The 111377-nt window shown below is 58.9% G+C and carries 115 protein-coding genes, 11 pseudogenes and 1 riboswitch (2 of these 127 cut by a window edge); of the genes and pseudogenes, 59 read left to right on the top strand and 67 right to left on the bottom strand.

The genetic code is table 11. From position 1 onward, the window contains the following. Positions 1–629: the 5' portion of a polysaccharide pyruvyl transferase family protein gene (locus tag ASD02_RS10065; protein ID WP_057214406.1), read on the bottom strand. 322 nt of this gene lie to the left of the window's left edge; only the first 629 of its 951 coding nucleotides appear in the window; it begins with the start codon at positions 627–629; its stop codon lies off the left edge, out of view. An 85-nt stretch (positions 630–714) separates the two neighbouring features. Next, entirely contained in the window at positions 715–1680 is a 966-nt protein-coding gene (locus tag ASD02_RS10060) for a glycosyltransferase family 2 protein (protein ID WP_057220634.1), read from the bottom strand. A gap of 124 nt (positions 1681–1804) precedes the next feature. Here ASD02_RS10060 and ASD02_RS10055 point away from each other — a divergent pair, with 124 nt between their 5' ends. From ASD02_RS10055 to ASD02_RS10015, 9 genes are all read left to right on the top strand, one after another. Beyond that, on the top strand, positions 1805–3289 hold the full coding sequence (locus ASD02_RS10055) for a lipopolysaccharide biosynthesis protein (RefSeq protein WP_057220652.1): 1485 nt from the start codon (positions 1805–1807) through the stop codon (positions 3287–3289). A gap of 411 nt (positions 3290–3700) precedes the next feature. Further along, on the top strand, positions 3701–4816 hold the full coding sequence (locus ASD02_RS10050) for an acyltransferase (RefSeq protein ID WP_057214401.1): 1116 nt from the start codon (positions 3701–3703) through the stop codon (positions 4814–4816). A gap of 2 nt (positions 4817–4818) precedes the next feature. Further along, the gene (locus tag ASD02_RS10045; protein WP_025428865.1) at positions 4819–5601 is read left to right on the top strand and encodes a glycoside hydrolase family 16 protein; all 783 of its coding nucleotides are present in this window, start codon (positions 4819–4821) and stop codon (positions 5599–5601) included. 105 nt (positions 5602–5706) lie between these two features. After that, a complete protein-coding gene (locus ASD02_RS10040) occupies positions 5707–6909 on the top strand; it encodes a hypothetical protein (RefSeq protein ID WP_057220651.1) in 1203 nt (400 codons plus the stop codon). Continuing rightward, positions 6906–7904 carry a glycosyltransferase family 2 protein gene (locus ASD02_RS10035; protein ID WP_025428867.1) on the top strand — a complete coding sequence of 333 codons (999 nt, stop codon included), beginning with the start codon at positions 6906–6908 and terminating at the stop codon, positions 7902–7904. Before ASD02_RS10040 ends, ASD02_RS10035 begins: the two co-directional genes overlap by 4 nt. Before the next feature lie 17 nt (positions 7905–7921). Beyond that, on the top strand, positions 7922–8848 hold the full coding sequence (locus ASD02_RS10030; protein WP_057214475.1) for a glycosyltransferase family 2 protein: 927 nt from the start codon (positions 7922–7924) through the stop codon (positions 8846–8848). Continuing rightward, on the top strand, positions 8845–9861 hold the full coding sequence (locus ASD02_RS10025; protein ID WP_057220633.1) for a glycosyltransferase family 2 protein: 1017 nt from the start codon (positions 8845–8847) through the stop codon (positions 9859–9861). The genes ASD02_RS10030 and ASD02_RS10025 overlap by 4 nt, the downstream gene beginning before the upstream one ends. Positions 9862–9865: 4 nt before the next feature. Continuing rightward, positions 9866–10771, top strand: coding sequence for a UTP--glucose-1-phosphate uridylyltransferase (locus ASD02_RS10020; RefSeq protein ID WP_057214395.1), 906 nt, complete (start codon positions 9866–9868; stop codon positions 10769–10771). A 71-nt stretch (positions 10772–10842) separates the two neighbouring features. Continuing rightward, entirely contained in the window at positions 10843–13200 is a 2358-nt protein-coding gene (locus tag ASD02_RS10015) for a Wzz/FepE/Etk N-terminal domain-containing protein (RefSeq protein WP_057220632.1), read from the top strand. A gap of 137 nt (positions 13201–13337) precedes the next feature. On the opposite strand, the gene ASD02_RS10010 is transcribed toward ASD02_RS10015, so the two are convergent. Beyond that, a complete protein-coding gene (locus tag ASD02_RS10010; protein ID WP_057214389.1) occupies positions 13338–14792 on the bottom strand; it encodes a TrkH family potassium uptake protein in 1455 nt (484 codons plus the stop codon). Positions 14793–15057: 265 nt separating this feature from the next. Here ASD02_RS10010 and ASD02_RS10005 point away from each other — a divergent pair, with 265 nt between their 5' ends. After that, a complete protein-coding gene (locus ASD02_RS10005; RefSeq protein WP_057214385.1) occupies positions 15058–15300 on the top strand; it encodes a hypothetical protein in 243 nt (80 codons plus the stop codon). A 239-nt stretch (positions 15301–15539) separates the two neighbouring features. Here the strand turns inward: ASD02_RS10005 and traA are convergent, their stop codons facing one another. Next, positions 15540–20147, bottom strand: coding sequence for a Ti-type conjugative transfer relaxase TraA (gene traA / locus ASD02_RS10000; protein ID WP_347376827.1), 4608 nt, complete (start codon positions 20145–20147; stop codon positions 15540–15542). A gap of 199 nt (positions 20148–20346) precedes the next feature. Between traA and ASD02_RS09995 the strand changes: the two genes are divergently transcribed. From ASD02_RS09995 to traG, 3 genes are all read left to right on the top strand, one after another. Next, on the top strand, positions 20347–20547 hold the full coding sequence (locus ASD02_RS09995) for a TraC family protein (protein ID WP_057214379.1): 201 nt from the start codon (positions 20347–20349) through the stop codon (positions 20545–20547). Positions 20548–20620: 73 nt separating this feature from the next. Next, positions 20621–20833: a conjugal transfer protein TraD gene (locus tag ASD02_RS09990; RefSeq protein ID WP_057214376.1), complete on the top strand. Its 213-nt coding sequence runs from the start codon at positions 20621–20623 to the stop codon at positions 20831–20833. A gap of 14 nt (positions 20834–20847) precedes the next feature. After that, positions 20848–22770, top strand: coding sequence for a Ti-type conjugative transfer system protein TraG (traG, locus tag ASD02_RS09985; protein WP_057214372.1), 1923 nt, complete (start codon positions 20848–20850; stop codon positions 22768–22770). A 71-nt stretch (positions 22771–22841) separates the two neighbouring features. Here traG and ASD02_RS39180 read toward each other — a convergent pair whose 3' ends face one another. From ASD02_RS39180 to ASD02_RS09970, 3 genes are all read right to left on the bottom strand, one after another. Beyond that, complete coding sequence (locus tag ASD02_RS39180; protein WP_164474906.1) at positions 22842–22988, bottom strand: hypothetical protein; 147 nt, start codon at positions 22986–22988, stop codon at positions 22842–22844. A 345-nt stretch (positions 22989–23333) separates the two neighbouring features. Beyond that, positions 23334–23684, bottom strand: coding sequence for a DUF2958 domain-containing protein (locus ASD02_RS09975; RefSeq protein ID WP_198956882.1), 351 nt, complete (start codon positions 23682–23684; stop codon positions 23334–23336). A gap of 65 nt (positions 23685–23749) precedes the next feature. After that, positions 23750–24073, bottom strand: coding sequence for a DUF736 family protein (locus ASD02_RS09970; protein WP_057215297.1), 324 nt, complete (start codon positions 24071–24073; stop codon positions 23750–23752). 400 nt (positions 24074–24473) lie between these two features. On the opposite strand from ASD02_RS09970, the gene ASD02_RS38145 reads away from it, so the two are divergent. Continuing rightward, the gene (locus tag ASD02_RS38145; RefSeq protein WP_156408005.1) at positions 24474–24626 is read left to right on the top strand and encodes a hypothetical protein; all 153 of its coding nucleotides are present in this window, start codon (positions 24474–24476) and stop codon (positions 24624–24626) included. 56 nt (positions 24627–24682) lie between these two features. Here ASD02_RS38145 and ASD02_RS09965 read toward each other — a convergent pair whose 3' ends face one another. From ASD02_RS09965 to ASD02_RS09895, 15 genes are all read right to left on the bottom strand, one after another. After that, on the bottom strand, positions 24683–24892 hold the full coding sequence (locus ASD02_RS09965) for a dodecin (protein WP_057215292.1): 210 nt from the start codon (positions 24890–24892) through the stop codon (positions 24683–24685). Positions 24893–25293: 401 nt separating this feature from the next. Beyond that, positions 25294–27036, bottom strand: coding sequence for a TRAP transporter large permease subunit (locus tag ASD02_RS09960; protein ID WP_057215289.1), 1743 nt, complete (start codon positions 27034–27036; stop codon positions 25294–25296). Next, the gene (locus ASD02_RS09955; protein ID WP_057220630.1) at positions 27033–27722 is read right to left on the bottom strand and encodes a TRAP transporter small permease subunit; all 690 of its coding nucleotides are present in this window, start codon (positions 27720–27722) and stop codon (positions 27033–27035) included. Before ASD02_RS09955 ends, ASD02_RS09960 begins: the two co-directional genes overlap by 4 nt. A 44-nt stretch (positions 27723–27766) precedes the next feature. Next, a complete protein-coding gene (locus tag ASD02_RS09950) occupies positions 27767–28909 on the bottom strand; it encodes a TRAP transporter substrate-binding protein (protein ID WP_057215283.1) in 1143 nt (380 codons plus the stop codon). 186 nt (positions 28910–29095) lie between these two features. Beyond that, a complete protein-coding gene (gene virB11 / locus ASD02_RS09945; RefSeq protein ID WP_057215280.1) occupies positions 29096–30091 on the bottom strand; it encodes a P-type DNA transfer ATPase VirB11 in 996 nt (331 codons plus the stop codon). Between the two features lie 10 nt (positions 30092–30101). Continuing rightward, a complete protein-coding gene (virB10, locus tag ASD02_RS09940; protein WP_057215278.1) occupies positions 30102–31274 on the bottom strand; it encodes a type IV secretion system protein VirB10 in 1173 nt (390 codons plus the stop codon). Continuing rightward, complete coding sequence (gene virB9, locus ASD02_RS09935) at positions 31271–32143, bottom strand: P-type conjugative transfer protein VirB9 (RefSeq protein ID WP_057215342.1); 873 nt, start codon at positions 32141–32143, stop codon at positions 31271–31273. The genes virB10 and virB9 overlap by 4 nt, the downstream gene beginning before the upstream one ends. A gap of 5 nt (positions 32144–32148) precedes the next feature. Then, a complete protein-coding gene (locus ASD02_RS09930; protein WP_057215276.1) occupies positions 32149–32820 on the bottom strand; it encodes a virB8 family protein in 672 nt (223 codons plus the stop codon). Between the two features lie 327 nt (positions 32821–33147). After that, a complete protein-coding gene (locus tag ASD02_RS09920) occupies positions 33148–34080 on the bottom strand; it encodes a type IV secretion system protein (protein WP_057215272.1) in 933 nt (310 codons plus the stop codon). Positions 34081–34085: 5 nt separating this feature from the next. Next, positions 34086–34226, bottom strand: a complete 141-nt coding sequence (locus ASD02_RS38140) for a hypothetical protein (protein ID WP_156408003.1) — start codon at positions 34224–34226, stop codon at positions 34086–34088. After that, positions 34223–34903: a P-type DNA transfer protein VirB5 gene (gene virB5 / locus ASD02_RS09915; protein ID WP_057215339.1), complete on the bottom strand. Its 681-nt coding sequence runs from the start codon at positions 34901–34903 to the stop codon at positions 34223–34225. The genes ASD02_RS38140 and virB5 overlap by 4 nt, the downstream gene beginning before the upstream one ends. 11 nt (positions 34904–34914) lie before the next feature. Further along, on the bottom strand, positions 34915–37281 hold the full coding sequence (locus ASD02_RS09910; RefSeq protein ID WP_057215270.1) for a VirB4 family type IV secretion system protein: 2367 nt from the start codon (positions 37279–37281) through the stop codon (positions 34915–34917). 3 nt (positions 37282–37284) lie between these two features. Beyond that, entirely contained in the window at positions 37285–37611 is a 327-nt protein-coding gene (locus ASD02_RS09905; RefSeq protein WP_057215337.1) for a type IV secretion system protein VirB3, read from the bottom strand. Between the two features lie 5 nt (positions 37612–37616). Beyond that, the gene (locus ASD02_RS09900; protein WP_057215268.1) at positions 37617–37913 is read right to left on the bottom strand and encodes a TrbC/VirB2 family protein; all 297 of its coding nucleotides are present in this window, start codon (positions 37911–37913) and stop codon (positions 37617–37619) included. After that, complete coding sequence (locus ASD02_RS09895) at positions 37910–38614, bottom strand: transglycosylase SLT domain-containing protein (protein ID WP_057215266.1); 705 nt, start codon at positions 38612–38614, stop codon at positions 37910–37912. The genes ASD02_RS09900 and ASD02_RS09895 overlap by 4 nt, the downstream gene beginning before the upstream one ends. Positions 38615–39226: 612 nt before the next feature. Here ASD02_RS09895 and ASD02_RS09890 point away from each other — a divergent pair. After that, the gene (locus tag ASD02_RS09890; RefSeq protein WP_057206320.1) at positions 39227–39580 is read left to right on the top strand and encodes a MarR family transcriptional regulator; all 354 of its coding nucleotides are present in this window, start codon (positions 39227–39229) and stop codon (positions 39578–39580) included. Between the two features lie 65 nt (positions 39581–39645). On the opposite strand, the gene ASD02_RS38135 is transcribed toward ASD02_RS09890, so the two are convergent. The 3 genes from ASD02_RS38135 to ASD02_RS09875 form a co-directional block, all read right to left on the bottom strand. Beyond that, positions 39646–40050, bottom strand: coding sequence for a hypothetical protein (locus ASD02_RS38135; protein ID WP_156408001.1), 405 nt, complete (start codon positions 40048–40050; stop codon positions 39646–39648). Then, on the bottom strand, positions 40031–41314 hold the full coding sequence (locus ASD02_RS09880; protein WP_057220629.1) for an aminotransferase class I/II-fold pyridoxal phosphate-dependent enzyme: 1284 nt from the start codon (positions 41312–41314) through the stop codon (positions 40031–40033). Before ASD02_RS09880 ends, ASD02_RS38135 begins: the two co-directional genes overlap by 20 nt. Before the next feature lie 177 nt (positions 41315–41491). Further along, on the bottom strand, positions 41492–42220 hold the full coding sequence (locus tag ASD02_RS09875) for a response regulator transcription factor (RefSeq protein WP_057220628.1): 729 nt from the start codon (positions 42218–42220) through the stop codon (positions 41492–41494). Between the two features lie 149 nt (positions 42221–42369). On the opposite strand from ASD02_RS09875, the gene ASD02_RS38130 reads away from it, so the two are divergent. The 3 genes from ASD02_RS38130 (at position 42370) to ASD02_RS39690 (ending at position 43658) form a co-directional block, all read left to right on the top strand. Next, positions 42370–42585: a hypothetical protein gene (locus ASD02_RS38130; protein ID WP_156408000.1), complete on the top strand. Its 216-nt coding sequence runs from the start codon at positions 42370–42372 to the stop codon at positions 42583–42585. A 2-nt stretch (positions 42586–42587) separates the two neighbouring features. Then, entirely contained in the window at positions 42588–42821 is a 234-nt protein-coding gene (locus ASD02_RS09870) for a hypothetical protein (protein WP_057206315.1), read from the top strand. 648 nt (positions 42822–43469) lie between these two features. Next, positions 43470–43658 carry a hypothetical protein gene (locus ASD02_RS39690; RefSeq protein ID WP_057206313.1) on the top strand — a complete coding sequence of 63 codons (189 nt, stop codon included), beginning with the start codon at positions 43470–43472 and terminating at the stop codon, positions 43656–43658. A gap of 337 nt (positions 43659–43995) precedes the next feature. On the opposite strand, the gene ASD02_RS39685 is transcribed toward ASD02_RS39690, so the two are convergent. Continuing rightward, positions 43996–44310 carry a hypothetical protein gene (locus tag ASD02_RS39685; protein WP_082555506.1) on the bottom strand — a complete coding sequence of 105 codons (315 nt, stop codon included), beginning with the start codon at positions 44308–44310 and terminating at the stop codon, positions 43996–43998. A 474-nt stretch (positions 44311–44784) separates the two neighbouring features. On the opposite strand from ASD02_RS39685, the gene ASD02_RS09860 reads away from it, so the two are divergent. After that, complete coding sequence (locus ASD02_RS09860; RefSeq protein WP_057215252.1) at positions 44785–46122, top strand: HipA domain-containing protein; 1338 nt, start codon at positions 44785–44787, stop codon at positions 46120–46122. 4 nt (positions 46123–46126) lie between these two features. Next, positions 46127–46432 carry a helix-turn-helix transcriptional regulator gene (locus ASD02_RS09855; protein WP_025428883.1) on the top strand — a complete coding sequence of 102 codons (306 nt, stop codon included), beginning with the start codon at positions 46127–46129 and terminating at the stop codon, positions 46430–46432. Between the two features lie 34 nt (positions 46433–46466). Here the strand turns inward: ASD02_RS09855 and ASD02_RS09850 are convergent, their stop codons facing one another. The 5 genes from ASD02_RS09850 to ASD02_RS09830 all read right to left on the bottom strand — a co-directional run bounded on the left by ASD02_RS09850 (position 46467) and on the right by ASD02_RS09830 (position 51831). After that, positions 46467–47162, bottom strand: a complete 696-nt coding sequence (locus ASD02_RS09850; protein WP_057215250.1) for a response regulator transcription factor — start codon at positions 47160–47162, stop codon at positions 46467–46469. A 30-nt stretch (positions 47163–47192) separates the two neighbouring features. Continuing rightward, positions 47193–47969 (bottom strand): 3-oxoacyl-ACP reductase FabG, encoded by a 777-nt coding sequence (fabG, locus tag ASD02_RS09845; protein WP_057215245.1) that lies wholly within the window; start codon positions 47967–47969, stop codon positions 47193–47195. Continuing rightward, a complete protein-coding gene (locus ASD02_RS09840; RefSeq protein WP_057215242.1) occupies positions 47966–49675 on the bottom strand; it encodes an acetolactate synthase catalytic subunit in 1710 nt (569 codons plus the stop codon). The genes fabG and ASD02_RS09840 overlap by 4 nt, the downstream gene beginning before the upstream one ends. Continuing rightward, the gene (locus tag ASD02_RS09835; protein ID WP_057215239.1) at positions 49672–51030 is read right to left on the bottom strand and encodes an aspartate aminotransferase family protein; all 1359 of its coding nucleotides are present in this window, start codon (positions 51028–51030) and stop codon (positions 49672–49674) included. The genes ASD02_RS09840 and ASD02_RS09835 overlap by 4 nt, the downstream gene beginning before the upstream one ends. A gap of 102 nt (positions 51031–51132) precedes the next feature. Then, positions 51133–51831: a GntR family transcriptional regulator gene (locus ASD02_RS09830; protein WP_057215234.1), complete on the bottom strand. Its 699-nt coding sequence runs from the start codon at positions 51829–51831 to the stop codon at positions 51133–51135. Positions 51832–52114: 283 nt separating this feature from the next. Between ASD02_RS09830 and ASD02_RS09825 the strand changes: the two genes are divergently transcribed. The 4 genes from ASD02_RS09825 (at position 52115) to ASD02_RS09810 (ending at position 56102) form a co-directional block, all read left to right on the top strand. Beyond that, a complete protein-coding gene (locus ASD02_RS09825; protein ID WP_057220627.1) occupies positions 52115–53230 on the top strand; it encodes an ABC transporter ATP-binding protein in 1116 nt (371 codons plus the stop codon). A 26-nt stretch (positions 53231–53256) separates the two neighbouring features. Beyond that, a complete protein-coding gene (locus tag ASD02_RS09820) occupies positions 53257–54126 on the top strand; it encodes an ABC transporter permease (RefSeq protein ID WP_156408008.1) in 870 nt (289 codons plus the stop codon). 85 nt (positions 54127–54211) lie between these two features. Continuing rightward, entirely contained in the window at positions 54212–54979 is a 768-nt protein-coding gene (locus tag ASD02_RS09815) for an ABC transporter permease (RefSeq protein WP_057215333.1), read from the top strand. Positions 54980–55028: 49 nt separating this feature from the next. After that, on the top strand, positions 55029–56102 hold the full coding sequence (locus ASD02_RS09810) for an ABC transporter substrate-binding protein (protein WP_057215226.1): 1074 nt from the start codon (positions 55029–55031) through the stop codon (positions 56100–56102). A 631-nt stretch (positions 56103–56733) separates the two neighbouring features. On the opposite strand, the gene ASD02_RS09805 is transcribed toward ASD02_RS09810, so the two are convergent. Beyond that, positions 56734–57141 carry a hypothetical protein gene (locus ASD02_RS09805; RefSeq protein ID WP_057215224.1) on the bottom strand — a complete coding sequence of 136 codons (408 nt, stop codon included), beginning with the start codon at positions 57139–57141 and terminating at the stop codon, positions 56734–56736. A 187-nt stretch (positions 57142–57328) separates the two neighbouring features. On the opposite strand from ASD02_RS09805, the gene ASD02_RS09800 reads away from it, so the two are divergent. Continuing rightward, positions 57329–57562, top strand: coding sequence for a DUF982 domain-containing protein (locus ASD02_RS09800; RefSeq protein ID WP_057215222.1), 234 nt, complete (start codon positions 57329–57331; stop codon positions 57560–57562). 213 nt (positions 57563–57775) lie between these two features. On the opposite strand, the gene ASD02_RS39680 is transcribed toward ASD02_RS09800, so the two are convergent. Continuing rightward, positions 57776–58102, bottom strand: coding sequence for a hypothetical protein (locus ASD02_RS39680; RefSeq protein WP_244494199.1), 327 nt, complete (start codon positions 58100–58102; stop codon positions 57776–57778). A 394-nt stretch (positions 58103–58496) separates the two neighbouring features. Between ASD02_RS39680 and ASD02_RS09795 the strand changes: the two genes are divergently transcribed. Beyond that, on the top strand, positions 58497–58745 hold the full coding sequence (locus tag ASD02_RS09795) for a hypothetical protein (RefSeq protein ID WP_057220626.1): 249 nt from the start codon (positions 58497–58499) through the stop codon (positions 58743–58745). Between the two features lie 22 nt (positions 58746–58767). Here ASD02_RS09795 and ASD02_RS38120 read toward each other — a convergent pair whose 3' ends face one another. Then, entirely contained in the window at positions 58768–58950 is a 183-nt protein-coding gene (locus ASD02_RS38120; RefSeq protein WP_156407998.1) for a hypothetical protein, read from the bottom strand. A gap of 135 nt (positions 58951–59085) precedes the next feature. Between ASD02_RS38120 and ASD02_RS09785 the strand changes: the two genes are divergently transcribed. The 3 genes from ASD02_RS09785 to ASD02_RS40390 are packed head-to-tail and all read left to right on the top strand — an operon-like array spanning position 59086 to position 60488. Beyond that, a complete protein-coding gene (locus ASD02_RS09785; protein ID WP_057215214.1) occupies positions 59086–59844 on the top strand; it encodes an SOS response-associated peptidase in 759 nt (252 codons plus the stop codon). A 20-nt stretch (positions 59845–59864) separates the two neighbouring features. Beyond that, positions 59865–60344: a thermonuclease family protein gene (locus ASD02_RS09780; protein WP_347376825.1), complete on the top strand. Its 480-nt coding sequence runs from the start codon at positions 59865–59867 to the stop codon at positions 60342–60344. 18 nt (positions 60345–60362) lie between these two features. Then, positions 60363–60488 (top strand): hypothetical protein, encoded by a 126-nt coding sequence (locus tag ASD02_RS40390; protein WP_277996351.1) that lies wholly within the window; start codon positions 60363–60365, stop codon positions 60486–60488. 27 nt (positions 60489–60515) lie between these two features. On the opposite strand, the pseudogene ASD02_RS39675 reads toward ASD02_RS40390, so the two are convergent. After that, positions 60516–60684, bottom strand: a pseudogene (locus ASD02_RS39675) (IS110 family transposase); the annotation flags it as partial. 389 nt (positions 60685–61073) lie between these two features. Continuing rightward, complete coding sequence (locus tag ASD02_RS09775) at positions 61074–61430, bottom strand: hypothetical protein (protein WP_057220625.1); 357 nt, start codon at positions 61428–61430, stop codon at positions 61074–61076. Between the two features lie 154 nt (positions 61431–61584). Here ASD02_RS09775 and ASD02_RS09770 point away from each other — a divergent pair, with 154 nt between their 5' ends. Further along, a complete protein-coding gene (locus ASD02_RS09770; protein WP_057215207.1) occupies positions 61585–61827 on the top strand; it encodes a hypothetical protein in 243 nt (80 codons plus the stop codon). 755 nt (positions 61828–62582) lie between these two features. On the opposite strand, the gene ASD02_RS40385 is transcribed toward ASD02_RS09770, so the two are convergent. Next, positions 62583–62714 (bottom strand): hypothetical protein, encoded by a 132-nt coding sequence (locus ASD02_RS40385; RefSeq protein ID WP_277996349.1) that lies wholly within the window; start codon positions 62712–62714, stop codon positions 62583–62585. Between the two features lie 195 nt (positions 62715–62909). Here ASD02_RS40385 and ASD02_RS09755 point away from each other — a divergent pair, with 195 nt between their 5' ends. Together ASD02_RS09755 and ASD02_RS40380 are read left to right on the top strand one after the other, a co-directional pair. Next, entirely contained in the window at positions 62910–63143 is a 234-nt protein-coding gene (locus ASD02_RS09755; protein WP_025428891.1) for a hypothetical protein, read from the top strand. A gap of 417 nt (positions 63144–63560) precedes the next feature. Further along, complete coding sequence (locus tag ASD02_RS40380; RefSeq protein ID WP_272953752.1) at positions 63561–63686, top strand: hypothetical protein; 126 nt, start codon at positions 63561–63563, stop codon at positions 63684–63686. Between the two features lie 727 nt (positions 63687–64413). Here ASD02_RS40380 and ASD02_RS09750 read toward each other — a convergent pair. Continuing rightward, positions 64414–64908 carry a ferritin-like domain-containing protein gene (locus ASD02_RS09750; RefSeq protein WP_057215198.1) on the bottom strand — a complete coding sequence of 165 codons (495 nt, stop codon included), beginning with the start codon at positions 64906–64908 and terminating at the stop codon, positions 64414–64416. Between the two features lie 464 nt (positions 64909–65372). Here ASD02_RS09750 and ASD02_RS38115 point away from each other — a divergent pair, with 464 nt between their 5' ends. Further along, complete coding sequence (locus ASD02_RS38115) at positions 65373–65675, top strand: hypothetical protein (protein ID WP_057220624.1); 303 nt, start codon at positions 65373–65375, stop codon at positions 65673–65675. Positions 65676–65840: 165 nt separating this feature from the next. On the opposite strand, the gene ASD02_RS09740 is transcribed toward ASD02_RS38115, so the two are convergent. After that, positions 65841–66023, bottom strand: coding sequence for a hypothetical protein (locus tag ASD02_RS09740; protein WP_057215192.1), 183 nt, complete (start codon positions 66021–66023; stop codon positions 65841–65843). Between the two features lie 63 nt (positions 66024–66086). Here ASD02_RS09740 and ASD02_RS39175 point away from each other — a divergent pair, with 63 nt between their 5' ends. After that, complete coding sequence (locus tag ASD02_RS39175) at positions 66087–66260, top strand: hypothetical protein (protein ID WP_164474905.1); 174 nt, start codon at positions 66087–66089, stop codon at positions 66258–66260. A 21-nt stretch (positions 66261–66281) separates the two neighbouring features. Here ASD02_RS39175 and ASD02_RS09730 read toward each other — a convergent pair. Further along, positions 66282–66771: pseudogene (locus ASD02_RS09730) on the bottom strand (C-5 cytosine-specific DNA methylase); the annotation flags it as partial. 578 nt (positions 66772–67349) lie between these two features. On the opposite strand from ASD02_RS09730, the gene ASD02_RS09720 reads away from it, so the two are divergent. The 3 genes from ASD02_RS09720 (at position 67350) to ASD02_RS09715 (ending at position 68370) form a co-directional block, all read left to right on the top strand. Next, the gene (locus ASD02_RS09720) at positions 67350–67619 is read left to right on the top strand and encodes a hypothetical protein (protein WP_057215178.1); all 270 of its coding nucleotides are present in this window, start codon (positions 67350–67352) and stop codon (positions 67617–67619) included. Positions 67620–67674: 55 nt separating this feature from the next. Continuing rightward, complete coding sequence (locus ASD02_RS39170; RefSeq protein ID WP_164474904.1) at positions 67675–67848, top strand: hypothetical protein; 174 nt, start codon at positions 67675–67677, stop codon at positions 67846–67848. 96 nt (positions 67849–67944) lie between these two features. Next, positions 67945–68370, top strand: coding sequence for a hypothetical protein (locus tag ASD02_RS09715; RefSeq protein WP_057220620.1), 426 nt, complete (start codon positions 67945–67947; stop codon positions 68368–68370). Positions 68371–68497: 127 nt separating this feature from the next. On the opposite strand, the gene ASD02_RS38110 is transcribed toward ASD02_RS09715, so the two are convergent. Both ASD02_RS38110 and ASD02_RS36915 read right to left on the bottom strand, forming a co-directional pair. Beyond that, entirely contained in the window at positions 68498–68791 is a 294-nt protein-coding gene (locus ASD02_RS38110) for a hypothetical protein (RefSeq protein ID WP_156408391.1), read from the bottom strand. A 598-nt stretch (positions 68792–69389) separates the two neighbouring features. Next, a complete protein-coding gene (locus tag ASD02_RS36915; RefSeq protein WP_082555504.1) occupies positions 69390–69704 on the bottom strand; it encodes a hypothetical protein in 315 nt (104 codons plus the stop codon). 944 nt (positions 69705–70648) lie between these two features. On the opposite strand from ASD02_RS36915, the gene ASD02_RS09705 reads away from it, so the two are divergent. Continuing rightward, the gene (locus tag ASD02_RS09705; protein ID WP_057215166.1) at positions 70649–70918 is read left to right on the top strand and encodes a hypothetical protein; all 270 of its coding nucleotides are present in this window, start codon (positions 70649–70651) and stop codon (positions 70916–70918) included. A gap of 123 nt (positions 70919–71041) precedes the next feature. On the opposite strand, the pseudogene ASD02_RS09700 reads toward ASD02_RS09705, so the two are convergent. The 3 pseudogenes from ASD02_RS09700 to ASD02_RS40575 all read right to left on the bottom strand — a co-directional run. Further along, positions 71042–72297: pseudogene (locus ASD02_RS09700) on the bottom strand (DUF1254 domain-containing protein); the annotation flags it as partial. Positions 72298–72345: 48 nt separating this feature from the next. Further along, positions 72346–72598: pseudogene (locus ASD02_RS39670) on the bottom strand (hypothetical protein). A gap of 45 nt (positions 72599–72643) precedes the next feature. Next, positions 72644–72797: pseudogene (locus ASD02_RS40575) on the bottom strand (glycoside hydrolase family 19 protein); the annotation flags it as partial. 157 nt (positions 72798–72954) lie between these two features. Between ASD02_RS40575 and ASD02_RS09695 the strand changes: the two are divergent. The 9 genes and pseudogenes from ASD02_RS09695 to ASD02_RS40570 form a co-directional block, all read left to right on the top strand. Continuing rightward, the gene (locus ASD02_RS09695) at positions 72955–73206 is read left to right on the top strand and encodes a hypothetical protein (protein WP_057220619.1); all 252 of its coding nucleotides are present in this window, start codon (positions 72955–72957) and stop codon (positions 73204–73206) included. Positions 73207–73336: 130 nt separating this feature from the next. After that, a complete protein-coding gene (locus ASD02_RS09690) occupies positions 73337–73594 on the top strand; it encodes a hypothetical protein (protein WP_057215160.1) in 258 nt (85 codons plus the stop codon). A 183-nt stretch (positions 73595–73777) separates the two neighbouring features. Next, positions 73778–73900, top strand: coding sequence for a hypothetical protein (locus tag ASD02_RS40375; RefSeq protein WP_277996348.1), 123 nt, complete (start codon positions 73778–73780; stop codon positions 73898–73900). A gap of 432 nt (positions 73901–74332) precedes the next feature. Further along, positions 74333–74449: riboswitch (TPP riboswitch) on the top strand. A 232-nt stretch (positions 74450–74681) separates the two neighbouring features. Further along, a complete protein-coding gene (gene thiO / locus ASD02_RS09685; protein ID WP_244494198.1) occupies positions 74682–75668 on the top strand; it encodes a glycine oxidase ThiO in 987 nt (328 codons plus the stop codon). Further along, positions 75658–75855 carry a sulfur carrier protein ThiS gene (thiS, locus tag ASD02_RS09680; RefSeq protein WP_057215153.1) on the top strand — a complete coding sequence of 66 codons (198 nt, stop codon included), beginning with the start codon at positions 75658–75660 and terminating at the stop codon, positions 75853–75855. The genes thiO and thiS overlap by 11 nt, the downstream gene beginning before the upstream one ends. Positions 75856–75857: 2 nt before the next feature. Further along, a complete protein-coding gene (locus tag ASD02_RS09675) occupies positions 75858–76631 on the top strand; it encodes a thiazole synthase (RefSeq protein ID WP_057215150.1) in 774 nt (257 codons plus the stop codon). Then, positions 76628–77245: a thiamine phosphate synthase gene (locus ASD02_RS09670; RefSeq protein WP_057220617.1), complete on the top strand. Its 618-nt coding sequence runs from the start codon at positions 76628–76630 to the stop codon at positions 77243–77245. The genes ASD02_RS09675 and ASD02_RS09670 overlap by 4 nt, the downstream gene beginning before the upstream one ends. Before the next feature lie 250 nt (positions 77246–77495). Beyond that, entirely contained in the window at positions 77496–77765 is a 270-nt protein-coding gene (locus tag ASD02_RS09665; protein WP_025428909.1) for a hypothetical protein, read from the top strand. A 23-nt stretch (positions 77766–77788) separates the two neighbouring features. After that, positions 77789–77923 (top strand): annotated as a pseudogene (locus ASD02_RS40570) (hypothetical protein); the annotation flags it as partial. A 71-nt stretch (positions 77924–77994) separates the two neighbouring features. On the opposite strand, the gene ASD02_RS40565 reads toward ASD02_RS40570, so the two are convergent. From ASD02_RS40565 to ASD02_RS09630, 7 genes are all read right to left on the bottom strand, one after another. Then, complete coding sequence (locus ASD02_RS40565) at positions 77995–78204, bottom strand: hypothetical protein (protein WP_347376826.1); 210 nt, start codon at positions 78202–78204, stop codon at positions 77995–77997. Positions 78205–78613: 409 nt separating this feature from the next. Continuing rightward, entirely contained in the window at positions 78614–79084 is a 471-nt protein-coding gene (trxC, locus tag ASD02_RS09655) for a thioredoxin TrxC (RefSeq protein WP_057215144.1), read from the bottom strand. Further along, a complete protein-coding gene (locus ASD02_RS09650; protein WP_057220616.1) occupies positions 79081–79551 on the bottom strand; it encodes an EF-hand domain-containing protein in 471 nt (156 codons plus the stop codon). The genes trxC and ASD02_RS09650 overlap by 4 nt, the downstream gene beginning before the upstream one ends. 116 nt (positions 79552–79667) lie before the next feature. Next, positions 79668–80054, bottom strand: coding sequence for a DUF302 domain-containing protein (locus ASD02_RS09645; protein ID WP_057215135.1), 387 nt, complete (start codon positions 80052–80054; stop codon positions 79668–79670). A gap of 26 nt (positions 80055–80080) precedes the next feature. Next, positions 80081–83362, bottom strand: a complete 3282-nt coding sequence (locus ASD02_RS09640) for an efflux RND transporter permease subunit (protein WP_057220615.1) — start codon at positions 83360–83362, stop codon at positions 80081–80083. Further along, positions 83359–84369, bottom strand: coding sequence for an efflux RND transporter periplasmic adaptor subunit (locus tag ASD02_RS09635; RefSeq protein ID WP_057215328.1), 1011 nt, complete (start codon positions 84367–84369; stop codon positions 83359–83361). Before ASD02_RS09635 ends, ASD02_RS09640 begins: the two co-directional genes overlap by 4 nt. Positions 84370–84451: 82 nt before the next feature. Beyond that, positions 84452–84655: a DUF2892 domain-containing protein gene (locus ASD02_RS09630; protein WP_057215129.1), complete on the bottom strand. Its 204-nt coding sequence runs from the start codon at positions 84653–84655 to the stop codon at positions 84452–84454. A 550-nt stretch (positions 84656–85205) separates the two neighbouring features. Between ASD02_RS09630 and ugpB the strand changes: the two genes are divergently transcribed. The 5 genes from ugpB (at position 85206) to ASD02_RS09605 (ending at position 90589) form a co-directional block, all read left to right on the top strand. Further along, a complete protein-coding gene (gene ugpB / locus ASD02_RS09625; protein WP_057220614.1) occupies positions 85206–86513 on the top strand; it encodes a sn-glycerol-3-phosphate ABC transporter substrate-binding protein UgpB in 1308 nt (435 codons plus the stop codon). A 72-nt stretch (positions 86514–86585) separates the two neighbouring features. Then, the gene (gene ugpA / locus ASD02_RS09620) at positions 86586–87467 is read left to right on the top strand and encodes a sn-glycerol-3-phosphate ABC transporter permease UgpA (protein WP_057220613.1); all 882 of its coding nucleotides are present in this window, start codon (positions 86586–86588) and stop codon (positions 87465–87467) included. Between the two features lie 9 nt (positions 87468–87476). After that, the gene (gene ugpE, locus ASD02_RS09615; protein ID WP_057220612.1) at positions 87477–88325 is read left to right on the top strand and encodes a sn-glycerol-3-phosphate ABC transporter permease UgpE; all 849 of its coding nucleotides are present in this window, start codon (positions 87477–87479) and stop codon (positions 88323–88325) included. Then, on the top strand, positions 88325–89377 hold the full coding sequence (locus tag ASD02_RS09610; RefSeq protein ID WP_057220611.1) for a sn-glycerol-3-phosphate import ATP-binding protein UgpC: 1053 nt from the start codon (positions 88325–88327) through the stop codon (positions 89375–89377). Before ugpE ends, ASD02_RS09610 begins: the two co-directional genes overlap by 1 nt. Positions 89378–90154: 777 nt before the next feature. Then, on the top strand, positions 90155–90589 hold the full coding sequence (locus tag ASD02_RS09605) for a hemerythrin domain-containing protein (RefSeq protein ID WP_082555514.1): 435 nt from the start codon (positions 90155–90157) through the stop codon (positions 90587–90589). A gap of 843 nt (positions 90590–91432) precedes the next feature. On the opposite strand, the gene ASD02_RS09600 is transcribed toward ASD02_RS09605, so the two are convergent. From ASD02_RS09600 to ASD02_RS09585, 4 genes are read right to left on the bottom strand one after another with little or no spacing between them, the layout of a single operon-like run. Then, positions 91433–92047 carry a class I SAM-dependent methyltransferase gene (locus tag ASD02_RS09600; RefSeq protein ID WP_057220610.1) on the bottom strand — a complete coding sequence of 205 codons (615 nt, stop codon included), beginning with the start codon at positions 92045–92047 and terminating at the stop codon, positions 91433–91435. Then, on the bottom strand, positions 92034–93188 hold the full coding sequence (locus ASD02_RS09595; RefSeq protein ID WP_057220609.1) for a cysteine desulfurase family protein: 1155 nt from the start codon (positions 93186–93188) through the stop codon (positions 92034–92036). Before ASD02_RS09595 ends, ASD02_RS09600 begins: the two co-directional genes overlap by 14 nt. Beyond that, on the bottom strand, positions 93185–94471 hold the full coding sequence (locus ASD02_RS09590; protein WP_057220608.1) for an MFS transporter: 1287 nt from the start codon (positions 94469–94471) through the stop codon (positions 93185–93187). Before ASD02_RS09590 ends, ASD02_RS09595 begins: the two co-directional genes overlap by 4 nt. A gap of 3 nt (positions 94472–94474) precedes the next feature. After that, on the bottom strand, positions 94475–95215 hold the full coding sequence (locus tag ASD02_RS09585) for an MBL fold metallo-hydrolase (RefSeq protein WP_057220607.1): 741 nt from the start codon (positions 95213–95215) through the stop codon (positions 94475–94477). Between the two features lie 70 nt (positions 95216–95285). On the opposite strand from ASD02_RS09585, the gene ASD02_RS09580 reads away from it, so the two are divergent. Both ASD02_RS09580 and ASD02_RS09570 read left to right on the top strand, forming a co-directional pair. Next, positions 95286–95954 (top strand): metalloregulator ArsR/SmtB family transcription factor, encoded by a 669-nt coding sequence (locus tag ASD02_RS09580; protein ID WP_057220606.1) that lies wholly within the window; start codon positions 95286–95288, stop codon positions 95952–95954. Between the two features lie 156 nt (positions 95955–96110). Further along, positions 96111–96344, top strand: a pseudogene (locus tag ASD02_RS09570) (transcriptional regulator); the annotation flags it as partial. A gap of 126 nt (positions 96345–96470) precedes the next feature. On the opposite strand, the gene ASD02_RS09565 reads toward ASD02_RS09570, so the two are convergent. Then, complete coding sequence (locus ASD02_RS09565) at positions 96471–96782, bottom strand: hypothetical protein (protein WP_156408390.1); 312 nt, start codon at positions 96780–96782, stop codon at positions 96471–96473. A 131-nt stretch (positions 96783–96913) separates the two neighbouring features. On the opposite strand from ASD02_RS09565, the gene ASD02_RS39660 reads away from it, so the two are divergent. After that, a complete protein-coding gene (locus ASD02_RS39660) occupies positions 96914–97456 on the top strand; it encodes a hypothetical protein (RefSeq protein WP_057220605.1) in 543 nt (180 codons plus the stop codon). A gap of 214 nt (positions 97457–97670) precedes the next feature. Here ASD02_RS39660 and ASD02_RS38105 read toward each other — a convergent pair. Together ASD02_RS38105 and ASD02_RS09555 are read right to left on the bottom strand one after the other, a co-directional pair. After that, positions 97671–97775 (bottom strand): annotated as a pseudogene (locus ASD02_RS38105) (protein-L-isoaspartate O-methyltransferase); the annotation flags it as partial. Between the two features lie 153 nt (positions 97776–97928). Next, positions 97929–98711: a universal stress protein gene (locus ASD02_RS09555; protein ID WP_057215091.1), complete on the bottom strand. Its 783-nt coding sequence runs from the start codon at positions 98709–98711 to the stop codon at positions 97929–97931. Positions 98712–99130: 419 nt separating this feature from the next. Here ASD02_RS09555 and ASD02_RS38950 point away from each other — a divergent pair. Continuing rightward, positions 99131–99872: pseudogene (locus ASD02_RS38950) on the top strand (HAD-IC family P-type ATPase); the annotation flags it as partial. Continuing rightward, positions 99857–100065: pseudogene (locus ASD02_RS38945) on the top strand (FAD-dependent oxidoreductase); the annotation flags it as partial. The pseudogenes ASD02_RS38950 and ASD02_RS38945, both read left to right, overlap by 16 nt. Before the next feature lie 109 nt (positions 100066–100174). On the opposite strand, the gene ASD02_RS40560 reads toward ASD02_RS38945, so the two are convergent. The 7 genes and pseudogenes from ASD02_RS40560 to ASD02_RS09515 all read right to left on the bottom strand — a co-directional run bounded on the left by ASD02_RS40560 (position 100175) and on the right by ASD02_RS09515 (position 108502). After that, positions 100175–100870, bottom strand: coding sequence for a HipA domain-containing protein (locus ASD02_RS40560; protein ID WP_347376824.1), 696 nt, complete (start codon positions 100868–100870; stop codon positions 100175–100177). 314 nt (positions 100871–101184) lie between these two features. Next, positions 101185–101364: pseudogene (locus ASD02_RS40555) on the bottom strand (HipA N-terminal domain-containing protein); the annotation flags it as partial. A gap of 161 nt (positions 101365–101525) precedes the next feature. After that, positions 101526–101648, bottom strand: a complete 123-nt coding sequence (locus ASD02_RS40550; RefSeq protein ID WP_347376823.1) for a helix-turn-helix domain-containing protein — start codon at positions 101646–101648, stop codon at positions 101526–101528. Positions 101649–102127: 479 nt separating this feature from the next. Beyond that, complete coding sequence (locus ASD02_RS09530; protein ID WP_057220602.1) at positions 102128–103531, bottom strand: efflux transporter outer membrane subunit; 1404 nt, start codon at positions 103529–103531, stop codon at positions 102128–102130. A gap of 3 nt (positions 103532–103534) precedes the next feature. Continuing rightward, on the bottom strand, positions 103535–106651 hold the full coding sequence (locus tag ASD02_RS09525) for an efflux RND transporter permease subunit (RefSeq protein WP_057220601.1): 3117 nt from the start codon (positions 106649–106651) through the stop codon (positions 103535–103537). Further along, positions 106648–107796 (bottom strand): efflux RND transporter periplasmic adaptor subunit, encoded by a 1149-nt coding sequence (locus tag ASD02_RS09520; RefSeq protein WP_162250516.1) that lies wholly within the window; start codon positions 107794–107796, stop codon positions 106648–106650. The genes ASD02_RS09525 and ASD02_RS09520 overlap by 4 nt, the downstream gene beginning before the upstream one ends. A gap of 58 nt (positions 107797–107854) precedes the next feature. Then, entirely contained in the window at positions 107855–108502 is a 648-nt protein-coding gene (locus ASD02_RS09515) for a Spy/CpxP family protein refolding chaperone (protein WP_057215080.1), read from the bottom strand. Positions 108503–108720: 218 nt separating this feature from the next. Between ASD02_RS09515 and ASD02_RS09510 the strand changes: the two genes are divergently transcribed. Continuing rightward, a complete protein-coding gene (locus tag ASD02_RS09510) occupies positions 108721–109446 on the top strand; it encodes a response regulator (protein WP_057220600.1) in 726 nt (241 codons plus the stop codon). Then, positions 109443–110690: an ATP-binding protein gene (locus tag ASD02_RS09505; protein WP_057220599.1), complete on the top strand. Its 1248-nt coding sequence runs from the start codon at positions 109443–109445 to the stop codon at positions 110688–110690. The genes ASD02_RS09510 and ASD02_RS09505 overlap by 4 nt, the downstream gene beginning before the upstream one ends. A 165-nt stretch (positions 110691–110855) precedes the next feature. Here ASD02_RS09505 and ASD02_RS09500 read toward each other — a convergent pair whose 3' ends face one another. Further along, on the bottom strand, positions 110856–111377 hold the 3' portion of the coding sequence (locus tag ASD02_RS09500; protein ID WP_082555513.1) for a Crp/Fnr family transcriptional regulator. The gene runs 105 nt beyond the window's last position; 522 of the gene's 627 nt are visible here — the last part of the coding sequence; the start codon falls outside the window, past its right edge — the gene reads right to left on this strand; it ends in the stop codon at positions 110856–110858.

Genomic DNA, 111377 nt, shown 5'->3' with positions numbered 1-111377 from the left:
CGATAGGTGACCCCGACCGTCCGGGCCCAATCGTTCCATTTGAAGCTGTTGATGCTGTTCGAAGTCGAGACCGCGACCCACGGAACGCGAAAGGCGTCCGCGAGGATCGCTCCGTGCATCGATTCGGCCACGATCAGCTCGGACTGCGCGATCTCCCGGATCACGGCTCCGGCCTCTCCACGCGGGTCGATGTAGTGCAGGCCGACCGTGCCGCAGGTCGTCGGCCACATGCCGGCAATCGCACTCTCCCAATGGGGCACGAAGCTACGCTTGTGGATCTTGGGCAAGTTCTGGAACTCCGGCATCTCGGCGACCATCACCGCCGGGTCAACAATGCCGCGTTCGGGTTCGATACCGACCTTTTCGGCCGTCAGCGGGCCGCGCACACAACGAATGTCCCATTCCGCCGTATCGCGCATATCCGGAAGCGTGCCATAGCCAAAGCCGCTGCCAAGCACCAATTTTCGCATGCCGTCGGGTAATAACGCTCGATTGAGCACCGTACCGACGCCGACGAGCAGAATGTCGTCATGGCTGTCGCGGAAACCAGGCAAGAGGAAATCCCAGAGCCAAAGATTGAGGTCGTCTCCAAAATTTCCGTGATGTGATTCCCAGTAATAGGGCTTCATAAGCGGTCCCTTCTCTCAAATAAAAATGTGTCCGGCGCCGCAAGCGGCGGGTCTTTCTCCCTTCTGAGGGATGCTGTCTTCGTGATCAGTGTTGCGGTGACAGTTTGCCGACGGCCAGTTCAAGGGCGCTTTGCAACAATTTCGGATCGCGCCATACCCAGCGGGCAAGCAGCCTGAACTGTGGCACCTTCCTGCGACGCAGGCGCCGAGCCTGACTCCACAATGCCTGACGGCGGGCCGTATGCTGATAGGAGCGGATCGAGGCGATTTCCTGCGGCCGGCGCGAAAAGCGGCCCTCAAGCGTTTCAAGCGCCACGAAAGTGTTGAACTGCTGCTGCAGAAATTCCGGCGAATCGTTGTCGATCGAATGGAAGATGTTGATGCCCTCGCCGCGTTCCGCACCCGCGCCATCGCAAAGGACCACACGTCGCGCCGACAGCACGCAATCGCAGAAGAACAGCACGTCCTCGGCTGCCAGCCGGAGTGCGGCATCGAAGCGGATCGTTTCGAACAGCGAGCGCCCGATCACCATGCAGGAAAGGTGCAGAAAGCTCCAATTCCTCAGCATGACGTTGGATAGATCGGGGATTTCCACGACCAGCGGGCTCTCCTGCAGCCGGATGCAGGTATCGCTCTTCAGGAGATCGGCGACTCCAAAATGGTAGTAGAATGCATCGCCTCCCGTTATCGACGCCCAATAACAATCGGCATCGAATCGCGTCAGGCTTTGATAGGCATTTCTGAGGTGATCCGGCGTCCAGACGTCGTCGGAATCAAGGAATGCTACGAACTCCGAATCCTCAGGAACATGGTCGAGCCCGGTGTTGCGTGCGCCGCCCGGTCCCTGGTTGGGTTGGCGCACGATGGTGATGCGCTCGCGCATGTTTTCGCTGAGCGGCGCCAGCTCCTCATCAACAGGATAAGGAGATTGATCGTCGACGACCAAAACATGGAAGTCCTGAAATGTCTGGGCGAAGACGGACGAAAGCGCCCGCCGAAGGATGCCCGGCTCCTTCTGGTAGTAAGGTATAATAATCGTCAGCTTTGCCATCTTTTCGCCCCTGAGGCTTCTCTACAAAGAGTCTTGCGTGGTCTCCTCCCACTGGGTCGCGGCCGTATGTCTATCGCTTGTCCTTTGTCACTCATTCTTTCAAAGGGCTCACGGGATGTTCGCCATGCCCTCAACCGTCAATGCCAAATCCGTCACCCGTAACGTCGGCTGGAGCGTGCTCTCAAAGACAGGCACATTCGGGCTGAAATTTGTCACCGTGCCTATTCTTGCGCGCATCCTGACGCCTGAAGAGTTCGGAACAGTCGCTGTCGCACTCACCGTCGTGCAGTTTCTGGCAATGATCGGCGGCGCCGGTCTGGCCTCCGCGCTGATCATTCAGCGCGACGAGGAAATGGACCTTGTCCATTCCGCATTCTGGGCGAATCTGGCGATTTCAATGGCAATGGCGCTTGGGCTTTTTGTCTTTGCCGCACCGCTCGCAACGCTGCTGGGGGCGCCGGAAGCTGCCTACCTATTGAAGATGATGAGCCTGCTCATTCCGCTTCAGCTCGGCGGCGATGTCGCTTATGCGCTCCTGGCCCGGCGCATGAATTTCAGCAAGGATGCCGCCTGGAGCATGATTTCGGAAACGCTCGGCGCTCTCGTCGCCGTCGCCATGGCGCTCGCCGGTTTCGGCGTGTGGTCGCTCCTCGGGCAGCTCTTCGTATCGGCGTTGATCCGCCTTTTCGGGCTTTATGCCGTCTCCGGCTACGTACCGAGGCTGGTCTTCTCGTTTCGGCGCGTATGGATATTAAGCCGCTTCAGTCTCGGCATGATGGGCTCCGAAATCGCAAATTTCATTACCTTCCAGTCGCCAATGGTGGTGATCTCCCGCTATCTCGGTCTTTCCGATGCCGGCGCCTATTCCGCCGCCAGCCGGTTCTCCAGCATTCCAAACCAGATCGTGCTTTCAGCTGTCATGGGTGTGCTTTTCCCCGCCTTCAGCCATATGGGCGAGGATCGCGAGCGCCGGTCGCAGGCGTTGATGCTAAGCACGCAGGTCACCACGGTGTTGCTTGCTCCGATGATGTTCGGGCTGTGGGCGCTCGCCGAACCAGCGATGCTCGTCCTCTTCGGCAGCCAATGGGCGGCGGCCTGGCCCGTTCTCGGCCTTCTGGCTTTGTCCAAGGGCATCCTGACCCCCTGCAGCACCTACGTGCCCTATCTCAAAGGCATCGGCCAGGGCGCCGTCCTGTTCTGGTGGGCTGTGATCCGAGCTGTCATCACCACCGGCGCGGTCGCGTATGGGGCCATCAACGGCTCACTGATCGACGCGATGATCGCGCTTTGCATCGTCAACGTTCTGACGCTGGTCGGATATTCATGGGTGGTCTTCCGGGCCGACCATATGCCGTTCGTGAGAGGCTTCTTCGTCTCAACGCGGCCGATGTTTGCGGCCTTTGCCATGGCGCTTGCCGTGCGTTTTCTGCTCGAGCGATTCGGCCCCCTGGTTCCCAACGCCATCTTGCAGGTGCTGATCGGGGCTGCCATCGGCGGTCTCATCTATCTCATTCTGATGGTTCTGACCGAGCGGCAGTTGCTGGTGAAACTACATCGGATGATCCGCCAGCGCGGCGCGGTGGGTGTTTCGCCAGAACCTGCGGAATGATCGTAAATGGCGAGCTCGGCCCTGCCTTACACTCGCCGCAATTCGCGCCGCCGGCAGCAAAAAAACTCCGATTTGACAATGATCAACGAAAAAAAATCTGCAATTTTTGATCGCAATTAATCGGCGTGTGTTCAATCACAGACTTTGGTTCATGAGAATATGAGCATATTCCGCAACATGCGACAATACGTGCGCTTTTAAGGATTGAAGGGGTCGATTCCCTGTTGTTTTGCCGCTAACTCGAAATGTGGCGAATGCTGCACCGCAACAAATCATGGCTGATTCTTTTGTTGCAGCGCCATATTTTTATCCACGCCCCTGCCCTAGTTTAATCGATGCGGGCTCTAGTCTGCTCTGTTGAAACGGCGCCGAAAATGACGCTGGCAGATAGGAGTGACGGATATCGTGGCTATGGACGCGAACATTTCCTCGCGGATCAATTTGATGCGCATCGTGCTGATCTCGGGCATCGTCTTCGTACATGTGCCGCATGATCCGCAAACCAGCCCGTTCCTGGGAACCTATGGGTTTCTGGACTGGCTGCGCGTGTTTTTGGGCGACAGCCTGTTTCGCGTCGGCGTTCCCTGCCTCAGCGCGATCTCGGGCTATCTCATGTTCCGACGCGGTCTGGACACGTTCGATTATAAGAAGACTCTTCGGACCAAGGCGCGCACGGTGCTGCTTCCCTTCCTTCTGTGGAACCTCGCGTTTCTCGCTCTCGTCTATGTGGCGCAGCTCAAGAATATTGGCTTCGGCTACCTTCCCGATGTGGTCAATGCCACGCCACGCGAATGGCTGAGCCTTGCTTTCGCACTTGAGGCGCTGCCGATCAACGTTCCACTCTACTTTCTGCGCGATCTGCTGCTATGCATCCTGCTCTCGCCATTGCTGGCCTGGCTGATCAAGCGCTATCCGCTGCAAACGCTTGGTGTTCTGCTCGCCTTCGCCGTGCTCCCGCTGCCGAATGGCATCTTCCTGAAGAAATCCATCCTCTTCGGCTTCTGCACCGGTATCTATCTGAGCCTGCATCGCATCGATACCAAGCTGCTCGACCCCTATGCCCGATCGATCACCGCCGTTTTCCTCGCCGCCGCTGTCGCGCTCTCGATCGTTCTTTACCAGACCGGTCCGGAGTTCCCGGTCTGGGTCGATATGCTGCGCAGCCTAACGGCACTTTCCGGCATCGTCGGATCCTGGGCCGTTTCAGCGCTTCTCGTGCGCACCCGGCTCGGCGAACGCCTGGCGCGTACCGGTGGCCTCAGCTTCTGGATCTTCTGTGCCCATTACCCCCTGCTCATCGTTTCCTGGATGGTCTGGAATCGCACCGAGATCGCCGACTATCGCCTGTTCTATTTCACGATCCCGTTCATCACGATCGCCATTCTCGTTGCCGCGCATGGGCTTGCCAAGCGCCTGGCACCGGGCCTCACCGCCGTCCTGACCGGCAGCCGCACCGGCTCCTCCCAAGCCAACGCGCGCCCGGATACCGGCCGTCGCTCCGACTACTCGCCACAGCAAAGGACCTGACCATGAGATCGATCAGACCTCACCGCCTCGCCCTTCTCACATGTCTCGCCACCGGCCTTGCCGGCTCCGCAATGGCACAGGAAGGTGCCACCGGCACGTCGTTCCTCGACAACTTCGACACGCTCGACACCGGCCACTGGTATGTTTCGGATGGCTGGAACAACGGGCCGCACCAGAACTGCACCTGGTCGAAGGAGCAGGCGGTGGTCGTTGACGGCATCCTTGAACTGAAGTTCGAGGAGGGCAAGACAGGCGAACGCAACTATGCCTGCGGCGAGGTCCAGACCCGCAAGCGGTTCGGCTATGGGACCTACGAAGCCCGCATCAAGTCCGCCGACGGATCGGGGCTGAACTCAGCCTTCTTTACCTATATCGGTCCTGCCGACAAAAAGGCGCATGACGAGATCGACTTCGAAGTGCTCGGCAAGAACCCGGCAAAGGTGCAGCTCAATCAGTACGTCTCCGCCAAGGGCGGCAACGAGAAGCTCGCCGACGTACCGGGCGGCGCCAACCAAGGCTTCAACGACTACGCCTTCGTCTGGGAGAAGGAGCGTATCCGTTACTACGTCAATGGTGAACTGGTTCACGAAGTGACCGATCCCGCCAAGATCCCGTCCAACGCCCAGAAGATCTTCTTCAGCCTGTGGGGCACCGACACCCTCAGCGATTGGATGGGCACCTTTAACTACAAGGGGCCGACAGCGCTGCAGGTTGACCGGATCGCCTTCACCGCACCCAACGACAAGTGCCAGTTCGCCGAGTCCGTCGCCTGCAAATTGAACTGAGGACGGCACAACGCCGCCGCATCCGTGCATCGCAACGCCACCGTTGCGATGCACGATTTCTTGAATCAAGCTTGGCTCGGGCTAAGCACGAAAACGGATGTTTTCATGCTGCAGATACTTTATTTCGCGCAGGATCTGGCTGACCCCGCGGTTCGCCGTCGAATCCTGATGTTGAAGGCAGGCGGTGCGCGCGTGACGCTGGCCGGCTTTCGCCGGGGCGCGAACGCACTGGCCGCGATCGAGGGCATCGATCCGATCGAGCTCGGCACGACGCGCGACGGTCGCTTTGCCCAGCGGGTCTCAGCGATCACCAAGGCCTGCCTGTCGCTACCCGCCAAGCTGCGCGCGGTCGGCCGGCCCGACCTGATCATCGCCCGCAACCTCGACATGCTCGCCGTCGCCAACAAGGCGGTTTCCATGTTCGGCGGTGATGTCCCTATTGTCTATGAATGCCTCGACATTCACCGCCTGCTTCTGCGCAAGGACGTGGCTGGACGCGCCATGCGCGCCAGCGAAGCCTATCTCGGACGCAATGCGCGCCTTTTGATCACCAGTTCTCCCGCCTTCGTCGAGCATTATTTCCGCCCACTCTCCGGGTTGGAGACGCCAGTCATGCTGCTGGAGAACAAGGTGCTGGAGCTCGGCGATCGAGATTGCCTGCAGGTTTCCGCGGCCCCCACAGCGCGACCGGACGGCCCCTGGCGGATCGGCTGGTTCGGTGCGCTACGCTGCCGCAAGTCGCTCGAACTGCTTTCGACGTTCTCGCGCCGCATGGAGGGCCGTTTCGAGATCGTACTACGCGGCCGGCCCGCCTATTCCGAGTTCGACGATTTCGACGGTTTCATTCGCAATGAGCCGCACATGACCTTCCACGGCGCTTACCGCAGCCCGGAAGACCTCGGCGCGATCTACGACGAGATCGATTTCACCTGGGCGATCGATTTTTTCGAGGAGGGCCAGAACTCCAAATGGCTGCTTCCGAACCGGCTCTATGAGGGCTGCCGACACGGACGGGTTCCGATCGCCATGCGCGGCACGGAGACGGCCCGTTTTCTGGCGGTCCGCGGTCTTGGTTTTCTGCTTGATGAACCCGAGCCGGACAACCTCGTTTCGCTCCTTGGAGCGGTCGATGCCAACAGCCAAGCCGATGCGTCTGGGCGGGTTGCCGCCTGCAACACCGACACCTGGGTCTTTCGCCACACCGATTGCGAGAACCTCGTGAGGCGCCTTTCGGCAATTGCATCGACGGCCCCCGAGCCCGCGACGCCCCTTTCTCAAGCCCGTCAAAACGAAGGTGGTTTGTCATGAACACAACAGATCTGACGTCGACGCGCAGCCTGATCGTCATCCCCTGCCTCAATGAGGCTGAACATATCGAAGCTCTGGTGGACAAGCTTCGTCCGTCACTGGCGCCACTTAATGCGGTCATCCTGATTGCCGACGGCGGCAGTACCGATGGCACCCGCGAAATCGCAGCGCGGCTGGCCCAAGGCGATCCGTCCGTCCTGGCGCTCGATAATCCCAAGCGCATCCAGAGCGCCGCAATCAATCTTGCGGTGGCCGAGTATGGCTCATCCTTCGACTTTCTGATCCGCATCGATGCGCATGGCACCTATCCTGATGATTATTGCCAGAAGCTCGTCGACGAAGTGATCGCAACCGGCGCCGACTCCGTCGTCGTTGCCATGGAGACAGTCGGCTTCACGCCGTTTCAGAAGGCGACGGCCTATGCCCAGAATTCCAAGCTCGGAAATGGCGGCGCCAAACACCGGCTCGGGGCCACAAGCCATTGGGCCGACCACGGCCATCATGCGCTGATGCGCATTGCAGCCTTCAAGGCGATCGGCGGTTACGACGAGAGCTTCAGTCACAACGAAGATGCCGAGTTCGACTATCGGTTCCGCAAGGCCGGCTATCGCATCTGGATGACCGACAGAACGAGCATGGTCTATTACCCCCGGGCAAAGATCGGGCCGCTGTTTCGGCAGTATTTCAGCTACGGCCGCGGGCGAGCCCGCAACGTGCTGAAGCATCGCGTCGCGCCAAGCCTGCGTCAATTGTTGCCGCTCGCCGTGGCACCGATCGCAATCGGCGCCCTGCTCGCCGTCATCAACTGGGTCGCCGCCGTGCCGGTCGTACTTTGGGCTGCAGCTTGCATCGGCTACGGGGCCTGGATGGCGCTCGGCCAGAAAAACCCCTACGGCCCGCTGGCAGCGGTTTCGGCCATGGTGATGCATTTCGCCTGGTCCGCCGGTTTCTGGCGCGAGCTGCTCGACCTTCGCAACAGGCGGGTCGCACCATGATTGAGGCAACGAAGAAAATGGCCGCCGGCCTTCGGGTCGACATCGCGGTCTGCACGTTTCGCCGGCGAGAGCTTGCCGAAACCCTGCGTTCGCTGGCTGCCATTACCGTGCCGGATGGGACGGCAATTCGGATCATCGTCGCCGACAACGATCTACAGCCAAGTGCCGAAGGTCTTGTCGACGCATTGAGGTCGGAAATTCCCTTCGGGATCGACTATGTGCATTGCCCGGCGAGCAACATCTCGATCGCCCGTAACGCCTGCCTTGATAACGCATCGGGCGACTACCTCGCCTTCGTCGATGACGACGAAACGGTTGCTCGCGACTGGCTGGTGCGTCTGCTGGAGACGGCCTCAGCCACCGGGGCCGAGGCGGTTCTCGGCCCGGTCCGAGCCGAATATGACCTTTCGGCGCCGTCCTGGATGCGCCGCGGTGACTTCCACTCGACGCGACCCGTCTGGGTCGGCGGCGAGATCATAACGGGCTACACCTGCAACGTCTTGCTCGATCGAAAAACGCCGGCACTTGCCGGCCGGCGTTTCAACCTCGCGCTCGGCCGAACCGGCGGTGAAGATACGGAGTTCTTCACCCATATGCACAAGGCCGGCGGCCGTCTGGCCTATGCGTCGGATGCCCTGGTCTACGAAATAGTGCCGGAAAAGCGCGCCAGCTTCCAATGGTTGGCAAAACGACGCTTTCGCTCGGGCCAGACACATGGACGCCTGCTCGCACAGGCCTCTGCAGGCAGCGGAAAAGCCGTCGAGATCGTTCGTGCCGCCGCAAAGTGCGGGTATTGCGCTGCCGCAAGCCTCATCCTGCTCGCCTCGCCGGTCGCGCGTTCGCGCTATGCCCTGCGTGCCGTCATGCATGCCGGCGTCGTCAGCGGCCTTTTCGGCGTTCGCGAGCTCGAGCAATACGGCACATCGGAAGTGGCGGCGCCATGACGACAACCAATCCAGATGTCAGCTTCGTCATCGCGGCCTTCAAGGCGGCTGATACAATCACGCGCGCAATCGACAGTGCGCTCGCCCAGGAAGATGTCTCGGTCGAAGTCATCGTCGTCGACGATGCGTCGCAGGACAATACGGCGGCTGTCGTCGAGGCTATCGCCGATCCGCGTATCCGGGTGATCCGACTTCCGGCCAACCGGGGCCCTGGCGGCGCGCGCAACGCCGGTCTCGACGCAGCCCGCGGCGAATGGGTCGCCATCCTCGATGCCGACGACACGGTTCGCCCCGGAAGACTTGCGCGAATGATCGCACGGGCACGCCGCGAAAGCGCTGATATCGCCGTCGACAATCTGGAGGTTCTGAACCTTGATGGCCGGCGCGAACGGATGTTTGACGACACGACGCTTGAGAATACACCGGTTCTCACCCTTGCCGCCTTCATCGAATCCAACGTGCTTTTCAGGTCGACCTATAATTTCGGCTACATGAAGCCGATCTTCGAACGTCGGTTTCTTGAGCAAAAGCGCCTCCGCTTCAAGGAAGAGATCCGCATCGGCGAAGACTATATCCTGCTGGCCTCGGCCCTTGCCGAAGGCGGGCGCTGTGTCGTCGATCCGTCCGCCGGCTATCGTTATCACATCCGCGAAGGCTCCATCTCGCGCGTGCTGGAACTGCGCCACGTCGATGCGATGATCGCCGCCGACACAGACTTCCTCAGCACCCACGCCATCGACGCAAGCGCGATGGCCATGCAGCGCAAGCGCAGCCGCAGCCTTTACGAGGCGCGCGCCTTCTTGGCACTCGTTGAACACATCAAATCCAGATCGCTGGGCGGCGCCATCAGAACCGCGCTCTCCAACCCCCGCGCGCTCCGGCATCTCAGGATGCCGATCGCCGTGCGACTGCGCCGCCTGGTTGCGCCGCTGTCGCGCTTGAAGCCCGCCACAATGACGGTGGCGGCTGAACGATCCACCTCGGGCAAAAGCCCTCACACGAGAAAAGGATAATGCCATGGACCGTATCAGAACTGTCAGAAAAGCAGTTATTCCGGTTGCCGGCAACGGCACGCGTTTCCTTCCCGCGACCAAAGCTGTGCCGAAAGAGATGCTGACGATCGTCGATCGTCCGGTCGTGCAATATGCCGTCGATGAGGCCCGCGAGGCCGGCATCGAACATATCGTCTTCGTCACCAGCCGTAACAAGCAGGCGATCGAAGACCACTTCGACGATACGCCCGAGCTGATTTCGTCGCTGACGCGCTCGGGCAAGAACGCCCAGATTTCCGAGCTCGAAGCCATGTTGCCCAGGGCCGGCTCCGTCAGCTTCACCCGGCAACAGGCGCCGCTCGGCCTCGGACATGCCGTGTGGTGCGCGCGCGACCTGATCGGCGACGAGCCTTTTGCACTGCTTCTGCCCGACATGCTTTCCTATGGCGCGCGCGGCTGCATGGCTGGCCTGATGGATCTCTATCGTCAAACCGGAGGCAATGTCGTCGGCGTCGAACAATGCGCGCCGGAGGATGCCTCCAAATACGGCATCGTGGGCAAGGGAACGTCCGTTTCGCATGGTTTCGCGGTCACCGAAATGGTCGAAAAGCCGAAAGCGGGAGAGGCGCCCTCGAACTTCTACCTCAACGGTCGCTACGTTCTCCAGCCTGAGATCTTCGGCATTCTCGCCCGTCAGCAGCGCGGCGCCGGCAACGAAATTCAGCTGACGGACGGCATGCTGAACCTGTCCAAGGACCAGGCGTTCCACGCCCACCCCTATGATGGCCGAACCTTCGATTGCGGCTCCAAGCATGGGTTCATCGAGGCGAACGTCGCCTTCGCTCTTGCTCGTTCGGATATCGGCGATTTGGTCTACGAATCCGTCAGGGACATGGTTTTGTCTCACGAAGGCCGCATCCGCGCGGCATAAACCCGGTTTCCGGCGCCCCGAGATGTGGGGGCGCCGGCCGATAGCTATATGAAAACGGACAGAGCGACCCAATGAAACAAAGAAGTCTACCGTTCAGTAGCGTATTGCCCCGCGAAGCCGAGGAATCCGATGGCTTCATCGACCTTGACCGGCTTTTTTCGGTGGTGGTTCGTCGCGGCAAGACAGTCGGGCTGTTCGTCGCCCTGTTCGTCGTTCTCGGCGGTGTCTACCTGCTTTTCGCCACGCCGAACTATACCTCGATGACGCAGATCCTGCTCGACGAGAACCTCTCGAAATTCGCGGAAGAAGAAGCTTCCCCACAAAACAGCCAGCTGCTCGATACCCAACTTGCCAGCGCCGTCGAGATCCTCAAATCAGGCGAATTGGCTCTGCGCGTCGTCGACAAGATCAACCTTGCCGACAACGACACGATCGTCAATCCGCCACGCTCGGCTTTCGCTGTGGTCAAGGATTGGATGAAATCGATCACCGGTGTGTTTACGGGCGGCTCTGCGGTTTCGGAAGAGGCCGCACGCAGCGGCCGGCGACAGAAGGCAGCCGCGCTTATCCAGCAGGGCCTCGCCGTCGAACGCGTCTCGCGAAGCTCGGTCGTTGCCCTTGCCTACCGTTCGAGCGATCCGCAGCTGGCAGCGCAGGTGGTGCGCGCCTATGCCGATTCCTACCTGACCGACCAGTTGAACGCCAATTTCGAGGCGACCGAACGGGCATCCGTGTGGTTGCAGGAGCGCCTGGCCGACCTGAGGCAGCGTTCGCAGGTCGCTTCGCTGGAAGTCGAACAATACCGAACCGACAACGGGCTGACCTCGGCGCGGGGAGAACTGATGTCCGAGCAGCAGCTCGCCGATCTCAACAGCCAGCTGATCATTGCCCAGGCCGACACGGCCTCCGCTTCGGCCCGCTACAAGCAGTTTCAGGCGATCGTCGAACAGGGCCCTGAAAAGGCGGTCGACAATGCGACGATCTCGTCGAAGGACGGCGACAATTCGGTGATCCGCGACCTCAGGACCCGCTATCTGACCGTCAGCAAACGCGAGCAGGAGGTGACCCAGAGCTTTAGCGCCGATCATCCCCAGGCGGTATCGCTGCGGGCGGAGAAGAACGATATCGGCCGCCAGATCTATCAGGAACTGCAGCAGCTGACCTCGAGCTATCGCAATGAATACGAGGTCGCGCGGTCCCGCGAAGCCTCGTTGCGCGAAAACATCGAGGGAACCACCGGCCGGAACTCCGACGCAAACCGCTCGCTCGTCCATCTGCGCGAACTCGAGCAGAAGGCCGCAGCTCTGAAGACACTCTATGAATCCTATCTCGGCCGCTATGAGCAGGCAGCACAACAGCGCTCCTTCCCGATTGCCAAGGCTCGGGTGATTTCCGCAGCCGGCGTGCCTGTTTCGCCCTCAAGCCCGAAGAAGACGATGATCCTGGCCCTCTCCGCCGTGCTCGGCATGATGGCAGGCGGGGCGTTTGCGGCGTTTCAGGAATTCCGGGAGCGCACGTTCCGTCTCGAAGGCGACGTCCGTTCGATCCTCGGGCATCGGGCGCTCGGTTATGTCCCGCTGATCGGCCCGCGCCCGGCGACAGCCACAGACCATATGCGTGCCCGGTTTGTGAAGGACAAGGGACCACCACAACCGACACCGGAGCCGGTGCCCTTCGAACGCGTCAGCCGCATCGTGCTCGACGCGCCGCGCTCCTCCTTTACCGAGACGTTCCGCAACGCCAAGCTCGCCTGTGACCAGATGCTGCATGGAAATGCCTGCCGTGTGGTCGGCATTGTGTCGGCGGTTCCCGATGAAGGGAAATCAATCGTCGCTGCCAATTTTGCCGCCCTTCTCGCCGCCAGCGGCAAGCGGACGCTGCTGATCGATGCGGATATCCGCAGGCCCGGCCTTAGCAAGATGATCACGCCGGCGCCCAAGACCGGACTTGTCGAGGCGCTAACCGGCGAGACATCCTGGCCGGCCGGTATCAAGATCGACCACAAGACGAAGCTTGCGATCTTCCCGGTCGGTGGCGAAGCCACCAACCACTACCCGCATGACAGCCACGAGTTGCTCGCCTCGCCGGCCATGGAGGAATTGATCGCGAACGCGCGCAAGTCCTTCGACTATGTGATCGTCGACCTCGCAGCACTCGCCCCTGTCGTTGATGGCAAGGCGTTTTCGCCGCTTGCCGACGGCTTCCTCTTCGTGGCCGAATGGGGCCGCACACCGTCACGGCTCGTGCGCGACCTGCTCCACGCCGAACCGCAGATCAACTCGAAGATCCTCGGCGTCATCCTCAACAAGACGGATATGCGGGAATTGGCGAAATACAGCGACTTCGGCGCAGCCGAACACTATCGCCACCGCTTCGAAAAATACTACGTCGACAACTCAGCGACCCGGCGCGAAGCGGAGCCGGTCTGAACCTCGAGAGCCCAACTCGCTTGGGCTCTCAGAGCATTTCCAGGGCAAGTGCGTAGCGGTTTCCCGTCAAGAAATGCGTAATAACAAAGAGATACAGCCGTTTATGCAATTTCGTTCAACCCGGAAACGCTCGTGCCTTAATCCTTCCAGAACAGCGGCGTCAGGATGACCAGAACGGTCAGGATCTCGAGACGGCCGAGCAGCATCATGACCGACAGCAGATAGAGCGCCGGATCGGACAAGGTGGAGAAGTTTCCAGCCGGCCCGATGATCGGGCCGAGCCCGGCACCGACATTTGAAAGCGCCGTGGCGATCGCCGACGCCGACGTCAAAAGGTCATAGCCAAAAGCGCCCATGGCCAGGCTGCCGAAGGCCCAGATCATCATGTAGGCCGTGAAGAACAAAAAGACGGTCCGCTGCACGTCGACATCGACCAGCGCCTTGCCGTAGCGAACCGTGTGGATCGCGTTCGGGTAGATGAGCCTATAGAGCCCTGCCCGAATGGAATTGAAGATGATGATGAAGCGATATGCCTTCATGCCGCCAGCGGTCGAGCCCGAACACCCGCCCATGAAGGTCGCTGCAAAGGCGAGTGCGACGATGAAGTCGCCCCACAGCATGTAGTCATCGCTGGCAAAGCCTGTTGTCGACAGGATCGACGATACCGTGAAGAACGAATGCGCCAGCGCCTCGTGAAAGTCGATGCCGTTTTCCAACCGTTGAAACAAGCTGGCCCCAATCGCGAGCACAGTGAGGTAGGAAAGGAAAACAATGATCTGCGGGTCCTTCAGCGTGTCCAGCCGGCCGCGCACGATAAAGATGATCAGCACGGAAAACGGCAGGCTGCTGACCGTCATGAAGAAGGTCGCCACCCACAGGATCGGCAGGCTGTTAAAATAGCCGAGCGAGGCGTCGTGGGTGGAAAAGCCCCCGGTCGCAATCGTCGACATCGCGTTATTGATCGCATCGAAGCGATCCATTCCGAGATAGCCGTAGATGATCGCGCAGGTGACCGTCAGGACGATGTAGATCAGTATAAAGGCACGAGTGAAGGTGACGATGCGCGCAAACGGCTTCTCGGTGGTATCGGACGATTCCATCTTGAAAAACGACAGTCCGCCGACGCGCAGATACGGCATGACGAACAGCCCGAGCGCGACGATCCCGATGCCGCCGAGCCAATGGAGCAGCGAACGCCAAACAAGAATACCGGGTGGCGCATTGTCCAGACCGGCAATGACAGTTGAGCCGGTTGTGGTGATGCCAGAGACAGACTCGAACAGCGCCTCGGCGAAATCGAGATTGACCGAGGATAGCCAGAATGGAATGGCACCGACAAACGAGACGACGAGCCACAACAGGTTGACGAGCAGAAAGCCCATTTTCCGGTTGAATGCCGGTGGTCCGCCCTGCGTAGCCGCCATTGTGACCAGCGAAAGGCTACCCATCAGACACGCCGAAACAGCGAAAACCTTCCAGTCCGGATGGCCGAAATAGAGATCGACCAGCGCCGGAATGAACATCGCGAGCGAAAGATAGAGGCCGACCTTTGCGGCAATGTTGATGGCAGACTGGTAAATGGTCGCGTTCAACGGTCAATGCCCCGGTCTTGGCTGTCCTTGTCCACTCGCCCGCGCGAGTCGCTGTCACTTGCCATCAACATCGGGATTAGCGGCCAGCGCCGACGAACGCAAGTTGGACATCCCGCTTAACGATCACAGCAGTTTTTCCTAGTGTCGACGATTGCTGTGGACCAGAACGCGATCACATCATCGTGGCGCGACAAGTCATCACCTTGACTTATTTCTGCGTGTATAGCCTCATCGAACCGACGCCCCTGCAAACTTGAGCCCTGAAATGACCCCCGCGCGATTTACCCAATGCCTACTTGCCCTTCGCTGGACGCCGATCAATCTCGCGAGCGCGCTCCATTGCAATCTAGCGTGGATCGAGGCGATGGAGACCGGCGACGAGAAGGTACCCACCGAACTGGCAACCTGGCTCGAAACGCTGGCAACGGCCCACGAGACAGTGGGCATCCCCGTGGCCTATCGCGGCAAAGGGCTGGAGCCGGCGAGCAGCCGCGCGGCGCGGCGCTAGCGATCATCAGCACCGAGTTGGCTGCAGCGCAGAATTTTTCCGCGAGGGGATTGTGCGCGCTCGGCTTTAAAGAGCTTCGCGGCAACATCGCCCGACCTTGTTCAGAGCTCGGATGGCTGGAACGTTGTGCATCGTCGAGCACGGTGCCAGCTTGGAAAGAGAGCTTCTGTCAATGCCGCAAGATCCTGCGTGATTTGATACACTAGAAGTGGCCCCGGCGTTGATACGCCGGATCATAGTCATGTGCCGCTCTCCGGCTCCCGTCGGCCCGATCTGGCAAGGGCGCGGCGCTGGTTCCCGACGCTTGCCTCCTCAGCTTCGTAGGCGCCGGTGGCGCGCAGAAGCCCGCGCATACGATGGCGCATCGCCTCAAATGCCGCCCATTGCGACTTCGGCACCATTTTAATCGCATGTCTGTCGCCGCGGGCGAGTGCTCCCGGTCCGAAACGTGCATCGAGCGCCTTGCAGACAGTCGTGAACTCCGCACGGATCTCCGGATTAAGCGCCCGAACCTTCCCCGCGAGATGCTTCGCATTCTTCGCCGTCTGGTCCGTCAAACGACGGAGCGCACTCTCAGCTTCTTTGGTCAACCCTGGTATAGCGACACTCATGCGGTTTCGTTCAGTCCTGACCGCCAAAAACTCCGCCTCGTAGGCGGCGGCGTAGGAGCGCCCCATGGCGCGAATGGAGGCGGCAGCGATATTGACATACTGCATCGCTTCCCGACGCTCTCGTCCTGCTGCCAGGAGCCTGTCCAACACCCTGTCCGAGCCACGCAAGGCGCCATAGGCGGCGGGATCAGCGACAATGGCATGCACAATGCGTTCGGGGTCGATCTTCATTGTTACAAGGCTTTCGATCGTCGTAACCGCGGTGGCCGGATCGCGCCAGATCCGAACTGCGTCTCGCCCGAGTGCCGCTCTCTCCTGCCTGTAATGCTGGGCCTCCACCGCCCTGAGCCGCGCCTCATCCTCCACACGGATCTTGAATTCGGTTACAGCTGGCAACATTGGCAAGCACGCGACCGCATACTGCGGAGCAAATGCTGCCGGCGCGATGAGTTGAGCGGGCTCATGTTTTTCTATCATGCGCTGCTCCGCCGCAAACCGTCTAACGACCGAAAACAGCACAGTCAGTTCGGCCTGCCTTTCCTCCACCATGCTTTCCGGAAAACGCATCGCCGTATCGCGCTTAGCGAAGCCATCTGCCTTGTCGGAAAACGCAAGCCATCCGAACCGACGGGTCAGTGCATCGTCGATGGCCTTGACCTCCTGGACCACTGAGCGATCCTCCGTGGCGATCCGGAAAGCGGATCGATATGCCTCATCTCCCCCTTTCTCCCAGGCCGTTTCGATCTCCAAAAGCCGCGCTCTTGCATTTTTGGAAAGTGCCGGAACAACGAAGCTCATATGCAATCTGCGCATTCGCTCGCGGTTGAGGAAGCGCTCTTCTTGGCTACGAAACTCCGTCGCCAGAGCTCGCGCCAAAAGCGCGAGCTCTGGCACAGCTGACAAGGTCGCCGCCCTCTCCTTCCTGGCCGCTTGACCGTCGACAAGGTTAGCGCCGCCACGCAGTTTCCCGAGTGCTTTCGGGAATCGAATAAGCCGGTCTGCGATCAGCTGCGGATCCTTGGCGGTATTCGAGGATTGTTCGTTCAACCGCGCAAGCGCGGCCGCCGGATCGCGGTAAATCCGCTTGAGCAAAGGCATGATGATCGCTTCCTGCTCCGCCCAGGCAGGTGATGCGAGGTGCGCAAGTCGAGCATCTTCCTCGAGTGTCCGCGAGAACGAAATCGTTGCCGGGAGTAATTCTGGATCCTCATCCGCACTGACCTTAGGAACCTGCCGCCTGGCTGCACTGCTACTTGCCTCAATGCCTTCGGCATGCTCAGCCGCAATATCAAGCGCGGAGTTGGCGCGTTGCCATAGTCTAACCACTCGACCACGCTGATCGGAAAGCCAGCTCAGTGTACGATCCGCCTTCTCAACAAGACTCCAGCCAGACACTACCTCAATTCCGCGACGCTTCGCGAAGTCCTCTGCCAGTGATCGGTATGCATCCTGCGTCACGTAATCGAGCGTGGTCGTTTTTCCGCCCGAACGCGAGAGCCGTATAACCAGCTGCGGAAATAAGTCCGGCAAACGGTTTTCCTTGGCAATCCGTCGTTGTCGGTCCTCTGCTTTTTCGATCAGACCCGCTCTCCAGATGTTGCGCTCGACAACACGCTCTTCGAAGCGTCTTTTGCCAGTGTCTTCATCGTTGACTGGAACCTTGACCGTGACCTTCTCTGTTCCATCCTTTCGAAGCATCACGGTGTCGCCGACCTGCACCCCGCCATTCTTCAGCGCCTTCGGCAGACTGACGCCCCACAGACGATGAGTCATTCCATCTTCAATACGAAGATCGGCATAGGGACTTGGACCTACATCGTCGCGCGGTCGAAACGTCGCAATTCCTGTTTCGACAAGCTCGCCGCTAACCCCGTCGGTGTAGTCGGCACGCGGCGCTCTGTCGCGTTCCCGCCTCCGCTGGAAATCCTCCGCAGCAACATAAAGATCGACGCGATCGCGGTGGCGGGTCATCGCGACATACGTCAGATGCTGGTCCATCATGCCGGTCGCCAGCACGAAGGCGCGATGAAAAGTCGAACCCTGACTTTTGTGGATGGTCGCGGCGTAGCCATGATCGACATTGCGATAGGTATCCTCGGCAAAAACGACATCGCGTCCATTGTCGAGCCGCACCGTGAGCAGCGCCGTCCCGCTTCCGGCTGCCGTCGAGCAAACCGTCCCGAGCATGCCGTTCTTCACGTGCTGAACAGTAAGGTTCTTGGCATGCGGCGCGACGAACCGGGCATTTTCGAGAAAGATGATCCGATCACCAACCGCGAACTCCCGCATACCGCGCTCGGTCAGGAACGGCCGGCTGTCCGACAACAGTCCATCCGTCGAAAGCACATTGCGAATAGAACGGTTCAACACCTTCACGTCGTCATTGGTATGCGCAAGTACAGTCAGTTCGTCGCCACGAAGTTTGCGACCTTCCGCCCTGGCGTTCGCTACCAATTCGCGATGTGCAGCTGTCCAGTCTACGACGATGCGCTCGATGGCAGCCTGACGGGTCTCGGCGCTAACGATATGCCCGCGTTCGCCATAAGCGGCAAGCGCCGCTTTCACATCGCCGCGGGCAAATTGCTTGGAGGCCGTACGCGCCCATTCCTCTTTCTGCCGCCGGACACCGGCCAGCTCTACAGAGTTGATGCGCTCGACAATCGCTCGGAAAGCCGCACCGGCCTGAATCGGCTGAAGCTGCATCGGATCACCAATGAGCACCGCCTTTGCGCCCGCGACCTCGATACGCTTCAACAAACGCCCCATTTGTTGGGACGACACCATTCCGGCCTCGTCTACGACCAGCACATCCCCTTTTCCGAGAAGATCGTTACCTCGCTCCCAGGCACGTTCCCAGGAGGCGATGGTGCGGGCGAGAATACCGGAACTTTCCTCCAATCCCTCAGCAGCCTTGCCGGCCAGTGCCGCACCGACGACACGCCGCCCCTCATTTTCCCAAACAGTACGGGCGGCACTCAACAATGTCGATTTACCGGCGCCGGCCACACCGACGACCGCGGCAATTGCGCCACCGGCGGTAACATGCCGGACGGCATCGATTTGCTCTGTTGCGAGCCGAACACCACCGGCAGACATTTCAGATTCAATTGATGTAACGGCAGCGTCAACGCGGGACTTAGAGACACCGAAGCCTTTCATCTTCGACAACTTAATTGCCAAGCGTGCCATTTCATATTCGGTTCGGACCAGAGCGCGCGTCGTGAACACCGCCGGACACTCTACTTTGCAGGTTTCACTGTTTAGCCGTTGCGGCTGCAGCATCACCAGATCGTCCGATGCCATCAGTCTGGCGCGTATATTGGCAAAGACGATCGGATCGTCGATATAACGATGTAGCGCGCGGGCGATATCCCTCTCGTTAAAGGTCGATCGCTCGATGGCGAGTTGCTTGAGCAACAAGGTCGGATCATCCGTGAGCCGGTCGGCAATCTCATAGCGCTTGGCCAATGCAGTCGGTGAAGAATAGGGTTCGACGCCTTTACGAACAAGCGCAGCACGATCCGGACCGAAATGCCGTTGCTCCAGTCCGCGAAGTCCTTGTTCATCGTAGGAACGACCATCAAGGCGGAAGTCATGACCGGCAAGCGCCAGATGGCGGCTTGCCGTTTCCGCCCAGGCAACCTTCCACTCCTTCATCGCTTCCTTGTCGCCTGCCCACAGCCGATAAACGATTTTCCCCTCAGGTCGGTCGGGCGTTTTGACGCGTACCGGTTGGCCGTCTTCACCGACGATCGCGACTTTCTTTGGCCCGAACCCCTCCTCGGCCAAAGGGCGCAGCGTTGCCATAATATGAACATGCGGATTGCCGTCCTTGTCGTGATAAACCCAATCGGCGACCATTCCCCGCGACGTGAGGTTTTCCCGCACGAAGTCGCGCACAAGTTCGATGTTCTCCTTGCGGTTTAATTCCACCGGAAGCGCGAGAATGATCTCGCGGGCAAGCTGCGCATCGCAGCGCGTCTCGAAACGGTCGACCGCGTTCCAAAGCACTTTACTGGCACCAGCGATCGTCCGCCCATCTATGGCCGCCTTCAGCCATGCGGGTGTCTCGGCGGGCAAAGCAAGTTCTTCATGCGCCAGTTCCGCAGCATCGCCATAGTAGCGGAATTCCTTGCCGATCTGTTCGTCCATCATCTTGGTGCGATGACGATAGGCAGCTGCAGAGATGATACTGCGTCCGGCACTCCGGCTGATCACCTGAGCCCTCACAAACATGATAGCCAATTCAGGTCAAGCTCCCCTCCCAAGCGCGTCGCAACTGCGACGTATATTGCGCCATCCGCCTACTTAGTAGCACTTCATGATTCATCTTTGGCTCGGAGTTTCATTTTCCAATACCTCATTTCCGACGATTTGACTACTAAATTTAAGACAGTATAATCGCGTCTCATCGCAGACAGAGGAAGGACGAAAGGTGCGCGCAAAAACAACCATTTCCGATATCGACGCTCAGATCGAAACACTGCGGGCGAAACGCAAGAACCTACTGGTTAAAGCCAACGAGCGTTTCGCCCGGATGGCGCAGAAAGCCGGTCTCGCCGAACTCGACATTCCCGACAGCGAGCTCGACGCCATTTTTGCAGAGATCGTCACGCGATTTCGCGAAAGGGTCTGAGGGGCCGACGGTCCATCCGCTTAGGCGGCTTGACCAGCGGATTGTATTTCTCGAACGGAAGCTGCAACGCAGGATGACTCAAGAGCGCAAGCGCGAAACCCGCGAAAAGATCATCCTCGGCGGATTGGTCATCAAGGCAGGCTTAAGGAACGCCGATCGGGCGTTTCTGCTCGGAGCGCTGATCGAGGCGAGCCGGGTTCCAGTCGGGGCGGCGGAGCATGATCGGCTATGCGCCCTCGGTGCGAAGGCCTTTCGGGCGGAGGCCCGCGCACTGATCAAACTATAAACAGAGAGTGCGGGATGGCGGCGAAACGACGACTCAGCCCGATGGTCCTGCTGGCACTCGTGCCAATAGCAGTGAGCCTCGCGACTTTGCTTATCACAGCTTACAAGTGGCCGACGATGGCGACTATGGTTGCGCCCGAGTATGCCTATTGGTTCATGCGTGCGTCCCCGATTCCCAATCTTTTCTTTGGACCGATTTCGGGGCTCATTACTGTGGCAATCTTGCCTCTGCACCGGCGCAGACCGATCGCGCTTGTCAATGTCATCACGTTTCTCTGCATTGGCGGATTTTACGCTGTGCGGGAACACGCCCGACTGTCCCCCTTCGTTCAGACTGGAGTGGTCAGCTGGGCAGCGGCGTTTTCCTATCTCGATCTCTACGCAGCCGCAGGCGCAATCGGCGGCTTTGCCATCGTGGCGATCTCCGCCCGTATGTCCATAATCATCGGTGGACCGGTAAAACGAGCCCGGCGGGGCACCTTCGGCGACGCCGACTGGCTGTCTATGTCTGCCGCCGCCACTCAGTTTCCGGCGGATGGCGAAATCGTCATTGGCGAGCGCTACCGGGTCGATCTCGAGACGATCCACCGTGTCCCCTTTCGGCCTGACGACCGGTCAACCTGGGGGAAAGGCGGCAAGGCACCGCTGCTCACCTATAGGCAAGATTTCGATTCCACTCATATGCTGTTTTTCGCTGGTTCAGGCGGATACAAGACCACGAGCAATGTTATTCCGACAGCGTTGCGCTATACCGGACCACTGATCTGCCTCGATCCCTCGACCGAAGTAGCGCCGATGGTTGTTGCCCATCGGCGAACGAAGCTCAAACGAAACTGCATCGTACTTGGCCCATCCAATCCCGCTTGGGGCTTCAACGTCCTCGACTGGATTGAAACCTCGAAATCCAAGGAAGAGGACATCGTCGCGGTTGCTCACATGCTTCTGTCGGAAAGCTCTCGGATCGAAACATCGACGGGGTCATATTTCCAGAACCAGGCGCACAATCTTCTGACAGGTTTGCTGGCGCACATCATGCTCTCTGCGGACTATGCCGGCCGTCGCGATCTTCGCAGTCTGCGCCAGATTGTTTCCGAGCCCGAACCGTCAGTCCTGGCGATGTTGCGCGACATTCAGGAAACATCGCAATCGGCCTTTGTCCGCGAGACGCTGGGCGTCTTCACCAATATGACGGAACAGACTTTCAGTGGCGTCTATTCTACCGCGTCGAAGGATACACAATGGCTATCGCTCGACGACTATGCCGCGCTCGTCTGCGGGACGGCATTCAAATCGGGTGATATCGTCAAGGGCGCGATCGACGTTTTCCTGAACATTCCCGCCTCGATCCTGCGCAGCTATCCGGGCATTGCCCGCGTCATCGTCGGTTCACTGATCAATGCCATGATCCAGGCCGACGGGGCCTTCGACCGCCGCGCACTCTTCATGCTCGATGAGATCGATCTGCTCGGCTTCATGCGCGTGCTCGAGGATGCCCGCGACTACGGCCGGAAATACGGCATCACGCTGATGTTGATGTATCAATCGGTCGGCCAGCTCGAAAAGCACTTCGGCCGTGATGGCGCGACCTCATGGATCGATGGATGCGCCTTTGCATCCTATGCGGCAATCAAGGCGCTCGACACGGCCCGGAACGTTTCCGCTCAATGTGGCGAAATGACCGTTGAGGTCGAGGGCCGGTCCCGCAATATCGGCGGGAGCAGCTCTGACAAAGCTTCGAGGCGGTCAGAGAGTGTCAGCCTTCAGCGCAGACCGCTGATTATGCCGCACGAAATCATCCAGTCGATGCGCAAGGACGAGCAGATCATCATTGTCCAGGGTCACAGTCCGTTGCGTTGCGGACGGGCGATTTATTTCCGGAGAAAAGACATGAATGCGGCGGTCGAACCCAACCGGTTCGTCAAGGCACCGGCGACCTGAACGATCACATCCTGTCACCGCTCGGCGATACGTCCAAAAGATTGCGGTCGAAGCAAGATGACGCACGGCCTCTATTCTGGAGGCGGGTCATCGGTGTTGCGACGGACGAGTTCCTGCCGTGCCGCTTCCAGTTCGGCTTCGATCTGGTGGCGCTCCTCGGCGTCCGGGCAATACTGCAATTCAGCGCGCAGTTCCTCGATGTGCTGTTCGATCGTCATCGTCATCTCCTTGAATTTGTGAAAGATGACGCCGTCGGTCATGAGGGGTCGGAAGGGGTCAAGGCTCGCGTCACGCGACCGGCGGGGCCGGCGCGCGGAGGAGCCGATTTTGCCGCTTGCGGCAAAATTGGAGGGGCCGCGCGGCCTTGAAGCGTTCCGGCCCCTCATGGCATCCTGACACTTCTGAGCAGACAGGGTGGGTTGGGTATGCAATGTGCTGGCACCTGGCTGACCTCGCTTCTGACAAGATCCGGTTAGAGCGCCACGAGTTGCATTTCGCCAATGACGACAAACAGACCGGGACCGTAGCCTGCCGACTACGGCCCCTCCTGGCTATATACTCAGCTAGGCGACGATCCGGCTGGCTGCAGTAGCGACTTTGGCATAGGCCGAAATTGGCCGGTCCGCTTTAAAGGTGAGGTCCCTTTCGACGCGCAGGCCAAGGCGGCCGCGAACGGATTGGATCTCCGAGAGAAGAACGGAACCGAGTTCGGGAAACCCGACGCCGAGGTCGCAGAGCCCGAAGAGCAGATCGGGGTCCTCCGGTTCGGCAGCAGCGATCAACCATGTGGCGGCCGCGTCGGGCGTAAACAGTTTGACGAGCGGAAGCGGATCGAAGTCTGGATCGCGTTGGAAGCGTCGACCGTTGGTGATGAGGGCCGCGCGGATTTCCTCGGTGATGAGGCGCATTGGTATTCTCCAGGATGAAGGGGTTGGACGGAGCGGCCCCGCGATCACCGCGGGGCCGGCGTATGCGACGCTCAGGCTGGATCATTCCACAGGATGACCTTGCGGTTCGCCTCGCCGCCCGGTGCCGGTGCGACATTGCCGAAAATCACGCCGATCTCGGGCGCTTCGAGCTTGACCGAGAGGTATTCCTCGCCGGTGCGCTGCGAGTTCCGGTACCAGCCGGCGCCGATCTCGAAGCCGGTGCGGCGGTGGATGATGCGATAGTCAGGGGCGCCTTCGCTTGTCTTCTGCCCATTCGGGATGAGGGCGATCGGGGCGTTGACCTTAATGGTGGCGAAGAGACCTTCGAGGGTGCCGTCGGTCTTTTCGGTAAGGGTTGCGATCGTGGTGGCCATGGTGCTGTCTCCTTCGGTTGCTCGGGAACCATTCCCGATGGCGCCCGAAGAAGGGGCCGAGCCGCAAGTGTCACCGCAGCGAAGCGGAGGGAAACCCCTTGCGGGTTGACGCTGGACGCGGCCGGTCCCTTAGAAAGGCGACATCGAGAACGGGAATGGCATCCGAGGCGACCGATCGGAAAGACACGTGGCCGGTGCGCGCCATCGCATCCCGGCGTTCAGAAACCGCAGCGAGGATGGTATGGGTCGGCGCTACAAGAGCAGCGTTATCGCCCGGAATTCAGTGCAAGGCTGCGAAGCTCTTCAATAGCCGTGACGCCGACGGACGGGCTCGCAGGATCGCCAAGGTCCGCAGGAGGCCGAAAGATTGCGACAACGCATGATATGAGCGTGTCTGCGAATGGATTACGAAGTTGGCCTTGCGGCTCCCCTCACCGCAGGCGCAGGCGCGACGTTTGCCGAAGATCACGCCGATCTCGGGCGCTTCCAGCTCGACCGAGAGGTATTCCTCGCCGTTACGCTACAAACGCCGACCGTGAACCTCCATGGATAACCGTTCGACAGGCGGAGACCGGTTGGTACGTCGGAACGAGGAACCGGCCTAACGTTTCAATCGTCTATCCGAAATCCGACCTTCATAACCACCTGATAGTGCGCCACTGCGCCTTCCTTGATCTGTCCGCGGATTTGATCCACCTCGAACCATTCGAGGTTTCTCATGGTTTTCGAGGCCCGCATAATCGCTGTTTCGATCGCCTCGGTCACCGAGACCTTCGAACTACCGACAAGTTCCACCTTCTTATAGATATGGTCGCTCACGTTATCCTCCCAGGTTGGTTTAGGCTCTGCTCGGCTTCAAAGGGGCTCGTGGGCACCGCTCGATGGGATTGCTCGACCGAGCTGGCATCGCCACGCAGACAACGCTGCGTCAAGAGACTGCTGGCATGGAAGTTCACAGCTAAACGCCTACGATCCGGCAATAACCGGTTGTTGTCAAACAGTCTGCTGCTCGGCGCAGGCTGCCGCCGCAGCCGGGAGACCAATCGACCGGATTGACTGCCGCCGCTGGCATTTATCGTGCGAGACCTCCCGGGAAACTTCGCACTCGACAGCGGATGAGACGTAAGCCTCGTTCGGGTAGCGACGCGCCCGATGACCAAGCGGCGTGAACGTGTAGGCGCCGCCTGCGTTGCCGAGAGCACAGATGAGGCGGTAGTCTCTCAGCCGTAGAGATAATACGGAAGCCAGAGCGCCATGCCCGGCCAGACATACATGATGACCATGCAGAGTATGACGATCAGCATGTAGGGTATCATGCCTGCGAAGATCTGGCTGAGGGTGACCTGTGGCGGCGAGACACCTTTGAGATAATAGGCCGACATCGCGACTGGCGGCGACAGGAACGCTGCCTGAAGATTGACGAAAACGAGGACACCCCAGAGAATGGGATCGATGTCGAAGTGGCTTAGCAGCGGCAGGAAGATCGGCACGAAGATGATGATGATCTCGGTCCATTCGAGTGGCCAGCCGAGAACGAATATGATCGCCTGCGACAGGATCATGAACTGCACCGGCGTCAGGTCGAGCGCCAGCACCCATTCTTCGACGAGCGCCTGGCCGCCAAGGATAGCAAAGACCGCGGAGAAGAGCGCTGAGCCGACAAAGAGCCAGCAGACCATCGCGGTCGTCTTCGCCGTCAGGAATACCGCTTCCTTGGTGCGCTTCCAGTTGAGCGTCCGGGCCTGGAACGCAAGCAGGAAGGCCCCTGCAGCGCCGACGGCAGCGGACTCAGTCGCCGTCGTGATCCCGAACAGGATAACGGCAAGGACGAGCGCAGTGAGAATGCCGAGCGGCATGACGGAGGAGACCAGAAGCTTCACGACCTGCAAGCGATCCGTGGTCATGTTGCGGTAGTAGCGCACGAGTACGACCGCGGCGATGGCGGCGATGATGCCGAACGTTACGTAGAAACTCCCTGTCGGCCCGTCGACCGCCGCCGGACCCGCATCGAGCGCCGGCGCGCCGAGCTCCTCAAGCCCTTCGGGCGCTTCGGCCTCGGCCGAGGCTTGCGGATAAATGACGACATACCACCACACGAGCGCAAGCGTGAATGCGGTCAGCAAGAAAGGTACCAGCGCAGCGCAGGTATTCTTGATCAGCTTCCAATAGGTGAGCCGCCCCTCCGGGGTCTCGATTGCCATCGCCCGCGACGGCGAAAAGAGCGCGGAGAAGAGCCCGGCTAACATGTTGTGTGAATAGAGGGCCTCAAAGCTCCTCATCCAATCGGGCACCGGAACTCTTGTCTGTTCTTCGGGTAAGGCGGGTGCGATCTTCGGATTGATCATCGCCCAGCCGAGAATGTAGACAAGATAGAGGAACGCAAGGAAAAAGCCGGGCAACATCGCCGCGGCATAAAGCTTGACGACCGACTGCCCGGCAACCGCCGCGTAGACGATAATCATCACCGATGGCGGGATCAAAATGCCCAGCGTGCCGCCGGCGGTGATGACGCCCGAGGCAAGCTTCACGTCGTAGCCGGCGCGCAGCATCGGGTTCATCGCGATGACGCCCATCAGCACCACCACGGCGCCGACGAGGCCGCTGGCGATGCCCCAGAAGGTGCAAACGATGAGCGTTGCAACGGCAAGCGACGCCGGCACCCGTCTGAAACAGAGCTGGATGCTGTAGAACATCTTGTCGACCAGCGCACCGCGCTCCATCACGTAGCCCATCAGCACGAAGAGAGGGATGGAGATCAGGACGTCGTTGGTCATCGCGCCGTAGGTGCGCTGAACCATTAGGTCGAAGACGCGATTGTCGATCCAGTGCTCGGCCGGATTGTAGAAGGCATAGAATCCAAAGAGCATGCCGAGCCCCATCAGCGTAAAGGCTGTCGGGAACCCCATCATGATCACGATCACGATGAAGATCAGCATCGTCAGTCCGAGGAACGGATCGCTCACGTCTCGATGTCTCCCCCCAGGCCTCGTTTTCGCGCTGCCCTGTCGATGTCCTGGGCGCGCTCGATCGCGGCCTCGCGCGTTTCGGCGTCTATGTGCTCGCTATGCGCAAGCTGCTCGGCGACGACGTCGATCTCCTCGACATCCTCAATGCGGCTCGGCCATTCTCCGGACCTGAGACAGACGATGCAGCGCATGATCTCGGCCAGTCCTTGAAGCATCACGAGAGCACCGGCTATCGGTATGACGGTCTTGAAGTAGTAGATCGGCGGCCCCTCTGCCGTCACGGTCGAATGCTCGCCGATCCGCCACGAAAGTGCCGCGTAATCGTAACCCGCGTAAACGAGGGCGGCGACGCCGGGCAGGAAGAAGAGGATGTAGAGGACGAGATCGAGCCCGGCCTGTATCCGCGGTCTGAGTGAGCTGTAGAGAAAGTCACCACGCACATGAGCGTTCTGCGCCAAACCGTACGCTCCGGCGAGCATGAACAGCGTGCCGTAAAACATGTTGCTGGCGTCGAAGATCCAGGCGGTCGGCATGTTCATGATGTAGCGTTTGAAGACCTCGACGCAGACAAGTGTCATCAGCCCAATGATGAGCCACGCCGCGGCCTTTCCAACCCACACGCTGATTGCATCGATCCTGAGCAGAAAATCCTGAACGGTCACGCGTGCCCCCAGATGGTGCATTCTTTTGGCCAGAAGTTCTCCGCCCGAAATGCCCGAGCCACGCGTCAGAGTTCTTTGGCGACACCGTCCGGACCGAAATAGTGATCGAACACCAATCTCCGGCCGACGACGGTGTCCTGTTCCCACCGCGTTGCCCGCTGTGCAAAAGCGAGCTGGGACTGAAGAATCTCCTTGAAGAGCGGGTTTTCGGCCGCTTTCTTCTTCACGACCTCGTCGTAAACCTCCAATTGCCTCTTGAGGATCGTTTCAGGCGTCTTGTAGAATTTTACCTTGTCGGTCGTCTGCATCTCCAAATAGTCTTTCGAATAGCGATCGATCGCCTTCCAGTGCATGTCCTGTGAAGCAGCCTCAACGGCATTGGCGATGATGGCCTTCATTTGCTCAGGCAGCGCGTCGTATTTCGTCTTGTTGAACATGATTTCGAACTGCTCGGCATTCTGGTGGTAGCTCTGCAGCATGCAGATCTTCGAGACGTCGGGGAAACCAAGGACGCGGTCGGACGAAGCGTTGTTGAATTCGGCCGCGTCGAGCAACCCACGGTCCAGTGCCGCGACGATCTCGCCGCCCGGCAACGCATTGACTGCCGCCCCGAGACCGGTGAAGACGTCGATCGAGATGCCGACAGTGCGGAATTTCAGTCCTTGGAGATCCTCAACCTTGGCCACAGGCTTCTTGAACCAGCCGAGCGGTTGTGTCGGCATCGGACCATAAGGGAACGAAACGACATTGGCGCCGATGGATTCATAAAGCTTGGCGAGAAGCTCCTTGCCGCCGCCATATTTGTGCCACGCCAGCAGCATGTTGGCGTCCATTGCGAAGCCCGGCCCGGAGCCCCAGAGGGCCAGCGCCGTCTGTTTCCCGTAGTGGTAGACAAGAACGCCGTGGCCGCCGTCGAGGGTTCCTTGCGACACTGCGTCGAGCAGGCCGAAGGCTGGCACGACGGCGCCCGCCGGCAACACCTCGATCTTCAGGTCGCCGCCGGTCATGTCGTTGACCTTCTTGGCGAAATCGAGCGCGAACTCGTGAAAGATATCCTTGGAGGGCCATGTGCTCTGCCAGCGCATGTTGACGGGCCCTTGCGCCTTGACGACACTCGGTGCAGCGATCACCGCCGCGCCGGCCATAGCCGCACCGCTAAGGAACTTGCGACGCGACGTCCTCCCTTCAATATGGGGTCTTCGTTTCACCTCTTCCTCCCGAACACATGAACTCCTCACCCGCAGTCGAAGGGCGATGAAGGGTGCCGCGGTCTCCCGCCCCACTCGTGATCAAGGGTCTTGACCCCAAACAATACTCCTCAATCGAGCCCCAAGCAAAGGTTGCAGAGAGCAGCGCTCGAAAATCTTTTCAGGAAACGTTCCCTCGACTAACCACTACGCTGGCCAATCAAACCATATCTCCGTTACGCGGAACTTCCCCTCGACCCGTTTGCACTGAACGACGATATCGACCAACATCTTCAACAGGTCGCGAATATCGTCGCGCGCGAGATCCTGCCCGCCGTCGGATTCCTTAACGAGCAGGGTCAGTTGCTCAAACGCGAGGGCTGCCGAGTCAGCGTGCACTGTGGTGATGGACCCTGGATGCCCGGAGTTGATATTTCGGATGTAGTAGAAAGCCGTGCCGTCGCGCAGTTCCTGCAGCAGGACACGATCGGGACGCATCCGCAGGCTTGACTCCAGCAGCTCCTTGGGACCGATTTTCGCAAGGCCCTGTTCCCCCTTCGAATAGAACAGTCGAACGTGGTTTGGTTGCGGTATGACCAGCTCGGCTGTGTCCTCGATTGTGATAATGCGCTCGAACGTCGGAATGTGCTGGATCAGCGCCTTCGACAGCGTGGTTTTACCCGAGCCGGTCGCCCCGGAAATAATGATGTTCTTCCGGGCGACAACCGATTGCTCCAGGAACGCCGCATAGTTTCCGGCTTCGTAAAGCTTAGACAGCCTTCTGTCCGGACTGTCGGCTCGATCACCCGCCGCGGCGGTCACGGTAAATAGTCCTGCTGCGTCTAGGCCGCCTAACGACAGGGACACGGATGAGGGTTTGCGAATGGTGATGCTAACCGTGCCTTTTGTTGTTGCCGGCGGGATAACGATCTGAATACGCTCGTCGTCCGGAAGAGTTGCCGAAAGGATCGGCCTCGCCTCGTCGATCGCCTGATGCGAATGACTGGCAACGGCGCGGGCAAGACGCATCAATCTGTCGAAGGTCAGTTCCGCAACGTCAAAGCGCGACCAGCCAGCGGACCCTTCTGCCAGGACTTCGCCCGGCCGGTTGATGACCACCTCATAGAGTGTGGGGTTTTGCAGCAACCCGGCGATCGGCTGGAGAAGCTGGCGCACGACAGGCGCGTCGCACGTTCCCGTCACGCGCTGATCCTCATTTCGTTACGACGCGCGCGCGTTTGCTGAAGTCGCCGAGGACAGAACGTTCGAGAACAGAGTTACGTGGTTTGGACACCCGCAATTCATAGATCCCGGAAAAATCGAGATCACGCGCCACGAAAATCGACACGAGCTCGCCCTGATGCTTGCTGAGCGTCGGGACAATATTAATCGATTGCTCGACGGCGATCGCTGCCGCTTGCCTGCCGGCGCTCGTCGTACCCTCCGCGTCAACGTCCTGATCCTGTAATTGCCTTCCGCCAAAGCTCGCCACATCACCAACGATCGACAGGAGCAAAGCACTGCCGAAGCGCTCCCACCAATGACTGTCGACATGACCGTCAAAACCGGCTCGACCGAGCGCATCGGTTGCGGGTGAAGCAAGCGCAATGATGACACCGGTTGGCGTTTTCGCACGGTTCCAGAGGACGAAGAGCCGCTTCTGGCCGCGCCGCAGACCGCCGCGGTATTCGCCGACAACTTGTGTGCCCTTCTCCATCAGCACCACGCGGCCGTTATCCGAAAACACGTCGCGATTGATGACACAGCTCGCGAAGCCAGGCTGGTCAGAAGACAGCGCCGTTTCGAGCACGCACGGGATCGAAGTCCCCATCGCGACGATATAGTTCCGGTTGCCGAGATGTCCGGCGCGCGAACCTTCGAGCCGTGTCGGCTTCAGCCTGCGGTCGAAACGCTGATCTTCGTTCTCGCCTACCTCGCCGCCAAGCGCGCCATTAATGGGCAGATAGGTCGAAGCTTGATCCGGCGGTGTTTGCGTGTATTCGGAACGGCGATCGATCCCTTGGCCTGCGTTGAAGGCCATGACTGGGGCTCGCCGGGCAGATTCCAGAAGCTCGTCTTTTTCGGGTTCGGTGGGCGCTTCGGCGACAACCGGCGTTGGCAATTTGACTTCGGGCAATGGCTCCACCGTCTTCGGCTCCTCTTTTGCCGGCTCGAAGTCCGTCGCTTGCCGGATGACCACCCGCTCCTCACGATTGGCATTCGGGTCAAGGGTCTGCGAACGCATCGACCACAGCCCGAAGCCGATGAAGGCGAGGATAGCTGCGACAACGGCGCCGCGTCTGAGAGCCGGGTTGCTGTCGAACCCTTGGGGAAGCTGGGCATGTCCGCGTTCGCCGGGTATCGTCGTTGGAACATCGTCTGTCATTGTGCGTCTCTTTGGGCTGTGTCCTCATCTGGTACCTTGACGACCCTCTCCACCGATGGAGAGGTCGTATGTGTCCCGGGGTTGTCTGCGCCAAGAGTCTGGGCCTCGTTGAAGACGCAGATCACATCCGCTCCGCGACGCAGGATGAACTTGCGGCTGATGGCATGGACGAGCACGAGATCACCGGAGACGGATTTCGGGACGAGACTTTCGGTTCCGTCGGAGTTCTCAAGGTAGATTGCCGGGATCTCCCGGTTGTCGCCGAAGACAAAGGTTGTAAGCTTGCCGTTGTCGTAAACGGCCTGCGGTTCGATCGCGGCAGATCCTTGCGCCGAATATTGCCAGTTGCGCGGGCCATATTGCTCATGGAGCGCCAAAACGTCATTTGCAGCACCGGCTTTCTCCGCTTGGCCACGGGCCTGCGCTTCCAGGCGCCGGCGCCGCGCCTCGTCAGTGGGATAGCGGTACTTCACATAGAAATAGGTATCTTGCCCGGCAACAACGGAGCCGTCGCGCACTGTCAGCTCCATCTGGTAACTGCGCTTTGAGCCATCTCGTCTTGTCGTGACAATGGAGATGTTGGTGATCGGCTGGTTTTCGCGCGGTTTTAGGAACAGAATATTGCCGGCTGGCGCCACCTCCCAGGCTACCGAATTGCCAAGCGCCACATGCGCGATCTCCTCATTGGGCGCAAACTCCACCTGAACCGACGAGCGCAGTGTGCCGACGATGCGGGTGATGTTATACGGCTGATAGTTGACGAAACGAACACGGTTGTCCTGCCCGGCGCCGCTCGGAATATTGAGGGCCAAGGCTGGATCAAAGACCGCGGTGACGGCGACAAGGGCGGCCAAGACTGGAAATGAAATTGTCTTCAATTGATCGCCTCCGGATCTGCCCGATACTCACTGACGATAAAGCCAATTGGATTGACCAGCCGGTCGGTCGAGGAGACCGGGGCATTGACATAGGAATAAGTGATCGTCGCCACCCAATGGGTTGTGCGCACATCGTCTGCCCGGGTGATGGTGCTGAGAAAGCGCACCGACACGACGCTTGCGTTGATCAGGGAGATCGACTTGATCGTGACTTTCACCGTCGAACCCCGCCCGTAAACATTTTGTGGGGAGTGGGGATTGCTGCCGCGGTAAAGGGTGGCAAACCGCATCTGCTCGGGTTGCGCCGACAGGAGTGAGACGGTCTCGAAATTCTCCTTGGCCTCCGACCAAACATAGCCTTCGCGCGCCCTGACATAGCGCGCAGCAAAATACTTCGTCACCGCTTCGTCGTAGCTTCCGGCCCCCGAGGTCAGGGCCGACACCACGTCGACAATACCGGTCGAATTGTCGACACGCACGACGAATGGCACGGCCGTCTTTAATGGCGCGAGCGCAGCGACGGCAAAGACGGCGGCGCAGGCAACGAAACTTGCAACAATCGCAATAGTCCAGGCAATTCGTGCCGAACGTTCGACGCTTATCAATCGATCCTGATCGAAACGGCGCGCCCTGTCGAAATAGGCCTTCAAACCATCCGGGGTGATCATTGGCGCCCCAGCGCCTCGGCGCATTTGCGATAGGACGCGCGTTCGTCAAACTCCTCGAAGGCCGCGGGAACTGGCTGTTCACGCAGGTAACCGAGCGGTTTTGCAGAACGCTGTCTACCGCCCTCCCATTGCCACATTGAACGGTTGAGCGGGCGTTTGGTGTATCCGTCGCATTTCGGGAGATGAGACGTCATCGTGTTGCATCCGCTGACCAGGGCCAACAATAGGAGGCAGAAGACAGTTCGCGGCATATCGACCGGTATCCTTTGTTCATCCGTAAAGGGTCGCAGCGCCGTTGAGGCACCTTGCTGGAAGAGCATCGGCAGGTCACGACGTGTCGTGTTCCGACAAGCGGCGAACGGCGGCGCGCATACCGCGTCGCGCGATGCGCTGGACAGCGACTGCTCCGGAGGTGAGCGTACTCTCATGCGCATCGCGTGCCGCAGAGTAGCCATAGGTCAGCGACGCACCACCGGCAGCAAGGGATGCTGCGATACCGGGGAGCTGATAAAAGACGTAGAGGCTTGCGATCCCAATGGCTCCGATCGCTATCGGCCGCATCAAGACGTCCTCGTAGGCTTCGACGGTGGTGAACGACGTGTCGAGCGTCGTGATCAGCAGCGAGCCGACCGCAACGACCAGGATCTGTAAGATAACGAAATTGACCAGTTGGCCGATCCAGGCTTCGGTGAAGCGCCGCGTGCTCTGAAACATCGCCAGTGCAATGAAAATGGGACCGAGTGCCAGAATGATGGCGAGTGCGACGCGGGCATAGAGGGAGACGATATAGCCGATTGCAGCGACGACGAATGTAATGACGACCATCAAGAGGCCACCGAACGCGGTCGCGATGTCGAGCGGCCAAGAGCTTCTGTTCCAGATTTGGTTGGCCGACGCCTGCCCCTTGTCGAGCAGTGCATCAAATGTCGACGCACTCGGTACGGTGCCGGTGTTGAGCGCCGTGGAGATTTCCTGCGGCAGACTGGTGAAGAATAGATCAGTTACAAACGCCCGATAGTCGGCAGCATTGCGCACGAGCATCACCAAAATGCCGAGCTTGATCGCGCGGTAGGCAAACTCCAGCACAGGCGCTTCGATGGACCCTCTGAGAACCAGATAGCCATAGAGGACGACATAGAGCACGAGGGCCGCCGTCAACGGCCCCGCCACCCACGTGCTGATGTTGGATGTTCCGGAAGAAATGAAACTCTCAAGTGGAGCCTTGAACTGATTGTCGAGGAAAGCAAAGACCTGGTACATCCGCCTTAGCCCCCAAGCGCCTTGTTCGTTCGCTCGAGCCGAGCCTTGCCACGGACCGCCTCGGCCAAGCGGTTCAAGTCGGTGAGAACCTCACCGTGCGAGCAGGCGACGGGCAACAGCAGGCGGGTCGGCATCGACGTTGTCATTTGAGTGCGGCTCCCATTGCGTCCATCCGTTTGCGCCAGTCTTCGGCCTGGCGTTGCAGATCAACCTGAACCTGCGCTTGCTGGATCATCTGCAGTGCCTGCATGCGCAGGGTGTCCGTCTCGAGAAAGGCGGTCTCGGCAAGCAGCCGGGCCTGAAGGTCTGCTATGTCCTTGGCGTCTCCGGCCGCGGCAATCCGTTTGCGCAACTCGTCGATGCCGTCGATGCGCTTGGTTGCCGCGTCATAGATCTGCTGCCCGAGGCTCATCTGACCGGCGTTGCGGTTCTGCATACGAGCAAGTTCTGAGGCGTAGAAATCGTTGGCGCTGGTTTTATAGATGCTGTTGTCATCGAGGAACCTCGTGGCGGAATCGCCAAAGGCGCCGGCGCCTGCGCCCTTCAGCAGCCCTTGGACGGCTGAGAAATCGTCGGGTAGTGCGTTGCGGATCGCCGGATCGTTCAAAATGGTTGCGATATCAGCCATATCGGTCAGTTTGTTAAGGGAACCGTAAAGCTGCTGCGCCTGATCAAGCTGCGCCTTCATCGAATCCAGTTGCTTGGTCAACTGGGCAATGCTCTCTATGTGTTTGGCGATTGCAGCGTTATCGACAACCGGGATCCCCTGCCCTGAGGTCCCTGTTGCATAAAGCACTGCGGCTGCAGCGATCATCGCTGTCATCTTCCTGATCATCAGCTTTTACTCCTCATTTGCTGGAACAGCGGCAACCAGGCGGACGGATCGTCTCCTACGTCCGCACGGATACGATCCCCCAGTTCGACATTGGCGGTGCGCCCGGACAACACGGCGAGTTCATCGTCGAAGCCTGCGAGATTGAGTTCGGCGACAACGCTGTTGTGGCCCTGCTTGACGATAAACCGCCTCGCATCGTTGGAGAGTGCACACGATATCAGTTCGAACTCACGCTCCGTCAGCTTGAAACCATCGACATAATCGGCATGACTTCCACGCGCATTCGGCATGAATAGCTGTGTCGGGCATTGTTCGATGATCGTATGTGCAATCGGTGAACCGATAGCGTCGCGTGGGCTTTGCGTGGCAAACAGCATCAATCCGTTCTGCTTGCGGATCGTCTTCAGCTTGTTTTGAGCAAGATCGCGGAAGGCCTCGTCGGCAAGCGCCTTCCAGAATTCGTCGACGACGATGATGATCCGGCGGCCGTCGATCAACTGCTCGACGCGATAAAACAGATAGGCCATCAGTGGCGTGCGGATTTCCTCATTGTCGAGGAAATGCGTCATGTCATAGCCGAGGAACTTCGCGCCGATGCCTATGTCGTCGGCATCATTGTCGAACACCCAGCCAAGCGGCCCGCCTTTTTCCCAGCGACGCAGGCGCGCCGCTATGCCCTCAGGATCAGTGTTGTCGAGGAAAGCACGCAGCGCCCCTATGGTGCGCTCATCGCGCGAAAGGTCAGCAATTCCCTCGATGGCGCCGGCAATATCGCGGACTTCGGTAACGGAAAGCTCACGCGCCTTCGAGCCGACAAGCTTCGCGATCCATTGGGACAGAAAGACCTTGTTCTGCGGCGTGAGCTCAAGACCCTTAAGTGGTGCGCATCCAGTTGGCGCACCATTTTGCAGCGGCAGATAAATCCCGCCTGCGGCGCGCACGAACAGATCGGCGCCACGGTCCTTGTCGAAGAAGACAATATGCGGATCATGCTTCTGCAACTGAGAGAGCATGAAATTGACGACGACGGTTTTGCCCGATCCTGTCGGTCCGCAGACGAAAGTATTGCCGAGATCACCATGGTGGAAGTTGAAATAGAACGGCGATCCGGATGCGGTTTTCAGGAGAGCGACGGCGGGGCCCCATTCGTTGCCGTGCTCCTGACCGCGGGGATAGGAATGGAACGGAGAAAGAGCGGCGAAATTTTTGGACGTGATTGCGCCAGAGCGGGCGCGATAGCGAAAATTGCCCGGAAGCTGCGCCCACCAGGCTGCTTCGAGCCCGAGATCCTCACGGGCAACGACTGCACCCCCATTGGTGAGGTGCGCGCGCGACTTTGCCAGATTGTCATTGAGCTCCGTCACCGATGGCGCAAAGACTGCGAGCGTCAGATGATGTTCGCCCAGGGCGAACCGGTTTGATTCCAGATCGTCGAGGGCGTCTGCAAGCTCGTGCAGTTGTGAACATGCCCTGTCGCCAGCGCTGACCATCTGGTTCTGTTTGCGCCCCATTATCACCTTGGCGTCGGCCTTGCTGACAAAGGCGAATGACTGAGTGAGGATGAGCTCGAACGGCGCCGTCAGCAGGTCATCAAGCATGCCAGTGCGGGTGCGCGCCGGGTACTCCTTGAACCCGAACATGCCGGCGAAACGGCTCGCGGCTTCATGTCGTATCTCGGCGGTTTCCCGGCCAATGATGACCCGGTCGGAGTAAATCGCTGAAGAAATGCGCCCTTGCGTAAGCGGGATCGGTTCTCGCCTGCCGCCGACCAGTTGATGGAGCACCTCACTCGGCTCGGAAAAGACAATGCCGTCGTGCTCATAGATCGATAAAATGCGCGGCGCGAAGCGCGCCAAGCCGGCTGAGACGTCGGTCGTCACGTCGACCAGATGTTTGAGGGCCTGGCGATCAAGTTCGAAGCCAGTGGCCCGTGCGGTCTTTAGCCTCGTCAACAGCGATGCGATCTTGCGAGCAGGATGGCGGGCCGGATGCCACACCAGCGTCAGATAGAGATCGTTGCGAAAGAGATCCTCGCCAACCATCCTGTCGCGGTATTTTCGATTGAGGCTGTCGGAGAAGGCATTGGCATAAACGCCATTCGGATAGTCATTGTCGCGCCGGCGGATGATATGTGCCCATAGCGCCAACCGCTCATCGGCGATGTTGCGATAAAGCGTGTTGAGATCGCGGTGAAACGCATCGATATCGAGCGGATCAGCAGTTTCAAAAGCGATGCCTTCAAGGGCGATGACCGTCATCAAAGCGCGAGAATCGAGGCCAATGACGGTCTCATCGATGTGACGGACGTAGGGAATGAAGGTTTCCGGTTCCAGTTCGCGGGCTTTGAACTTAGCAAAACTAGTCAAGGTCTAGATCCTCCAGGCCATAACATGATCAAGGCGCAAGGGAGTGACAGTCGAGCCTCCCCACAGAACCGCGTTGCGCGCCCTGCATCGCGTTTCGACGCAGGCAACGAGGACGCGGAACATATTGTGGTCGTGCTTGACGAGTGCTTTGAAAGCGAGATGGAGAACCACGCCAACCAGGGCATAGACAATCGAGCCGGCGACGATGAACAGGATCGTCGTCAGCATCACGTTGATCGCCATCGCCTCCATCGTCACCCCGGCAACCATGATGGGACGCGTGCAGGCAAGAAATAGCGTGTCTTCCTCAACAGCAGCAGCGCGCGACATGAGCATCATCCGACGATCGTGTTGACCAGTTCAGTGGCGCCGAAGATGCCGCCGATACCGATGATCCAAAATCCTGCCTTGCGCAGATCCATGTAACCGAACATCCAGGAGATGCAGATGACTATGATGGCGATGACCGCGAGCAGGCGCGCGATATTGCCGGTCAGCATATCGACAATGTTCTGAAGCACGTTTTCAATGCCAGCGGCCTGGGCGAAGGCTGGTTCCATCATCGCCAAGGTCGTCGCTGCGGTGATCAATATCGACGCCGCAACAGGCTTTAGATGCGATCGCAAGGTCATTCGAAACTCCCTTTATTGTTGGCAAAAACGACAACCGAAGAGCCCGCTTTGGAAGCAAATACATCCCACTCATCCTGGCCGCCGGGGGACAACGGCTGGACCTCGTGTGCCTTTATGGGTTCGTCGCGCGGCGCGTCATTTTTGGGCATTGGGTCAATGTCGCCGCCACCCATTGCTCGCTGCGGCGACCGTGCCTGCTGCGTGACATCTTCCAGTACGAGCTCGGCCAGGCGTGGCTTCAACCGCTCCTCTTCTATTTGAACACGGCGGTCGTATCCGACGATCTCACCGATCTTTGCATCGCCCCGACCGAAGTAGGCGCGCAGCGTGACGGCTTCGAGCTCTGTGCCTTCGAACCCCGCGCGGTCCGCAGCGACCCGGTATTGCGTCAGAAGGTGCGCCGTGGCCTTGAGGTTCTCGCACGGGTCAAAGCCATCGACGATGCTCATTCCCATGCTCGCAAGGTCAGACGGGCTTAGGCCCCCGAGCCCGAGATCCACGCTATGGCCCTCGGCAATGAGCCTGGTCGCAATATCGGCGGCTTCGACGATATCGCGCGGCGGAGCGCCGAGCGGATAATCACTGTTGATACGGATCGCCAACGGCGCAATGCCGCTTTCAATGCTGACGACAGCCGCGAGGATCTCGCTTGAGATCGTCGGTGCGCAGGTCTCAGCCAATTCGACGAATAGGACGGGCATCGGATCAAAACCACACACGTTGGGGCGCCACCCCATCAATCGTTAGGTCGACGAAGCGGGGGTGTTGGCGCACATGCGGCGGTTTCAGCCGGTACGCTACGCATACGCGTCGTCCTTGTGCCCATTCCCATTGACCCGCCTGTCGCCCGTCCAGCCACCGCCTCGTACAACTGTCGTTGCCTGTTGGGACCGGCCGCAACGAAATGCATGTCGCTTCGCGGCCGCGGTCTCCACTACGCTGGCTCAGCCGATACCCAGCTTCGCAGTAATAGGGCTCATACCCCGGACGAGACGCTCGAAAACCGATACCGCTACAGACGGGGAAGGACCGCCCCTCCGCCAAATGTTTCCAAAGCTTGTGGATTGACGGCCGGCATTCCGCGAACTCGGTTGGGCCGCCAGGGTTCGACAGGCAAAGAAGGACTTCACATGCCCAATTATCCGCATAGGATTTAGTCTCGTACACGGCATATATTGCAATCGACAAAGAGCCGGATAGGACGATCTTAGAGATGCTGAAAACCATGCGAAAACCTCGCGGAGCAACTAGAGAGACCATGGGGGAGCGATTTGTCAGATCGCCTGCGTGTCACAAAAATGACAGTTAAATCCATGCCAACGTCATTTGACGCCCGCTGGCAGAGCATTACGTTTTCGTCGCTCGCAATGAGCGAGATCATGGACAATCCGGTAGAGGGAGAGACCCCGCAGGCTCGCCTCAAGCAGCTGGGAATGCTGAGCCTGCTTTATACCTTGCACCTGGCCAACATCCCGCTGACGCTGACAAACATCACGGAAAAGACAGGATTGACGCGGGGCGGAGCGGCAGAGCCGATCGACCAGCTGGTTGCCCGCGGCCTTTTGAGGGAAGGCTGGGCGAAGAACGCGCTCGGACGGGGCAAGGCCCGCGAATTCGAGATATCGGATACGCTTTTTGCAAGACTGAAACAGGCCAGCTCGCCTTGAGCGCCAATAGACTTTTATTGATCATAGTCGGTTCACTCCATTGGGTTGAGGCGGAAGCGGCGGCCTCACTGGCGTGAGTAACCCCATGTTTCGCGCACTGGAATTGAAGGTCGCCCTTGTTCACGATGGTGCGGAAATTGCAGGCGAGCGCACTTGGCGGCATGCCACAGCAGCAAGGTCGGAAGCGTCGGGTGGATGGAACTAAGCTCCACGGCCAGAACGTCTTCGATCGCGATACGCGTGAGGAGGTCACTTGCCTCCACAAACAGAAACAATCGTTTGCCGCGCGCCCACATTGTGATCTTCCCGCCAGCGACAAATTTAATGAGGTCGCCGTCGTCCGTCTGGAGCAGTTGGCCAAGTGCGGGACGTTCTGCCAGGCGTCTGACGACATATGCGGCGCCTGGAACCTCAATGCACAGCTCACTGGCGGTCGTGGGTAAGCCGAATTTAGCGTTGGAAGTCAGCATTTGAGCCCACCCCCGCTTGCTCGAACTCTTCGAGGACGGCAACGATCGCTTCGCCGATTGCCTTGATATCGCCCTCGCTGTGTCCCGCTGTCGGACATATGCGCAATCCGGCGCGGCCTTTTTGAACGGTCGGAAAGAAAATTGCCGATGTGTAGAATCCTCTATTCAGCAAAGTTCTCGCCGCCGCGATTGCTCTTAATTCGTCACCGATCTCGACTGTTCGTATCGGCAGAGAGGAACCGCGCTGCTGGGTTGGAACGAGGCAGTCAAACAGAGCAATGCGTGACTGCAGCTCAAGCTGCAGATTTTGGAGTTCCGGCGTGCGGTGCAAGGCTTGGGATGCGAGTGCAGCGCCGATCGCCGCTACATTCAAAGATGCAGAAAATGCATGAGCAACCCCGAACCGTCGAAAGAGCTGCTCCTGGTGGTCGTTGCCGAGCATCAGCAACCCGCCTGAGGCGCCAAAACCCTTGCCCAGAGATGCTGCAATAATCGTGCGGTCACCGAGCGACCCGTCAATCTGTGACCGGGCAAAGCCTTCGCCGTTGCCTCCGAAGATGGAGATGCCGTGGGCGTCGTCGACATAGAGGAACAAGCCGTAACGGTCTTGCAACTGGCGCAGTTGTTCGAGCTTGACACAACCTCCCATGGAATAGACGCCGTCGCAAATGTAGGCAACTGCAGGATTTTTTTTACAAAGTGCCTCGAGCGCTTCGATGTCATTGTGCTCAATCGTTTCGACCTTGGTTTCACCAGCGAGCGTTCCCTTGTGATAGGCAAGCGTCGCATGGGCGAGGCGGTCAAAAACCATCACGGGCTTGGCGCCACCTGTCAGGTGACCGGAAGCGATCAACGGAAGTGCACTCATGTTTGCGGCCAGCACAGTGCTGAACGCAATCACGTGCGCATCGAACAACTCTGACAGGGCCAACTCGAGTTCGCCGATGATCGCGAAATTGAGGCGGGTTCGCGCGCAAGACCAATGCAAGGCTCCATAATTGATCAGCGCTTCGATTGCGCCATCGATAATCTTCGGATGATTATCGAGCCCTAGATAGGAGCAGCGCACGAAATCAACGACACGGCGCTCGCCTTCATGCGGTAGAACGACAGCTCGACCGACTGAAGGGCGCGCATAGAGGGCCATGAGCCCATGGAAATGCGCAGCATCGAAGTGGCTTCGCGAATGGCGGATGAGACTATCGGTATTCCGGCGAAGGCTCCTACTTACGCCGTTCGGACCGGTTTTAGTGGTTATCGACATTTCGTGCCTCCAGAACATGAATTGAGTGGAGACTGGCTGTTGTAACGATCCTATTCAACGAAGCATTGTGCAAATATTTTTGAATCTTCTGCAAAATACAAAAACAGTAGCTTAAACAATAACTCACATTTTACTGATTTATAAGATACTAAATTCAAGACATTCAGTATTACTAAATCAACCTTCTCCTATAGACGGCTTAAGTTCCACGACGTAGCCTGACGCCCTGACTGTGCGGATGAGATTGCCGCCGGTCAGGCGTCGCAGCGAACGACGCAGGTGGCCGATGTGCACATCGACGGTGCGCGACTGAACATAGAGGTTTGGCGGCCAGGCGACCTCGATCAATTGTTGGCGGGAGAAGACGTTGCCGGGAGCCTCGAGAAGCCGGCTCAACAACTTGAACTCGATTGGTCCGAGTTGCAGCTCGCGCCCTTCATATATCACCAGCCGCCGCCCCACCCGAATTTTCAATCCTCCAAACGCCAATGTATCCGCCAGCGTGTTCGTCAACGGCGGTTCTGTTGCCGCCTGCCGTGCGGCGAGTTTTGAAAGAGAATGAAGATAATTCAATAGCCTAATGGGCAACACGGGCCGAACGAAGTTTTCATCTACGCCGGCCTTCAATAGATCCAGATAATGCCGCTCCTCGCCGGCTGCAACGAGGGCGATCGTTGGGATTGCGGCAGTGATCTCGTTGGATCTGATCGCCGCGGCTGTCCTTAAAGTCGATGCCGCGTCTGTGCCTGTATCCAGGATAATCACCTCCGGCTTCATCGCCGCTGCTTTCTCGACGACCTCTTCTTCACTGGCCAGCACGGTTCGGAAGCCATCGACGTTCAGGATGTGCGTGAGCAGGAGGTAGATGTCCACGTTGCGCGGGCAGATAAGGATCAGAGGTTTCATTGCGCAGCCTCCGCGGCTGTTCTTCGCTGGCGTTTCATCGTTGCCTCATGATTTTGATGTCACAAACTAACTTACTATCAGAACCCACCAACTCGCTGCACCCCTCAAATTGTACTGTGTATTTCGCTATATGTTTGGATTTTGCAATAATGTTCGCAATCATTGATGCAACAAAAGATTGCCAAAGCCTGAGCTTTGCCGCTATCTTAGGGCTATCGATAGTCGACGAGGACAAGCGTTCGTTGTCGAATAATGTTGCCAGGGACGACACGATAAGAACCGCCAAGCGGCTTCTGTGGCTCACGGATACGGAGTTCCAACGTCCGGCAACATCAACATCACCTGCCGGACAGCAGGGAGATTGAGCTTGTCCAAAATTCTCGTTAAATCGTCCGGCATCAGCGATACGGCCGGTAAGGACGGCATCTGGAAAAATTTCAGAGCCGAGGAGGCGGTCACCGCCGCAATCGATCTTTATGGACCGCAGGCCGCGACAGCCGCCGCTTATTGCGCACTGGACGCCTGGACTGAGGCGCGTAGTGATGACTACAAATTCTGGTTTGGAGTATTTTCAACGCTGAAAGATCGCAAGACGACTTAGTGTGAGTGGAAAGTGTTTGCTGGAAGGTGAAGGGAGGCAGAGCCTTTGCCTTCACCGCTATTAGACCAATGCCGCCCAAGCTTGTCGTGCATTGGCTTCCCACATTGAAAACCCCAAGCTGCGCTCCATGTACCTAAGTGAAAGCCACACTTAGGAGGGGTCTGCATGAACCGGAATACCGTAATTGGCCTAGTCGTCGCTGTTGTGATCATCATCTTGGCGGTGATGTTCCTAATGCCAGGGACGAACGACACCGCGACAGAAACGGCAACTCCGCCGGCAACCACTACGGAACCGTCAACAGCGCCGTCTACAACTACTCCGTCCACCACGACTCCATCCACTACGGAGCCGACTACGACCGCACCATCAACAACTCCGTCCACTACCGAGCCATCGACAACGACGCCGTCGACGGAGCCATCGACTACCCAACCGTCAACCACCCAGCCGTCGACGACAACACCGGCGCAATAACAAAGGCGGCCGCTCGATCCTGTAAACAGGAGAGCGGCCGCTCAATCGCCGTTTTGCGAGAGGAGGCGCGCCGCCACAACTGGGATAGCCCAAAGTGGCTATGTCTTAGTTTATTTCCCGCTACATTAGACTTTAGTAGGGTGGTCGAATGTAAATCGCCGGGAGGTCGACATGGAGCGTATAGAAACCGAGAAACTTGCTGCTGAGGCAGCAACGAAAGTCTGGTCAGTGACCGATTTCTGCAAAAAACACCGCCTCTGCTACGAGGAGGAGAAGAGGCTTAGGTACCTATTCGGTCACTTTGCTACTGCCCGCGAGTTGCTACACAACGCAAAGCGCACGCCGAAATGGCGGACCTGAGCAGATGTCGAAGCAGGAAGCAGTATTTATCGAGGTTTAGTCTGCCCTGATGAACAGAGCTCCTACGAGGCCGATCACAACAACACACTGCAAAATATACATCGGCCATTCTTCTGACATCGCGGCATCCTCCTGCAGGAGGATCTATGCCGATTGCAACAGACTTAAAGGGTTGGTTCGACGGTGACGATGAGAAGAGGATCGGGCGTCTGTCGACCGGTTCTAGGATTCTCACTTCGTCGGCTTTTTTCTCGAGCAAGGCGAGCGATATGTGCGCCGCCCAACGACGCGCGGGGTCGGTGCATTGACGTGCCGCAGTGCTGTGCGCGCTAGCCCGCTAGAAATTAAAGTAGATTGTGACGCCCGATCGACGCTGGTAGCGGTAATGGTCGCGGTAGCCGTCGTAGTACCCGTAATGGCGCGGGTAGCACCTGCCGTAGTAACCGCAGGAACGCCAAGCGTGCCGCCTATCCCAGCGGCGATCCCACCGACGATCCGCGCGCCATTGACGATGACGCCAGTGGCTGACCTGTTCGACAGTGCTGGTCTGTACTTGTTCGGGTTTTGGCACGAAAATCGGAGCGGCGCTTAGCGGTAAGGCGAAAGACGCAGCTAAGCCAATCGCTGCGAGGGCGGATAAGAGCTTTTTCATCGCAAACTCCTCCTAACTGGCTATCACACTGAACTAGTTGGCCTGAACCGCCGATGAACGGCTGCGCTTGCTACGATCAATGGGGAGAAGCTGCATAATTGTGGCGTCAAAATCGCCCTGTGCCCGCAAGGAGCGAGGGACTTGGCGCCAGAGGAGGATGTCGCCGCCGCAGTTGCTCTCTATGGCCGCAGACCGCGACAACCGCCGCTCATTGCGCCCTGGATGCCTGAACTGAAGTGCGTGGCGATAACTCCAAATTCTGGTCTGGCGTATTCTCAACGCTGAGAGATCGTAAGGTGTGCACTGGGACGCCACGCAAGGTGCGCATCCTGGATAGAAGCGTAGCGACGCTCGACGCAGTCGAATTCTGTGTTCAGTCCTTCTCCGTAGTAAAACTCGACCAAAACAGACCCTTTTGATGGGTTGGAAAAAACCGAAAGCTTTATTAATGTATCCCTTAAAGGGGATTATTAAATGCGTTTGACTGTCGAAGCATTCTGGAGCGGCGACTGGCGCGAATGCGGCACAATTGAGATCCTCGACGCCCAGCTTGGTTACCGGGGGCCGTCGATCGTTGAGTATGACATCGACTATTTCGCAAATTTCGCCGCCGCAGATTATAGTGCCAACGGTGAGGTAGGCGACGCCAGAGCCATGTCTGTCAGGTTCCCTGTAGACCTTGAGAGTCGATATCTGGCGACTTGGCCTCCTTTCCTACTAGACCTCATGCCACAGGGGCACGCGCGACGTAAGCTCGCGGAGCATCTTGGGCTGCGTGTGGATGACCGTGAATCCGACCTCCCACTCCTTCTGAGAGCAGCGGGCAGCCCGGTGGGCAATGTCCGCATCAAGCAGGCAGCGGAGGCTGAACGGGAACGCCTTAAGAACGTGACGCGCACTGGGGTCACTGAAGACGACATCTTCAATCGCAGCGAAAAATTCATCGAAGTCGTCGACCGGTTCGGCCTGATCGCCTCAGGATCGAGCGGCCTGCAAGGCGAATGGCCGAAGGTCGCTCTAACACAAGCGGTCGATGGTCTCTATTATCCAGACGCGTTTGTGAAGGACGATGAAGCCATCCGACACGTAATCGTAAAACTACTCAGGAGCAGCAACGAACGCGATCGGCTGATCCTGGAGGCGGAATCCGGCTATTCGCGCGTTGCCAAAGAGCTCGGCCTGCGGGTTCATGAAGTCTCGGCCTATGAGCAAGGGGTGTTGATGATCCCGCGCTTTGATCGGGAGATCCAAGGAGGGCTGCTATGCCGCTTCGGCCAGGAAAGCATGGTTTCTAGCATTGGCGTCGCGCAGTTCGGACACAACGCCGACCACGAAGACTATGTGAATGTCTTGAAGCGCCATTCGGACCAACCATTCATCGATATCGTGGAATACGCGAAACGCGATCTCACCAATAGAGCGATGGGCAATCCTGACAACCATGGACGGAACACCGCTCTGCGCAAGACTCCTGGTGGAGGCATCACGCTTGCGCCGCTGTTCGATTTCGCACCGATGCGTCTTGCGATCGAAGGCATCGCCAGATCGACGAGATGGGGAGTGATGCGCCACACACACCGCGACAGCGATCCTGATTGGTGGCAGGTCTGCGGTGCAGTTTTCATGGAGGACGAGAGAGCAGCGGCCGCGCTTCTTGGGGAGATGGCGACGTTTGCAGAGCGGCTTGCCAACGCACCGAAAATATCGCTGGCAATGGGAGTGCCTGCGGAAGTCGTGGATTTCGCCATGTCAGGGTGCGCCGAGCTTGTTGGAAAGGTGCTGGACGCAGCCGCTTCAGCGCCGGGGGTGTGAGAATATGCCTCGATGGAAGAAACCCACCAAGGAAGAAACGAGGGAATTGAGACGGCGCCTGGCTGAAAGAGCGGCGGCTGGGGATCTGCGCCTTCCCCAGGCTGTTTCTGAGATCCGAAGGGCACTTGGTTTGAACCAAAAACAATTTTCGGAACTGACAGGCATTACTCGCAGACAAGTCGCTGAGATTGAAACCGGGAAAGCAAATCCGACTGTCGACACGGTTGCCAAGATCGGGCGGCTCTTTGGATTCACGTTGGGGTTCGTCCCGAAATCACGCCTGGATTCGCCGGCCGAAGATCACAAATAGGAAGAGGTGTGGCATAGCCATTAAATCCGCTCAGTCAATGCGATGGCAGGTAAAGCGCGTACCCGACAGAGCGAACGGTTCGAATGACATCAGCCCCCGCCCGCTTCATTGCTCGTCTTATATGTCCAATGTGAATATCAACGGTTCGCGGTTCGACCTCTGCATCGGGTGGCCAAGCAGCGGCAATTAGGTCATCGCGCGTATGGACAACGTCGGGAGCCCGCATCAGGCACAGCAACAGACGAAACTGGAGTGCCGACAGAAGGACCGGTTGGCCGTCTCGCTCGACGCGAAGCCGACTGAGGTTCATTTCGATGTCGGCGTAACGCAGTATCGTTGGTGTTTGCGTGCTGGATCGCGCCGCCACATCGGCGCGCAAACCGCGCAGAAATGCAAGCAGCCGCTCTGGATTGAACGGACGGTGTATGATGCAGTCCCCGGTTGACGCGGCCAGGTGATGACCGTCGCCGCCGTTCGCCGTATTCACGAGAGACACAACCTTTGCCTCAGGCTTTGTGTTGGCCCTGATGCGGGCGCAGACGGCAGATGCATTCATGTCGGGATCAGAGCCGTCGACAATGACCGCCAGCGGTGGGGCAAGATGAACGCGGCTTAGCAGCTCGCTCAAACGGTTGGTGTTTTCAGCCGAGAAACCTTCAAGCGTGAGGATGTGTTTAAGAAGCAGGTAAAGCTCCGCGTCTTCGGTATGGATAACTATTCGCCCGTTCATCTGTCCCCCCTTTGCGGAAAACGCCCAGCCTCACGCTGGCGCGTACTCGCCGCCATTGACATCCAAGATTGCCCCGTTGACGAAGGCGGCTTCATCGCCGGCGAGAAAGCCTATGGCAGCGGCAACTTCGTTCGGGACGCCCATTCGGCCAGCGGGAATGCGCGCAATAGCCGCCTGATTGGTTGGCGCGCTGATAGCACCGGCCATGGCGGTCGCAATTCTGCCCGGAGCAACGACGTTGGCTGTGACACCGTGAGCGCCATAAGGCCAGACAAGCGAACGCGCGAGACCAGCCATTGCTGCCTTAGAGGTTACGTAAGCGCTACCGGCGATGCGGGGAAGCGTTCGCCCGGCGATCGAACCAACGAACACGATGCGTCCGAATCCATGCCGGACCATGCCTGGCAACACCGCCTGGCAGCACAACATTGCACCGGTTAGATTGACCGAAAGAACTGAGTTCCACTCTTTAAGGTCGACCTCATCGAAGGGGGACGGACCGTCGACACCCTTCGGCGAGACCCCGGCATTGCAAACGAGAACACCAGCACTTCCCCAGCTTTGCTCGAGCTCACGAAAGAATGTGGTGATCTGAGGTGGTTGCACGAGATCAACGGTGCGCGCGAACAGGCGCTCAGCACCAAATTCACGGGTAAGATCGTCTTTGGCGTTTCGCACATGCCCTTCGTTTTGACCGAAGATCGCAACCCGGTGGCCGCGTGCGAGAAGGTATTGGGCTGTTGCCAGCCCAATACCTGTCGTGCCGCCGGTCACCACGGCGATCCTTTCCGTTTGGCGATTTGTCATGCTGCCGCATCCATATTGGCAAAGAGAGAAAGAGGAGGATGTGCTTCCGGGTCTGTCATGACCTCAATCAACATTGGTCCCTCAGCATTGATGCTGCTTTTGAGCAGATCGGCCAGATCACAAGGATCTTCAACGCGGACCGCGGGGCAGCCGCAAGCCCTGGCGATCTGCACATGGTCGACGTCGGCGAAATGGCATGCCGTGGTGTATCTGCCGAATTTCACGGTCTCCGCATCCCGTTGGAAACCAAGGATGCCGTTGTTCAAAACGATGATGAGAACGGGAAGTTGCATGCGCACCATGGTTTCGAGCTCCGCCCAACTATGGGCGAAGCCGCCATCGCCAACGAGAGCAACGACAGGGCTTTGTGGACGGGCAGCCTTAGCGCCGATCGCGAGCGGCACACCCCAACCAAGTCCTGCGAGACCGCGAGGCGTGATAAACCGCATGACGCCTGGTGCACGTAACTGCCCGACAACCCACATCGAGGAATAGGAGGCATCGGCGACGACCATCATGTCAGCGGTCAGTAGGGACTGAAGCTCGGCCATCACTCTTTCCGGACGGATGGGCCCGGAAGTCGCGGTTGAAACGTCTAAACGATCACGTTCGAACGCGGTCCAGAAGCCTTTGATGCGCTCCTCCAATCGCGCACGATCACTATTGCGACGCGTAAGGTCGACGCGACCAAGTGCTTCCCGAAGGGCCGAAAGTGTTTCCGCGGCGTCGCCAACGAGGCGGATTGCCTCATAATTCCGTCCGATCTCTGCCGGATCGACATCGATATGTACGATTGTCGCAGAGGTTGGAATTTGGCGCCAGTTGTCCGTTCCATTTTGATTGGTTCGCGTACCGACCAGAAGGACAAGATCAGCTTCTTCAATCAAAGGCAGCGAGTGACGTCCGAGCGAGCGTGGGCCGGTCAATGATCCAAGGACACCGGCTGACAAGGGATGAAACTCATCGACCACCCCCTTGCCCATATTAGTGGTTATCACCGGCAGGCTTGCTTCATGCTGCAAGGCTGTCAGCTCTTCTGCGGCGCCTGAGCCATGCACGCCGCCACCTGCAACGATGATAGGAGCCTTCGCCGATGCAATTCGCCGTGCCACCTCATCGAGGGCTTCTTCAGAGGGACGCGTGCGATCAAGTGGCCATCGGCCGAGGCATTTTGATCTCGGAAGGGTGGCCGGCTGAGCCGGCGCGCGCAACAGATCGGCAGGTAGGAGCAAGACTGCTGGCCCCGGGCGGCCGGATGCAGCTGCGGTAAAGGCGGCGTCGATATAGTCGTCAATCCGGTCTGGGACTTGAACGCGCCGGACCCATTTGGCGCAGGATTGAAAGAGCGCGATCTGGTCGAAATCCTGGAATGCGTTTCTGTCCGCCTGGTCGCGTTCGACATCCTGAACGAGCGCAACGATCGGAACACTCGCCTTTAAGGCTTCCGCAAGAGGCGGGACAAGAAGTGTCGCGGCAGGACCGTTCTGGGCAGCAACCACAGCGACTTTGCCTGATATGCGGGCATATCCGTCGGCCATCGCCCCGCCCATGTTTTCTTGCCTATAGGCGATCTGTTTGATGCCGGCCGCCTCCGCTGCGAGAATAACTGCCGAGGGAAGGCTCTGGGCGAAGATGACTTCCACCTGGTGGCGGCAAAGGATGCGGGCAATGCGCTCGGCGACAGTTTCAGTTGCGGCATTGGTCATGATTGCGCCCTCTCGTTGGCGGCGTGAACACTCAGGAAATCATCGAAGGCAGCGAGGATGAGGTCGATGTCGCTGTTGGTCATTGGTGTCGAAAGGCTGGCTGCGGCGCCATGGGGAAGGAGGATGCCGCGTTGAAGGAAATGCCGTGCAAGCCCCCTCATCACGAGGCCTTCCGCATCGCTCAGCAAAGCTTCTCGAAACTCGGTTGGTGCATTGGTTTTGGGGTGTATTCGAAACAGCGAAGCTGCGCCGGTGACAGAGAATGGCGCGTCAACGCGGCTGATGCTGCTTCGAAGGCCGTCACGCAGCCGTTCTCCAAGCGCCTCCAGGTGATTGAAGCTATCATGTGTCATTGCTTCCATTGCGACGCGACCGGCGACCATGGAGACGGGATTGGCGGAAAATGTGCCGCCCTGCAGCAGCAGAGGCTTGTTCACCTGCGTACCGAAAACCCGCATGATCTCTTCACGTCCACCGATCGCACCGATCGGGAACCCACCACCGATGATTTTGCCGGCAGTGACGAGATCGGGGGTGAGCCCGTATCGCGGCGAGGCTCCTGCGTAGCCCTGCCTGAGATTGAGAACCTCATCGGCGATGATGAGAATGCCATGCTTGCGTGCAGCCGAGCTCAGTGCCTCGATGAAGGTGGCATTGGGATGAAGAAGACCGGCGCGGCTGGGCATCGGATCGATCAACACGCAGGCGACACGGTCACGCAAGGCGTGTAGGCGTTGCTCAAGTCCGTCCACGTGGTTGAAGCGAATGAGATGGACGTCATCGGCGACACTGACAGGAGTGCCATGGTAGGCAGGTATTGCCCGTGGGATGGCTGCCCGATCGTCTGGGTTTGACGCCAACGCCTGCCCGGCCTCGGCCCAATCATAAGCGCCGTGATAGGCCCCTTCGACCCTGACAATTCCAGGCCGGCCCGTGAATGCGCGCGCGGCTTTGATTGCGAACATCACCGCTTCGGTGCCGCTGTTGACGAAGCGCACTTGTTCGATGGCCGGGATACGATCAACAAGCAACTCGGCAAGCCCGATCTCGTGTTGCGTCGGGTTGGCAAAGCACGTTCCCGTCCGCATAAGATCGCTTGCAGCCTGACGGACCGGCTCGAAGCCGTGTCCATGAATAAGGGTCGTAAAGTTATTGTTGAGGTCGAGGAGACGATTGCCATCGACGTCAACCAGATAGGCGCCCTCCCCGTACGCGACGTAAAACGGGATAGGATCTTTCTCTACCGTGGCGCGGGTCACACCACCGGGAAAAACCGGCACTGCGCGACGGAAAAGACGTGTCGATTTAGTCCGTGCAGGCGAGGCCTGCGCGGCATGAATTCCTTGAACTGACATGGCTTGGGCTTTCTGAACAACAAATTCGGCTCGTCGTTTGTACGAGCTTTACACTTTTGTTGCAACAAAAAACCCAACAGTCAAGTCCATGCAACAAATTCTCTATTGCGCGGAGCCAATCGCCCTTTCGCGACAGGCTCGCCTCAGACGCCGATAGCCGTCGCGAATATCATTCTCCATTGCAGCCCGGACGGCTGCCCCATCGCGCTCCTCGAGCGCCTCCATCGCAACCTCGTGGTTGTGAACACCAAACCGCTCCTTTGCAAATTCTGGATAGAGATCGTGCAGGGAGGGGCCGATCCGCAACCAAAGGGTTTCGATCATCGAAACAAGGTGCGGCAATTTTGCCAGCCGGAAGATCCCAAAATGGAACTCCTTGTTGTGCCACAGGGCATCTGCGTACCGCCCGGCGTCAAGCGCTGAATTAATTCGTTTTTGCAGAGACCTAAGGGCCTCCACGTCCTGCGGGACAACATGTTCGGCGGCCTGCTGCGCAGCCAACCCCTCGAGCGCCAACCGAATAAGCGTGATCTCCTGCAGGGCTTTTGCATCAAGGACAGGCACGACGACCGTCTTTGGGCCGGCATAGACGAGCGCCGCTTCGCTTGCGAGCCGATTGATGGCATCACGCGCAGGAGTAGTGCTTACGTCCAAGTCCTGGGCAACCGCCCTCACCGTCAACTTATGCCCCGGACGGTAGACGCCACGGATAATCCGCTCCTTCATCTGGCGATACGCCGCATCGCCAAGGTTCTCCGCCGCACGATCAATATTGGCCAACTCGCTTACATGGACCGCCATTCAAACCTCTCACTTAGTTGACAATGCAAATTTTTGATGCAACAAAAATGAAATATGAAAGTTCTGCAAAGCTTTTGTCGCATCAACGAGTCCTAGCAGCTTTCTTGATTATCGTCACGGGTGCCGCCTGCCAGGTTGGCGCGGATTTTTTCATCGCCGTTGATTTGCCCTGGCTGCGCCTGCGGGTCGCCCGATGGGATTGTTGGTACGGGGCCGTCAAACGGGCCCTTCAGAGGTTAGACGCCACAGAGCGTCACCGGAACAGTTGAAAGGAAAGTCAGAATTGATTGGTCAATATTTATCGCTTGTTGGGCTCGAAAAGCATTTTGGCAGTGTTAGGGCCGTCACGAGCCTGTCGCTTGAAATCAGTGCCGGTGAGTTTGTTTCGCTTGTCGGTCCTTCCGGTTCCGGAAAGACAACCGCGCTGAACATGATCGCGGGATTTGAGGGACCGAGCGCCGGCAAGATCGTCATTGGAGGACGAGATGTAACGCATGTTGCTCCCAACCGGCGTGGCATCGGCATGGTGTTTCAAAAGTACGCTCTTTTTCCGCATCTGACGGTGCATCAAAACATCGCATTTCCGTTGCGCATGCGGGGCCGAGCGAACAGGACGCGGATTGCCACACAGGTCGAGGAGATGCTCGAACTCGTGCAGCTCTCAAGTTATGGGCAGCGCTACCCCCAACAATTGTCCGGCGGCCAACAGCAGCGCGTTGCATTAGCCCGAGCGCTGGCATTCGAGCCGCCTGTTCTGTTGATGGATGAACCATTGGGTGCGCTGGACAAGAAGCTGCGAGAGGCGATGCAGTTCGAAATCAAGCGCCTGCAAGAGCGGCTGGGCGCTACGGTCGTCTATGTGACGCATGATCAGGACGAGGCCCTGACCATGTCAGACCGCGTTGCGGTTATGGCCGGCGGCGAGTTGATGCAATTCGGTCCTCCCACAGAACTCTATCGGCACCCGAATTCCGCATTTGTTGCCGATTTTATCGGTCGAATGAACTTCATCGAAGGCAGTTGCCTCGAGAACGCAGGTGGCACGGCCGTGGTGCGTCTTTCCGACGACACTGTTCTTTCCATTCGTTCACAAGGTCTGCGAAATGTCGGCCCATCGGCCGGGCAAACAGTAAAGCTTGCAATACGCCCGGAGAGGGTTCGGGTTGCCAGGTGTGGTGAAGGTGGTGCGGGCTGCCTTGCGGCTGTCGTGGAGACCTGTGTCTTTGTGGGCTCTGTCCATATTGTCATGGTACGGCTGGAAAGCCGCCCGGACGTTGTGTTGCAGATACAGCTGCCGGCCGATGGAGGATTGCCATTTCACGAGCGGGATCAGGTTGACCTTCTGCTCGATGATGGAGCCATTCACTTGTTTCCAGAAACGGAAAGGCATGCGGCATGAGCGGCCTTTCCGACGTTTCGCAGGCCATGTCCGCACGCCAGCCACGATCGACTGAGGCATCCGCACGGTTTTATTCGCGTAGCGTTTCGGTCTGCTTGGTGACGCCACTTGTCGCCGCACTGGTCCTCGGGTTCGTCTATCCCGTCATCCGGCTGGTTGCGCTGAGTTTTGAGGGCGGAAGCCTTGATCACTATCGGCGTCTTGTTGCCGAGCCGCTCTATCTCGGCGTGTTGGCGAGCACGGTGAAGGTTGCATTCGTTGTGACGATTGCAAGCCTGCTTCTCGGCTTTCCCGTCGCCTATCTGATGGCGCGGTTGCGACATGGCGTTGCCATGGTGGTTGCGGCCTGCGTCTTCATACCCTTGTGGACATCGGTTCTGGTCAGGTCCTACGCGTGGGTGGTTCTTCTCCAGCGCAATGGCATCGTGAATACACTTTTGGCGGATGTCGGTATCACCGACGGACCGCTGAAGCTGATCTACACGCAGGGCGCGGTCATTGTGGCGATGACGCATGTGTTGATGCCGTTCATGATCCTGCCAATCTATTCGACATTGCGGACCTTGCCGCCCGACTATGTCAGGGCAGCGCGCAATCTTGGTGCTGGAGCGTTTCGCGCATTCATCAGTGTCACCTTGCCGCTCAGCCTGCCGGGTGTCTTTGCGGGCAGCGTCCTGTGCTTTGTCCTTGCCCTGGGCTTTTACATCACGCCGGCGTTGGTCGGCGGCCCAGGATCTATGCTGATGGCAACGTTGATCGGACAGCAGACGACTGTTCTGCTCGACTGGCCGTTCGCCGCAGCGCTTTCGACGGTGCTTTTAACCGTGACGCTCATCTTCGTCTTCCTGTTTCGAAAGACGCTCTCGCTCAGCAAGGGATTGCACAGTGTCCATTGATCTCGCACGTTCGCCAAATCGTCTGTCCCTGGTTCGCGACCATTACGCCGCGTCAGCCTTCCACGTCTTTGCCAAGACCGTCGGCATGATCACTCTGGCTGTCGTGATCGGTTGCGTCCTCTTCTTCTTGCTGCTGCCAACGCTCATCGTCATCCCCATGTCACTCAGCGAAATGGACTATATTGAGTTTCCGCCGAGCGGGTTGAGCCTCAAATGGTACCGTGCCTATTTCAGTGACCCGGACTGGATGGCGGCAACCTGGTTCAGCCTCAAGATCGCGCTTGCTACGACTGCGACAGCCACGATTACTGGCACGATGGCCGCGCTGGCGATCGTGAGAGGGCATCTCCCCTTCAGATCGGCGCTTCAGGCTCTCGCGCTTGGGCCGATGATCGTGCCGCACATTGTGCTTGGGGTCGCACTTTATCTGGTGTTCTCGCCGCTGCAGCTTACGGGCAACTTCTTCGGCTTTCTCATTGCCCATACCGTCCTTGCCACACCTTACGTGATGATCACGGTGACGGCGGCGCTGCAGCGTTTCGACCCCGCGCTGGAACTGGCAGCATTGAACTGTGGGGCCAACAGGCTTGAGGCCTTCGTCCTTGTGGTCCTGCCCAATATTGCACCGGGTTTGGCGGCAGGGGCCGTGTTCGCTTTTCTGGCTTCGTTCGATGAAGCGACGGTCGCGTTCTTCATCTCGGATATTGGCGGCAAGTCGATCGGACGCAAGATGTTCGAAGATATCGACTTCAACCTCACGCCGGTCATCGCAGCGGTCTCGACCGTGCTGGTGGCCATTTCCCTCATGTTGATGGGCGCCATTCATTTGGCCAATGCCCAAAAGCGAAACTGATCACAGCGACGCTTTCCATTTCCCTGCCAACCCTACAAAGGAAACAGCCATGATTTCGATTCCGCTGCGTTGGACTAGAATACACCGGATAGTGCTTGCAGGCGTTTTGCCTCTGATAACCTGGTCCTCCGTATCGCTTGCAGCTGCTGAGCAAGTGGTCATCGCTTCGACGGGCGGTGCCTATGACCGCGCGCTGAAGGAGGCCTGGTTCGATCCCTTCACGAAGGCGACCGGGATAAAGGTTGTAACTGTCGTTGCGACAAACGCGGAAATGCGCGCCAAGGTCGCGGCAATGGTGAAGACTGGAAATGTCACCTGGGATCTTTATCTCGATGGTGAAATCCAGGCGGCATCCAAGGCACATAAGGCGGTCACCGAAGACCTGACGGATTTCTGCAAACAGTTCGCCGGAAGAAAGGATCTCGGTGCAAACGCCTGTGCGGCCGGCGGTGCACTTTTGCAATCGACAGCCACGTTGCTCGCCTATCGAACTGGCGACGGAGAACCAATGCCGCAGACCTGGGCCGATATGTGGGACAGCAAGACCTTTCCGGGCGAGCGTGCTTTTCCGAACTTCGATGATCCGTGGCGTGTGATGGCAGCGGCATTGCTTGCCGATGGTGTCAGCCGTGAGGAGCTGTTTCCGCTTGACGTCGAACGGGCGTTAAAAAAACTCGACGAGATCCGGCCCTCGGTTTCGGTGTGGTGGAAGACCGGCGACCAGAGTGTGCAAGGTTTTCGCAATGGCGACTATTCAGTTGGACAGATATGGCTGACGCGGGCAAAGGCGATGCAGAACGAAGGGTTGCCGATCGCCTGGTCCTACAAGGCATCGTTTTTGGTTGGAGACCGAATTGCGCTCGTCAGAGGTGCTCGCAACCGTGAGAACGCGCTGAAGCTGATGGCTTTTTGGCTGAATTCGCCGGAGGCGCAGGCAAAGGCTTGCGAAGTGCTGTCGTGTACGCCGCCAAGCACCGAGGCGATCGCCTTGATGTCGGAAGTCGTGCGCAAGACGATGCCGCATGCAGACGAGGTCCGGGATTATATGGTTGTCCCCGATTCAGAGTGGATCAACGCCAATGCGGCGCAACTGCTGCAACGCTGGAACGAGTGGCTTCGCTAGCAGCGCAAAGCCGCAGATATGAAACAGACAGCTCGGGTCTCTCAAGCAGATCTGAGCCGTCCGTTCGCCAACCGATCTACGGGAAGCCTTCCGACAAAGATGCGGGGTTCTACGTTTCAGGCGCTTAGCAAAGCCCTGCCTCCGCCTTTTCCGAGCCTCTCACACGGGCTTCGGTAGAGCCGTTTTCCTTCGCGGGAGGCGCGCATGACCTTGCTGACCACGAGGCGTTTGATGCCATGGTTCGCGGAGCGAAAAGAAATGAAACTGTAGAGACCACTTTGATCGTAAGGTGGCGGTTCGATACACCGTCAACGAAATCAGCGAGATCAGACCATGGTCCGATACTAAAATTTCAGCGCTGGGCTAGGTTCTGGACCGCACAACAGTCGTGGAGTTTTTGTAGTGACAAAGGTTCTGGTTGCCGCGATGGCGCTGGTAATGGTTGGATTCTGGGGTTCTGTCGGCGTTCTGATTTACTCGCTGCTTGCGTCTTAGTGAGTAGCGGAACCGTCGTCCGTCCCCTATAGTTCCTCCCGGCAATGGAGGTTGCCTACGGAGGATTGCATGAGCGACACCACGTTTGGATTTCTGTTGGCGGCCGAGTTGTCGGCCTTACTCTGGGCCGCACTTTTCATGGTGATATTCTCGGTCTCTTGATGAGCCGCTCGGGTTCATCGCTCCTGACTTGACTTTGCGGCGGCTGCGGCCGCAAGACGGTGAAGCCCGCAAGCACCTCCGTCAGGTTGGTGACCTGCGATTTGCCCGCGTGCCCCGAATCTTGAGGCAGCGATTGCACATCCTTACCGCCGGCTTCGGCGGTGTTCTTGATCAGCCGCTCTACGCCAGAGGGCGACAAGCGATCGCGGCAATGTTGGGCGGCGATGTATCGACCGTCCGGCAGCTTTCCGAGCTTGGTACCGGCCGTCCAGTCCGGATCGTTGCTCTCAGTCTTTGGCGTTGCACCCCAGTCCCAGCCGCGCATCCAGCGCGCGCCGGCGGGAATTGCATCGACGACCTCGCACCATCCGCGGCGGAACAAGAGGCCAGCCGCCGGCCGGATCTTCCAGTTGCCACCGAGCAGACGCTCGCGCTCAACCGTCGGCAGCGCCAGGGCGGATCGGCCGGAAACAGCCTCATGCTGCCACCCAAAATTTTGGCAGGATCGCGCTCTTGGAACAGATCTCCCTAATATACGTTTATGGGAAGCCTGCCCAACGGAGGACGCCATGATCACCATCTGGGATGAAAACGTTGAGTTGAAAATAGATGATCGTTTTCACGTCATCAGGAGCGCCCGAGAGGCGGTCGCATTCCTGATGAAATCCTGGCCCGAGACGAAGAGCGCGAATTACGCAACAGCTCGGAAGGCCTGCCTGGATGCGGCCAAGGGAATAGTCCCTAGCGCGGAAGCCAGGGCCGCGTTCGAAGCTGCCGCGAAAGAAGCCGGCATCCTGCGATAAAATTGATGTCGCCCTGCCGATCGGGTGCAGTCGGACAGCGTTGTGCTCCACGCCGGAGCCCAGGCCCTCTCCCACAAGTCCGCTTGGCGGTATTTACGCCGAGCTGCGGCCTTCCTTGCTGCACTTGTAGCTCTGTAGCCGTGAGATGGTTCATGCCCTGGAAACTGCCAAAGGCGTGTCGTTGATCTCTCAACGCGTGGTGACACCTCAGGGCTAACGCCGTGCTTTTCGCCATCCAGCGGCCCGCGCTTCGGCCTCACTGCAGAACCACCGTTCTCCGTAACGCGAATTGATCACGGTCTTTGAATAAAACGTCTGACCTGGCACGTGATAGATCCGCTCGCCGGTATTGATACTGACATTGCCTTTGATAGTGCAACCAGGATCGACCGTCGAAAGGAGCTTCGATGGGTCTGAAATCCACTCCTCGATCGAAGTCACGCCTGCGATGCCTGTGGCGCCTACAAGGACAAGCAGGGCTGGCGCATCTCGTAGCAGTGATCTCCGTCGCTGTGGAACACTGCAATGCTGATGGCGCATGTCTCCCCCGTGCCATCAAATTCCTAAAGTTAGAGTTGTATAATATATTAGCCATCGATCAAAAAGCAACCGCCCTAAGTTAGGACATTGACTCTTGCGATCACGAGAACATATTAGGAACATCGAGGCGGGAAGGAAGCAGCATGAGTGACGAAATCGGCGCCACCAAGAGAGCGGAAAGCGGCCTGGTCGAGCACCTTGCGAGCATCCTGACTGCACGAAGTGGCGCGCGTTCGGCTATGCCCACGGCAGTGTAGCGCCCAATCGGTATTACTTCGAACACCGGATCGAATAGCCACCGGCCAAGAAGTTCTAATTTCACCGGCGATGCGGCCGCCAACCTAAAACCTACAAGACAAACGCTCCGGGAAGGCACCCCGGACAAGGAGAAACCATGTCCGCCGCTCACCAAACCACCCAGACCGACGATGTCGATCAGACGCCTGACGAACTCGCCTCGGCCCTTGCATGGCATAATGGCGACGCCGAGGCCACCATCCGGACCTTGCTCGCCGACTGCAGACATTTACGCGAACAACTCGCGCTCGCCGAAATTTCGATGAGCTTGGGTTTTACGCGGGGATGGCGCCCGTGCCGCCAGCCGGCTGCCGCAGTTGTAGAGGGCGCTAGCGCTTCAGGCTGACCCCATGCCGGAACAGAATGGCCTAACCCGTCGCCAGCGCATGCATACCCTGACAAAGGCCGAGGAAACCGGCCAGATTGTCAAGATCGACTGCATGTATTGCCGCATCACGCATCGCTATCGCTGTCGTGACCTCCTGCAGCTTTGCGGTGACGTCCCGATCGACGAAATTGCTCACCACTTCCGGTGTGAGAAATGCAATCACAAGGATTATCTGCGGGCAGTTTTCGAGTTGCCATGGGCCGCTGACACTGGGAAGCTCCGCATCAGGAAGCTGGTCAGGATCATGACGGTTCGCAAGCCAGTGTGGAAAGACGACGTTTTCTGAGGGGCAAGAACGATGTGCAATCTCTACAACTTGACCACGAACCAGCAGGCGATCCGCGATTTCGTTTCGATCACGCATGACCTAGTCGGCAACCTCGAGCCGTCTGTTGACATCTACCCCGATCGCTTCGCGCCGATCATTCGCAACAACGAGGATCGTCGCGAACTGGCGATGGTGCGCTGGGGTATGCCGTCCTCAAGCCAGGCGCTTTTCGAGGGCGCCAAGAAGCGCGCCGACAAGCTCCGCGCCAAGGGGAAAGAGGTCGACTTCGAGGAACTGGTGAAGATGGAGCCCGATGGCGGGACCACCAACGTTCGTAACACATCCAGCAAGCACTGGAAGCGTTGGCTGGGAGTCGAAAACCGCTGCGTCGTCCCCGTAACCCGCTTTGCCGAACCGGACCCGGCAAGCAAGGTCGAGGGCGGCCGCACTCCAAACGCGTGGTTCGCAAGCACTGCGGACGATCCCTTGATGTTCTTCGCCGGCATTTGGGTGAAGGATTGGACCAGCGTTCGTAAGATCAAGGAAGGGCTCGTCACGCTGGACCTGTACGCCTTCCTGACGACGGAACCGAATGGTGTCGTTGCGCCAATCCATCAAAAGGCGATGCCGGTGCTTCTGACGACGAAGAACGAGGTCGCGACATGGCTTGCGGCTCCGTGGGAAGAAGCGCGCGCCCTTCAGCGCCCCTTGCCCGACGAAATGCTGAAGATCGTACAGGTGGCAGACATGCAAGCGCCCGCCAACACGCAGGAGGCACTACTATTCTGAAGAAATGGATTGTCGGCTTTTTGGCCGCTTTGGTGTGCTGCCATCCAACCGTCGCCGCGGAACTGCTTATCGGGCGCGCATCAGTGATCGATGGAGACACAATCGAGATCGCCGGTAAGCGTGTCAGGCTGCACGGCGTCGATGCGCCTGAAAGCTGGCAAAAGTGCGAGGACGGCGATGGCGCCACGTACCGGTGTGGCAAGGCCGCAGCGGCTGCACTCGATCAATTTCTCGCAGCCTCTCGGCCAACCCGCTGCGAGTTCGTGGAGCATGATCGATACAACCGCCTCGTAAGCGTGTGCTTTCGCGCCGACGGGCGTGACGCCAACCGCTGGCTTGTCCAGAGCGGTAATGCTGTAGATTGGGAGCGGTATAGCAAAGGCGCCTACGCAATTGCGCAGAAAGAGGCGCAGGCTCGAGGTGTCGGCATCTGGCGCGGCAAGTTCCTGTTGCCGTGTGAGGCCCGCGCCGTGCGGTCAAAGCATGAGCGAAACTGTTGATATACCTGAGATGCGCGCATGTCCCGCACCACCGCCTTCATCGCCGAACTCGTTTGGGCCGCGAACCAGTCGCAGCATCTCACTACATTTGAGAAGCGGCGCATGCTGGAACGCGCGGTCGCGACGATACGCGACATGCGCTAGCAAGCCGGCATACCGAGCCAGCTCTGTACCGCAGGCTTCCATGCCAACAAGACATGGTGGAAGGCTTTTGAAGAAGGCCAACACCTCGGCCCGGCGAAGCGTGCGATTGGATAACGGTTCACCATCCGCGTCAGCCCCAGTGAACCTGAAAGACATTCTTGGCAATGTCTGGTCCGATAGTTGCGACATTCTCCATGACCGGTCCTGAACCGCTAGCAGAACGACCCCTTTCTAGCACCAACCTGGCAACAAGTCCTCGACGAACCCTACCGGAAGGGAAGTACCGAGAGCCGCGAAGAGGAGAAGATCAATGACCACTTTCGTTCTGTTGGTTTCGAACGATTGAAGACGTCGCCCTAAAGGAACCCATCCTAGCATGCATGCGGTCGGCGGAGAGCACAACCTAGGACTTAAGTCCGGTCCGCGCAGACAAAGGTCCTAGTTGCATTGCCGAATCTAGATGGTCCTGCCATTGCTGGTTGAGCGCCAACCGCACCATTGGCGCTAGTGATCCCAGAGCGACGCCCCAGCCCCAAGCAAAGCAGCGCTCTGGGATCCCCACTCCTCGTTGCGACACCAACGCGTTTATTCGAGGGCCGAGACGCGGCTGTCGAGCGACTGGCGTTTGCTCTCGACATCGTCGACATCACTCCTGACGCTACTGATCTCACTGGTCAGCTTGAGGATTTCCATCTCGCGGTCCTGAAGGGCGCTCTCTGTCTCGCGCAGCTTCCGCTCAAGGTCGTCGATTTTGGTGTTGAAGGAGTTGATTATGTTGGCGTGCTGATAATCGCGTCGTTCTGTTCGTTGTGCAGGCACACGAGATACTCCAGCCGATTGTTGAACTTGCTGTCGAAAGGCGTATCCAAAGCCCTCACCGCAGAACGCCTGAGCGTGTGCTGCAGAGCCGAGCAGGACGAGCGTGGCAATAGTCTGGCGCATAATTGATCCCTCATTCGATTCCCCTACAGGCATGAAGCCACGGAAGCGCAAGGCCCGCCGCGTTGATGCGTCGGTTCATCTTTGCTTTATCTTTTTCTTTTTTAGTACTATCTGAAATACCCACACAAATGAAGGTGACTGGGAGAAACCTGCCATGGACAGCGAGCGTTTCGGCAGAGCGTTGTTACAGATGAAGTTTCCAGCCCATCGCGAACAAATAGCCGACCACTCCTGGCCGGCATTTGCGTTGCTATGCGAAGCTTACGGTATGGCCGTCGCGATGCGCGATGAACTTCGCCGTTGCACCGCGGCAGAACCAAGCCTGCTATTAGAATTCGAAACCGTCTGCGTTGAACTTGAAACGGATGCCGTCCAGCTCCTCAGCTGCGGCCGATAACCAGAGATGCTTCACAACAGCATGAAACCGTTGGAACGGGCACATGGGCTATGATTGGGATGGCGCGCGCTGGCGCCTGATGAAAGTGGCGAGATATGGAGCCGCAGTGGCGTTGGCGGGTCTACTGGTCGCGGTCGCGACACAGATTATTCCGAGGGCGCTCTGAGACGCAAACGGCCCCTTCTGATGATCGGCCATGCCTTTCAACAAAGAGAAAGGGGAAGTCGTGCGAGCGAACATAGTCAACCGTTCTCCTGGCCAATGACCGACCTACAAATAGGAGAAGGGGGCCGTCTGAGCGTTCGAATTCACAGACGCTGGCATTTTATGCGTCTCTGCAGGCAAACCCGACCTTTCAATGCCTCGGATTTATGCGCCAGAATTGTGCGAGCACTGGATCGTGATCCAAGTGCTCCTGCCAAGCGGCCTCCGGGACCTGACCGGATCGGTAAGCCTCAACGAGCAAACGCTGATCGTCGGTTAGGTCTGGCTCGTCTTCGACAGGAAGCCAATGGAACAATTCAAAGACTGCCTCGCCGATATCTCTCATGTGGATAGACATTTGACACCTCGATTCACCATCTGGTGGTAAACGCGCGGTGACCTGCGATGTTTCAAAGCTTCGGTCCTTAGGGGTCCCTTCTCCAAGGTGTCAGCTAGGCCAAACAAACGCCGGGCAGCTCAGCAATAATTTCTGCGACGCTCGGCTGCTCGCGCTCGCCAGCCTATATCTTCGCCATAAGCCCCAATGATGCTTATGCCGTCTTCGTCGAGAAGGACGTTCCTGACGTCGTCGCGTGACCAGACCGGGCGGGTACGGCTGTGACATCGTCACTGTAGAACGCGGTCGGAAGGCCGATCAGGTCATGTGTCGCAAACTTCGTCATGTCTTAGCCTCCGATGCCAATCCGGTTGATGATGTTACCGGCGCCGCCGACGGGCCCGCCGGCAGTGGAACGGGTACGAACGTCGAAGCCGTCAAGACCGACGCTGGCAAGCTGCCGGGCTGCTCCAGGTCGACGTCTGGAAATCGCTGGGTGAACGGTTAGAGTGCAGATCTGCACAACAGTTCGGAGTTTCCAATGACTGATTCAAAGCCGGCGATTTTAGACCAGGTCCTGGCCGATTTGATCAGTGACGAAATTGCAAACCGTCATGCAAACGAACTTCGCGCCGTGCTCTCAACTGGTAACGAGATCACTATGCACGGGAAGTTCACGATCGGTCGGGATTTCATCATTTACAGAACTGCGAAGGATGCCAACGGCAGATGGGCGATGACACCCTTTTCCCACATCGTGCAGTTGATTATTTAACGCGCTCGCAAGCAAGAACGTGGTACACTTCGCACGTTGCCATGCGGCGACAGGACCCTTCAAACCCGCCCGTACCGCACGGACCGCGGCGCCTCGATTAAGGCGCTTGCGCGTCTCCTTGCCAGAAATGTTCGACCTGACACGGCGACCAATGCTGAACCTGAATTCACAGCGCTCCAACTTTGGAGGAAAGCGCCATGTCAAATCGTCTTGTGCTATCTCTGTTCGTCGTCTCGATGAGCATTCTGCTGGTCTGGGCATTTAGACCTGCAACGACAATGTTCACAGGGTCGTCGCAGACAAATCAGTCTAGTACGCAAACTCAGTGACGCAAATGAAGGCGATAACACTGCCGCAGCGGCTGCAGGTGGTACCGTCGTGCCACGAATTTCTCACATTCTGAGCCTGAAATGAGTGATGAACAAATCCGGCATCATCTTCATCGTGCTGCTGTGCATCCTCATTGGGATCGTGCTTAGCCTCATGGCGTTCAAGGAGGATTTCGGATCAGAGACAGCCCCGACACCACCAATCACCCGTTGAACTGGAAAGGTGGCGCGGTGGTCGCGCCTTAAAGCTTCTCGAAACTGGTAAGGCTATGCCTCGAAAATCTGATGGTTCGCCCAGACACTTCGAGAGATTTCTTCCTCGGTCGCCCATTCGGCTTCGGAATCGTTGAGTAGGGTTAGAAACCCGCTCTTGCCCTCGATTTCTTCTGGCGATCGATAACCCTGCTCTCACTCCTCGCAGTGTCCGTAGACATCTGCGGTTTCGCTCTCGCGAAAGAGAAAGAGCCGGCCGTTACGAGAGCTCGGGCAGTTGCCTGCTTGAAATTGCATCATGGTGCCTCGTGCTTCCGCTACTCACGTTACCGGGGCGGAAAAAGGCGACCGAAGCCGCTGCTCTCATTGGTGCCCCACCAGTTTGTTGACCGTCTGGTGGGGGCCAGAGCTATGGTCGCTCCGACTTTTAGTCTATTGGCGACTAAGCGGCTATCTGGTTGTGAAGGCCCGGGAATTGAACCCGGCTCTTCGCACGCGGCTTACCATTTGCCCTGCCTGCTGAATTTGTTACCGGATTCATACGCCTCTCCGGCAGGAGGCAAAGGTCGCCACTTCCAATCGCGCTGGAACTGAAGGCGACAACACTATCGCATAGACTGCGGTCATTGGGTGGTGGCGCTTGCACGGTCGGGGTCTATCTGCATTTTCCAGCAGCACTACCCGGCAATCTGAATTGGAAAAGGGCGGTCAATGCCGCCCTTGTTTTGCTATGCCGCCTTTGAGCGCGCCGAGGTCTTGTTAATCGACGTGACGGCCAAGTTGGTGAGCTTGTTGTTGGTCGCCTTCTCCTGGTCGAGGATCTCGCTGAGAAGCGTGTGCGCCTCATCATGGCCGAGGTCTTTGGCCCATTCACGAAGCGAACCATAGCGGGCGATCTCGTAGTGCTCAACGGCTTGGCAAGCGGCCAGAAGACCAGCGTCCAGCGCGGTCCCTTCAGCCTCTTTCATCAAACCGTCGGCCTCCTTGATCAGGCCGTCGATGGCGTCGCATTTTTCGCCAGATGCCGTCTTGCCGATTGACTTGAAGACCTGCTCCAACTTCTTGATCTGCTCTTTCGTTTCCGAAAGATGCTCCTCGGTCGCTTTCTTGAGTTCCGCGTTATTCGCGGCCTTTGCGACCTTTGGAAGCGCCCTAGTGATGGCATTCTCAGCGAAATACACATCCTGCAGCGTGTGTTCGAAAATATCAGCCAGCGATTTCATCAATTCTCTCCTTGGCAAATGAATGCAGGGGAGAAAGCATCCTGCGGCGGAATCGTTCCAGTCGTATGTCTAAAATACCGGACACGCAGACGACGGGCCGCAAGGGGTCCGCAGGAATATCAAGGAAACTAAAGAGCTCGTCTATATGCAACAAAAAAGGCCGGGGCGAAACCGCACCGACCTTCCTCATCATCGCTTACCAACCAGTGCCAGTACATCCGTGGTCAAAAGTCTAAAGCGATGAAGGCATTTGCGAGCGGCGAAACTTTCAGCGCTCATAACCAATGCCTACAACCGGTATATAAGGGGCCAATGTGTTCCAAACAAGTTCGTAACCATTTCGAGGTGTCGCGAGCCGTTGAACCGTGGAAATACGACACCTGCCGTATGTCACTGGTTCGTCGCTAGTCCTAGGCCAAGACTCCCGCATCCTTGACGGGAGGTTGGAACCTAGGAGACTACCAATGAAGTTCGCTATCGCCGGAGTGGCGTCGCTCGCGTTTGCGGGTTCTGCCTTTGCCGCCGTGCCATCGATGTCTGTCGAAAAGAAAGCCGGCGCGAAAGCAACCTACCAGATCGAACTGGCAGGTGGCCCCAGTAGAAGTCGCGGCTCTATCTCCGAGGGCAACTCGAGTGGCCAGAATAGAAGCGGGAACAGCGTCGACCTCGGCCGCCCTTACCTTGAGGATATCCATGATATCGATCGCGAGAGGGCGACCGTCGGCGGCTTTGACGATGCCAGCGACACCAGGCGTCGCCTCGAGTAAAGCGACCAGCACCCTTGCAACGGGTCAGCGAATACTCGGCGAAAAGGCGGGCGTCACCGTTCCCCTTGCCGCAGGGCGGGTTGGTGATGACGGCGTCCGAAATCGCCCAAGACCCATGAGGTTTCAGGAAGTCGAAAATCTCGTCATTCTGGCGATCGTACGTGGCTATGTTAGACGTCTTGACCCACCCGGCTTGCTCTGCCAGAACATCGGCCATGAGGTGGTTTCCTGCTGCCGGAAAACGTCGAGACTATCCACAGGGAAACGCTCGAGAAGCTCGGTGCCCCATGGTTCCGTCTGGTAGAGATCGTTCGCGAGCCGGGCGTAGTTGGATGCAATTACCGTCATGCTTCGTCTCCCTTGCGGAACAAAAACGGCGCGGGATCAGTTGGCCTCCGAAAGGAGTCCACCATGAGCACGATACCTACTGAACCGATCCCGAAGCCCCCTCCAGAACTGCCGCCAGGCCTGCCGCCGGACCTGCCTCAGCCACCGATCGAGGAACCCGAGCCTGACGTCCTTCCCGACGAGATTCCCAACCCGAATCCGGATGAAAATGACAAGCCGCCAAAGCACCTGAAATAGCTTCGTCGGCGTAGGTGATTTTCACTCGGCGCCCCTCTGCACTGCCAGGTACCCGCAATTCGCGGAGACCAGCGCGCACGCGACCGGGGGCGACACGGAGTTGCCGACGCAGTTCACCTGCACGAATTTGGAAAACAAGCGCCAGACCGGCCCCAAGCCATCTTCCTGATAGTCATGGGCACCGGCGAGGACGCAATCCGGTGGGAAGCCCTGTGCGTTGTAGAGTTCCCGCGGCGTCACCATCCGCATGGCGATATCGACGATGACGAAGGTTGCGCCCGAGGCCTCGACCGTGACGAACTCGCGATCGTCCCGAAAGCCCGTGTGCCCGCATGAAATTGGCGACCTCGCGAGCCCGCTCAGCCTACCCTGGCGTGAACGGCGGTGCAGTGACGGTCGCCTCGACATGACCTTCTCGGTCCTTCGTGGTGATGGTTCGCATCGGTTCCGTTTCCGACTGGCAGCCACCCGTGCCGTAGTAGGCCTTCATGTACGGCGTCACCGTCTGGGCGTCGTCGAGCTTCGTGATGTTTACCTGGTGGCCGTCTTCCTGCTTGCTCAAGCAAATTGGGTCAACGGGTCCGATGATGACATGTGGCGCGACGTGCTGAGGCCTATCGGTGCGGCTGGACTGGCAGGCGCGTTAAGATCGAAGGCGAATCGTTAAATTAGCCAAGCCTTGCAGAAAGAAATGACCGCCCTAACATCTTCTGCAGGAGGATACGCCATGCCGAAAATCGCCGCGCCTAAACATCCGAAATCTCACCCCGAACGTGACCTGCAATGCCAGGAGGCGATCACTGATGAATTCCAGTTCCTGATCGAAAGGATCGAGGCAGCAGGATGGTCGCCCGAAGAGGCCTCATCAGCGTTGATCGAGCTGGCCGAAAACCACTATCTCTCGATCAATGCTGAGGCAGAAATGTTTGAGCTTGGCGCNAGGATGGTCGCCCGAAGAGGCCTCATCAGCGTTGATCGAGCTGGCCGAAAACCACTATCTCTCGATCAATGCTGAGGCAGAAATGTTTGAGCTTGGCGCCGGCGTCGTGCTGATAGCCCCAAAGCCGCATTGATTGGATGGAGGCTAAAATGCCCGGCACCACATGGCGAAAAGGCGACATGCCGGAGGATGGATCCGTAATCTTTGTCCGCGTCGTGCGCCCCTATCGGTTCAAAATCTACAAATCGAATAGCGAGGAATTTCGACACGGCAAGAAGGGTCGATGGCAGCAAATGAATGAGTTTGGCGGTTGGGACAATTGCGAGCCACCTACCGGCTTCGAATGGTCGATTGAGCTCCGCGATTCAGCGCTTCCCTTTTTGAGTTATGCGGAAAGCCTCCCCAAATCTGGTCGTTGACTCTCTGCCCCAATGAGAACATCTGTAGAACATATTTACTCAAAAGGCATTGAGCATGAGCGACGAAGTTGGCGCTACCAAGAGAACGGAAAGCGGCCTGGTCGAGCACCTTTGCGAGCATCCCGGCTGCACGAATTGGGGCGCGTTCGGCTATGCCTACGGACAGGCGGCGCCAAACTGGTATTGCTTCGAACACAAGATCGAATGGCCACCGGCCAAGCGATCCTGACCCACGGCGCTAAGCGGGCGCCAAATCTCAGACATGCGGCACAACTCGCCCCGATCCTCGATCGGGCACTGAATATTGATATCTGGGGTTCAGCAAGTGACCGACCACGCCAAACTATCCTCATTCATCGCCATCCATCTGGCGGTGATAGACCAATCGACCAAACGCCGCTTCGTAGGAACAGGCGTTTCGCGCCGTCGCGAACAAGACAGCGCCCGCTCAATCGCTGAGGAACTCGTCAGGCATATCGGCATCAACCACCGTATCGAGCGCGCCGGGACTGCGGTCGACGATGCCGCAGTTGTTGCGCTCGTAGCGGCCGAGCTTTGGAAGCTGCCTGAGGCAGTGGCGAAAGACCTCGTCGCAATTGACGCCAACAGGAAAGAGGTCGCCCGTACAGCCATCGTCAATGCGCTGGTCGAAGCATTGACCCGGAGCTACGAATTCACGTTCCTTCAGCCCGAGTATCGGGGGATGGGGCCGTCGATCTACAAGGCGCCCAATGTTGGCCCGCGTCGATAGCGCCTGAAAGGCTTGTCTAGGGGAAGGAACAATCCTCTTAGAGACGCGTTTTTTCCGGACATGCCACGTGACAGCAGGCAGTCGCCCCGCGGCGCTGTCCCAATCTCTGGGCCCCTTCCCCTGGGGCCTATTTTTTGAGCTCAAACACGTCGGCATTATCGGCCAGCTTGCGCAGCCGTTTGAACGACGTATGACGGAGCTTCCCGTCGCTGCTCCATGACCGGTCCACCTTTAATCGTTTGCAGAACGACACCTTTCTAGCGGCATGGTGGCAACACCTTCCCGACGAGGTGTGCCAGCCTGGTTTTATCGAGAGCCGCGTAAAGGAGAAATCAGGGCTGCCCTGCTCGATGCGGCAAATATGATCCGGACGTTGCGGATTATCCTGAATGGAAGGAATGAAGCTTCCATGTTTGAACAAGAGTCCCCTCCGCCTGAGCTAGTTCGAAAAGGCTAAGGGCAAATCGCTCCCTTTTGAAGTAGATTTAGCATCTTCTAAAATTGGAGAGGATCCCGCAATGCCGAACTATATCGCATGCGCCCTAGCTATCCTCACATACTTTTCGTGTTCCACTGTTCAGACGACCTTCCAGGTCCCAGGACACCCATTTCGCTCGACTGAGAATTGTGTTCGCGAGGCGCCAATTGGCAAGTTCGACCGCAAATGCGACATTCCACTTACCGGCTGGCGGGGCGCCGAAGGTCTCTGGCTGCCGAATGTCCAGAGCGGCCTCTAGGTCGCTAGAGGTCCCAGGGCGCACGCCCCTGCCCCGAGCAAAGCAGCGCTCTGGGATCACCTTGATCGGCACGGCCTGGTGCGATGGTTCGGCACAACTCAGTCGATCGTGGCACTCGGTCGACGCGTGCGTTGTAAACAGTGCAGCAACAACAACGGTAACGTGATCCGGGTGCGAAAACACCGACGGTGATTGTCGACCGCAGCCATGGAACATTGTTGTCGCACCCGAGTTATAAGAGCACCCCAACGTATCAGCTCCAAGGCCCCTCTTCCCCGGGGCCTATTTTTTGAGCTCGAAGACATCAACGTCATCGGCCAGCTCGCGCAGCCCTTTGAACGATGGATGCCGTAACTTCTCGTCGCTGGTGATCTCGGTATAGGTGATCTCGGCGACAAATGCCGGCTCACAGAAAACCGCGTTCTTGCGCTTGAGTGCGACCGGCGGCGCCTTCGCCGGCATGGCTGCCAGTTGCTTGCGCAGGTCGCGGGCCATCTTGTCGGTAAGATCTGTGCCGGCGCCGCCGACATAGACCAGCTCGTCGCCTCGTCTCGCCGCGCAAGCAACCGCGAAATCGCACCGGCCACCTTCGTCGATGGCTCAAATCCAACGACGACAAAGCCATCGCTTTGATTACACTTCAGCTTGACCCAATCGCCGTTGTGAAGCAGGCTCCTTGGTCGAGAACCGTGGTCGGGTACTTTAACCATGACCATAAGGCACACACGCCGAACAGAGTCACGATACATTAGCAATCGGAACAATGCCCTGCCGCACGCGTTTTTAAGTGCATAAGCGTTGGTGTATTGTGGAGGCAACCCAACGTGGGCTCCGGACGGTCTGGCTACCCCCTCTACCCCAAAGACCGTCTGGATCTCCTTCCACGATTCCCAATGTAATCCCCCCAGCAACGGCGCATACTCTATGCGGGGCAAACGTCGGCCCTGTTCTCCCCTGGGCCGGCTGGGATTAGGGCTATGGGTAAAGCGGTTGGATCTCGCACAGAGATTATAACGCCTGACGACTTCAAGCAGATCGAATGTGTCTTCCGGGAAATGATCCAGGAAAGGCACCTCGCCTTTGCGATGATGCAGTTACGCTCGCGGCGCACCTGATCAGCCTTTTTCAAAGCGGCATCCACGACCACGATGCGCTCAAGCAAATGGCTGGTAATTTGTGAGGGTGGCTGCCTGACCCAGCGAGACAGCTGGAAAAGAGCGGCCTTCTTTTGTAGCTTGGGGCTCTGTGACGGGAAGGCCGTCAACAATATCAGCAATAACTAAATATAGAACCAAATCCGATGATTGGCGAGAACAATTCGCATTTAAGGAAAGGAGCAGCTAGGGAGTCGTCTCGTTTCCGCTTTCGTTCCTGCGGCGCCTTTTATCAGGGCCGCTTCTCTGTGAGCTCTGAGCCGGAGGCCCCACTACCAGCAGCAGTTCGACGCACGCAATCTCAACTTTTGCTCACTTGGAGCCAATTAAAGATTTCGCTATCTTTCTCTCTTCGGTGAAGGCGGTAGCTTAAGAAGGGAGGTCTAAATGGCTATTCACTTTGACCAGTCAGGTTTTGAACTCGCACCCGAACAGCTCGATACACTTCAAAGGATATTCGATCGCATTTGCTTCGAAACGAGGATCCCGCGCCAAGACATCCGCGCTGGCCGCCTCGCAAAATTCCTGATGGATGAATTTAGGTTCGGCAATACGGATGAGTTGGCATTGACCGAATGCGGTCGCTGGTTCTGTAGGCGGACGAGCCCAACACGTCGAGATCAGAGCGAACAGCAACCGACCAGGATGCTGCACTAAGCGATGTGAATGATCAACACCGCAGAGTGACGCGCTGCCCCACTCTCGGCCCCCGACTGGGATCACACTACGATACTCTGGTCAGCGTGGCCGCGAAACGGCCACGCCGTATGCTTATGCTTGTTAATTCGTCTTCGTTGCAGGCGGTAGGACCCACGATCCGTCGAGGATTGACGGATTTCCTTCTTTTGGCCAATACAACCGCATCATCAGAATGAACTTACCCTTCGGGGCAGGTAGCCAGTTCGACTCTTTGTCTGCGCCTGGAGACTCATGCTGGATGTAGATATCGGTCGATCCGTCAGCATTGGCTTTGAGGTCCTGGCGTGGGCTGATTGAATAGCGGTTCAGCGGGTTATCAACGAAGAAGTATCCCGAGTCATACATCGTAATCGACCAGAACCCGTTTACCGGTGGCAGCTGTCCCTCGGCAAAGTTGATCACATAGCTTTCCGAGCCATTATAGTCGCGAGCAATCAGACCATGGCCGGACTTCGTACTCGTCGGATAAATCGCATCCTGTGGGCGATTGGCACCAAGCCCGATGGCGGTGATCAGGGCGCGCTGCACATAGTCCGTACCGTAGAGACCCGTTTTCGTCGTGTATGCCACCCGTTGACGTCGTTGACATCGCCACCACTATCCTCGAAGTGCAACATAATCCGCGCGAACGCGATCTGTGGAAGTCGCTTCTGAAGGACGACGTCGAGTTTGCTCTCGTCGAAATCCTTACCGGGAACGATCCCGATGGTGGCCAACCGCTCCAAAAGTGGGGCATCGGCCGCAGCGGGTGGATTAGTCTTCAGCAGGTCGCAGAATAGTTTGAAGTAGGCGACAGCATCCAACGCATTGACCTGCTCACGAACGGCGGTCTTCATGTCGACAGTCGGGTCGGGGTTGCCGGCAGGTGGGGTGTAGTTGGTTCCGTAGCCACTCAGGGGAACGAGCTTCACGTCATCCTGAAGCTTGTGGACTTCGGCATAGTCCTCAGGCGTTCCGGTGCAATAGATACGTCCGAGGAGCCACACCATGCTTGTCGGTGATTTGTACTCGGTCATCCCTTCAGGCAGGGTCCCGGTCCACCCAGGTCCGGTGATCGCATATGTCTGCGCGCCCTTTCCTGTTGTTCTCTTTCCGGGCACTTCAAAGACGTTGGTCCAGCCGTCAAGCATTGGGAAAAGCGCGTAGCGATCGCCCAGATCTGGAAGACTCAAGACATAGGGTTCCTTGGCGATATCGAAGAAACTATAGGTGTAGAGAGTATCTGCGTTGGGAGCCGTCACGTCGCGGAAAGACGCATCCGGATAGGCGCGCAGTCGACCAATCTGGCCCATCGGCGCCTTGGTACCTTTGGGTTCGGCCACGTTTGTGATCACTTGTCAAGCGAAGTGAAGATTTGACCCCTCCTATTGCCTCACCGAGGAATGTTACCGAGCACTGCCGACAGCCACTTCCAAAACGTGGTAGCAGCAGCGCCAGCTGAACCGGCCATGAATACCATTCGTCCAGATGCCGCCGGCACAAGAGCCGGCCACAGTCCGGTCTATCTTCCGCTGATCTGCCGGCGTCGCCCGTCGCGCCGACCAGATCAGTCCCGACGACCCGACGCAGGCCGTCCACAATTGCTGGCGCCGAAATCCCACAGGCCGTCAGGACAAGTGTCGTAGTCAGAGCGAGCATCGCCCGCCGCCGTTGATACTTCGTGATCGTCTCGACGTCGGCCTATCGGTTGAGGTCGCGCATCTGCCAATAAAATATAGGCACCAGTCCTTCCCATGGATCGCGGTTGACTGCATCCGGATCGGCGACGAAGTCGGGGCAGAAGACCTTCCTTGCGGTAACATTCACGAAATCGGCGATAGTTGTCCTTACTGGTCAGAACAAATTTGCTGCACAGATATGGCGCTCATTGGGACTTTCCTTTTTACTAGTGAGTTGGACAATTACCGACCGGGCGTTGCATCGTGAACCACTCAAAACGGGGAACTCAAATGGATGCGGAACGGCGACCTACCGAGGAGAAATGGTCGAACTGCATGAGCACGTTTATTGCCGTGGCGCTCATCGCCTCGGGCGCGCCCGCTCAGGCGGACACGGCGGTGTGCTTGGGAAATCTGTGTACCGTCACTTCCAGGGACGGCACCAACCATGAAAGGTCTCTGAGCGACATCAATGAAGAAGCGAGAAAAGAATCGCTTGAGAACATTCGAGACGTTGATTGCAGTGTTGCAGACGATGCCTCCAAATGCCTGAAAGCAAAACTTACGCTGCAGCGCCTGTTCTACTAAACGCCATACTCCTTGAGGCCTTCTCACTGTTAGACGAGCGCGAGGCCCCCGCATTAATGCGTCGGTTCATGTTGCTACTTTCTGTTTTGTCGGAGAAAATCTCTCCGAGCCGGCAGGCTGGGAGCGTGCAATGGACTTTGAAAAGATCGGGCGGGGCCGCATGATGATGCGGCTGCCAAGGCACCGGAGACAGATCTCCGATGCCAACTTCCTCGCGATGACCCATTTGCTTGAGGCTTACGGCGAGGCAGCAATGAAGCGCGACAAGCTACGCGAACAACTGACGCCCGAGCACACGATGCTCGAGGAGTATGAAACGCTCTGTCAGACCCTTGAGGACGACATCATCAAGGTACTCGCCAGCGTTAGCCCGCGTATCGTGCGCTGACACCCAGTTCATTATGGCAGTAAATTCTTAGAGGCGAAAAGGTGCCTCTGTGCGCCAACCAGAAATTAACGGGCAGAACGCACGCTCTCGTTCGTTGCCGTCGCCCTCCTGTACCCCGCCGGTAACTCGGAACCGTAATCCAGCCCCCATGGATTGCGGTTCTTTCGCGTGACGGAGCATCTGATGAGCTATGATTGGGATGGCGCGCGCTGGCGCCGTATGAAGGTGGCGAGATTTGGAACCGCCGTGGCGTTGGCGGGTCTACTGGTCGGAGTCGCAACGCAGGTCGTGACCAGGGCGCTCTAGGCGGTTGGCTGCTCTAACGCCGAACTCGAATAACCCAATCGGCGAGCAGCTGCGACGGATTGATCGGCAGTACAGGCGGAATGACGATTGGTCCGGGCGCGATGTCGCCATCGGCGTAAGCATTCCAGCACCAGTCGCCGACTCAATATGACGTTCCGACTTGAAATTGCGGCGGTGGACACGAATGAAATCATCGCCAACGGTGAACCGGACTTCAGCAATGCCTGGCGTTCACAAGTCATTTTCCGCGTAGGCCGCTAAATTGACCTTTCCGGCGAATGAACCGTCGCGATGATCGTTGCAGGCGAAATGAATCGTGGCGTGCTTCTTCACGCTTCACCTCCCTCCTCACGGCGCGATACGCATTAAGATATGCTCTATGGCATGTGGATGACGTTTTTGCCCCGTTGGGAATGAACTAACAACGCTTGACAAAGCACGGCAGGGGCTGAGATATTGCTGGGCGGATCGGCTCTTTCGACCGCAGCGCAATGACCCGTTGAACCTGATCCAGTTCATGCTGGCGTAGGGACGGTGGGAACCACGGCATTTGCGACAGCTCCTTTGCTATCGCGTGGACGTGTCTCTATCTTTCCAGCTCCAAGATCTGGGTCTCCAAACGTCAAGGTTGGAGCCAGCCAATGGTTTTTTCAGATGTCGTACACGAGCCAAACCGCGGGCATAGACGGCAACACCTACGCCCGCTAGCAGAGCGGCGCATGGGTGAATGGCCCTACAGCGCCAACCAAGTATCTGCTCGAGCGGCTGCCGAATGAATCCGGTGATCATTAAAGGAGCGGGTGTCGTCGGTCTTGTCACTGCCTACGAGCTGGCACGACGCGGCATTGAGGTCGACGTCGTCGAACAATCAGAACGGATTGGCGCCGGGGCATCCTGGTTTGCCGGAGGCATGCTGGCACCCTGGTGTGAGCGCGAATGTGCCGACGAGAAGGTCGAACGCGTCGGCGCGACAGCTATTGAGTGGTGGCAGACGGCGCTGCCCGACAAAGTCGCGCAAGAGGGGACACTCGTCGTCGCCGCCGCACGTGACACACGCGAACTCGATCGCTTCGCGACACGAACCACAGGGTACAGGTGGCTTGATGCAGATCAGATAGCCAAATTGGAACCGGATCTCGCCGGCCGTTTCTCTCGTGCACTCTACTTTCCGAGGGAAGCGCATCTCGATCCGAGAGAGGCGCTGTCTTCGCTCCGTGACACATTAGAGGCCATGGGCGTGCGTTTTCACTTCGGCCAGATGACGGATGCGACCGTCGATCGCCGTGTCGATTGGCGCATCGATTGCACCGGCAGTGCCAGGCTCCCGGATGACGCGGCACTGCGGGGCGTGCGTGGTGAGATGCTCTATCTGCGCACCGGCGACATTCAGCTGTCGCGTCCAGTGCGCTTCCTGCATCCACGACACCCCATCTATGTCGTTCCACGCCGCCAGGGCGTCTTCATGGTCGGGGCAACAATGATAGAGAGCGAATTGTCCGGTCCCATCACTGCACGGTCGCTGATGGAGCTCTTAAACGCAGCCTACGCCCTGCACCCGGCCTTCGGCGAAGCGCAGATCACCGAAACCGGAACTGGCATTCGCCCCGCCTACCCCAACAATCTGCCGAGGATCACCAGAAGCGGTTCGATCTATTCCGTGAACGGGATGTATCGACACGGTTTCCTGCTCTCGCCTGCCCTTGCGCACGACGTTGCCGAACTTCTGCTCAACCCGGACCACAGATCGGAGTTCTATGATGAACCTTAACATTAATGGCGACGAGCACGAGATCGCCTGCTCGACGCTCGCCGAACTGATGGCAGCACTTGACTATGAAGGAAGCTGGCTGGCGACCGCTGTCAACGGCGAACTCGTTCACGCGGCCGACCGCGATCGATGGCGCTTACGCGACCATGATCGCATCGAAATTCTCTCGCCGATGAAAGGTGGCTGACCATGCTGCAAGTCTACGACACGGAAATTACCTCTCGACTGCTCCTGGGCACAGCGGGCTATCCATCTCCAGCCGTGCTTTCGGACGCCGTGCGGGCCTCAGGGACACAAATCATCACGGTCTCCTTGAGGAGAGAGACGGCCGGCGGCAAAGCGGGAGGTGCGTTTTTCGAACTGATCCGCGAGCTTGGGACGAAAATACTGCCGAACACCGCCGGCTGCCACACCGCCAAGGAGGCGGTGCTCACTGCCAAGATGGCGCGCGAGGTTTTTAAGACGAACTGGATCAAGCTCGAAGTGATCGGCAATCACGACACATTGCAGCCGGATGTGTTCGCGCTGGTCGAAGCCGCACGGATCCTTTCGAACGAAGGCTTCGAGGTCTTTCCCTATACGACCGACGATCTAGTCGTTGCCGAGCGCCTGCTGGAGGCTGACTGCCGCGTGTTGATGCCCTGGTGTGCTCCGATCGGCAGTGCCATGGGGCCGCAAAACCTGTCCGCCTTGAGGTCGATGCGCGCACACTTCCCGGACGTGCCTCTGATTGTCGATGCGGGCATCGGCCGCCCTTCGCATGCAACGACGGTGATGGAGCTCGGTTTCGATGCCGTGCTCCTGAATACGGCGGTGGCCGGTGCCGGAAATCCGGCCGTGATGGCATCGGGCTTTGCCAAGGCGATCGCGGCCGGGCGGCTGGCTTTTGAAGCCGGCATGCTCGAACCGAGAGACATGGCAGTCCCCTCCACCCCGTTGATCGGAAAGGCGGTCTTCTCATGAAGCTCGATCCCTTTTACCTCATTGTCGACAGCGCGCATTGGGTCGAGCGCCTCGTTCCAATAGGAGTCAGGCTGGTCCAGCTTCGCATCAAGGAAAGACCCGATAGCGAGGTTCGTAGCGATATCCGCATCGCCAGAACCATATGCGACAGACACGGTTGCCAACTTGTCGTCAACGACCATTGGCGCGTGGCGATCGACGAAGGCTGCGATTTCGTTCATCTCGGTCAGGAAGATCTGGCGCAAGCTGACGTGGCCGCGATCCGTGGGGCCGGACTGAAGCTGGGAATCAGCACACATGACGAGGCCGAACTCGATATGGCGCTCTCCGTCGCGCCCGACTATGTCGCGTTGGGACCGGTCTATCCGACTGTTCTCAAGAAGATGAAGTGGGCGCCGCAGGGGCTTGCCCGCCTCACCACATGGAGGAAGAAAATCGGATCGACCCCGCTGGTTGCGATCGGTGGACTGAACATTGAACGCATTGATGGCGTCCTCACCCATGGCGCGGATTGTGCCGCGGTCGTGACCGACATTACACGTAGCCAGGATCCCGAGGGCCGAACAGGACAATGGATCGCTGCAACCTCACGATGGCGCACTGCGCCAGCTTGACGAGATCTTCGTTTCCCGGTCCACGCCCACGCCGAGTACCGTCCCCGGATGAGCCTCGCCCTCAGACAAGCCGCAACATCGGAAAATCGGCCGAATACAGATGCCTCGAAGAATTTCTCGAGGCTGAACATCAGTTTGTCAGAATTATCGCAGTCATTCGCTAACGTGTGACGGCGTCCTCACCGGCGATCCTTTTTTCGCAAGCATCGTCGAGGTATATAAAAACCTGAAGGTTCTGTGGTCGAGGAAGATGTCCATTGTTGCAGTAAAGGTTTTGTCGACTGTCAACGCCCCTTATGGGACGAAGCTTTCGGCTGAGCAATTGGCATCCAAGATTTCCGATCCTGCCAGCGCAGTCAATTTCGATGCGTCGGCGTTCTCTTTTTTTTCCGAGGTAGACGAGAACCTTCAGATCTCGTTCCTTGGCGAAATGCACGTTGATCCGGCGATCGCTTCCGACTTAGCACGGAAGTTCTCGGCACTTGCCGGTTACCCGCTACCTTTGGCGCGGGCGGCATAATTGGTCGAACACCCAGCCAGCAGATGGGGGACCTGTTTGACCACGCTGGCTGCATTATCGATCAGGCAAGCTCCCAACTCACATTGATCGACAATTGGACTTTTGGAGGCGGTACCGCCCTGATGCTCCAGATCGATCATCGCGAGAGCTTTGATGTCGACATCTTCATCGATGATCCGCAGCTTCTGCCATACCTGAACCCAGAGACACAAGGCTACGCGCTCGATATCTACCCTGACGGCTGTGGGTCCGGTGGATCAAGAGCGTTGGAGATCATCTTCGAACAAGCTGGCGAGATCGACTTTATCTGCGCGCCCAACAACGCCATCACCACTGGCCCGAGCAAAAACTCCCCTCGCCGCGCCTTTGCGGTCAGATAGCACAGATCACCGCCGGCCGAGTTGATGAGACCTGCACTTTCAAAAATGTAGGTCCTCATTGCGGCGGCGTTTTCCAGCCCCATCGTCTCACAAGCATCCTTTTAGGGCGGACAAGTCCAAAGGTCTCTTCCGATGCAGGCTCGCGCGGAGCTGATGACCTTGACGGCCGGGCATCGCCGTGAAACTGGCTCCGTGCGCGCGATGTGCCCATGCTGGCCATGCCGCACGATCAGAAGAGGATGAGCGTACCAGGCGGCGGCCGCCAAAGCGGCCAAAGCCCGTTCGCGCGCGGCTTGACCGGCTAAAAGGGTCGCCGAAAGAGGTTCAGCGCAAGCGCCGGCCGCAGGCCGGGAACCGGGAACGACTACCCCCGGCAAGCCGCTCCACTTTGTCGAGGCCTTCATCCTTCGCGACCGGACGACGCCGCCCCGGCGGAACCGATGACCCAGCGATACCCATGGTGTCGCTTTACTGTACTCCACGGAGATGAGTGCGTGTCCAGTCGACGATCTGGCCCGCGCTCATTGCTCCGGACACCCGGGCAAGCTCACGGCCCCCGGAGAACAGGATCAAGGTTGGGATCCCCCGGATGCCAAGCGTTGACGCAATCTCCTGATTGGCTTCCGAATTGAGCTTCACAAGACGTATTTCGGGCTCGAGGATTCTGGCGGCCTCCTGATATGCAGGGGCCATCATCCGGCAGGGGCCGCACCATGGAGCCCAGAGATCAATCAGGACGGGGATGTCACTCCGACTGGTTTGTCTGCGAAACATCTCTGCGTCAGCGTCAATCGGATGGCCGTTGAAGAGTGCCCGGCGACAGGTCCCACACTTGGCTGTGACGGCGGTGCGGCCCGCGGCCAGCCGGTTTACAGCCGCGCAGTTAGGACATCGACGTGTTTTACCATTGTCAACCAACGTGCCTTGTCGATGGATCATCCCCGCCGTTGGGCGCGAAATTCCCACGGTGTAACCCGCCCGTCCTTGTCCGTATCAGCCGCTTCGAAGCGAGCCTTACCGGCCGTCAAGAACTCGGCCTTGCTGACCTTTCCACTCTTATCCGTGTCGATTTTGGTGAAACTGGCCTTCTTTCGTTCCTGCATGGCCTTTTGCCGCGCTTCATTGAAGCCTTGGCCTGGGCCCATGCGCACACTCATATATTCATCTTCTGTTAGTTCGCCGTCATCGTCACCGTCCATCGCGGCGAAGATCGTTTCGACCTGGTCGGCGGCTTCATCGTCACTGATGACGCCGTCATCGTTCGTGTCGATCGTTCCTATTCGCTCCATCATCATCCCTGGGCCGTAGCCATGCCACCGCCCCCATCTCGCACCATAGTCGTCAGCCAATGCTTGTCCCGAGAAAAAGCCAAGCGCGATCAATGCGATGCCAGAAACCTTGAACATTATGAGTGCTCCTTTTGAAGACAAAAGAAGGCTAGCTTATCGTACGGCGTCGGACATTGAGCGAGGTCAACAGACGGGGCAATGAATTGCGGTTCGCCCCTACGGCGCGCCCGCGCTCAGAGGCCGTCGATGACCTTCTCCAGCATCGATCGCACCTGCTTTGCCGTCACCAGTAGCTCGGGATTGTCGATCGCCTGCATAGAGGCGACGGGATCGATCGCCGCAACTTCGGTCTTGCCTGGCCCAGCATCCTGCACGATGACATTGCAAGGCAGCATCGTCCCGACCTTGTCCTCGATCTTCAAGGCCTCATACGCCATGTGCGGATTGCAGGCGCCGAGAATCCTATAGGATCGGAAGTCTGCGTTGATCTTCTTTTTCAGCGTCTCCTTCACGTCGATTTCCGTGATGATGCCGAAGCCGGAATTCTTCAGTGCTTCGGTCGTTCTCTGCACGGCCTCATCGAAGCCACAGGTAAGCGTCTTGGCGAAATAGTAGCTCATCGGCATCTCCTTTGTTCAATCATGTCTCAGGTTGGCTCAAGCTCGTGCTCTTCGTGCTCCGGCAATTTGCTCGGTTGGGGACCCGGCCGGAACGTCTCGCTGCCGCGGCCATCGCCTCTGAGGGCGATATAGATCGCGGGGATGACCAAAACAGTGAGCACGGTCGAGGAGATCAGGCCGAAGAGCAGCGAGATCGCGAGGCCTTGGAAGATCGGATCCACGAGAATGACCGCTGCGCCGATCATCGCCGCGATCGCGGTGAGCAGGATCGGTTTGAAGCGGATCGCGCCGGCTTCGAGCAGCACGTCGATCAACGGTCGGTCCGGACTGCGGGCAAGACGGATGAAATCGGCAAGCAGAATCGAGTTACGAACGATGATCCCGGCGAGGGCGATGAAGCCAATCATCGAGGTCGCCGAAAACGGTGCTCCGAACAGCCAGTGGCCCACCATGATGCCGATGAAGGTCAGAGGAATCGGCGTCAGGATCACCAAGGGGAGTTTGAACGAGCCAAATTGGGCGACCACGAGGATGTAGATTCCGATGACCGAAACGATGAAGGCGGCACCCATGTCTCGGAAAGTGACCCAGGTCACCTCCCATTCACCATCCCAAAGCAAGGTTGGTCCCAACTCGTCATCCGGTTGTCCGTGAAACGCGATAGCCGGTTTCGGCACGTCGCCCCAGTTGGCCCGTTCGATGGCCTTTGCCACCGCCATCATGCCGTAGACTGGCGCCTCGAACTCGCCCGCGAGCTCGGCCGTCACCATCTCGGCAGACCGGCCGTTGTGTCGGAAGATTGGGAAGGATGCCGGCTCGCGCCTGAGCGTCACAACGTCGCCAAGCTCGACGATGCCGCGTTCGCCGGGCAGCGCATTGGCGGGAACCGGCGTCGCCAGCGTTCGCTCGCTAACGACTTTCGCACTTTTGGCAAGTGCGATGCGGATCGGAATCGGCGGCCGGCCGCCGCCGCGATGCGAATAGCCGACTGCCGTTCCCGCGTAAAGAGAGCGGATGGAGTCGTAGACGTCGCTTTGCTCGACGCCGTGATATTCCAGATTGTCCTGGTCGATCGCCAACCGCAAACGCTCGGGCCGAACGCCGAAGGAATCGTCCACATCGACGATGAAGGGGATGCTCTCGAAAGCCTCCCTGGTCTTGGCGGCGACTGCGCGCCGGGTCTCGGCGTCGGGGCCATAGATCTCGGCAATGAGCGTTGACATCACCGGCGGACCAGGCGGCGGCTCCACCACTTTGACCGACGTGCCGGCAGGAACGTCCTGTCCCTGCAGCCGGGTGCGGATGTCGAGCGCAATGTCATGGCTGGCGCGACTGCGTTCGCTCTTCGGAACCAAGTTGACCTGTACGTCGCCCAGTTCCGGTGAGGAGCGCAGATAGTAGTGGCGCACGAGGCCGTTGAAGTTGAACGGTGCGGACGTTCCGGCGTAGGTCTGGAAGGACGTCGTCTCAGGAATCGCGACCAGCCGTGCTACGACCTGCTGCAAGACGCGGTCCGTGGCTTCCACCGACGCCCCTTCCGGCAGATCAACCAAGACCTGCAACTCGGCCTTATTGTCGAACGGCAGCAGCTTGACTGTGACGTCCTTGGTATAGATGAGGCCAAGCGAGAGGACGGTTGCAACGCCCACCAGCAGCAGAAATGTCCACGCGCGAGCGCGCGACTGCAGGATCGGTCTGGCAGCGGCGACATAGGCCTTGCCAAGCCATCCACCACGGCTATCGCGGTCGCTATGGACACCTGGGTGACCTGCAGTCTCCCTGCCGGCGAGCTTCGTCATCAGCCACGGCGTCAGCATCACCGCAACGAAGAACGAGAACAACATGGCCGCCGAGGCATTTACGGGAATCGGACTCATATAGGGGCCCATCATGCCCGACACGAAGAGCATCGGCAGCAACGCGACCACGACAGTCATAGTGGCGACGATTGTCGGGTTGCCGACTTCGGCAACCGCCTCTGTCGCGGCCCGGATCCGGCTGCGTCCATCCTTCATCGCCCAGTGCCGGGCGATGTTCTCGATCAAGACGATGGCGTCGTCGACAAGAATGCCGATCGAGAATATGAGTGCGAACAGGCTCACCCGGTTCAACGTGTAGCCCATGACCCGGGAGGCCAATAGGGTCAGCAGGATTGTCGTCGGGATGACCACAGCGACGACGAGCGCTTCACGCCAGCCGATCGCAACCGCGACGAGCAGAACGATCGAGACGGTGGCGAGACCAAGATGGAAGAGGAGCTCATTCGCCTTTTCGCTGGCCGTTTCGCCGTAGTCGCGGGTGATCACCATCTCGACTTCCTCGGGAAAGATTTGCCCGCGGACCTGTTCGAGGCGGTGAATAATGTCTTCAGCAATTGCGACGGCATTGGTGCCGGTCCGCTTGGCGATCGCCAGCGAGACTGTCGGAACCCGCTCCAGGCCGCCTTCTGTCTTGCGCACCTCGTTGACACGCGTCTCATTCGGTTCGCCGGCGAGCACTATTTCGGCGACATCGCGCACATACACTGGTCGACCGTCTCGCGCCGTCAAGAGCAGGTTGCCAATCTCACTTTGACTCTGCAGCGTCTGTCCGGCAACCAAGGTGCGCTGTTCCCCGTTTTCGCGCACGAGCGCGCTCTGGAACGACCGGTTCGCCCCTTCGATCTTGGCGGCGAGTTGCTGAATGGTGATGCCATAAAGCGAAAGTTTTTCCGGATCCGGCTCAACGCGGATTTGATCAGGCTGCTCGCCGACGATGTAGGTCAATCCGATGCCGGGCAGCTTCGTCACCTCGACCTGCAATTCGCGCGCGAGCCGGGTCAACCCGTTCGCTGTCCAGCGCGATGCCGCCTCCGGCGTAGGGGTCAGCGTCACGACAACGATGGCGACGTCATCAATGCTGCGGCCGACGATCAGCGGCTCCGGTATGCCGACAGGGATTCGGTTGAAGTTGGCCCGGACCTTTTCGTGCACACGCAGGATCGCGGCATCCGCGCTCGTGCCTACCAAGAAGCGCGCGGTGACGATCGCTCCGTCGTCCCGCGTCTGCGAATAGATATGTTCGACGCCATTGATGCTCTTCACGATGGCTTCCAGCGGCTCGGTCACAAGCTTGACCGCGTCTTCGGCCTTCAGTCCATTGGCCTCCACATGAATGTCCACCATCGGTACGGAGATCTGCGGCTCCTCTTCGCGGGGAAGAGTCATCAGCGCGACGAGGCCGAGAACCAGCGCGGCCATCAGAAGAAGGGGCGTGAGCGGGGAAGCGATAAAGGCGCGCGTGAGGCTGCCGGCGAGTCCGAGTTTCATGGCAGTACGATCCGATCGCCGTCGCGAAGGCCAGTGAGGATTTCGATCCGCTGTTCACCGTTGTCTTCGAAGCGCTCACCGAGAACGACTGTGATGTCCATTTCACCATCGGGCGTCACGACCCGGAGAAAGTCCACGCCGTGCAGCGTCCTTACGGCTACAGGCGGCACGGCAAGCACTGATCGTTTGCCGACAGGGATCGACACGAGCGTACGCTCGTTCACGAAATAGTCACCGATACCTGCGACTTCGACATCCGCGATCACCCGTCCATTCGAGATCTCCGGATAGACTTTGGCGATGCGTCCCTCGTGCGCCTCAGCCTTCGGTCCCGTCGGGGGCTGTGCGAGACCGCGCGTGCCAACGACCACTGTGCCGCCCTCCACAATCTCCGTCGCGTGGCGCTCGGGAAGCGAAAGGCGGAGGTAGTAAGGTCCGGTCGCGATGCGAGCCAGTTCCTCCCCCAGGAGGACCACTGAGCCTGGGGTGACTGGAACCGTCAGCACACGGCCGGTCGCCGGCGCCAGGGTGTCACCCTCATGTGCACGTTGCTCTATGACGGCCCGTTCGGCCTGCGCTGCCGCAACCTGGTTCAGCACCACCTCGAGAGCCATTCTCGCCGTGTCGAGCCGGCTCTGGGCAGTAGCTCCGCGTGCAAGTAGCTGCTGCGCGCGCTCGAGTTCGGTGCGCGCATTCTCGAGCTGCGACTCCAGGGCCTTGATCTTGGAACCGGCGGCCTGCAACTCGAGTGCAATCTTGTCATCAACAACGACAGCGATGATGTCTCGCTCGTTAACCTCGCTCCCCTCGGAAACGCGGATCTCGCGCACCGTGCCGCCGATGCGGGCGCGCGATGGAACAACCGTACGGCTTTCGACCTGGCCGAAAACCGCCTTCATCTGCGTAACCGTCGTGCTCCTGGCAACGAATTCTGCAGCGTCTGCCGCGCCCCAAACGACAGTCGCGGCTGCGAGCAATACGGCGGCGGAAACCCGTGATCTCAGCATGATGGACGTCCATTTGATGCGAGGCTTCAGCCGCAACGGCCCACCGGCTGCTCCGAGGGGCGTCGGACGCCTCGGGGCTCGGCTACTTGAAAGCGACGCCTGGCTTGCAGCCGATCTTCTTGAAGGCGAATGCGGCTGGACAGAATCCGGTGAAGGACGCCTGTATCATGTTGAGGCCCGCGAACGCCGTCAGAAGGAACCAATAGGACGAGACATAGTATCCGAGCGCGAGGGACACGAGAATCAACGTTCCCGCGAACATCAGGACTGCACGATCGATCGACATCATCTTTCTCCTTGAGCTTCGGCTGATCTGTTCGATCCGGTCTCCCTGACCCGAGCAGATCCAGGGCGGAATTCTCACGAATGATCTCCCTTGTGCCTTCAACTCTGCCTTCAACGTCGACCTATCGTAATCCCATCGCGCAAAGTCGCATTGATCCTGCTCAAACTTGACAGCAGAAGTGCCTGAGCAACTGAGCGCCGGACTTCACAACAGGGAAGGAAGGGATGGACCTCAGGAAAATTGGACAGGCTCGGCTCTGGCCGCTGATTATTTCGGGAACAACACCAAGCCTGACCCTTAGTGGGTTGCGAACGAAACGATAGACCTCCGCCTGCACAGGCTCACTGAAAGCATCCACAATAATTGGCGCTGGCCCCTTCGTGGCGGCCGTGGAATGCAAATTCCATTGTCATATTTTCGTTGCATATTCATTTCATTTCGCTTCTACTGCTTTTTGGTTTCGCAGCGAAGGTTGCGTAAGCTTCGATCGAGGAGGATCGATTTCGCCGGGTGTGCCAAATGCCCTGGCTTTTGAGAACTGGGAGGAATCATGTTCAGACATTTGAACTGGACCGTTGTGGTCGCGTCCGCATTTTCAGCCGGCCTTGCTTCAAACGCATTGGCCGCTACCGAGCTTTCCTGGTGGCACGCCATGACCGGCGCCAACAACGAAGTTGTCGACAAACTGGCAAAGGAATTCAACGAAAGCCAGACTGCCTACAAGGTCGTGCCCGTCTTCAAGGGAACCTACCCGGAAACGTTGAACGCCGGCATTGCCGCGTTCCGCTCCAAGCAGGCGCCCGCCATCCTGCAGGTCTTCGATGCCGGCAGCGGCGTGATGCTGGGTGCGGAAGGCGCAATCCTGCCGGTGGCCGAGGTACTGCAGAAGGGCGGTTACGAATTCAATAAGGACCAGTACCTGCCCGGGATCGTCGCCTATTATTCGAAGGCGGACGGTACGATGCTGTCCTTCCCTTATAATTCGTCGTCGCCGATCCTCTATTACAACAAGGACGCGTTTACGAAGGCCGGCCTCGATGCGGAGAACCCGCCGAAGACTTGGCCGGAGGTGTTCGACGCCGCCAAGAAGATCAAGGCGAGCGGCGCTTCGGCCTGCGGCTTCACCTCCACCTGGCTCACCTGGATCCAGACCGAAAACTTCGCAGCCTGGAACAACGTGCCTTACGGAACCAACGAGAACGGCCTTGCCGGTCCCGACGTCGAACTGAAGGTCGACGCACCGCTGTTCGTCAAGCATTTCCAGGCAATTGCCGATCTCGCAAAGGACGGTACGTTCCGTTATGGCGGCCGCACTTCGGAAGCCAAGCAGCTCTTCACATCAGGTGAATGCGCTATTCTGACAGAATCATCAGGTGGTCTCGGCGACATCATCAAGTCAGGGATTAAATACGGTATCGGCCAGTTGCCCTATTACGAGGGCAGCGGTCCGCAGAATACGATCCCGGGCGGCGCAAGCCTCTGGGTATTCGGCGGCAAATCCGACGATGAATACAAGGGTATCGCCGAGTTCTTTAATTTCCTGTCGAAGACAGAAATCCAGGCACGCCTGCATCAGGTCTCGGGCTATCTGCCCGTCACCCTTGCGGCATACGACGAAACCAAGAAGTCGGGATTCTATGAAAAGAACCCCGGCCGTGAAACGCCGATCCTGCAGTTGATGGGCAAGGCGCCAACGGAAAACTCCAAGGGTGTGCGGCTCGTCAATCTTCCGCAGGTGAGAGACATCCTCAACGAAGAGTTCGAGGCGATGCTCGCCGGGCAGAAGGATGCGCAAGCGGCCCTGACCGAAGGCACCAAGAAGGCGAACGCCGCAATCGCGGCAGCCATCGGAAACTAACGATGCAATAGCAGGACTGCCCCGGGCGTGAACCGGGGCAGCCCATCTCCTCGCGCAAAGAAGGGGGTCGCTTTGCAGCCTGTCGTCTTTCCCAATAAAATCCTGCCTTATCTCCTGCTCGCGCCGCAGATCGTGCTCACGGTCATCTTCTTCTTTTGGCCGGCGAGCCAGGCGCTTTATCAATCCGTGCTTCGCGAGGATCCGTTCGGACTCAAGTCCGGCTTCGTCGGCCTTGCCAACTTTCGCGCCGTTCTGGCAAATCCGGACTACCTGCATTCGCTGAAGGTCACGGTGGTCTTCAGCTTGGCGACGGCGTTGCTCTCGATGGCTGTCGCTCTGTTGTTGGCAACGGCGGCAGACCGGGTGGTTCGCGGCCGAAACATCTACCGCACGCTTCTGATCTGGCCCTATGCCGTTGCACCTGCAGTGGCCGGCATGCTGTGGCTCTTCATGTTCAATCCCGCGATGGGGACATTTGCCTATATCTTGCGGCGCAACGGCTTTGCCTGGGATCCACTTCTGAACGGCGACCAGGCCATGGCGTTGGTGATCGTCGCGGCTGCCTGGAAGCAGATCAGCTACAATTTCCTCTTCTTCGTCGCCGGACTACAGGCGATCCCGAAATCGCTGATCGAGGCTGCATCGATTGACGGCGCGCGCGGAGCGCGGCGTTTCTGGACGATCGTCTTCCCGCTCTTGGCGCCGACCACCTTCTTCCTGCTCGTGGTCAACACCGTCTACGCCTTCTTCGACACGTTTGGCATCATCCATGCGGTCACCGGCGGCGGACCGGCGAAGGCGACGGAAACGCTCGTCTACAAGGTCTACAATGATGGCTTCGTCAATCTCGACCTCGGCAGCTCGGCGGCCCAGTCGGTCATTCTCATGGTCATCGTTGTCGCACTGACGGCGTTCCAGTTCCGCTTCGTCGAGAAGCGGGTTCACTACTCATGAGGCGCGCCGATGATTGAAAAACGTCCCATCGCCAATTTCATTGGCCATCTGGTGCTGATCATCGGCGTCATCATCGTCGCCTTTCCGATCTACTACACCTTCGTCGCCTCCACCCGGACCTCGGTCGAGATCATCCGTCCACCGATGTCGTTGACCATCGGCGATCATCTGACCGAGAACTATACTGAGGCGATGTCTGGCGGCGTCGAGCGCGTGGTCGGCGTCAGCCTTGAGCGGCTTTTGTTCAATTCGACAGTCGTTGCGATTGCCATCGCCGTCGGCAAGATCGTCATCTCCTTCCTCTCGGCCTTCGCGATCGTCTTCTTTCGTTTTCCGCTGAAGATGGTCTTCTTCTGGATGATCTTCATAACGCTGATGCTGCCGGTCGAGGTGCGCATCCTGCCTACCTACAAGGTGATCGTCGACCTCGGGTTGATCGATACCTATGCCGGCCTGACGCTGCCTTTGATGGCTTCGGCAACGGCGACATTTCTTTTCCGGCAGTTCTTTCTGACGATCCCGGGCGAACTGGTGGAAGCGGCGCGCATCGACAATGCCGGCCCCTTTCGCTTCATGCGCGACATCCTGCTTCCGCTTTCAAAAACCAACATCGCCGCCCTGTTCGTCATCCTCTTCATCTATGGCTGGACCCAGTATCTCTGGCCGTTGCTGGTGACGAACGACGCGAAGATGAACACCATCATCATCGGCCTGCGTCGTATGGTCGATTTCACCGACGCCTCGACACCCTGGAACTATGTGATGGTAACCGCGATCCTCGCGATCATCCCGCCAATCCTCGTCGTCGTGCTGATGCAGCGCTGGTTCGTCAAAGGTCTTGTGGAGACTGAGAAGTAATGGCTCAAATTACCCTGAACAACGTCCGCAAGATCTATGGCGGCAATATCGAGGCGATCAAAGGCGTATCCCTCCAGATCGACGATGGCGAACTCGTCGTTCTCGTCGGCCCATCCGGATGTGGAAAGTCCACGCTTCTGCGCATGATCGCGGGTCTCGAAAGTATCAGCTCCGGCGAGATCGTTATCGGCGACAGAACAGTCAATGATTTAGAACCCGCTGAGCGGGACATTGCGATGGTGTTTCAGAACTACGCGCTCTACCCGCATATGACTGTTCATCAGAACCTTGCCTACGGGCTGAAGAACCGCAACACGCCGAAGGACGAGATCGAGCGTCGTATCGCGATTGCCGCCAAGACCCTGGAGATCGAGCAGTATCTCCACCGCAAACCACGCCAGCTTTCCGGCGGCCAGCGCCAGCGTGTGGCCATGGGGCGAGCGATCGTGCGCGAACCGGCGGCGTTCCTGTTCGATGAGCCTCTGTCGAACTTGGACGCCAAGTTGAGGGGGCAGATGCGCATCGAAATCAAGCGCTTGCAACGCTCTCTTGGCACGACCAGTGTCTATGTCACGCATGACCAGATGGAGGCAATGACGCTTGCCGACAAGCTGGTCGTGGTCAATGGCGGACAGATCGAGCAGGTCGGATCACCGATCGAACTCTACGAAAAACCGGCGACGACGTTTGTCGCAACCTTCATCGGTTCACCGTCGATGAACCTGCTCAAACATGCTGAAACGCTTGAAGGCTGGTCGATCTCGCCAAATGTGCCCAAACCAGCCGGCGCATTCACGATCGGCATCCGACCGGAAGACCTCGCAGTCTGTGAACCCACCGCGACGGACTTTGATTTCACCGCCAAGGTCCGCATCGACAGCATCGAACTCGTTGGAGCGGAAAGCTACGTGCATGGCAAATTCGCCAATGGTCAGGATCTCGTGTTCCGAGTTCCAGGGCGATCGGTGAGGCAGATCGACGACCGTGTCACGGTCGGCGCGCTGGCCAAGGACCTGCATGTGTTTGATGATAGGGGCAAGCGCGTGTCCTAAAAACACGGGCTTTGCGGCTTCCCGTCCTCGCCAAAATCAATGAGCCTTGCCTCGGCGGCAGAATGGAGCGATCGTTCCGCGTGTCTTGTATCCCAGACGATTATTATCTAGATGAATAGGTACGGATAATCAGCTGATATTACTAGTTATTCCACAATGCCAAATGATCTGTCTGTCTGTACCTTAGGTGTTTCGAGGTCGGTGCGGCGGACGCTTTCCACGAGATCAATGAGTGCATCGCCTAGCCACATCAAGCCTCTTCGGTAATTTTGATAATGTCCGGTAATATCTCGCCTTTACAAAGGCTTCTTTGAAGATATTAAACCAAGCAGAGAACGCTGCTGGTCGCGCGGCAAGAACTCCGGCAGCTCGCGATGCTGCTCTTCGGCAAGACCACGCAGGAATTTCAGATTGTGGGACGCCGGACTGTCGCGGCATCACGACGCGCGATTGGGTCTCTCGATCGTCGCCTCCGACGGCCAGCGGCCGAAAACAAGAAGTAACTTCCAAGGACCATGTCGAACTGTCGAGAGTGAGCCAGTCTTTGCGCCTGCGCAATGAGAAGCGGCGGCGCAGGCGGCATGGTGGGAACAGTAGAATGGAGATCGTCATATCCGAACAGGTAGTCGAGCATGAGACTTCAACGTGCTGGATGGCACCCAGGGAGTTCGAACGCTTGCAGCCGAGGCGACGACCGCCACCAAGTCGGTGGCATTCTTAAGGTGATAGGAGGTGGAGTTGAACGCAACGTCGCGCCCGCTTGGCGCTGCAGATATCATGCGCCTGGAAATGCTCCACCGCGAACTGCTCACGATTTGTCTTCGGCTCGAGGAGGTTGCCGCGGACATCGAGATGAGTGGCAGCGAACCAGTTCGTGAGCTTGCGCAGTCGATCCCAGCAATTTTGAAGGAGGTTCATGACCTCGAAGAGCATACTCTTTTTCCCGATTTCGATCGCAACGCGGGTTCGTTCTTCGCCGCCAAGGCCATCGAAAGGCTGAAGGCTGATCATCGTTGCGACCGGCTGGCGGCAGAGGAACTCTCACTCCTCCTTTGCGAGTTGGCCGATGGCCGGTCCGATCTCGGGCCAAACATCGTTGCCCGTCTACTGCACGGCTTCCAGGAAGCGCTCCGCCGGCATATTCACGCCGAGAGCCTTTTAATGGAGGCGCTGTTAGCGGCCAAGGCCGAAGCTCGCGAGATTTTTCAGTAACGCGCGCGTCGCGACGCTTGTCGCCGATATGGCCAAGAACGGATCAATCAATCGCGGTACTGGCGCGGCACTATGCTGGTCGAGCAATCTCCGGTGGCCCGACTTCTTGTCTGCACCCCGGCTCGCGGCGCTATAAGTCGACGTCACTCGACTATTTGGCCTACCCTCTGCAACCCCGGCCAGCGCCGGGCAGGCCAAGGGCTGATTTACACCAGCGCACGCCCGTTGGCTGAGATCGTTTCCGCCGTGCTCGACAGCAGCGTGCCATAGCACTCGCCTCGGTGATACTCCGGGACTTCCTCCCCCCCCCACGAACTGCCGGCAAGAATAAAAGCCATCCTCAGCATTCTCGAAGCAGATGGCGACAATGCGCAGAAGTGGTCTTCCCAGCTTGTACGTTTCTGTTTCACTGGGCTGATGTCCCGCAACCTGACATCGAATCCTCACGGAAACTTTGTCAGGTTCTCCCGGCGGGTGTTGGTTTCCTTGACGTAAGTCGCAAGCCGTTGATCGACCAACTGCACCAAGTTCCATAATACATGTTGCACACCTAACTAATTGCTTTTATTGAGTAATAGTCACACGCATTCTCGCCTCTTGTCACGCATGCCTAAGTTCGAAATCGGATACTTCCGGATCGCGAGCCAGACACTGACCACGGTATCAGTGGAAATTTCTGGACTTCACCTTGAGGGTGTCAATGTGACGATCCGGTATTTGTCCCAAGCAGGAAACTATGCCGAGTCCTTCCCCAAAGCCTGTGACTTCCGGTAATTCCTGATCGTGAGTTCGGCATAGTGTCGGTCGGAGGCGCCGAGACCAGAGTTTCGTTCTGTTGCGCGGTCACCGTGGCCTCGCGCTGCCCTCATACATGAATGTCATCGGCTTCGGGCCGGGCATGTAGCCGGTCTCCAATCGGTCCAAACGGAAGCCGCCCTCCTCGATCATCGTGGAGATCTGGCGGTTGAGATGGCAACCGCCGGCGATGCGTCGCCAAGCTGGGGTCAGCCAGTGCTGCCAGCGCCGAACACTTTCGTCCGGCGCCAGCCCATGTTCGACAAAGAGCAGTTGGCCGCCCAGGCGAAGCACACGGCGCATCTCCTTAAGAGCAATGTCTGCGTTCGGTATGGTGCACAGTGTCCAGGTCGTCACCACCGTGTCAACGCACCGATCCTCGAGCGGAATCGCCTCCGCCGAGGCTTCGAGAAAGCGGACCGGAAAGTCGCTTCCGTGCTGTGCCCCACGAGCCATGTCGACAAGCGGCGCGGAGGGCTCCAGCGCCAGGACTTCACGCACGCCAGATCCATAGAAGGGCAGGTTCATTCCCGATCCGATGCCGATCTCAAGGACCCGGCCCTGCGCCCCGCCGATCACCCTCTCGCGATAAGGGACAAGGTTTTTGTTGCGCATCGACAGATGGCAAAGCTTCGGTAGGATAACGTCATTATAAAAGCCCATCGGAACCTCCTTCAGCCGTGGATCGGGATAAGGCGGTCCGAAGCTGATCCACGACGCTATCGATCTCGGCTTCTGTCGTGGTCCGACCGAGACTGAAGCGGACCGTTCCCATGCCGACCGTCTCGGCCACTCCCATGGCGGCCAGCACCGGAGAGAGTTCGACGCTACCCGCGTGGCATGCCGACCCGGTCGAGGCCGCGACTCCGTCGAGGCCGGCAAGCACCTCGGCGCCGACCAAACCGACAAACGAGACGTTCAGCGTATTGGGAAGTCGGTGTTGTGGATGGCCGTTCAGCACGACACGTCCGCCGAACCCCTCCTGCAGCGCATTCCAAAGGCGGTCGCGCAGTGCCCGGACGCGGGTCATCGGTTCGAGGTCCACGGCGAGCGCGCAGGCGGCTCCGAGCCCGACTGCGAGCAAGGCGCTTTCGGTGCCGGCGCGCCGGCCATGCTCATGCCCGGCGCCGTGGATCAGCGGCTCGAGCTCGACGCCACGGCGGACGTAGAGCGCCCCGACGCCCTTGGGTGCATAGAGCTTGTGACCGGCGATGGACAGCAGATCGACGCCGAGCGTATCGACCTTGGTAGGAATCTTGCCGATAGATTGCGCCGCGTCCGTGTGGAACCGAATCCCCCGTTCGCGCGCAATAGCGCCAATCTCCTCGATCGGCTGGATCGTGCCGACCTCGTTGTTGGCGTGCATGACGCTGATCAGGATGGTGCGCGGTGTAATGGCGCGACGCACGTCCTCGGGATTGACCATGCCCGTGCCGTCGACCGGAAGGTAGGTCACCGTCGCGCCGAGCCGCTCGAGAAAACGGCAAGGGCCGAGCACGGCGGGATGCTCGCCCTGAACGGTGATGATATGCTCGCCTTTATCCCGGAGGGCAAAGAACGTACCCTTGATCGCCAGGTTGTTGGCCTCGCTGCCACCGCTTGTGAACACGATCTCGTCGGGTTCACAGCCCAGCAGTCCGGCAACCTGGCTCCGCGCATTCTCCAGAGCAGCCTTCGCCGGGGCGCTCGCCCAGTGGCCGCTGGAAGGATTCCCGAACGCCCTATCGAGAAACGGCCGCATGGCAGCCGCCACGTCTGGATCGATCGGCGTGCTGGCGTTGCAGTCGAGATAGATCGTTGTCACGGGTTATTCCCCAATGGTGTTGGCGTGCGCGAATCCTTGACTGTCTCTCGCATGGCGACGGCAACGACCGCACCGGAGAGAAACGTCAATGCGGCAATGGATGTAATCGCCCATGAGAGCCCGAAACTGTCGGCGATGAGGCCGGCGGAGAGAGCGCCGATCGCGTAGCCGAGATCGCGCCAGAACCGGTAGACGCTGAGCGAACGGGCTCGCCAGATCGGATGCGAGGCGTCGGAGACGGCGGCGAGCAGGCTGGGATAGACCATGGCGGTGCCGAGGCCGAGCAGCAGGCTGCCGACGATCCACCATTCAAATCGGTTCGTTGCCGCGGTGAGGAACAGACCGGCGGCCTGGACCCACATGCCCGCGACGATCAGCCCCTTGCGCCCCCAGCGATCGCTTAAGGGGCCGGTGGCGATCTGCAGAATGCCCCAGGTTGCCGGATAGATCGCCTTGAGGATGCCGATGCGCTCTACGCCAAGACCGAATGAAACGAAGAAGAGCGGGAAGACTCCCCAGCTCATTCCGTCGTTGAGATTGTTCACGAGGCCCGCCTGCGAGGCGGCGAACAGATTGCGGTCCCGGAACGAGGTGAGCGCGAACACTTCGCGGAAACTGATCGACGCAGACTGCTGCGCATGGCCGGAGACCTCCAGCCGGACGTGGTCGCGCGTATCACGGACGAGCAGGATCGACAGTGCCGCGCCGATGATCGCATAGCCGATACCGAGATAGATCGGTACTGGCCGCAGTCCGTATTGCGCGGCAAGATAGCCGGTGAGGAACGCCGTGATACCGACGGCGAGATAGCCCGCGAACTCGTTGAGGCCGACAGCAAGGCCGCGCGACTTCGGTCCGACGAGATCAATCTTCATGATCACGGTCATCGACCAGGCAAGCCCTTGGTTGATGCCGAGCAGCGCGTTGGCCGCGATCACCCACTCCCAGCTTGGAGCCCAGATGATCATGAACGGCACCGGCAGGCCGACAAGCCAGCCAAGGACGAGAACTCGCTTGCGGCCCCAGGAATCGGCGAGCTGTCCCGAGACGAGATTGGCAAAGGCCTTGACTACGCCGAAGCTGACGATGAAGGAGACGATGAGTGTCGTCGACGAAAGATGGAATTCCTCCGAACCGATCAGCGGCACTACTGTGCGCTCTATTCCGACCATCCCGCCGACGAACGCGTTGATTATGACAAGCAGTGCGAACTGTGGCCAGTTCTCCTTCAATCCGAGCCTGACCGACGAATCTACAGTTGTTGCTGATGCCGCTTCGCCCATCGATCAGGCCGCCTTGGTGGCGCGGCCAGAGTTGGTGGCGCGCAGTGCTGCTGCCTCCGGCGGTGCCGGCGGGATCTCGGCGAGCATGAAGCGGATGAACTCGGCCTCGTCCTCGATCCCGAAGGCCTCGTTGTGGCGCTTCTCGAAGCCGATTGTGGACCAGGGCTTGCCGCTCAGACGCCGGCCGCAGACCGAGCCGGCATAGGCGCCGGGTAGCACGTCGACATAGTCTTGCAAAGCTTTGAGGCGGCTCACGCTGCCGAACAGGTCCTTCGCCCCCTGTTCGGCGCTGACCGCAAGCTCTGTTCGACCGAGGTCGCCGACCATCAGCGTGTGGCCCGTCAGGACGAACCACGGCTCGTCTGCGCGGGTGCGGTCGCTTACCAGCAGACAGATGTGCTCCGGCGTGTGGCCGGGCGTATGCAGCACCTTTGCGATGACGTTGCCAAGCGGCAGAACTTCCTCGTCGCGCGCTCCTCTGAATTTAAACGAAACCTCGGCGTGCGCGGCAAGCACATATTCGGCCCCTGACGCCTCGGCGAGCTGCCGGCCCGCCGAGAAGTGGTCGGCATGGAGGTGGGTGTCGATGACGAAGTGGATGCGCATGCCGGCCTCTTCGGCCGCGCGCAGATATGGCTCGATCTCGCCGACCGGATCGACGACGGCTCCCGACGCCTTGCCGCCGCAGCCGAATAGGTAGGAGATGCCGACGGGATCCTTGTGAAGGAATTGGCGGAGGATCATGGGCTTGCACTCCCTATCTCGGCGGGCTAACATTCAATCATTCTGCTGAATGTTCCACTGAAGAGGATCCATGTCAACCATCGGACCGAAACAAGCGATCTATGCCAGCCTCGCCGAAGTGGCCCAGGCGCTGGGTCACGCACACCGCCTCGAGCTATTGGAGCACATCGCGCAAGGGGAGCGCAGCGTTGACGAACTCTCCGCTCGTGCCGGCCTGACCTTCGCCAACACTTCGCGTCATTTGCAGATCCTTCGCCGTGCGCGCCTGGTCGAGAGCGAGCGCAGCGGCAAACGCGTGCTCTATCGTCTCGCTGGCGATGCCGAGGTGGTGGCTCTGATGCGAGCGCTCGGCCGTGTCGGCGAGCGCAACGTGGCCGAAGTCAACCTTGTCATGACCGATTACTTCCGCGCCCGCGACGCGTTCCAGGCAGTGACCCGAGATGATCTGCTCTCAAGGCTGCAGGATGGTTTGGTCACGGTTCTTGACGTGCGACCGGAGGACGAGTTCGCGTTCGGGCATCTTCCAGGAGCGGTTAACATCCCGCTCGCCGATCTGGAACGCCGCCTGGGCGAGCTTCCTGCCGGCAAGGAGGTCGTCGCATACTGCCGCGGTCCTTATTGCGTCCTCTCCTTCGAAGCGGTCGCCGCCTTACGGGAGCGGGGTTATCACGTTCATCGCCTTGAAGACGGCTATCCCGAATGGAAGGCCGCCGGCCTGCCAGTCGAAGCGGCCGCATAGATTTGAGGTCAATTTTTGGAAAAGCTTGCCGAAAGGGGTGCCCAGAGAGACTGCTGAGGCTGCGATGACGGAGTGGTATGCCACCGTGTCCAAGGCGAGCTGGAGCAATTTCAGCGAGTTGAAGAAGACTTTCAACTCGGCTGATATTGTCGCTGGCAATATGAAGCCAACCACTACGCAATCCCGACAGCGAGCCCGGTTGACGTGATCAAGTCGGTAATGGTTGCGAACAATTACTCTCGCGCCGATCTAGTGGCGGTCATTGGCTCCAAAGCGCGAGCGGCTGATCTTCTGAATGGCAAGCGGGAAATCAATCTGGACCAGATTCGAAAGCTTAGTAAGGAATGGAATATTCCCGCTGGCTCGTTGATCGGCGACGTTGCCGCCTAAAAGATACCACAAGGTGGATGGTCCTGTAATTCTACCCGAACGGGTAAATTCGAAATCCATGGCGCGACCGCGAATGAACTCGTCATGCACGAGCTGAAAAGGCTCGGCACTCCACCCGTCGAAGACCTATAGGCGCAAACCGAGCCCCTTCTTCAGTCCACGCGTCAGCTCGTGCTTTCGGCTCAACTCCGCCCCGTGTGCCCGATCGACGATCCGGGCGATCTCATTGATACGCTCGATCTTAGCCGCGTCAGCGAACCCTAGCCGGTCGAGCTCTGTTTTGAATGAACGTGGGTCCGAGGTTCCGAAACGCCGTTCAAGTGCATGCGCGAGCGTCTCTGCTTCCTCAAGCGCCTCTCTTCCAGCGGGACTGCCGGCGAGCACTTCCACGAATTGCGCCTTCTTGGCCTGAGGAATAGCGTTGAATTGCTTCAACATGGCCTCACTGCGTTGAGTGAGCCCAGGAACTTCGACCACGTCTCTCCTTTCGCGCTGCCAGGTTTCAGCTTCGCGCTGCGCTCCAAGTCGCCGCTCCCAGGTCCGACCAGCCGATGCAACGTGATTGCTGAATGCCTTGGCATAATGACGCGCGGCCTTCGCTCTTTATTTTCGCCCAAAAGCCCGGCCTTGCCGCGCAGCTCTCCGAACTGCTCCGGACGATCGGCAACCGATTTCGCCAAAGCCTGGCCGTCTGTGTCCCTGAGCTTGAGGGTAACACCCTCTGGATCGGCATAGACATTGCAGCCTACGGACCGCACCGCTGCCATCGCCCGCTCGAGGTCGGGTTTCGCCTTCTCACGAGCCACGTCCTCGATGCTGCGGGAATATTTCGTCAGAGCCGGCACAAGCGGCTCAACTTTTTCGACCGCCCTCTCCACACCCTGCCCGCTTCGCTGCTCCTCGTCGGTGGCTGGAGGCTGAAGAGCGGCTCGGGCATCCTTGCGAACCTCTGCCCGCTCGACCGCATTCCAGAGCGTCGAGCGATCCAGTGCCCAGGATGCATCGACACCATCGGGCAGAACAACCTATCCGAAATCTTGGCCTTCACCTTCAGCCGAGATGTTCTCAACCGTGACATTGCCCATATCCGTTGCTACAGGTCCCGAAAGTGAAGCGGCACCTGCGGTTGGCCAATAAAAGAAAAGAAGCCTCATGAGGTGGCGCAAACTGAAGCTCTACAGGAGGCCTGCGTCGGGGGAAAAATCAGGAAAAAGCCCCTTGGCAGTTACACATATCTGAAGTTGCTCGATGATGGCGTAGCTCTGCCCCACATTAGGCCGCCTCGAGCCGGCTGAACCGGAGATCAGTTGCCACGCCTCGAGCTGTCCTGTCATTGAGCACCGCTTTGCCGAGTTCTTCGCTTGCAAGGTCGGTATAGATTGCAATCACCTCGAGCAGAACAGCGAGGTGCTTTTCGTTCATTGGCTTCATGAGGGCGGCCTCTCCTCGCATTGTCATCAGCGGCCAGGGTTGCCTTTCGACCGAGGTGAGTTCATCCACAACACACATGGACGGGATTAAACGCGGCCCTGCCGGTATCTATGTTTCACCGTTCTGTTAATGGCCAGTCTGCAATGCTGCGATTTAGTGCGACATCAAGACCGGCATGGAAATGTTATTCAGCAGATTGGGCGTCGCGCCGCCGAACACATCTTCGAAAAGCGGCGAGTGGCCATACGCGCCGCAGACGATAAGGTCTGCGCTCTCTCGGTCGAGGACAGCAAACAACGCACTGGTGAAATCTGTTTGCCCCGTATCGCGCCATCCTTCCAAGGCAACCGTTACCCCATGGTGTTCGAGATGACGCTTTATCTCTTGAACATCTGCATTTTGGTCGCTGTAATTGCTCGCGAACACGAACAGGAGAACTTTGCGCGCTGCCTTGAGGATTGGCATCGCATCGTGAACGGCCCGGGTTGACTCGCGGCTGAAATTCCAGGCAACGATCACCTGCTCGCCGATCGCATCCTCTCCGGTCCAGCCAGCCGGAAGCACCAACATTGGAACCCCAGCTGTCAACAGAACTTCTTTGGGAACTGATGAATTGGAAAGATGGCGGTGGTCGGGATGGGGCTGTGTCGCTACCAGAATATCCGCGGAGTGGGAAAAAAGTTGCTCTGCGGTATGAGCTTCCGGCCTTGCCGCGTGATACTGGAAATCAAGGCCAGCCGCCTGAACTGCCGTGGTGAATGTATCCTCGATAGCCAGCGCGAGATCGTGGCTCTCGCCTTCCTGTGCTTCCTTCGTGCTGATGTCGACGCCGATCAGCCTAGCTTGGTGCTTGGCAGCGACATCAATGGCAGTGCGCAAACGGGCCGCGCAATCTGCTCCAGCGTCCAAATAGACAACGATATCTCGGTAGCCCATAGTTTCCTCCATTTGCGAACATACAGCGCCGAGTGCTCCATGTCGCTTCTCTGTCGTAGGACTAGAGGCGAACCCCTTGAGCACTTAATACCCATTGACACTGCAGGTTCCGGACGATCGCAAAGAAATAACGATATCGTTTGATTCGGTGGCAGCGGTTTGGGGGCCTGTCGCAAATTTTAGGGCTCGCACCAGCCGGCATAGGCTGCGACTCATTTCGCTTCCCAATGCGATGAATCTGAATCCATTGTGCAAACGGAGGTTTGGCATGGATCAGCGACAAGGCTTCGGCATCCGACGAGGCGAAATTCGTCACCGGAGCCGAACTGGTGGTGGACGGCGGCTATACCGCACGGTGAAGGGAGCTTGATGCACGCAGCTGGACGATGCGCAACTGGCGCTCGAGGTTCGCGGGGGTGGACGTCTTTGCCCGCACCAGCCCGGAACACAAGCTGCGCCTGGTCAGGGCCCTTCAGGCAAACGGACTGTCGGTCGCTATGACAGGCGACGGGGTCAACGACGCGCCGGCACTGAAACGGGCCGATGCTGGCATCGCTATGGGGCAGAAAGGGTCGGAGGCGGCCAAGGAGGCGGCCGATCTCGTCCTTGCCGACGACAACTTCGCCTCCATCGCCGCAGCCGTGCGCGAGGGAAGGACCGTCTATGACAACCTGATCAAGGTGATTGGACGCTGCCGACCAATGCGGGCGAGTCCATGGTGGTGATCCTGGCGCTGCTCGCGGGCTTCGCTTTGCCAGTCACGGCAGTGCAGATTCCCTGGATTAATCTCATCACCGGCATCACGCTGGGTCTTGCGCTCGCCTTCGAGCCGACCGAACCCGGTACTATGGCCAGACCCCCGCGACGCCGCGACGCGCCGATCCTCTCGGGCGGCCTGGTCTGGCACGTGGTGCTGGTGGCGATGCTGTTTCTCGCCGCGGTTTTCGGCATCTTCAGCTATGCCGTCGACCGTGGCTATCCCGTCGCGCTCGCGCAGGCCATGGCCATGAACACGCTGGTAGTGCTGGAGATCTTTCACCAGTTTTTCGTCCGCAACATTCACAGTACCTCCCTCACTTGGGCCGCCGCGCGGGGTACGAAGGTCATTTGGAGGGTGTCCTCGCCATCACCGTCGCGCAGTTCGCGGTCACCTACGTGCCGGCCTCCCGGTGATCAGGCGTCGGCGACCACGCCCGGTTTATTTCACGCTTTCGGCTTCTCAGGCCACGGCTTCCAGCTCGGCCCCGGTGTCGGCGACGTGATGGCCGAGCTTATCACCACGGGATGGACCGAAACGCCGCTACACGATTTTCGCATCGAGCGCTTTGTAGAGGCCCCTTGCGAAGCGCAGTGAGACCTCGAGAAAGCTGTTCTGGAGCGGATGGCACCATCCGTCGCCTCGATGGGAGTCGAACCATCGAACCGGTCGTGCGGGCGCTGAATGCTGACCTTCATTCAATGGCTTAAGACACCTGCTCCGTGACTCTCTGCACCGAACCAGCACGACTTGAGATGACCTTGCGAATTGCGCTCAGGATAGGATGCTTGATCCCCTCGTCGGCCAACTCTCCAACAAGGGCATCGGCCTCATGCACAATCCCCTCGGCCATCTGGGCGAGCTCGCGAACAAGGATGCGCTGAGCGGCCTTTGTATCCGGAACGATTGTCGTCCAATGTTTCAGCTGGATCGTGTCGGGCACATCGCGGCCGCCAATTTTCATCGCGAGCCTCTTCGACAGACGCGGGTAAACGGTTGTGCAGACAGCATCGTAGATCGGTGCCAGATCCGGTGTATCGGAGCCATAAAGCAATGCATAATTCTTACCGTGGGCATCGGCATTGCCCACAAGATAATGGAAGATCAGCATCCGGATGAACCGTAACCGGTCCGCGACTGGTCGCGCGCAGGCCTGATCGATCAGTGCAAGTGATCGTTTCGTTCCCGGTCCGCCTTCAGCCTCATGCTTAAGCTCCGGCGGTACGCTGAGCGCCTGGCAGAAATCCTCTTGGTGGAGCCGTTCGATTTTGCCGTCGACGGTTTTCGTCCGATCATACCGTTCAACCAGGAGAAAAGCAGTGGCTCCGAGGCGCATCTCCACACGGGGCACCGGCAGCTTGAGGCGCGCAGCAAGGCGCATGCAGAAATATTCATTCTCCACCGTTCCGTCCAACGCTTGGATAAAGGTTTCAAGATATGGGTCGTTGGTCGACCATCTCTTGCCAAGGCGATGGAAGCGTCATCGACAATGACCGCCAGTTTGTCCTGTGCGCCGGCGAGCGATAGGCGAATGCCCTCCTCTCCGCCCAGCAAAGGGCGAGAACGCAGCCTTGTGAGAATTTCATCTAGCCGTTCTGAACTGAGGATTTCGGTGTCGGACTGGCGCGAGACCTCGGGTGCCGTGCCTGCGGGGTAGAGTGATAAAGCACCTGCGCATTCGCCACCTATGACTTCTAGCAACCCGAAAGCGTTGCCTGCCGAGAGGCCAAGCGCGCGCGCAAGACGTTGCCGCGCGCCTTCGTCTGGTAAAAGCCCAGAAAAAAACGGGCGCACCACCTAATCACTAAACGGCTCTTCCTGCAGAGGCATCAAGAACGAAATCGGCTGCGATCCCTTTCCTGCGAGATACGCGCCGTCATAGGTGAAGGCGAGCATGCCGTCATCAAGCCTGCCGAGTACACCGGCTTTGGTCTCGCGAAAATAGACATCCAACAAGCGAGTCATAACCGCGTACCCTGTCGACGACCAACCGAGAGAACGAGGCCGAGACCCGCAGCGCGCGGCCGATCTGACAGCTCTCTTTTCCGGCCTCAAGCTCACGCAAAAAAACGTACGCCAACGCCAATCGCCCCGGCAAGTTGCTCCTGCGTCAGACCTTGCTGTCTGCGCTCCTGACGGATAAGTAGGCCGAGGCTTTTTGTATCCGTGATCTTTTCCACAATCATCCCATCGGGATGATTGTATCAGCAGTGAGCTCGAAGGGAAGTTAAACGAACCGATCGGGATGATTTCTAGGTTAGATGGCTTTAAACTACCGTAATACACCCGATCGGGATGATTGAACCTCCGAGTTTTCACTGCTTAAAGCAATTCTCGCGATGCCACCTTAAGAATTCGGGATGTCGCCGCTCGAGAACCCTGCTGGGCACGATGGCCCTTCAGTCTTGTTCGTCCGCTGAAGAGCAGTATCCCAACGAACTAGGCCCATAGACCGATTTCGAGTGGGGAATGCTCAACGGCAAGCTGTCGGCTATTCGTTGGGTACTCGGCGACGAGTGGGGCATGCTAGACACTTAAGCCATTTGTAACCGACAATCCCCTATCCTCCCCCGTTGAGGTTTGCGTCAAGAGCATGGCTGAGGGAACCTCCTTTCAACACGACCGCCGCGGGAGATCGAATGACCAACGGCCGCACCCCTCAGTTTCCTGTACTCGACTGCTCCAGAGGATTTGTGATTGCCCATCCCCCACCGAGCGCCTCGCACAGTGTGATATAGGCCGTTGCAATCGCCGCCTCGTTCTGCACCAGCTTGTCTTCCGCCGAGTAGAGATCGTCTTGCGCGTCCAGCAGATCGAGGAAGTCCGCGGCGCCGGACTTGTATAGCTCGCTCGACTGCGTGACGGCCTGCTTGTAGGCGACAACGCTCCGGCGTAAAGCCATCTGCCGCTGTCGTTCGCGATTGTAGCTGACGAGCGCGTTTTCCACCTCCTCCACCGCGCTCGCCACCGTTTCGCGATACGCTAAATATTGCTCGCGCGCCTGAGAACGCGAGACGTCTACGAGGGCCTTGCGCCGACCGGCGTCGAAAACCGGTACAGTCAGCGACGGGCCGAGCGCCCAGCCGCCACTATCGGTCGAGAGGCCGGCGATGCGTTCGGCGGAAATAGTGATCGAACCGGAAAGCGACAGGCTTGGATAGAGGTCCGCCTCGCGCACGCCGATTTCGGCGACCACGGCCGCCAAGTTTCGTTCTGCACGGCGAATATCTGGCCGGTTGCGCAGGAGATCCGCCGGCAGGCCGGCCGAAATGCTCTGCCGCGGCAACGGCACTGCCCTCCCCTTTGCGAGCTCAGTGCGCATCGTTGCAACCGGAAGGTCGAGCAGCGACGCCAGCCGATTGAGGGACGCATGCAGCGAGGTTTCAAGCGCGGGAATGTTCGCTTCCGTCGAGGCGGCGCTCCCGACCGCCTGGGAGACGTCCAAGGTGGTGGCTCCGCCGGCTTGAAGCTGAGCCTGGACGACGGTGACCGCCTCTCGTTTTCCGTTGAGCGCCCTGCGCGCCACGCTAAGTCGATTTTGGTACCCGCGCGCCTCCACATAGGAAGTGGCGATATCGCCGAGCAGGGCGAGGCGCGCTGCGCTCAGATCCTCCTGCGCCGCTTCCACCGTGGCTCGCGCGCCTTCGCGGCTGCGCCGATACTTGCCGAAGAGATCGATTTCCCAGCCGCTGGCCAACTCTCCGGTCGCGGTCGTCGACGCTGACTTGCCGCTCGTTTTCGTCGTTTCGGATGAAATCGAGCCGTCGACGTCCGGCAATCCTTCGGCTCCGATCGCCTTGGCGTCGGCCTGTGCCTCGCGAACCCGCTCCAGGGCTTGGGCCACGGTCAGGTTCGAGATCTGCCCTTCCGAGATGAGCCGGTTTATCAAGGGATCAGAGAGCGCCTCCCACCAGCGCGTCTCGGGCTCGACAGCGGACCCCTTTTGCGCCGGTTCCGCGTAGCTGGTGACAAGCGTGGGGTTCGGTGTGGCGTAATCGGGGCCAACCGCGGCACAGCCGCCGAGGAGGCAGACCGCCCCCAATGCGATGGAAAGATGACGCACGGATCAGCGCTCCTGAGCTTTCACTGATACGCGCGGCTCCGTCCCTTCCGGCAGAAGCTTGCCCAGGAGCCAGGCAAGAATGCGCTGGATGTCGTCGAGGAAAGTGTAGACGACAGGCACATAAACCAGACTGAGGACCGTGGACGACAGAAGTCCACCGATGACGGCGATGGCCATCGGTGCGCGCGTTTCCGCGTCGGCGCCGATCCCAAACGCGATCGGCAGCATGCCGGCGCCCATGGCGATCGACGTCATGACGATCGGCCGCGCGCGCTTGCTCGCCGCATCGAGCAGCGCCTCGATGCGGCCCATGCCACCCTCCTGTTCGGCTTTCAGCGCATATTCGACAAGCAGAATTGAATTCTTGGCGGCTATGCCCATTAGCATCAGCAGTCCGATCAGGGCCGATATCCCGATCGCCTTGCCTGTCAGCAGCAGGAAGCCGAGCGCGCCGCCGACGGAGAGCGGCAGGGCGACGAGGATCGTCACCGGCTGGACAAAGCCGCGGAACAACAGAACGAGCGTCAGATACATGAGCAGGATTCCGGCGCTGATCGCGGTCGCGAAACCCGAGAACAGCTCCTGCATGCGGGCCGTATCGCCGCGCGCCAGCTCGTGGACGCCGTCCGGCGGCGACTGCATCGCCGGCAAGTTGCGGATTGCCGCGCTCGCTTCGCCGAGGGTGATGCCCGACAATTCCGCCTCGATCGTAACACTGCGACTGCGGTCGACACGGCTTATCGTGTTCGGTCCGGCATCGAAGTCGATGTCGGCTATCGCGCCGAGCGGCACGGTACCCTTGGTGCCGGTGAGTGGCAGAACCGCGAGCTTGGAGGGATCATCGATCGCTCCGTCCGGCAGCGTCACGATGATGGATATCTGGCGGTCTCCGAGGTTGAACTTCGGTAGGCTCGCGTCGTTGTCACCAATGGTCGCCACCTTCACCGTCTCGGCGATCTCAGCCGGGGTGATCCCAAGCTCGGATGCGCGCGCATTGTCTGGCCGGATGATCAATTCCGGCTTCGTGTTGGTGGCGGTCGATGTCGGATGCGTCAGCCCCGGGACCGACTGCATTTGTCGGAGCAGCGTATCGCTTGTGGCCCCAAGCGCATCGGGATCGTCGCCGACGAGCGTGACGGACACCTTGGCGCCCGAGGAGCCATCGGCACCGAACTGAATGCGGGCTCCCGGTATATCGGCAAGCTTCGGCGCGGCTTGTGCTTCGAATTCCTGTTGCGAAATGTTGCGCTCGTCCGCCGCCACGAGGTTCACCGTGACTGTCGCCGTGCGGACCTCCGAGGAGGAAGACGATCGGTTCGGGCCGGCGCCCGATTCCGCCGCCGTGCCGACAGAGGCAAAGACGCTGGCGACGACCGGATCGCCCTCAAGCCGGTGGGTAATGTCCTTCACGATGGCCGACGTCTGTTCGATGGTCGAGCCCGGCGCCAGTTCGACCGAAATCACCGACCGGCCGCGGTCCGTCGCCGCCATGAATTCGGTCGGAAGCTGCGTGGCCAGCATGATCGAGCCGGTAAAAAATGCGACGCCGGCAAAGAGCGTGATCCAGCGGTGCCTGAGCGCGATGCGCAGCAGCAAGACGTAGGTCGGCACCCAGGCGGGCGCATCCTCGCTGGCATGGCCTCCGGCGCGCATCAGATAGGCAGCCATCAGGGGCGTCAACATCCGCGCGACCACGAGCGAGAAGAGCACGGAGACGCAGACGGCGACGGCAAAGGAGAGGAAGAACTTGCCGGGGATCCCCGGCATGAAGGCCACGGGCAAGAAGACGGCGACAATGGTCGCCGTGGTTGCGACAACCGCAAGGCCGATCTCGTCGGCTGCCTCGATCGCCGCGCGGTAAGCGCTGGCACCAGTCTGGCGCATATGGCGGACAATGTTCTCGATCTCGACAATGGCATCGTCGACGAGGATCCCCACCACCAGCGAAAGCGCCAGCAGCGTGATGTTGTTCAGCGATATGTCGAAGGCCCACATCACTGCGAAGGTCGGTATCAAGGACATCGGCATGGCGACTGCCGAAATCAGCGTGGCGCGGATATCGCGCAGGAACAGCCAGACGACGCCGATTGCGAGCAATGCCCCAAGCCACAGGGCTTCCAGGGCCGCATCATAGCTTTCCTCGACGAAGCCGGCGGACGAGGTCACCTCCGTAAGGGTGACGTCAGCGTTTCCGGCGTCGGCCGCGGCAATCGCCGCACGGACCTTTTCGACGACGTCGAGCTCGCTCGAACCGATTGAGCGATAGACGCTGAATGCCACCACTTCCCGGCCGTTCAGGAACGCGGTCTGGCGCGGCTTCTCCCAGCTGTCGACGACTTGTCCGAGATCGGAGAGCTTTACATCGTTGCCGTTGGAGAGCGGCACGCGCGTTTCGGCAAGCGCCTCGACCGTCTTCGCGCTCCCGACGGTTCTGACCGACTGTTCTCGGCCGCCGACATTGGTGCGGCCGCCCGGCTGGTTGACGTTGATCCTGGCAAGTTGCTGGCTGATATCGGCAGCACTGATACCGAGCGCCGCGAGCCTATCCGGATCGAGCTCGACCCGGATCACGCGATCAACGCCCCCGGAACGCTCGATTTTCGATACGCCGTCCACTCCAAGCATCGTCTTGGCGACGTCGTTATCGATGTACCAGCTCAGTTCATCCGATGCCATGGACGGCGCGTCGACCGTGAATGTCAGCACGGAGTTGCCGGTCGCGTTGACGCGCGTGACGACTGGCTCGGTAACACCGTCCGGCAAGTCTGATTGAACCGATGACACGGCGTTGCGCACGTCGTTGGTCGCGGTTTCCGGATCGGTGTCGAGTGTGAACTCGACCGTCGTGGTGGACGAGCCTTCACTGACCGACGTCGAGACGTCGTCAACGCCTTCGAGGCTCGCCACGGCGTTTTCGATGACATGAGCGACTTGGACCTCCATCTCGCTCGGCGCAGCACCCGGCTGCGACACCGTCACCGTTACGGTCGGCAAGTCGATATCAGGCTGATTGTTGATACGAAGCTGCGTGAACCCGTAGAGCCCGGCGATCGTCAAGGACAGAAAGAGGACGATGGTCGGAACAGGGTTGCGGATCGACCAGGAGGAAATGGCGTTCATCGGAGTGTCTCGCTACTCGCGGTGTTTGAGGTGTTGTTTGCCGCGATAGGGCTGACGCGGACCGTGTTGCCGTCCGTCAGGAAACCTGCCCCGGCGATGACGACGCTTTCCCCGCCCTCCAGGCCTGAAAGGACGGTGACGCGCCCACTGCTGCGCGTGGCGGTTTCAATTGCTCGTGCCGTGACTTTGCCGCCATCCCCGACAACGAAAACGGACGACGTGCCGTCTCGCCAGATAAGCGCGCTTTCGGCAACGCTCGGCATGCGGCTTACCGCCGTTTCGATCGAAACGCGTGCGAACATGCCCGGCTTGAGCGCGGAACCGTCGGCGATCGACACGCGCACCGTGCCGAGGCGGGTAGTTGCGTCGACCTTCTCCGCAACAGACGAAACGCTGCCTTGGGATACCCTGCCGGACGCATCGGTGACTGTCGCTGCCTGCCCAACCGCGACGGATTGCAGGTTCTTTTCGGGAACCTGCACGGCGACTTCGACTCTACCGTCGCGGATGATCTTCATCAGCTCGGTTCCGTTCTGGACGGTCGCACCGACGACCGCAGGCCTCTCGGAAACGACACCATCGAACGGAGCCCGGATCTCGGTCTGTGCCAGTTCCGCCTCTTTCCGCTCGGCAGCCGCTTCGGCCTGGGCGAGCTGGGCGCGACTGGTCTTGAAGGTGGTCGACTTCTCTTCGGCGCTCTCGACACTGATTGCCTTGCTGACCAGGAGTTTCTGCGCGCGCGCAGACGCCGACTGGGCGGACTCCAGCGTCGCGCGTGCCTGCTCGACCGCGGCCCGCTGTTCGGCGAGTTGCGCTTTCAAGAGCGCGCTGTCCAGCCGTGCGACAATCTCGCCGCTGGCGACGTGGTCGCCTTCCTCGACAAGAACTTCCGCCAAACGCAGCCCGCTCGCTTCGGCGCCGATTGTCGCCTCCTGCCAGGCCTCTACCGATCCGGTTGTTGTCACGAAAATGGCGGACGGGTCCGTGCGGACCTTCTCGACGGAGACCGTCAGTGAAGCCTGGGCCGGGACGGGTTCTTTTCCCGGCGCCTCGCTCGTTCGCCCGTAGGCCTTCAGCACCGCCACAGCCGCGACCGGGACTAGGACCGCCGCAACGAGGAGGGATCTTTTAAGTGACGTTCTCATGGGTATTGCTCTTGTCATGGTCTGCATCAGCAAAGTGCCCTTCCGCCTGGGGACGGCTTCACGGATGGCCCACTTTGTGGCCGCCTGCCGGGCCGGCTGCATCCTCCGGCGCACGCCCCCGGCCTCCCGGGTCGAACTCAGGCCCCCAGGGGTGAAGCGCCGAAGCAAGAATTGCTTGCTGTTCAGGGGTCAAGGTGGTGCGGAGCGCCGAGATGGCCAACTTGAGCTTCTGCGCTGCCTCCGCGCGCTTGACGAAGTCATCGGCGAGGGCTTCCTCACGTGCAAAAGGCCCCTTCGCAGCGTCCGAAGCGAGTTGGGGCGGGCCGCCAGGCATGGCTTCCGGGCGCGACTCACGCGGATCGAAGTGGCGCGGCCCCGGCGGAGACAGGAGCGCCTGCAGGGCGCTGGTGAAGTCGCGCCATGCGTTCAGTTGCTCGGCACGAATTCCGATGCGTGTCTCGAGGATCGCCAAACAGGCGGCGAGCGCCGCTTCAGGTGGCACATCCAATCCAGGCATCTGGCGCCCAGCTCGCCCCTCGAACCGACGCGGCCCTGGTGGGACGAAGTCGCCATGCCCTGCCCGCTCCAAGGTTTGGCCAGCCTCTTCGACGACTGCAGTCTGTTCGGCGGCCAATGCCGTCTGTGCGGCAGCAACCTGAACCACGGCGATGGACGCGGCGCCAAGCGCCCGAAATCCGTTTCGCATGATGTGTTTCCTTTCCACGTGTCTGTGACGAAGGGAGAGGTAGAACGCATCCATTTCCGGCGTGCTTCGAGCTGTGTCTCAAGGTTTCTCGTTTCAGGAGATTTGTTGCTGAACTTTGCTGGGCGATCGACGGAAACATTCGGTTGCAAATTTCCATGCGAGACCCTTGGCTCGGCCCTATAGTCACGGCTGGTAACAGGGACTGAATGATACGGACGATGCAGACTCAGCCGCATATTCTTGTCGTCGACGACGACGGCGAAATCCGAACCTTGCTTGGACGCTATCTCGATGGGCAGGGATTCCGCGTATCCTCGGCCGCCAACCGCGCAGAATGCGAGATGAGGCTGGCCACGGGCCATTTCGATCTGGTCGTCCTCGACGTCATGCTGCCCGATGGCTCGGGACTGGACATCTGTCGCGCCTTGCGCAATCGCAAGCCGCATATCCCGGTGATCCTATTGACCGCCCTGAAGGAGGATGTCGACCGCATCATCGGGCTTGAGCTCGGCGCGGACGACTATCTCGGCAAGCCGTTCAACCCGCGTGAGCTCGTCGCGCGCATTCGTGCCGTGCTCCGCCGAGCGGTCATCGGCCAGCACGACGCTCCGACCAAGCGCAGCTATCATTTTGCCGTATACACGATGGAGCCCGAAACGAGGCAGGTGACAAACGCGGCTGGAGAAAACATCGACCTTACCGGCGCCGAATTCGAACTCCTCCAAGTGTTTATCGAGCGGCCCGGCCGTCTCCTCTCTCGCGATCAACTCCTCGATCTCACCCAGGGACGTGGGCGCGATCCGCTCGACCGGTCGATCGACGTTCTGATGAGCCGGTTGCGGCGCAAACTCGGCGACAACGAAGGATCGCCTCTGTTCAAGACCGTACGGAACGGCGGCTACCAACTGACCGTGCGCGTCGAAGCCGTGGACATGTCCGAATGACCTCGCTCAGAATGCGCATTGCGATCCTGCTGATCGCTTCGATCGTCGGCGTCGTCGGGCTGGCGACGCTCGCAGTTGTAAGTGTTATTCGCGGCCCGGCGCCCGAAGCGACCGTCGAGCCGCTGGCCCGGCAGATCCGACTTCTCACCGAGCTGCTTCCAACCGTAGCAGCAGGCAGACCGCAGCCGGATATTGATCTGCGCGACCGACCGGCCGAAGGCGAAGCGGATGAAAGGGCGACGCAGTTCCTCAACGAAGCTTTCAAGAAAAGCGGTAGCGCACTTTCCGCCGTTGTGGCGCGCGCCGTAGGAAGGCCCGGCATCGTGGCGTCCGTTCCGCTTGCGAACGGCCAGTGGCTGATCCTGGATGTTCCCGACTATTCGCCGCCGCGCGATCGCTGGTTGGTGCTGTCGGGCTGGATCATCCTGATTGTGCTCGGCGCCACCGCCGTCTCACTCTACTTTGCTGCCGTGCTCACACGACCCGTGGCGATGCTTGAAAAGGCTGTAGCGCGCATTGGGCCAGACGGCGTTCTCGCTCCCCTCTCGGAAGAGGGCTCGAGCGACGTCCGTGCCACCGCACGTGCCCTCAATCGGCTTTCGTCGCGGCTCAAGTCGGCGATGGAGAGCCGGATGAGGCTCATTGCGGCGGCGGGTCACGATCTGAGAACGCCCATGACCCGCATGCGGTTACGCGCCGAGTTCCTGCCAGACGAGAACCGCGAAAATTGGGTGAGAGACCTCGATGAACTCGATCGCATCGCCGACAGTGCCATCAGCCTTGTGCGCGAGGAAATCGACGAAGACAACCTGGAACCCACGGCCTTGGACGGTGCGGTGCTGGGCGTTGTCGAAGAACTCGCCTCCCTCGGCTTGAAAGTGGAGGCGGGCCGCATCGACAAAGTCTCAGTGCGCGCCGGCGGGCTCGGCCTGCGCCGCGCGCTCAGAAACCTGATTGTCAATGCCGCCACCCACGGCCAAGGCTGCCACGTTGACGTCACGGTGGAAAACAACGAGGCGATCATCACGATCGCCGATCGAGGACCCGGTATCCCGTCTGATCTTCTCGACAAGGCCTTCGAGCCCTTCTTCCGTGTCGACCCCGCCCGCCGGCAATCGGTACCTGGAGCAGGTTTGGGACTCGCGATCGCCAAGGAAATTATCGAGCGGAACGGCGGATCGATTACCCTGTCCAATCGGGCAACGGGCGGTCTGCAGCAGAGACTCGTGTTTGATATCGACTAGTTAGGTGCCTGTAGTGGCGTGCAGCTACCCATGTGAGAGCTACAAGGAAAACGAGGGGCCACTGCTGACTTTCAGGCAATCGTGCCTTCGACGATACGAGACGTCAATCCGCCGCCTTGAGTGGAATTGGATTCCAGACCGTGGCTGGCACTATTCTTGTTTTTACTACTCCGAGCCATCTCCGTCGGAGAACCGTCTTAGCGCTTGCGGATTTATGATAGTCACAGAACGATAGGTGTAGTTTACCCAACCTGCCCTTGCGAAACTCCGCATTGCTCTGTTGACCTGCTGCCGTGATGCATTTGCCATGACGCCAAGGTCGCTTTGGGACAACGGGATGGCCATGTCGCCGAGCCAACCCGCTCGCTGAAGCACGGACGCGATTCTGCGTTCGACATTGCGCTTTTGCAGATCATGAATAATACGGACAAGAACATCCACGGTTAAGACTGTGTTCAAGCCCACCGCACGCCATACGCCAGGATTCCGTGCCGCCATCTGCTCCAGGGCGTCCAGTGGCACATGCATCATCCAAGCGTCACCAAGAGCTTTCAACTCCACCCTGCGCGGTTGGCCGGTCAGAAAAGGACCTTCACCTGTCCATGCGCCCGCCATTCCGAGATGGATCAGACGGGGGATCGCGTCGGAGGGCGCTGAGTTGATTGTGAGAGAACCGGCAACAAGACC

The organism is Ensifer sp. Root1252 (assembly GCF_001425885.1).
Lineage (GTDB): Bacteria > Pseudomonadota > Alphaproteobacteria > Rhizobiales > Rhizobiaceae > Ensifer > Ensifer canadensis.
This window is presented reverse-complemented; position numbering and strand designations above follow the sequence as displayed.

Bases quoted from the DNA above. Each gene is read 5' to 3' on its own strand.
- ASD02_RS09510 (WP_057220600.1), top strand. From the start codon at position 108,721: ATGCAGACTCAGCCGCATATTCTTGTCGTCGACGACGACGGCGAAATC.
- ASD02_RS09520 (WP_162250516.1), bottom strand. From the start codon at position 107,796: ATGAGAACGTCACTTAAAAGATCCCTCCTCGTTGCGGCGGTCCTAGTC.
- ASD02_RS09630 (WP_057215129.1), bottom strand. From the start codon at position 84,655: ATGTCGATCGATCGTGCAGTCCTGATGTTCGCGGGAACGTTGATTCTC.
- ASD02_RS09785 (WP_057215214.1), top strand. From the start codon at position 59,086: ATGTGCAATCTCTACAACTTGACCACGAACCAGCAGGCGATCCGCGAT.
- ASD02_RS09835 (WP_057215239.1), bottom strand. From the start codon at position 51,030: ATGTCAGTTCAAGGAATTCATGCCGCGCAGGCCTCGCCTGCACGGACT.
- ASD02_RS10060 (WP_057220634.1), bottom strand. From the start codon at position 1,680: ATGGCAAAGCTGACGATTATTATACCTTACTACCAGAAGGAGCCGGGC.
- ASD02_RS38145 (WP_156408005.1), top strand. From the start codon at position 24,474: ATGGATTACGAAGTTGGCCTTGCGGCTCCCCTCACCGCAGGCGCAGGC.
- ASD02_RS09920 (WP_057215272.1), bottom strand. From the start codon at position 34,080: ATGTACCAGGTCTTTGCTTTCCTCGACAATCAGTTCAAGGCTCCACTT.
- ASD02_RS10005 (WP_057214385.1), top strand. From the start codon at position 15,058: ATGACCCCCGCGCGATTTACCCAATGCCTACTTGCCCTTCGCTGGACG.
- ASD02_RS10025 (WP_057220633.1), top strand. From the start codon at position 8,845: ATGACGACAACCAATCCAGATGTCAGCTTCGTCATCGCGGCCTTCAAG.
- ASD02_RS09890 (WP_057206320.1), top strand. From the start codon at position 39,227: ATGCCAACGTCATTTGACGCCCGCTGGCAGAGCATTACGTTTTCGTCG.
- ASD02_RS09830 (WP_057215234.1), bottom strand. From the start codon at position 51,831: ATGGCGGTCCATGTAAGCGAGTTGGCCAATATTGATCGTGCGGCGGAG.
- ASD02_RS40385 (WP_277996349.1), bottom strand. From the start codon at position 62,714: ATGACGAAGTTTGCGACACATGACCTGATCGGCCTTCCGACCGCGTTC.
- ASD02_RS10030 (WP_057214475.1), top strand. From the start codon at position 7,922: ATGGCCGCCGGCCTTCGGGTCGACATCGCGGTCTGCACGTTTCGCCGG.
- ASD02_RS09675 (WP_057215150.1), top strand. From the start codon at position 75,858: ATGCTGCAAGTCTACGACACGGAAATTACCTCTCGACTGCTCCTGGGC.
- ASD02_RS09590 (WP_057220608.1), bottom strand. From the start codon at position 94,471: ATGGGCGAAGCGGCATCAGCAACAACTGTAGATTCGTCGGTCAGGCTC.
- ASD02_RS09670 (WP_057220617.1), top strand. From the start codon at position 76,628: ATGAAGCTCGATCCCTTTTACCTCATTGTCGACAGCGCGCATTGGGTC.
- ASD02_RS38115 (WP_057220624.1), top strand. From the start codon at position 65,373: ATGAAGTTCGCTATCGCCGGAGTGGCGTCGCTCGCGTTTGCGGGTTCT.
- ASD02_RS09645 (WP_057215135.1), bottom strand. From the start codon at position 80,054: ATGAGCTACTATTTCGCCAAGACGCTTACCTGTGGCTTCGATGAGGCC.
- ASD02_RS09695 (WP_057220619.1), top strand. From the start codon at position 72,955: ATGAGCACGTTTATTGCCGTGGCGCTCATCGCCTCGGGCGCGCCCGCT.
- ASD02_RS39180 (WP_164474906.1), bottom strand. From the start codon at position 22,988: ATGACGATCGAACAGCACATCGAGGAACTGCGCGCTGAATTGCAGTAT.
- ASD02_RS09770 (WP_057215207.1), top strand. From the start codon at position 61,585: ATGGACAGCGAGCGTTTCGGCAGAGCGTTGTTACAGATGAAGTTTCCA.
- ASD02_RS09810 (WP_057215226.1), top strand. From the start codon at position 55,029: ATGATTTCGATTCCGCTGCGTTGGACTAGAATACACCGGATAGTGCTT.
- ASD02_RS09970 (WP_057215297.1), bottom strand. From the start codon at position 24,073: ATGGCCACCACGATCGCAACCCTTACCGAAAAGACCGACGGCACCCTC.
- ASD02_RS10050 (WP_057214401.1), top strand. From the start codon at position 3,701: ATGGACGCGAACATTTCCTCGCGGATCAATTTGATGCGCATCGTGCTG.
- ASD02_RS09580 (WP_057220606.1), top strand. From the start codon at position 95,286: ATGTCAACCATCGGACCGAAACAAGCGATCTATGCCAGCCTCGCCGAA.
- ASD02_RS09775 (WP_057220625.1), bottom strand. From the start codon at position 61,430: ATGCGCCAGACTATTGCCACGCTCGTCCTGCTCGGCTCTGCAGCACAC.
- ASD02_RS09800 (WP_057215222.1), top strand. From the start codon at position 57,329: ATGATCACCATCTGGGATGAAAACGTTGAGTTGAAAATAGATGATCGT.
- virB10 (WP_057215278.1), bottom strand. From the start codon at position 31,274: ATGACAGACGATGTTCCAACGACGATACCCGGCGAACGCGGACATGCC.
- virB5 (WP_057215339.1), bottom strand. From the start codon at position 34,903: ATGACAGCGATGATCGCTGCAGCCGCAGTGCTTTATGCAACAGGGACC.
- ASD02_RS09720 (WP_057215178.1), top strand. From the start codon at position 67,350: ATGCCCGGCACCACATGGCGAAAAGGCGACATGCCGGAGGATGGATCC.
- ASD02_RS09665 (WP_025428909.1), top strand. From the start codon at position 77,496: ATGTCCATTGTTGCAGTAAAGGTTTTGTCGACTGTCAACGCCCCTTAT.
- ASD02_RS09600 (WP_057220610.1), bottom strand. From the start codon at position 92,047: ATGGGCTTTTATAATGACGTTATCCTACCGAAGCTTTGCCATCTGTCG.
- ASD02_RS09900 (WP_057215268.1), bottom strand. From the start codon at position 37,913: ATGACCTTGCGATCGCATCTAAAGCCTGTTGCGGCGTCGATATTGATC.
- ASD02_RS10040 (WP_057220651.1), top strand. From the start codon at position 5,707: ATGCTGCAGATACTTTATTTCGCGCAGGATCTGGCTGACCCCGCGGTT.
- ASD02_RS09650 (WP_057220616.1), bottom strand. From the start codon at position 79,551: ATGTTCAAGGTTTCTGGCATCGCATTGATCGCGCTTGGCTTTTTCTCG.
- ASD02_RS09840 (WP_057215242.1), bottom strand. From the start codon at position 49,675: ATGACCAATGCCGCAACTGAAACTGTCGCCGAGCGCATTGCCCGCATC.
- ASD02_RS09565 (WP_156408390.1), bottom strand. From the start codon at position 96,782: ATGTTGAAGCAATTCAACGCTATTCCTCAGGCCAAGAAGGCGCAATTC.
- ASD02_RS09740 (WP_057215192.1), bottom strand. From the start codon at position 66,023: ATGACGGTAATTGCATCCAACTACGCCCGGCTCGCGAACGATCTCTAC.
- ASD02_RS09990 (WP_057214376.1), top strand. From the start codon at position 20,621: ATGACTCAAGAGCGCAAGCGCGAAACCCGCGAAAAGATCATCCTCGGC.
- ASD02_RS09635 (WP_057215328.1), bottom strand. From the start codon at position 84,369: ATGCTGAGATCACGGGTTTCCGCCGCCGTATTGCTCGCAGCCGCGACT.
- ASD02_RS09930 (WP_057215276.1), bottom strand. From the start codon at position 32,820: ATGATCACCCCGGATGGTTTGAAGGCCTATTTCGACAGGGCGCGCCGT.
- ASD02_RS40565 (WP_347376826.1), bottom strand. From the start codon at position 78,204: ATGAGGACCTACATTTTTGAAAGTGCAGGTCTCATCAACTCGGCCGGC.
- ASD02_RS09515 (WP_057215080.1), bottom strand. From the start codon at position 108,502: ATGCGAAACGGATTTCGGGCGCTTGGCGCCGCGTCCATCGCCGTGGTT.
- ASD02_RS39685 (WP_082555506.1), bottom strand. From the start codon at position 44,310: ATGAAAAAGCTCTTATCCGCCCTCGCAGCGATTGGCTTAGCTGCGTCT.
- ASD02_RS40380 (WP_272953752.1), top strand. From the start codon at position 63,561: ATGAACAAATCCGGCATCATCTTCATCGTGCTGCTGTGCATCCTCATT.
- ASD02_RS09605 (WP_082555514.1), top strand. From the start codon at position 90,155: ATGCGCCTGGAAATGCTCCACCGCGAACTGCTCACGATTTGTCTTCGG.
- ASD02_RS09875 (WP_057220628.1), bottom strand. From the start codon at position 42,220: ATGAAACCTCTGATCCTTATCTGCCCGCGCAACGTGGACATCTACCTC.
- ASD02_RS09795 (WP_057220626.1), top strand. From the start codon at position 58,497: ATGTCCGCCGCTCACCAAACCACCCAGACCGACGATGTCGATCAGACG.
- ugpB (WP_057220614.1), top strand. From the start codon at position 85,206: ATGTTCAGACATTTGAACTGGACCGTTGTGGTCGCGTCCGCATTTTCA.
- ASD02_RS09955 (WP_057220630.1), bottom strand. From the start codon at position 27,722: ATGCACCATCTGGGGGCACGCGTGACCGTTCAGGATTTTCTGCTCAGG.
- ASD02_RS39690 (WP_057206313.1), top strand. From the start codon at position 43,470: ATGGAGCGTATAGAAACCGAGAAACTTGCTGCTGAGGCAGCAACGAAA.
- ASD02_RS39660 (WP_057220605.1), top strand. From the start codon at position 96,914: ATGCCTTGGCATAATGACGCGCGGCCTTCGCTCTTTATTTTCGCCCAA.
- ASD02_RS09855 (WP_025428883.1), top strand. From the start codon at position 46,127: ATGCCTCGATGGAAGAAACCCACCAAGGAAGAAACGAGGGAATTGAGA.
- ASD02_RS09850 (WP_057215250.1), bottom strand. From the start codon at position 47,162: ATGAACGGGCGAATAGTTATCCATACCGAAGACGCGGAGCTTTACCTG.
- ASD02_RS39175 (WP_164474905.1), top strand. From the start codon at position 66,087: ATGAGCACGATACCTACTGAACCGATCCCGAAGCCCCCTCCAGAACTG.
- ASD02_RS09755 (WP_025428891.1), top strand. From the start codon at position 62,910: ATGACTGATTCAAAGCCGGCGATTTTAGACCAGGTCCTGGCCGATTTG.
- ASD02_RS39680 (WP_244494199.1), bottom strand. From the start codon at position 58,102: ATGCGCCATCAGCATTGCAGTGTTCCACAGCGACGGAGATCACTGCTA.
- ASD02_RS09815 (WP_057215333.1), top strand. From the start codon at position 54,212: ATGATCACTCTGGCTGTCGTGATCGGTTGCGTCCTCTTCTTCTTGCTG.
- ASD02_RS40375 (WP_277996348.1), top strand. From the start codon at position 73,778: ATGAGCTATGATTGGGATGGCGCGCGCTGGCGCCGTATGAAGGTGGCG.
- ASD02_RS09860 (WP_057215252.1), top strand. From the start codon at position 44,785: ATGCGTTTGACTGTCGAAGCATTCTGGAGCGGCGACTGGCGCGAATGC.
- ASD02_RS10035 (WP_025428867.1), top strand. From the start codon at position 6,906: ATGAACACAACAGATCTGACGTCGACGCGCAGCCTGATCGTCATCCCC.
- ASD02_RS38140 (WP_156408003.1), bottom strand. From the start codon at position 34,226: ATGACAACGTCGATGCCGACCCGCCTGCTGTTGCCCGTCGCCTGCTCG.
- ASD02_RS09640 (WP_057220615.1), bottom strand. From the start codon at position 83,362: ATGAAACTCGGACTCGCCGGCAGCCTCACGCGCGCCTTTATCGCTTCC.
- ASD02_RS09525 (WP_057220601.1), bottom strand. From the start codon at position 106,651: ATGAACGCCATTTCCTCCTGGTCGATCCGCAACCCTGTTCCGACCATC.
- ASD02_RS09610 (WP_057220611.1), top strand. From the start codon at position 88,325: ATGGCTCAAATTACCCTGAACAACGTCCGCAAGATCTATGGCGGCAAT.
- ASD02_RS40390 (WP_277996351.1), top strand. From the start codon at position 60,363: ATGTCCCGCACCACCGCCTTCATCGCCGAACTCGTTTGGGCCGCGAAC.
- ASD02_RS09690 (WP_057215160.1), top strand. From the start codon at position 73,337: ATGGACTTTGAAAAGATCGGGCGGGGCCGCATGATGATGCGGCTGCCA.
- ASD02_RS38130 (WP_156408000.1), top strand. From the start codon at position 42,370: ATGTTCGCAATCATTGATGCAACAAAAGATTGCCAAAGCCTGAGCTTT.
- ASD02_RS10020 (WP_057214395.1), top strand. From the start codon at position 9,866: ATGGACCGTATCAGAACTGTCAGAAAAGCAGTTATTCCGGTTGCCGGC.
- traG (WP_057214372.1), top strand. From the start codon at position 20,848: ATGGCGGCGAAACGACGACTCAGCCCGATGGTCCTGCTGGCACTCGTG.
- fabG (WP_057215245.1), bottom strand. From the start codon at position 47,969: ATGACAAATCGCCAAACGGAAAGGATCGCCGTGGTGACCGGCGGCACG.
- ASD02_RS10015 (WP_057220632.1), top strand. From the start codon at position 10,843: ATGAAACAAAGAAGTCTACCGTTCAGTAGCGTATTGCCCCGCGAAGCC.
- ASD02_RS09750 (WP_057215198.1), bottom strand. From the start codon at position 64,908: ATGAAATCGCTGGCTGATATTTTCGAACACACGCTGCAGGATGTGTAT.
- traA (WP_347376827.1), bottom strand. From the start codon at position 20,147: ATGTTTGTGAGGGCTCAGGTGATCAGCCGGAGTGCCGGACGCAGTATC.
- ASD02_RS09880 (WP_057220629.1), bottom strand. From the start codon at position 41,314: ATGTCGATAACCACTAAAACCGGTCCGAACGGCGTAAGTAGGAGCCTT.
- trxC (WP_057215144.1), bottom strand. From the start codon at position 79,084: ATGATCCATCGACAAGGCACGTTGGTTGACAATGGTAAAACACGTCGA.
- ASD02_RS09905 (WP_057215337.1), bottom strand. From the start codon at position 37,611: ATGTCGCGCGCTGCTGCTGTTGAGGAAGACACGCTATTTCTTGCCTGC.
- ASD02_RS10045 (WP_025428865.1), top strand. From the start codon at position 4,819: ATGAGATCGATCAGACCTCACCGCCTCGCCCTTCTCACATGTCTCGCC.
- ASD02_RS09820 (WP_156408008.1), top strand. From the start codon at position 53,257: ATGTCCGCACGCCAGCCACGATCGACTGAGGCATCCGCACGGTTTTAT.
- ASD02_RS09705 (WP_057215166.1), top strand. From the start codon at position 70,649: ATGGCTATTCACTTTGACCAGTCAGGTTTTGAACTCGCACCCGAACAG.
- thiS (WP_057215153.1), top strand. From the start codon at position 75,658: ATGAACCTTAACATTAATGGCGACGAGCACGAGATCGCCTGCTCGACG.
- ASD02_RS38135 (WP_156408001.1), bottom strand. From the start codon at position 40,050: ATGCTGACTTCCAACGCTAAATTCGGCTTACCCACGACCGCCAGTGAG.
- ASD02_RS09505 (WP_057220599.1), top strand. From the start codon at position 109,443: ATGACCTCGCTCAGAATGCGCATTGCGATCCTGCTGATCGCTTCGATC.
- ASD02_RS09895 (WP_057215266.1), bottom strand. From the start codon at position 38,614: ATGCCCGTCCTATTCGTCGAATTGGCTGAGACCTGCGCACCGACGATC.
- ASD02_RS09555 (WP_057215091.1), bottom strand. From the start codon at position 98,711: ATGGGCTACCGAGATATCGTTGTCTATTTGGACGCTGGAGCAGATTGC.
- ASD02_RS39170 (WP_164474904.1), top strand. From the start codon at position 67,675: ATGAGCGACGAAGTTGGCGCTACCAAGAGAACGGAAAGCGGCCTGGTC.
- ASD02_RS09585 (WP_057220607.1), bottom strand. From the start codon at position 95,215: ATGATCCTCCGCCAATTCCTTCACAAGGATCCCGTCGGCATCTCCTAC.
- ASD02_RS10055 (WP_057220652.1), top strand. From the start codon at position 1,805: ATGCCCTCAACCGTCAATGCCAAATCCGTCACCCGTAACGTCGGCTGG.
- ugpE (WP_057220612.1), top strand. From the start codon at position 87,477: ATGATTGAAAAACGTCCCATCGCCAATTTCATTGGCCATCTGGTGCTG.